This is a genomic window from Aminobacter sp. BA135, from assembly GCF_050859125.1.
Lineage (GTDB): Bacteria > Pseudomonadota > Alphaproteobacteria > Rhizobiales > Rhizobiaceae > Aminobacter > Aminobacter ciceronei.
This window is the reverse complement of record NZ_CP139572.1, coordinates 2373383-2488169: the sequence shown is the minus strand read 5'-3', so window position 1 is coordinate 2488169 and position 114787 is coordinate 2373383. Positions and strand designations below refer to the sequence as shown.

Annotated in this window: 97 protein-coding genes, 1 tRNA gene and 2 pseudogenes (2 of these 100 cut by a window edge); 47 read left to right on the top strand and 53 right to left on the bottom strand. The window is 61.8% G+C overall.

Going from position 1 to position 114787, the window contains the following annotated elements:
- The 4 genes in view from SLT36_RS12135 to SLT36_RS12120 are tightly spaced (at most 1 nt apart) and all read left to right on the top strand, a layout consistent with a single transcriptional unit that may run on beyond the window.
- Positions 1–830 carry the 3' portion of an ABC transporter permease gene (locus SLT36_RS12135; protein WP_067960048.1) on the top strand. The gene continues 178 nt to the left of window position 1, outside the view, so 830 of the gene's 1008 nt are visible here — the last part of the coding sequence; the start codon falls outside the window, past its left edge; its stop codon occupies positions 828–830.
- On the top strand, positions 827–1723 hold the full coding sequence (locus tag SLT36_RS12130; RefSeq protein WP_432287722.1) for an ABC transporter permease: 897 nt from the start codon (positions 827–829) through the stop codon (positions 1721–1723). Before SLT36_RS12135 ends, SLT36_RS12130 begins: the two co-directional genes overlap by 4 nt.
- Position 1724: 1 nt before the next feature.
- On the top strand, positions 1725–2762 hold the full coding sequence (locus tag SLT36_RS12125; RefSeq protein WP_432287721.1) for an ABC transporter ATP-binding protein: 1038 nt from the start codon (positions 1725–1727) through the stop codon (positions 2760–2762).
- A complete protein-coding gene (locus SLT36_RS12120; protein ID WP_432287720.1) occupies positions 2755–3573 on the top strand; it encodes an ATP-binding cassette domain-containing protein in 819 nt (272 codons plus the stop codon). The genes SLT36_RS12125 and SLT36_RS12120 overlap by 8 nt, the downstream gene beginning before the upstream one ends.
- Positions 3574–3751: 178 nt before the next feature.
- Here SLT36_RS12120 and SLT36_RS12115 read toward each other — a convergent pair whose 3' ends face one another.
- The 8 genes from SLT36_RS12115 to SLT36_RS12080 all read right to left on the bottom strand — a co-directional run bounded on the left by SLT36_RS12115 (position 3752) and on the right by SLT36_RS12080 (position 14045).
- Positions 3752–4804 carry an ABC transporter ATP-binding protein gene (locus tag SLT36_RS12115; protein ID WP_432287718.1) on the bottom strand — a complete coding sequence of 351 codons (1053 nt, stop codon included), beginning with the start codon at positions 4802–4804 and terminating at the stop codon, positions 3752–3754.
- Complete coding sequence (locus SLT36_RS12110) at positions 4801–5838, bottom strand: ABC transporter ATP-binding protein (protein ID WP_432288310.1); 1038 nt, start codon at positions 5836–5838, stop codon at positions 4801–4803. Before SLT36_RS12110 ends, SLT36_RS12115 begins: the two co-directional genes overlap by 4 nt.
- Before the next feature lie 113 nt (positions 5839–5951).
- Positions 5952–6839, bottom strand: coding sequence for an ABC transporter permease (locus SLT36_RS12105; protein WP_432287716.1), 888 nt, complete (start codon positions 6837–6839; stop codon positions 5952–5954).
- A gap of 12 nt (positions 6840–6851) precedes the next feature.
- Positions 6852–7808, bottom strand: coding sequence for an ABC transporter permease (locus tag SLT36_RS12100; RefSeq protein ID WP_432287715.1), 957 nt, complete (start codon positions 7806–7808; stop codon positions 6852–6854).
- A gap of 46 nt (positions 7809–7854) precedes the next feature.
- The gene (locus tag SLT36_RS12095) at positions 7855–9450 is read right to left on the bottom strand and encodes an ABC transporter substrate-binding protein (RefSeq protein ID WP_432287714.1); all 1596 of its coding nucleotides are present in this window, start codon (positions 9448–9450) and stop codon (positions 7855–7857) included.
- A gap of 197 nt (positions 9451–9647) precedes the next feature.
- On the bottom strand, positions 9648–11249 hold the full coding sequence (locus tag SLT36_RS12090; protein ID WP_432287713.1) for an ABC transporter substrate-binding protein: 1602 nt from the start codon (positions 11247–11249) through the stop codon (positions 9648–9650).
- A gap of 119 nt (positions 11250–11368) precedes the next feature.
- Positions 11369–12232, bottom strand: a complete 864-nt coding sequence (locus tag SLT36_RS12085; protein ID WP_432287712.1) for an amidohydrolase family protein — start codon at positions 12230–12232, stop codon at positions 11369–11371.
- Positions 12219–14045: an adenine deaminase C-terminal domain-containing protein gene (locus SLT36_RS12080; protein ID WP_432287711.1), complete on the bottom strand. Its 1827-nt coding sequence runs from the start codon at positions 14043–14045 to the stop codon at positions 12219–12221. Before SLT36_RS12080 ends, SLT36_RS12085 begins: the two co-directional genes overlap by 14 nt.
- A 256-nt stretch (positions 14046–14301) precedes the next feature.
- Between SLT36_RS12080 and SLT36_RS12075 the strand changes: the two genes are divergently transcribed.
- The gene (locus SLT36_RS12075; protein ID WP_432287709.1) at positions 14302–15690 is read left to right on the top strand and encodes an amidohydrolase family protein; all 1389 of its coding nucleotides are present in this window, start codon (positions 14302–14304) and stop codon (positions 15688–15690) included.
- 37 nt (positions 15691–15727) lie between these two features.
- Here the strand turns inward: SLT36_RS12075 and SLT36_RS12070 are convergent, their stop codons facing one another.
- From SLT36_RS12070 to SLT36_RS12055, 4 genes are all read right to left on the bottom strand, one after another.
- Positions 15728–16456, bottom strand: coding sequence for a GntR family transcriptional regulator (locus SLT36_RS12070; RefSeq protein WP_432287707.1), 729 nt, complete (start codon positions 16454–16456; stop codon positions 15728–15730).
- A 130-nt stretch (positions 16457–16586) separates the two neighbouring features.
- On the bottom strand, positions 16587–17546 hold the full coding sequence (locus SLT36_RS12065; RefSeq protein ID WP_432287705.1) for a GlxA family transcriptional regulator: 960 nt from the start codon (positions 17544–17546) through the stop codon (positions 16587–16589).
- 31 nt (positions 17547–17577) lie between these two features.
- The gene (locus SLT36_RS12060; RefSeq protein ID WP_432287704.1) at positions 17578–18744 is read right to left on the bottom strand and encodes an MFS transporter; all 1167 of its coding nucleotides are present in this window, start codon (positions 18742–18744) and stop codon (positions 17578–17580) included.
- Positions 18745–18918: 174 nt separating this feature from the next.
- The gene (locus tag SLT36_RS12055) at positions 18919–20007 is read right to left on the bottom strand and encodes a DUF930 domain-containing protein (protein ID WP_432287702.1); all 1089 of its coding nucleotides are present in this window, start codon (positions 20005–20007) and stop codon (positions 18919–18921) included.
- A gap of 273 nt (positions 20008–20280) precedes the next feature.
- Between SLT36_RS12055 and SLT36_RS12050 the strand changes: the two genes are divergently transcribed.
- Positions 20281–21255, top strand: a complete 975-nt coding sequence (locus tag SLT36_RS12050) for a nucleoside hydrolase (protein WP_432287701.1) — start codon at positions 20281–20283, stop codon at positions 21253–21255.
- A gap of 210 nt (positions 21256–21465) precedes the next feature.
- Here the strand turns inward: SLT36_RS12050 and SLT36_RS12045 are convergent, their stop codons facing one another.
- The gene (locus SLT36_RS12045; RefSeq protein WP_432287700.1) at positions 21466–24552 is read right to left on the bottom strand and encodes a hypothetical protein; all 3087 of its coding nucleotides are present in this window, start codon (positions 24550–24552) and stop codon (positions 21466–21468) included.
- Positions 24553–24769: 217 nt separating this feature from the next.
- Between SLT36_RS12045 and SLT36_RS12040 the strand changes: the two genes are divergently transcribed.
- The 3 genes from SLT36_RS12040 (at position 24770) to SLT36_RS12030 (ending at position 32489) form a co-directional block, all read left to right on the top strand.
- Complete coding sequence (locus SLT36_RS12040) at positions 24770–31135, top strand: hypothetical protein (protein ID WP_432287698.1); 6366 nt, start codon at positions 24770–24772, stop codon at positions 31133–31135.
- Between the two features lie 52 nt (positions 31136–31187).
- Complete coding sequence (locus SLT36_RS12035; RefSeq protein ID WP_432287696.1) at positions 31188–31787, top strand: hypothetical protein; 600 nt, start codon at positions 31188–31190, stop codon at positions 31785–31787.
- A 153-nt stretch (positions 31788–31940) separates the two neighbouring features.
- Positions 31941–32489: a recombinase family protein gene (locus tag SLT36_RS12030; RefSeq protein ID WP_432287694.1), complete on the top strand. Its 549-nt coding sequence runs from the start codon at positions 31941–31943 to the stop codon at positions 32487–32489.
- A gap of 91 nt (positions 32490–32580) precedes the next feature.
- On the opposite strand, the gene SLT36_RS12025 is transcribed toward SLT36_RS12030, so the two are convergent.
- The 4 genes from SLT36_RS12025 to SLT36_RS12010 form a co-directional block, all read right to left on the bottom strand.
- The gene (locus tag SLT36_RS12025; RefSeq protein ID WP_432287692.1) at positions 32581–41259 is read right to left on the bottom strand and encodes a calcium-binding protein; all 8679 of its coding nucleotides are present in this window, start codon (positions 41257–41259) and stop codon (positions 32581–32583) included.
- Between the two features lie 387 nt (positions 41260–41646).
- Complete coding sequence (locus SLT36_RS12020) at positions 41647–43086, bottom strand: HlyD family type I secretion periplasmic adaptor subunit (RefSeq protein ID WP_432287691.1); 1440 nt, start codon at positions 43084–43086, stop codon at positions 41647–41649.
- Positions 43087–43092: 6 nt separating this feature from the next.
- Positions 43093–45216 carry a type I secretion system permease/ATPase gene (locus SLT36_RS12015; protein ID WP_432287690.1) on the bottom strand — a complete coding sequence of 708 codons (2124 nt, stop codon included), beginning with the start codon at positions 45214–45216 and terminating at the stop codon, positions 43093–43095.
- A 272-nt stretch (positions 45217–45488) separates the two neighbouring features.
- On the bottom strand, positions 45489–45560 hold the full coding sequence (locus tag SLT36_RS12010; protein WP_432288308.1) for a hypothetical protein: 72 nt from the start codon (positions 45558–45560) through the stop codon (positions 45489–45491).
- A gap of 114 nt (positions 45561–45674) precedes the next feature.
- On the opposite strand from SLT36_RS12010, the gene SLT36_RS12005 reads away from it, so the two are divergent.
- A complete protein-coding gene (locus SLT36_RS12005) occupies positions 45675–46613 on the top strand; it encodes an IS481 family transposase (RefSeq protein ID WP_432287689.1) in 939 nt (312 codons plus the stop codon).
- 222 nt (positions 46614–46835) lie between these two features.
- Here SLT36_RS12005 and SLT36_RS12000 read toward each other — a convergent pair.
- The 3 genes and pseudogenes from SLT36_RS12000 to SLT36_RS11990 form a co-directional block, all read right to left on the bottom strand.
- A pseudogene (locus SLT36_RS12000) lies at positions 46836–46937 on the bottom strand (hypothetical protein); the annotation flags it as partial.
- A 69-nt stretch (positions 46938–47006) separates the two neighbouring features.
- Entirely contained in the window at positions 47007–47654 is a 648-nt protein-coding gene (locus SLT36_RS11995) for a GYF domain-containing protein (RefSeq protein ID WP_432287687.1), read from the bottom strand.
- Between the two features lie 10 nt (positions 47655–47664).
- A complete protein-coding gene (locus SLT36_RS11990; RefSeq protein WP_432287686.1) occupies positions 47665–48696 on the bottom strand; it encodes a hypothetical protein in 1032 nt (343 codons plus the stop codon).
- A 20-nt stretch (positions 48697–48716) separates the two neighbouring features.
- Between SLT36_RS11990 and SLT36_RS11985 the strand changes: the two genes are divergently transcribed.
- A complete protein-coding gene (locus SLT36_RS11985; RefSeq protein WP_432287685.1) occupies positions 48717–48938 on the top strand; it encodes a helix-turn-helix transcriptional regulator in 222 nt (73 codons plus the stop codon).
- On the opposite strand, the gene SLT36_RS11980 is transcribed toward SLT36_RS11985, so the two are convergent.
- The 3 genes from SLT36_RS11980 to SLT36_RS11970 all read right to left on the bottom strand — a co-directional run bounded on the left by SLT36_RS11980 (position 48913) and on the right by SLT36_RS11970 (position 50433).
- Positions 48913–49431, bottom strand: a complete 519-nt coding sequence (locus SLT36_RS11980) for a hypothetical protein (protein ID WP_432287683.1) — start codon at positions 49429–49431, stop codon at positions 48913–48915. The two genes, SLT36_RS11985 and SLT36_RS11980, sit on opposite strands and share 26 nt — an antisense overlap.
- Position 49432: 1 nt before the next feature.
- Complete coding sequence (locus SLT36_RS11975) at positions 49433–49666, bottom strand: DUF3768 domain-containing protein (RefSeq protein ID WP_432287681.1); 234 nt, start codon at positions 49664–49666, stop codon at positions 49433–49435.
- Positions 49667–49821: 155 nt separating this feature from the next.
- Positions 49822–50433: a hypothetical protein gene (locus tag SLT36_RS11970; protein WP_432287679.1), complete on the bottom strand. Its 612-nt coding sequence runs from the start codon at positions 50431–50433 to the stop codon at positions 49822–49824.
- 570 nt (positions 50434–51003) lie between these two features.
- On the opposite strand from SLT36_RS11970, the gene SLT36_RS11965 reads away from it, so the two are divergent.
- Positions 51004–53544 (top strand): NB-ARC domain-containing protein, encoded by a 2541-nt coding sequence (locus tag SLT36_RS11965; RefSeq protein WP_432287677.1) that lies wholly within the window; start codon positions 51004–51006, stop codon positions 53542–53544.
- A gap of 100 nt (positions 53545–53644) precedes the next feature.
- Here the strand turns inward: SLT36_RS11965 and SLT36_RS11960 are convergent, their stop codons facing one another.
- From SLT36_RS11960 to SLT36_RS11940, 5 genes are all read right to left on the bottom strand, one after another.
- A complete protein-coding gene (locus SLT36_RS11960) occupies positions 53645–54541 on the bottom strand; it encodes a hypothetical protein (protein WP_432287675.1) in 897 nt (298 codons plus the stop codon).
- A 276-nt stretch (positions 54542–54817) separates the two neighbouring features.
- Positions 54818–55447, bottom strand: a complete 630-nt coding sequence (locus SLT36_RS11955; protein WP_432287674.1) for a hypothetical protein — start codon at positions 55445–55447, stop codon at positions 54818–54820.
- A gap of 343 nt (positions 55448–55790) precedes the next feature.
- Entirely contained in the window at positions 55791–56735 is a 945-nt protein-coding gene (locus tag SLT36_RS11950; protein ID WP_432287672.1) for a hypothetical protein, read from the bottom strand.
- Between the two features lie 99 nt (positions 56736–56834).
- On the bottom strand, positions 56835–58019 hold the full coding sequence (locus SLT36_RS11945) for a tyrosine-type recombinase/integrase (protein WP_432287670.1): 1185 nt from the start codon (positions 58017–58019) through the stop codon (positions 56835–56837).
- Between the two features lie 176 nt (positions 58020–58195).
- Positions 58196–58271, bottom strand: a tRNA-Ile gene (locus SLT36_RS11940).
- A gap of 136 nt (positions 58272–58407) precedes the next feature.
- Between SLT36_RS11940 and SLT36_RS11935 the strand changes: the two genes are divergently transcribed.
- Positions 58408–59121, top strand: coding sequence for an SIMPL domain-containing protein (locus SLT36_RS11935; protein WP_432287668.1), 714 nt, complete (start codon positions 58408–58410; stop codon positions 59119–59121).
- A gap of 224 nt (positions 59122–59345) precedes the next feature.
- Here SLT36_RS11935 and SLT36_RS11930 read toward each other — a convergent pair whose 3' ends face one another.
- Entirely contained in the window at positions 59346–59750 is a 405-nt protein-coding gene (locus SLT36_RS11930; protein WP_432287666.1) for a hypothetical protein, read from the bottom strand.
- 232 nt (positions 59751–59982) lie between these two features.
- The gene (locus SLT36_RS11925) at positions 59983–60429 is read right to left on the bottom strand and encodes a YcgN family cysteine cluster protein (protein ID WP_432287664.1); all 447 of its coding nucleotides are present in this window, start codon (positions 60427–60429) and stop codon (positions 59983–59985) included.
- 202 nt (positions 60430–60631) lie between these two features.
- On the opposite strand from SLT36_RS11925, the gene SLT36_RS11920 reads away from it, so the two are divergent.
- The 5 genes from SLT36_RS11920 to SLT36_RS11900 all read left to right on the top strand — a co-directional run bounded on the left by SLT36_RS11920 (position 60632) and on the right by SLT36_RS11900 (position 65161).
- Complete coding sequence (locus SLT36_RS11920; protein WP_432287662.1) at positions 60632–62626, top strand: OmpA family protein; 1995 nt, start codon at positions 60632–60634, stop codon at positions 62624–62626.
- A 307-nt stretch (positions 62627–62933) separates the two neighbouring features.
- Positions 62934–63470, top strand: a complete 537-nt coding sequence (locus tag SLT36_RS11915; RefSeq protein ID WP_067959907.1) for a TIGR00645 family protein — start codon at positions 62934–62936, stop codon at positions 63468–63470.
- Positions 63471–63620: 150 nt separating this feature from the next.
- A complete protein-coding gene (locus SLT36_RS11910; protein ID WP_432287660.1) occupies positions 63621–63839 on the top strand; it encodes a hypothetical protein in 219 nt (72 codons plus the stop codon).
- Positions 63840–63984: 145 nt separating this feature from the next.
- On the top strand, positions 63985–64449 hold the full coding sequence (locus tag SLT36_RS11905; RefSeq protein ID WP_432287658.1) for a PACE efflux transporter: 465 nt from the start codon (positions 63985–63987) through the stop codon (positions 64447–64449).
- Between the two features lie 187 nt (positions 64450–64636).
- On the top strand, positions 64637–65161 hold the full coding sequence (locus SLT36_RS11900) for a hypothetical protein (protein WP_432287656.1): 525 nt from the start codon (positions 64637–64639) through the stop codon (positions 65159–65161).
- Positions 65162–65235: 74 nt separating this feature from the next.
- On the opposite strand, the gene SLT36_RS11895 is transcribed toward SLT36_RS11900, so the two are convergent.
- Positions 65236–65661, bottom strand: a complete 426-nt coding sequence (locus tag SLT36_RS11895) for a VOC family protein (RefSeq protein ID WP_432287654.1) — start codon at positions 65659–65661, stop codon at positions 65236–65238.
- Between the two features lie 69 nt (positions 65662–65730).
- Between SLT36_RS11895 and SLT36_RS11890 the strand changes: the two genes are divergently transcribed.
- Positions 65731–66336: a TetR/AcrR family transcriptional regulator gene (locus SLT36_RS11890; RefSeq protein WP_432287652.1), complete on the top strand. Its 606-nt coding sequence runs from the start codon at positions 65731–65733 to the stop codon at positions 66334–66336.
- A gap of 3 nt (positions 66337–66339) precedes the next feature.
- Here SLT36_RS11890 and SLT36_RS11885 read toward each other — a convergent pair whose 3' ends face one another.
- Positions 66340–67275, bottom strand: coding sequence for a LysR family transcriptional regulator (locus SLT36_RS11885; protein WP_432287650.1), 936 nt, complete (start codon positions 67273–67275; stop codon positions 66340–66342).
- Positions 67276–67385: 110 nt separating this feature from the next.
- On the opposite strand from SLT36_RS11885, the gene SLT36_RS11880 reads away from it, so the two are divergent.
- Complete coding sequence (locus SLT36_RS11880; RefSeq protein WP_432287648.1) at positions 67386–68021, top strand: FMN-dependent NADH-azoreductase; 636 nt, start codon at positions 67386–67388, stop codon at positions 68019–68021.
- 397 nt (positions 68022–68418) lie between these two features.
- Positions 68419–70905 (top strand): PIG-L family deacetylase, encoded by a 2487-nt coding sequence (locus SLT36_RS11875; protein ID WP_432287646.1) that lies wholly within the window; start codon positions 68419–68421, stop codon positions 70903–70905.
- A 53-nt stretch (positions 70906–70958) separates the two neighbouring features.
- Here the strand turns inward: SLT36_RS11875 and SLT36_RS11870 are convergent, their stop codons facing one another.
- A complete protein-coding gene (locus tag SLT36_RS11870; RefSeq protein ID WP_067959879.1) occupies positions 70959–71417 on the bottom strand; it encodes an Lrp/AsnC family transcriptional regulator in 459 nt (152 codons plus the stop codon).
- Positions 71418–71588: 171 nt separating this feature from the next.
- Between SLT36_RS11870 and SLT36_RS11865 the strand changes: the two genes are divergently transcribed.
- The 5 genes from SLT36_RS11865 to SLT36_RS11845 all read left to right on the top strand — a co-directional run bounded on the left by SLT36_RS11865 (position 71589) and on the right by SLT36_RS11845 (position 75880).
- The gene (locus SLT36_RS11865; RefSeq protein WP_432287645.1) at positions 71589–72329 is read left to right on the top strand and encodes an AzlC family ABC transporter permease; all 741 of its coding nucleotides are present in this window, start codon (positions 71589–71591) and stop codon (positions 72327–72329) included.
- The gene (locus SLT36_RS11860) at positions 72326–72625 is read left to right on the top strand and encodes an AzlD family protein (protein WP_067959871.1); all 300 of its coding nucleotides are present in this window, start codon (positions 72326–72328) and stop codon (positions 72623–72625) included. Before SLT36_RS11865 ends, SLT36_RS11860 begins: the two co-directional genes overlap by 4 nt.
- Positions 72626–72770: 145 nt before the next feature.
- A complete protein-coding gene (locus SLT36_RS11855; RefSeq protein ID WP_432287644.1) occupies positions 72771–74393 on the top strand; it encodes an ABC-F family ATP-binding cassette domain-containing protein in 1623 nt (540 codons plus the stop codon).
- A gap of 189 nt (positions 74394–74582) precedes the next feature.
- Positions 74583–75173, top strand: coding sequence for a VOC family protein (locus SLT36_RS11850; protein WP_432287643.1), 591 nt, complete (start codon positions 74583–74585; stop codon positions 75171–75173).
- 17 nt (positions 75174–75190) lie between these two features.
- On the top strand, positions 75191–75880 hold the full coding sequence (locus SLT36_RS11845) for a glutathione S-transferase family protein (RefSeq protein WP_432287641.1): 690 nt from the start codon (positions 75191–75193) through the stop codon (positions 75878–75880).
- A gap of 71 nt (positions 75881–75951) precedes the next feature.
- Here SLT36_RS11845 and SLT36_RS11840 read toward each other — a convergent pair whose 3' ends face one another.
- From SLT36_RS11840 to SLT36_RS11825, 4 genes are all read right to left on the bottom strand, one after another.
- Positions 75952–76653 (bottom strand): outer membrane protein, encoded by a 702-nt coding sequence (locus SLT36_RS11840; RefSeq protein WP_432287639.1) that lies wholly within the window; start codon positions 76651–76653, stop codon positions 75952–75954.
- Between the two features lie 151 nt (positions 76654–76804).
- Entirely contained in the window at positions 76805–77095 is a 291-nt protein-coding gene (locus tag SLT36_RS11835; protein ID WP_432287637.1) for an HlyU family transcriptional regulator, read from the bottom strand.
- Positions 77096–77199: 104 nt separating this feature from the next.
- Positions 77200–77493 carry a GYD domain-containing protein gene (locus tag SLT36_RS11830; RefSeq protein WP_067959851.1) on the bottom strand — a complete coding sequence of 98 codons (294 nt, stop codon included), beginning with the start codon at positions 77491–77493 and terminating at the stop codon, positions 77200–77202.
- Between the two features lie 131 nt (positions 77494–77624).
- Positions 77625–78518, bottom strand: a complete 894-nt coding sequence (locus tag SLT36_RS11825; protein WP_432287635.1) for a helix-turn-helix domain-containing protein — start codon at positions 78516–78518, stop codon at positions 77625–77627.
- A gap of 157 nt (positions 78519–78675) precedes the next feature.
- On the opposite strand from SLT36_RS11825, the gene SLT36_RS11820 reads away from it, so the two are divergent.
- Complete coding sequence (locus tag SLT36_RS11820) at positions 78676–79506, top strand: N-acyl homoserine lactonase family protein (protein WP_432287633.1); 831 nt, start codon at positions 78676–78678, stop codon at positions 79504–79506.
- A gap of 23 nt (positions 79507–79529) precedes the next feature.
- On the opposite strand, the gene SLT36_RS11815 is transcribed toward SLT36_RS11820, so the two are convergent.
- A complete protein-coding gene (locus SLT36_RS11815) occupies positions 79530–80000 on the bottom strand; it encodes a GNAT family N-acetyltransferase (protein WP_432287631.1) in 471 nt (156 codons plus the stop codon).
- A gap of 84 nt (positions 80001–80084) precedes the next feature.
- On the bottom strand, positions 80085–80696 hold the full coding sequence (locus SLT36_RS11810) for a LysE family translocator (protein WP_432287629.1): 612 nt from the start codon (positions 80694–80696) through the stop codon (positions 80085–80087).
- Positions 80697–80931: 235 nt separating this feature from the next.
- Here SLT36_RS11810 and SLT36_RS11805 point away from each other — a divergent pair, with 235 nt between their 5' ends.
- Both SLT36_RS11805 and SLT36_RS11800 read left to right on the top strand, forming a co-directional pair.
- Positions 80932–81201 (top strand): DUF2798 domain-containing protein, encoded by a 270-nt coding sequence (locus SLT36_RS11805; RefSeq protein ID WP_432287627.1) that lies wholly within the window; start codon positions 80932–80934, stop codon positions 81199–81201.
- A gap of 306 nt (positions 81202–81507) precedes the next feature.
- Positions 81508–83676: a right-handed parallel beta-helix repeat-containing protein gene (locus SLT36_RS11800; protein WP_432287625.1), complete on the top strand. Its 2169-nt coding sequence runs from the start codon at positions 81508–81510 to the stop codon at positions 83674–83676.
- Between the two features lie 43 nt (positions 83677–83719).
- Here the strand turns inward: SLT36_RS11800 and SLT36_RS11795 are convergent, their stop codons facing one another.
- Entirely contained in the window at positions 83720–84331 is a 612-nt protein-coding gene (locus SLT36_RS11795; RefSeq protein ID WP_432287623.1) for a TetR/AcrR family transcriptional regulator, read from the bottom strand.
- Between the two features lie 143 nt (positions 84332–84474).
- Here SLT36_RS11795 and SLT36_RS11790 point away from each other — a divergent pair, with 143 nt between their 5' ends.
- The 3 genes from SLT36_RS11790 to SLT36_RS11780 all read left to right on the top strand — a co-directional run bounded on the left by SLT36_RS11790 (position 84475) and on the right by SLT36_RS11780 (position 86294).
- Positions 84475–85173: a PspA/IM30 family protein gene (locus SLT36_RS11790; RefSeq protein ID WP_432287621.1), complete on the top strand. Its 699-nt coding sequence runs from the start codon at positions 84475–84477 to the stop codon at positions 85171–85173.
- Between the two features lie 48 nt (positions 85174–85221).
- Positions 85222–85482, top strand: a complete 261-nt coding sequence (locus tag SLT36_RS11785) for a YiaA/YiaB family inner membrane protein (protein WP_115731274.1) — start codon at positions 85222–85224, stop codon at positions 85480–85482.
- A gap of 155 nt (positions 85483–85637) precedes the next feature.
- Positions 85638–86294: a methyltransferase family protein gene (locus SLT36_RS11780; RefSeq protein ID WP_432287619.1), complete on the top strand. Its 657-nt coding sequence runs from the start codon at positions 85638–85640 to the stop codon at positions 86292–86294.
- A gap of 4 nt (positions 86295–86298) precedes the next feature.
- Here the strand turns inward: SLT36_RS11780 and SLT36_RS11775 are convergent, their stop codons facing one another.
- Positions 86299–86544 (bottom strand): putative hemolysin, encoded by a 246-nt coding sequence (locus SLT36_RS11775; RefSeq protein WP_432287617.1) that lies wholly within the window; start codon positions 86542–86544, stop codon positions 86299–86301.
- 131 nt (positions 86545–86675) lie between these two features.
- On the bottom strand, positions 86676–87758 hold the full coding sequence (locus SLT36_RS11770; RefSeq protein WP_432287615.1) for a citrate synthase: 1083 nt from the start codon (positions 87756–87758) through the stop codon (positions 86676–86678).
- Positions 87759–87832: 74 nt separating this feature from the next.
- Here SLT36_RS11770 and SLT36_RS11765 point away from each other — a divergent pair, with 74 nt between their 5' ends.
- Positions 87833–89038 (top strand): citrate synthase family protein, encoded by a 1206-nt coding sequence (locus SLT36_RS11765; RefSeq protein ID WP_432287613.1) that lies wholly within the window; start codon positions 87833–87835, stop codon positions 89036–89038.
- Between the two features lie 72 nt (positions 89039–89110).
- Positions 89111–89497, top strand: a complete 387-nt coding sequence (locus tag SLT36_RS11760) for a DUF1801 domain-containing protein (RefSeq protein ID WP_432287611.1) — start codon at positions 89111–89113, stop codon at positions 89495–89497.
- Here SLT36_RS11760 and SLT36_RS11755 read toward each other — a convergent pair.
- Positions 89494–90102, bottom strand: a complete 609-nt coding sequence (locus tag SLT36_RS11755; protein WP_432287610.1) for a TetR/AcrR family transcriptional regulator — start codon at positions 90100–90102, stop codon at positions 89494–89496. The two genes, SLT36_RS11760 and SLT36_RS11755, sit on opposite strands and share 4 nt — an antisense overlap.
- Positions 90103–90188: 86 nt before the next feature.
- On the opposite strand from SLT36_RS11755, the gene SLT36_RS11750 reads away from it, so the two are divergent.
- From SLT36_RS11750 to SLT36_RS11740, 3 genes are all read left to right on the top strand, one after another.
- Positions 90189–90947 (top strand): SDR family oxidoreductase, encoded by a 759-nt coding sequence (locus SLT36_RS11750; protein ID WP_432287608.1) that lies wholly within the window; start codon positions 90189–90191, stop codon positions 90945–90947.
- Positions 90948–90978: 31 nt separating this feature from the next.
- Entirely contained in the window at positions 90979–91536 is a 558-nt protein-coding gene (locus SLT36_RS11745; RefSeq protein WP_432287606.1) for a class I SAM-dependent methyltransferase, read from the top strand.
- A gap of 86 nt (positions 91537–91622) precedes the next feature.
- On the top strand, positions 91623–92270 hold the full coding sequence (locus tag SLT36_RS11740) for a DUF930 domain-containing protein (RefSeq protein ID WP_432287605.1): 648 nt from the start codon (positions 91623–91625) through the stop codon (positions 92268–92270).
- Positions 92271–92384: 114 nt separating this feature from the next.
- Here the strand turns inward: SLT36_RS11740 and rpoD are convergent, their stop codons facing one another.
- Both rpoD and dnaG read right to left on the bottom strand, forming a co-directional pair.
- A complete protein-coding gene (gene rpoD, locus SLT36_RS11735) occupies positions 92385–94409 on the bottom strand; it encodes an RNA polymerase sigma factor RpoD (protein ID WP_192315203.1) in 2025 nt (674 codons plus the stop codon).
- Between the two features lie 325 nt (positions 94410–94734).
- Positions 94735–96675: a DNA primase gene (dnaG, locus tag SLT36_RS11730; protein WP_432287603.1), complete on the bottom strand. Its 1941-nt coding sequence runs from the start codon at positions 96673–96675 to the stop codon at positions 94735–94737.
- 350 nt (positions 96676–97025) lie between these two features.
- Between dnaG and SLT36_RS11725 the strand changes: the two genes are divergently transcribed.
- The 4 genes from SLT36_RS11725 (at position 97026) to SLT36_RS11710 (ending at position 102089) form a co-directional block, all read left to right on the top strand.
- Positions 97026–98690: a Na/Pi cotransporter family protein gene (locus tag SLT36_RS11725; protein WP_432287602.1), complete on the top strand. Its 1665-nt coding sequence runs from the start codon at positions 97026–97028 to the stop codon at positions 98688–98690.
- 204 nt (positions 98691–98894) lie between these two features.
- A protein-coding gene (locus tag SLT36_RS11720; RefSeq protein ID WP_432283321.1) for an IS630 family transposase occupies positions 98895–99843 on the top strand; the annotation gives its coding sequence in 2 pieces (ribosomal slippage) (positions 98895–99230 and positions 99232–99843; 948 coding nt in all).
- 289 nt (positions 99844–100132) lie between these two features.
- Entirely contained in the window at positions 100133–101296 is a 1164-nt protein-coding gene (locus tag SLT36_RS11715) for an amidohydrolase (RefSeq protein ID WP_432287600.1), read from the top strand.
- A 208-nt stretch (positions 101297–101504) separates the two neighbouring features.
- The gene (locus SLT36_RS11710) at positions 101505–102089 is read left to right on the top strand and encodes a glyoxalase superfamily protein (protein ID WP_432287598.1); all 585 of its coding nucleotides are present in this window, start codon (positions 101505–101507) and stop codon (positions 102087–102089) included.
- Positions 102090–102215: 126 nt separating this feature from the next.
- Here the strand turns inward: SLT36_RS11710 and SLT36_RS11705 are convergent, their stop codons facing one another.
- Positions 102216–102665 carry a GatB/YqeY domain-containing protein gene (locus SLT36_RS11705; RefSeq protein WP_115733732.1) on the bottom strand — a complete coding sequence of 150 codons (450 nt, stop codon included), beginning with the start codon at positions 102663–102665 and terminating at the stop codon, positions 102216–102218.
- A gap of 289 nt (positions 102666–102954) precedes the next feature.
- On the opposite strand from SLT36_RS11705, the gene carA reads away from it, so the two are divergent.
- Positions 102955–104157, top strand: a complete 1203-nt coding sequence (gene carA / locus SLT36_RS11700) for a glutamine-hydrolyzing carbamoyl-phosphate synthase small subunit (protein ID WP_432287596.1) — start codon at positions 102955–102957, stop codon at positions 104155–104157.
- Positions 104158–104225: 68 nt separating this feature from the next.
- Here carA and SLT36_RS11695 read toward each other — a convergent pair.
- The 4 genes and pseudogenes from SLT36_RS11695 to SLT36_RS11680 all read right to left on the bottom strand — a co-directional run bounded on the left by SLT36_RS11695 (position 104226) and on the right by SLT36_RS11680 (position 107474).
- A pseudogene (locus tag SLT36_RS11695) lies at positions 104226–105581 on the bottom strand (IS3 family transposase).
- Between the two features lie 88 nt (positions 105582–105669).
- Positions 105670–106518 (bottom strand): alpha/beta fold hydrolase, encoded by an 849-nt coding sequence (locus SLT36_RS11690; protein ID WP_432287594.1) that lies wholly within the window; start codon positions 106516–106518, stop codon positions 105670–105672.
- Positions 106519–106620: 102 nt separating this feature from the next.
- Positions 106621–107106, bottom strand: coding sequence for an SRPBCC family protein (locus SLT36_RS11685; protein WP_432287592.1), 486 nt, complete (start codon positions 107104–107106; stop codon positions 106621–106623).
- Between the two features lie 26 nt (positions 107107–107132).
- Complete coding sequence (locus SLT36_RS11680; RefSeq protein WP_432287590.1) at positions 107133–107474, bottom strand: ArsR/SmtB family transcription factor; 342 nt, start codon at positions 107472–107474, stop codon at positions 107133–107135.
- A 425-nt stretch (positions 107475–107899) separates the two neighbouring features.
- On the opposite strand from SLT36_RS11680, the gene msuE reads away from it, so the two are divergent.
- From msuE to SLT36_RS11655, 5 genes are all read left to right on the top strand, one after another.
- Positions 107900–108457 carry an FMN reductase gene (gene msuE, locus SLT36_RS11675; RefSeq protein ID WP_432287588.1) on the top strand — a complete coding sequence of 186 codons (558 nt, stop codon included), beginning with the start codon at positions 107900–107902 and terminating at the stop codon, positions 108455–108457.
- A 105-nt stretch (positions 108458–108562) separates the two neighbouring features.
- A complete protein-coding gene (locus tag SLT36_RS11670) occupies positions 108563–109927 on the top strand; it encodes an LLM class flavin-dependent oxidoreductase (RefSeq protein ID WP_432287587.1) in 1365 nt (454 codons plus the stop codon).
- Positions 109928–109949: 22 nt separating this feature from the next.
- Complete coding sequence (locus tag SLT36_RS11665) at positions 109950–110801, top strand: ABC transporter permease (protein WP_432287586.1); 852 nt, start codon at positions 109950–109952, stop codon at positions 110799–110801.
- Between the two features lie 37 nt (positions 110802–110838).
- Entirely contained in the window at positions 110839–111843 is a 1005-nt protein-coding gene (locus tag SLT36_RS11660) for an ABC transporter substrate-binding protein (protein WP_432287584.1), read from the top strand.
- 38 nt (positions 111844–111881) lie between these two features.
- On the top strand, positions 111882–112652 hold the full coding sequence (locus SLT36_RS11655) for an ABC transporter ATP-binding protein (RefSeq protein WP_432287582.1): 771 nt from the start codon (positions 111882–111884) through the stop codon (positions 112650–112652).
- A gap of 37 nt (positions 112653–112689) precedes the next feature.
- Here SLT36_RS11655 and SLT36_RS11650 read toward each other — a convergent pair whose 3' ends face one another.
- The 3 genes from SLT36_RS11650 to SLT36_RS11640 form a co-directional block, all read right to left on the bottom strand.
- Complete coding sequence (locus SLT36_RS11650) at positions 112690–113289, bottom strand: YdeI/OmpD-associated family protein (protein ID WP_432287580.1); 600 nt, start codon at positions 113287–113289, stop codon at positions 112690–112692.
- Positions 113289–114545, bottom strand: coding sequence for a TCR/Tet family MFS transporter (locus SLT36_RS11645; RefSeq protein WP_432287579.1), 1257 nt, complete (start codon positions 114543–114545; stop codon positions 113289–113291). Before SLT36_RS11645 ends, SLT36_RS11650 begins: the two co-directional genes overlap by 1 nt.
- Before the next feature lie 197 nt (positions 114546–114742).
- A protein-coding gene (locus SLT36_RS11640; RefSeq protein ID WP_432287578.1) for an aldo/keto reductase crosses the window boundary here: on the bottom strand, positions 114743–114787 show its 3' end. It continues 873 nt past the right edge of the window; only the last 45 of its 918 coding nucleotides appear in the window; its start codon lies beyond the right edge, outside the window; its stop codon occupies positions 114743–114745.

Below are 114787 nucleotides of genomic sequence, written 5' to 3'. Positions count from 1 at the left end.
CGGTCTGGGTGCAGTACGGCACCTATGTCTCCGGCCTGATGCATGGCGACCTCGGCACCTCGCTTTTGACCCGCCGACCCGTCGCTGCCGATATCAAGGCCTACCTGCCCGCGACCCTCGAACTCGTTTTCGCAGCGATGTTTATCGCGGTTGCCGTTGGCATCCCGCTCGGCCTCATCACCGCCGTCTGGCGCAATCGCTGGCCCGACTACCTGGCCCAGGTCGGCGCCATCGGCGCGATCTCGATGCCGCGCTTCTTCCTTGGCCTGCTGCTGCAGCTTTGCTTTGCGATGTGGCTGATGTGGCTGCCACTCGGCGGCCGCCTGCCGATCGTCGTCATCCCGCCGCGCTTCGTCACCGGCTTCCTGACCATCGATTCCCTGATCGCCGGCAACTGGAACGCCTTCTTCATGTCGCTGCGCCACCTGGCGCTTCCGGCCATCGCCATGTCGCTGTCTCCGCTCGCCACCATCATGCGCATGATGCGTGCCTCGACGATCGAAGTGATGCAGCAGGATTACGTGATGACCGCACGCGCGCTCGGCCTGCCGCAGCGCAAGATCATCACCAAATATGTCGCCCGCAATGCCGTCTCGGCGACGCTGACCGTGATCGGCCTCTATTTTGGATGGCTGCTCGGCGGCACCGTGCTGGTTGAAACGGTCTTCGACTGGCCCGGTCTCGGCCTCTACGCCACCAAGGCCATCGTCTCGCAGGACATGATGCCGGTGATCGGTGTCGCCCTGGTGATCGGCCTGCTCTTCGTCTTCGCCAACCTCGTCATCGACCTGCTCTACGGCGTCATCAACCCCAAGGTCCGCTACTCATGAGCACCACCGAGCACACCACCGCGGACGATTTCGCCACGCCGCGCCGCGACAGGCTGCGCCGCGCCTTCTTCCGCTTTTCGCAGAGCAAGCTGTCGATACTGGGTGCGGCCATCGTCGCGGTGGTGATCTTTTTCACCGCCTTCGGCACCGTGCTTGCCCCCTATCCCGAGCACGTCGCCGGTGGCGTCGACACCGCCTCGCGCTTCATCCCCCCGTCGGCGGCCCACCCGTTCGGCACCAACGAACTCGGCCAGGACGTGCTGTCGCTGGTCATGGCCGGCACCACGGTTTCGGTACTCGCCGGCTTCGGCGTGGTGCTCATCGGCTCGGTGATCGGCACGCTGGTCGGCGCCATCGCCGGTTTTGCCAAGGGCTGGGTCGACGAGGTGCTGATGCGCCTGACCGACCTGACGCTGACCATTCCCGGCCTGATCCTCGCCATGGCGATCGCCGCAGCCCTAGGCTCGGGTTTCGGCAACATGGTCATCGCCATTGCCCTGTCATGGTGGCCTGGCTATGCGCGGCTGGTGCGCGGCGAGGTGCTCGCTGCGCGCGAGGAAGTCTATGTCACTGCCGCCCGCGCGCTCGGCGCAACACCCAAGCGCATCCTGTTCCGCCACATCCTGCCCAACGTCGTCTCGCCGATCATCGTCAAGATGTCGCTCGACATGGGTTTCGCCATCCTGACCGTTGCCGGCCTCGGCTTCATCGGCATCGGCGTCCGTCCGCCGACGCCCGAATGGGGCACGCTGCTGTCTGTCTCGCGCTCCTACATGCCCGACTACTGGTGGACGGCGATGGCGCCCGGCATGGCGATGTTCCTGGCCGTGTTCGGCTTCAACCTGCTCGGCGACGGCCTGCGCGACATCCTCGATCCGAAGGCGAGGCGTTGAGATGACCCAGCCTCTCCTTTCGATCCGCGACCTGCACCTCCGGATGTCCAGTTTCGACGGCCGGGCGCATGTGCTCAACGGCATCAACCTCACCGTGAACCGGGGCGAGATCTGGGGTCTCGTCGGCGAGAGCGGCTGCGGCAAGTCGCTCACCGGCCTGTCGGTGTCACGTCTGCAGCCGACGCCGCCCGCACATTACACCGCTGGTGAGATCCTGCTCGAAGGCCAGGACCTGCTCAAGCTCAGCCAGACGGAGATGCAGCGTCTGCGCGGCAAGCGCATCGGCATGATCTTCCAGGATCCGACGACCAACCTCAATCCGGCCTTCCGCATCGGCGAGCAACTCGTCGACGTGGCGCTGGCCGCGGCCGATCGCGACCCTGATGTGATCGGCTGTTCGCCCAGTGCCGGCCGGCGCGAACGCCGCCAGGCCGCGCGCAAGCTGGCCGGCGAGATGTTGACCCGCGTCGGCATCCCCAACGCACTGGCGCGGCTCGACGATTATCCGCACCAGTTCTCCGGCGGCATGCGCCAGCGCGTGCTGATCGCCATGGCCCTGATCGGCCGACCCGACCTTCTGATCGCCGACGAGCCGACAACGGCGCTCGACGTCTCGGTCCAGGCGCAGATCCTCGAGCTGATCAAGAACAGCGTCAAAGACTTCGACATGGGCGTCGTGCTCATCACTCACAATCTCGGCGTCGTCGCCCAGACATGCAGCCACGTCGCAGTCATGTATGCCGGAAACATCGTCGAAAGCGGGCCGGTCGCGGCCGTCATCGGCAATCCCGTCCATCCCTACACACGCGCCCTGATGTCGGCGATCCCGACGCGCGAAACCAGGCGCGGCGAGCTTCGCGGCCTTGCAGGCTCGGTGCCGAACCTGATCACGCCGCCGCCGGGTTGCCGCTTTGCGCCACGCTGCCGGTTCGCCCTGCCTGCCTGCACCGCCGCCATGCCGGCGCCAGTGTCGGTCGGCGACAACCATGCTGCCGCCTGCATCCGCGTCAATGAAATGGAGGCGCTCGTCGATGACTGAGATCATGCTTGAGATCGACAATGTCTCGAAGATCTACCCCGGGCGTCGCGGCATCTTCGGCACGTCGCCGGAAGTCCATGCACTGAAGAATGTCTCGCTCAGCGTCCGCAAGGGCGAGAGTTTTGGTCTCGTCGGCGAAAGCGGCTCGGGCAAGACCACGCTGACCCGCTCCATCCTTCATCTGGAAACGCCGACATCGGGCAGCATCCGCGTCCAGGGCCAGGACCTGGGCAACCTTTCCGACGCCGAACTGCGTCGCCTGCGCTCGCGCATCCAGATCGTTTTCCAGGACCCCTATGCGTCGCTCAACCCACGCATGTCGGTCTATGACATCGTCACCGAGCCGCTGGTCATCCACCACGAGACGCTCGGCCTGACCAACAGGCAGCGCAGCGACCGCGCCGCAGAACTGCTTTCGCTCGTCGGCATGGGCCCGCAGCACCTGCACCGCTATCCGCACGAATTCTCCGGCGGCCAGCGCCAGCGCATCTGTATCGCGCGCGCCCTTGCCTCAGGCCCTGAGCTGCTGTTGCTCGACGAGCCGACCTCGGCGCTCGACGTCTCGGTGCAGGCGCAGGTTCTCAATCTCCTGTGCGAGCTTCAGGATCGCCTCGGCCTGACCTACTTCTTCATCAGCCACGACCTCGCCGTCGTGCGTTATCTCTGCGACCGGGTGGCGCTGATCAACCGTGGCGAGCTCGTCGAACAGGGCGACTGCGCCGAGATTTTCGACGCTCCGAAAAGCGAGTACGCCCGCATGCTGATCGGCGCTATGCCGGAGGTGAAGGTGCCGGAGACTGCCGCGCTCTGAGCAGGCGGCACCTTCGAACCTGTTTGCAGTTCAAAAATGCTGGTGGATCGGCCTCAAATCGTTCCCGGCCAATCCACCAGCAGCGCCGGACCATGGGAACATGCGGTGGGGAAGCAAACCGCAAATGATCACGACGCCACCTGCGGCGCTTGAAACCGCAGGGGGAGAGGTAGAACGCCTAGCCGGCGTGAACCACCGACGCCGACGAAGATGTCGCCAATGCCGGCCGGGCAAACAGCTCCGCCGCCCGGAAGCAGCGCGTTTCGCGGCCCGGCGAGAGCGAGACCAGCGGCGGGCTGCCCTTGCCGCAAACGGCATCGACGGCGAAGCGGCAACGCGGCGCGAAGCTGCAGCCGTCGGCGAGCCGGCTCATGTCGGGCGGCGTGCCGGGGATAGCGTCGATGTCGGTGTCGCGATCCTGGCCATGCACGGTCGAGGCAAGCATGCCCATCGTGTAGGGATGCGACGGCCTCAGGAGCACGTCACGCACGCTGCCATATTCGACGATGCGTCCGGCATACATCACTGCCACCTTGTCAGCGATCTGAGCCGCGACGCCGAGGTCGTGGGTGACGAAAATCACACCCATACCGAGCTCCTGCTGCAGCTTGCGCAGCAGCAACAGCACCTGGATCTGCACCGTGGCATCGAGCGCGGTCGTCGGCTCGTCGGCGAGCAACAGCTTCGGCCGGCATGACAGGGCGACCGCGATCATGGCGCGCTGGCGCAGGCCGCCCGACAGCTCGTGCGGATAGGCCTTCAGCCGTCGCTCGGCATTCGGCACCTTGACGAACTGCAGCAGCTCCAGCGCCTTGGCCATCGCCTCGGCATGGCTGCAATGCTGGTGACGGATGATGGTTTCGGCGATCTGGTCGCCGATCGTATAGGTCGGGTCGAGCGCCGTCATCGGCTCCTGGAACACCATCGAGATGGTCGAGCCCCTGATGTCGCTGAGTTGGCGCTCGCTGACCGACATAATGTCGTGCTCGGCGACGCGGATATTGCCGGAGACGCGGGTAATACGCGGCGAAAACAGCCGCATCAGCGCCCGCATGGTCACCGACTTGCCGGAGCCGGATTCACCGATGATGCACAATACCTCGCCCGGCATCACCTCGAACGACACGCCGTTGACAGCATGTACTGTGCGGTCACGCGTCTCGAACCTGACATTGAGGTCGCGCACCTCGACCAGCGGCCGAGCGCTCTGTTCAGTTGCGGGCGCGGTCATCGTGTCGCCTCCTCTGCAAGCGCGTCGTGGGCTGCGGTCCCTGCCCTTGTGTGCCCCGATTGCGGATCGGCCATGTGGCAGGCGGCGACATGCGAGCCTCGGTTGGCCCAGGCGCCGAGCGCCGGCGCCTTGCTCTCGCAGATACCTTCGGCGAACTGGCAGCGGCTGCGGAAGCGGCAGCCCGGCGCCGGGTTGATCGGATTGGGCGGATCACCGGTCAGCGGCGGCGTGACGATCTTGTCGTCGGGGTCCATTGCCAGCCGCGACCTCAGCAGCGCCGCCGTATAGGGGTGCTTCGGGCCGTTGTAGATCTGATCCACGGGCCCCATTTCGACGACCTGGCCGAGATACATCACCATGACGCGGTCTGAGATGTACTGGACCACATTAAGGTCGTGCGAGATGAACAGGTAGGTCAGGTCGAACTCGCGCTTGAGCTGGCGCAACAGGTTCAGCACCTGCGCTTCCACAGATTTGTCCAACGCCGACACCGCCTCGTCGAGGATCAGCATCTTGGGGTCGAGCGCCAGCGCGCGGGCGATGTTGACGCGCTGCTTCTGCCCGCCCGACAGCTCGTGCGGGTAACGCGGACCGAACAGCTCGGGACGCAAGCCGACCTTGCCAAGCAGGCTGCGTGCTCCCTCGCGCGCCTTGTCGGCGCTCATGCCATGGACACGCGGTCCGTAGGCGACCGAGGCCTCGACTGGCAGGCGCGGGTTGAGCGAGGAATAGCTGTCCTGGAACACCATCTGCAGATTACGCCGGAGTTCGCGCAGCGGCAGGCCGTGCTTGTCGCCGACGGTGCGGCCGCCAAAGGCGATCTCACCGCTATCCGGCGGCATCAGGTACATCAGGAGCCGTGCCAGGGTCGACTTGCCGCAGCCTGACTCGCCGACGACACCGAGGGTCTCGCCCTTGAACACCGTGAACGAGATGTCGTCGACGGCATGCACATTGCCGACCTTGCGGTTGAGCAGCCCGCCCTTCACCGGGAAGTACTTTTTCAGGTTCTTGACCACCAGCATGGCCGGCATCGCGGCCGATCCGCCGCGCGGGGTCTTGCTGCCGCCCGTTTCGGGCGTTGCCGGGGCATCGAAATGCGCCGCGGCAGGGATTGCCAGTTGTGCGTCCATTTTCGCCTCCGCTTTCACTGCCTGACGTCCATTGCCTGCCGCAAACCATCGCTGACCATGTTGAACGACAGCGAGGTGATGAAGATCGCGACACCGGGCAAGGCGCACAGATACGGGTCGATGTAGATTGCCTGGCGCAGGGCCGAGAGCATCAGGCCCCAGTCGGGCGTTGGTGGCTCGACGCCGAGGCCGAGGAACGACAGGCCGGCGGCCAGAAGCACCGAGACCGAAATCAGGCTGGAGGCGTAGATGAACACCGGTCCGAGCACGTTGCCCAGGATGTGGTGCACGATGACCGGGCCCATTCCGGCGCCGCTGGCGCGGGCCGCTTCGACGAAGTCGAGGCTGCGCACCTGCGCGGTGGCGGTTTCCGAAATGCGGCACAGCGGCGGGATGAACACCAGGGTCAGCGCCAACAGGCCGTTGAGCATGCCGCCGCCCATCATGCCCGAGACGGCGACCGCCAGAAGCACTGAGGGAAAGGCGTAGAAGACGTCCATCACCCGCATGATCGCGGTGTTGACGAAGCCGCCGGCATACCCCGCGACCACGCCGAGGAAGCCGCCGATGACAGTCGCCAGCATGACCGGCACCAGCCCCATCGCCAGCGACACGCGGCCGCCGTAGAGAAGGCGGGCGAGCATGTCGCGGCCGAGCTCGTCGGTGCCAAGCCAGTGGCCCGGAGTGCCGATCGGCTTCAGCCGGGCGATCATTTGCGGCTTGTTGGGATCGATCGAGGTCAACAACGGCGCAAATATCGCCGACAGAACGACCAGCAGGATGATGCCGGCGAAAAACAGCGTTACGTGGTCGTAGCTCAGCCGGTGGCCCACGCTTTGCCAATAGCTGCGCACCTTTGGTGCTGTGGAGCGAGAAGAGGTGTCGAAAGTAGCGTCAGTCATGATGTCCTCCCGTCAGCCGCGCTTGATGCGTGGATCGACAGCCGTCTGGATGAGGTCGACGCACAGATTGGTGATGACGAAACAAATGGCGAGCACGAGCACCACGCCCTGCACGACAGGCACGTCGCGGGTCAGGATCGCCTTGCCGAGCAGGAAGCCGGTGCCCGGCCAGTTGAAGATGGTCTCGACGAGAATCGAGCCGCCGACGAGATAGCCGAATTGCAGGCCCATCACTGCAAGCACCTGCGGCAGCGCGTTGCGGATGGTGTGGCGGGCAACCGCCCATTCACCCAGGCCCTTGGCCCGCAGCGCCTGGACGAAATCCTGCGACAGCACGTCGGCGACCGCCGAGCGGGTGTTGCGCATGATCACGCCGAGCGGCACCAGCGACATGGTGGCGATGGGCAGGATCGCGTATTTCAGCTGCTCCCATTCAAAGATGCTGAAATTCTCTGAGCCAGAACTGCCCATCCCCATCGCCGGCAGCAGGTTGAACTCTACCGAAAAGACGATCACCAGGACCACGCCGAACCAATAATTGGGAACGCTGACACCGGCGATCGACAGGCCGGTGACCGTGCGGTCGACCCAGGTGCCGAGATGATAAGCGGCAATGGTGCCGAGCACGAAGGCGATTGAGAAGGCGACTGCCACGGCCCCAAACGACACCAGAACGGTGTTCATCAAGGCATGCGTGATCTCGGTCAGCACCGGCCGGCCGCTCGAGATCGAGTTGCCGAGGTCGCCTGTGAAAACGCGCATCAGCCAGTCGAAATACTGCACCGGCAGCGGCCGGTCGAAACCATAGACGCCGCGCAGATATTCGATATCGGCCTGCGAGGCATCAGGGGGCAAAAGCGAGCCCAGAGGGTCGCCGGGCGCCAAAAACACCAGCCCGAAGCAGATGATCGAAACGCCGAGGCCGATGGGAACGGCGTAGAGAATGCGCCGCAAAGCATAAAGCCACATGATAATTTCTCCTGTTCGTCCTCGGTGGTCCGCTTGCCACTTCTTGTTATGGTTCGACGACGATCGGCGTCAGGTCCTGGTACCAGCTCTGCGCCTGCACGAAGCCTTTGAGCCTGGGCGACAAGGCTCGCGCATTGAGGTCGTGCACGACAAAAATCATCGGCGCCTGCGCCAACGTCAGTTCATGAATCTTGGTGACCATGGCGTCTCGCTGGGCCTCGTCGAAGGTTTCCATGGCCTTGTCGCCAAGCGCATTGATTTCGTCGTTCGAAAACCAACCCCAATTCCGCCCCGCAGGCGCAAACCTGTCCTTCATGACGAAGTTGAGGATGCCATTGAAAGGTTCTGTAGGCGCACGGCTAACATTGATGGCATCAATCTCTGGATAGGCTTGGCGGCCTTTGAGGCTCATTTCGAACAGCGTGTTCCAGTCCATCACGTTGAGGGTAATCTTAAAGCCGACCGCCTCGAGCTGCGATTTGACCAGTTCGTTCATAGGCAATGGCTGCATCTGACCAGAGCCAGCGGTCGACATCGCAATCGTGACCTCGCATGGGAAGCAGTTCGCCTCCTTGAGCAAGGCCGTCGCCTTCTCCGGATCGAAATCGTATTTCACCGGGTTGCCAAAGTAGCGCGAACGCGGCGGCATCATTGCATATGCTGGTTCCCCGGTGCCATCGAGCATGGCGACAACGTCGTCGCGATTTATGGCATGGTTGGCAGCTTGCCGGACCCTTGCATCACTGAACGGCGGATCGACCATGTTGAGCTGGTAGATCCAGACGTGCGGGTAGCTGTTAGTAACTATGTTCATGCCTCCCGAAGTCAGGCGTGGGATGGTGTCGGGCGACGGTGCTTCGATGAAATCCACGCCGCCGGACAGAAGCGCGGCCGTGCGCGTCGTTGCCTCGGGCATCGGGAGAAGCACCAGGCGGTCATGCTTGGGGATGCGATCCTTGTCCCAGTAATCCGGGTTTTTTGTCAGTTCGAGCCGCTCACGCGGCACGACCTTGTCAAATCTATAGGGGCCGGTGCCAGCCGGTGTCCTGGCAAAGACCTCGTAATCCCAGTTCGCCTTTTCCAGCGCGCACTTCGAGATCATGAAGAAGTTGCTGATGCCGAATGGCGTGAAGCTGTCCATTTTTTTGGTGTAGACTGCCACCGTCTCGGCATCGACTGCTTCCAAACGGTCGATATTGGCGGCGCGTGTGCGCATGCGGCCAAACTGTACAGGATCGAAACCTTGTGCCGACTTGTCCATGAGCCGCTGGAAATTCCAAACCACCAGCTCGGGTGTTAGCTCGCACCCGTCGTGAAACTTCACGCCCTTGCGCAAGGTAAACAGCCAGCGCTTATGGTTGTCCGGGTCGACGTGCCACTTGGTCGCGAGGCCAGGCTTCAGTCCGGCCTCCTGGTCCGGCTTGGTGAGATCCCAATTGACCAACGCGTCATACAAGTTCCAGCCGACGAAGCGGTACCCCTCGTAACCCTGGTCTGGCTGACCGGTCCAAGCTGGAATGTCGCCTGCGGTCATCCCGACACGCAGCACTGACTCCGCCGAAGCGGTCACGGGCGAAAGCACGGTCGCGGTGAGCGCTGCGGCACACTGCATTACAAATAGACTGACTGCATGTCTGTTCATTGTTGCACCTCCCATTTTGTCGGAATGCCACGGGTTGCTCGTCGAGCAATCCTCCCTGCCGCGCAAATTGCCGTCATGTTCCCGGATGCTAACTAGGTGATGCGCCTACGCGCATCACCTGCAGGCTCTGCTTCAAGCGGGCAAATACGCCTCCGCTCTATCGGACCTATCCGAACTGAACGCTGCTTATTGCGCCCTTATGGTTCGACGACGATCGGCGTCAGGTCCTGGAACCAGCTCTGCGCCTGGACGAAACCCTTGACCTTGGGCGACATGGCACGCGGGTTGAGATCGTGGGCGATGTAGACCATCGGCGCCTGGGCGACGGTCAGCTCATGGATCTTGGTGATCATTGCGTCGCGCTGCGGCTCGTCAAAGGTTTCCATCGCCTTCTTGCCGAGCGCGTCGATCTCGTCGGTCGAGAACCAGCCCCAGTTCGGCCCGTTGGGCGCGAAGCGGCTCTTCATGACGAAACCGAGCACACCATTGTAGGGCTCCATCGGCGCACGGCTGACATTGATGGCGTCAATGTCGGGGAACGCCTCACGACCCTTCAGGCTGATGTCGTGCAGCGCGCTCCAGTCCATGACATTGAAGTTGACCTTGAAGCCGGCGGCTTCCAACTGCGACTTGACCAGTTCGTTCATCGCCAGCGGCTGCATCTGGCCAGACCCCGCCGTCGACATCGCGACGTTGATCTCGCAAGGATAGCAATTGGCCTCCTTGAGCAGCGCTGTCGCCTTCTCCGGATCGAAATCATACTTCACCGGGTGGCCGAAATAGCGCGAGCTCGGCGGCAGCATGGCATAACCTGGCTCGCCGGTGCCGTTGAGCAGAGCGGCCACATCCTCCCGGTTGACCGCGTAGTTGGCCGCCTGCCGCACCTTGATGTCGCTGAAGGGCGGATCGACCATGTTGACCTGGTAGGTCCAGTTGTGCGGGTAAGTGTTGGTGACGATGGTAATGCCCGACGACTGCAGGCGCGGAATGGTGTCGGGCGACGGCGCCTCGATGAAATCGACCTGGCCGGACAGCAGGGCCGCCGTGCGCGTCGTCGCTTCCGGCATCGGCACCAGCACCAGGCGGTCATGCCTGGGGATGCGGTTCTTGTCCCAGTAGTCCTCGTTCTTCACCAGTTCAAGGCGCTCGTGCGGCACGACCTTGTCGAACTTGTAGGGTCCGGTTCCGGCCGGCGCCTTGGCGTAGGCGGCATAGTCCCAGTTCGCCTTCTCCAGCGCGACCTTGGAGATCATGAAGAAGTTGGTCAGGCTGAACGGCGTGAAGGAATCAGGCGCCTTGGTAAAGAGCGCCACCTGGTTCGCGCCCAGCGGTTCGACATGGTCGATGTTGCTGGCGCGGGTGCGCATGCGGGCAAACTGCGCCGGGTCGAAGCCTTGCGTGGTCTTGTCGGTCAGGCGGGCGAAATTCCAGGCCACAACCTCAGGCGTCAGGTCGGAGCCGTCATGGAACTTGACGCCCTCGCGCAAGGTGATGATCCAGCGCTTGTGATTGGTGGGGTCGACCTCCCACTTGGTGGCGAGGCCCGGGCGCAGCGCCGGCTCCTTATCGGACTTGGAGAGATCCCAGTTGACCAGACCGTCATGCAGGTTGAAACCGACGAAACGGTAGCCCTCATAGCCCTGGTCAGGCTGGCCGGTCCAGGCCGGGATGTCGCCGAGGGTCATGGCGACGCGCAGCACCGTCTCAGCCGAAGCGGCCCCTGGGGACAGCATCGTCGAAGCGAGCGCGACGGCGGCGCTCCATCTGATCAGGTTCCGTCCGAACGTGTGTTTGGTCATTTCAGAGTTCCCTTTGTTATTGTCGACGCGTCCAAGGTGCGGTCCAACTAGAACCGTCCCTCCCGGGCCGCCGCGCCGTTGGCGGCCATTCTAGCACCAGACATCAGGTCCGGCTCGGTTCAACGTTGGTCGCCCTCCTCCAGCCGGCCGTCGCGAGCGACGACGCGTCCGTCTAAGATGACGACCGACGGCACCGCCTGGGCGATGTCGTCCAAGATCAGAAGGTCGGCCAGACGCCCCGGCGCGACGGAACCAACGTCATGTTCGATGCCGTGCTGCACGGCAGCATTGAAGCCGGCCATCTGCACGGCGCGGTAAAGCGGAATGCCGGCCTGGAGGGCCGCGCCCAAGACAGGCCGCACGGCGACGCAACCGTCTTTTGCTTCACTGTGGCGAAGCATCAGGCGCGCCGTTTCGAGCCCGACGGCAGCGACCGTGCGCAACAAGGCGAGGCGCTTTACGGGATCGGACCCGACCTCAAGAACCACCGCCAATCCCGCAGCAACCGCATCGACGGCGGCGCCGGCGACAGAACAGACTTGTTGCTGATGGACGAGACGAGCACGGCCCACGCCGTCAAGCCAGCCTGGTCCTTCGGCCGCCAGATTCCAGCGCCGCACATCAGGCTGCTCGAACCTTGGTGCTGTGACACCTGCCTCGGCGGAGACGACGGAGGTCACGCCCTGCGGAAGCAGGGATGCAGCGAGCCCTTCGGCATCCAATGAAACATCTGCCAAGGGCTCGACGAAACCGGGCAGAACATATCGCCCGGAGCAATCGATGACGTGCCTGGCGTCGCCGTCATAACCTGTCCGGATCGCCACGATGCGCGAACCCGCGATGGCGATGCTGGCGGTATAGGTCTCCTCCGACCAGACATTGACCAGGTTGCAGTTGGCGAGCAGCAGGTCGGCCGGCTGTTGGGCCAGAGAGACCCGGACACCTGCCAGCGCCGTTTCGACGGAAGCGTCAGAGGCCAACATCGTGAGCTCCTTCCACGACGACGGTGGTACCGACGCCGATGCGCGAATTGATCAGCCCCTTGTCGGTCAGGCCGAGGTCGGGAAGCGTGGTGTGGATTGTCGAAACAAGCGTCTTGAACGGGTCGGTAAGCGTGCAGCCCAACTCGGCGGCGGCGGCTTGCGCCTTGTCGATGCTGGCAAGCAGCACCTCATAGGGCTCCTCTGACATGATGCCACCGACACGCAGCGGCGCCTCCGCCAGCACCTTGCCATCTGCGACGGCGACAAAGCCGCCCTGGATTTCGCCCATGCGCTGGATGGCGTGCCAGATGTCGTCGTCAGTGGCGCCGACCACGACGACATTGTTGAACGGCACCGATATCGACGTCGCCAGCGCGCCGCGCTTCAGCCCAAACCCCTTGACGAAGCCGGTGCCGATATTGCCGTGCAGGCCGTAGCGTTCGACGACCGCGATCTTCAGGATATCGTTGGCCACATCCGGCTGGATGCCCTCGCCGGTAACAGGCAGCGTATGGACGAAGCCGCGATTGAAGGAGTCGCCGTCGACAACCTCGAAGACCCGCGCCTGCACCAACGTCGCATCCGCAGGCGCCCCGCATTTGAGCGACGCACGCCTCACCTTCTCGAGCTTGATCGAGTTGCGGTAGCTCTCAGGAAAGTTCGGCTTCGGAATATCGACCAGCAGTTCGCCGCGACGAGCCACCACCTTGCCGCCGACGATGACATATTCCGGCGGGAATGCGTCGGGTGCGGTCATCAAGAGGATGTCGGCGAGACGGCCGGGCGCGATCGAGCCGATCTGGTCGGTGACGCGGAAATGTTCGGCCGGATTCAGCGTCACCATGCGATAGGCGTCGAGCGGCGAGACGCCAGCCTCCAAGGCGATGCGTACTAGGTAATCGATGTAGCCGTAGCCCTTGGTCACCATGTCGATCGAGGTGTTGTTGTCGATGCACATGCAGACCTGGCGGAACGACAGCCCCTTGCGCAGCATTTCGTCGAGCAGCGGCCGCAATTGGCCACGCCGGCCGGTGCATTCGACGAAGAACAGCTTCAGCCCGCGCCGCAGCCTGGGCAGGATGTCCTCGCCCCGGCCGATGCAATGGTCGTCCTGGATGCCACTCGCAACATAACCGTCGAAAGCGGCCTCGTCGCCGCGGCGGATCTCGCCGCCATGGCCGCTGACCCGGAAGCCGGCCTCGCGGCAGGTCTGGATGACACGCATGTAGTCGACATCCTCGAGCGCGATCCGCGACCAGACTGTCTCGCCAATGCTCATGCAGCCATCGTTGAGCAGCTCGGCAATGTCTTGCGAATTCATCTCGACTGCCGCCGTGCCGAGCGACGCATCAAACGGGCAGTAGGAAGGTGCAGCCACATAACCGCGCAGCGGCAATCCTTCGAAAGAACGGCGCAGCACGTCGACGGCCTCGACGCCGCCGGTATGGGCATTGTTGGTGGTGTCGACGAACACGGTCGTCGTGCCGAGCGGCAGGAGCACCCGCGCCAGCTCACCCGGCCACAGGAAGGTCGTATCGACATGCATGTGGCAGTCCATCATGCCCGGCATGGCCCACAGGCCCTGGCAGTCGATCACCTCGGCACCGGCGTACCTGTCGCGCTTGGCGATGGAGACGATGCGCTCACCCGAAATGGTGACGTCGGTCTCTTCGGTCACACCTGAATAGACATTGAGCAGCCGGCAGCCCTTCAGGATCAGTGTCGCCTCCCCTGCCGCTGCCGGCGCTGCCGGCGCTGCGTCATGCAGCGGCGTCGCGGGGCCTGATGCAACCGGTGCGTCTTCAAGCGTCATCCTAGTGTTCCTCCTGATGTCGGGAAGCTGCTTGGCAACCCGACCTTTTCATCATCGTGACACCGCTCTAAAAAAGTTGCAACATAATTTTGAGTTTTTTGTTACAATCATTTTTGAAGATCATTCACAAAGAAGCCATTGCAGTTTGTCCAAAATTTTGGCGGTATGCACGCAACGCAGACAGAGGGCTGTCTCAAACCACCCGGCTTCGAGGCACAGCCGCAGCGTCAGGATCAACAATGGAAGGAGCGATGAGATGATAACGGAGACATCAGGCCCAGCAGCGGTCGACCTCGTGGTCAAGGGATGCGACCTGATCACCATGAACGACACCGACACGGTCATCCGCGATGCCGCACTTGCCGTGGACAAGGGCCGCATCGTGTGGACCGGCAAGGCATCCGAAGCCTCGGGGCTCTACCGGGCGGAGCGGACCATCGACGCCAGCGGCCAGATCGCGATGCCCGGCATGGTCGACGCGCATTTCCACACCGCCCAGCACCTGTTGCGCGGCAAGCTGTCGCAGATCACCCGCACGCGCGCCCCGAAGATGCCGGTGTGGAAGCATTATTACCTGCCGTTCGAGGCGATGCTCGAGCCGGAGGACGTGCATCTGTCGGCGCTTGCCGCCTACACCAACATGTTGCGCGTCGGCACCACATGCTTTGCCGAAGCAGGTGGCCCGCACCCCGACGAGATGGGCCGCGCCGCCGACGAGGTCGGCATCCGCGGCTTCATCGCACAATCGACTTGCGACACCGGCATGGGCGTGCCGGATGCGCTGATGATGAAGACACAGCAGGCCTATGACCGCAATGTCGAGCTGGTGCAGCGCTGGTCGAAGCACGAGCGCGTCAAGGCATTCCTTTCACTGCGCCAGATCGTCGTCTGCACGCCGGAACTTGTGAAGGGCATAGGCCAGGCGGCGAAGGAGCTCGACGTCAAGGTGCACACCCATCTTTGCGAGGGCATCTACGAGATCGACTTCGCGCTGGAACGCTACGGCAAGCGGCCGACCGAATATCTGGAGGAACTCGGCGTGCTGTCGCACCATTTCCACGGCGCGCACTCGATCTTCCTGTCGCCTGAGGAAGTGGACCTCTATGCGCGGCACAAGGTGTCGGCCTGCCATTGCGGCCTGCACAACTATTCCGTCGGCCAGCCGCGTGTTGCCGAGATGTGGCGCCGCGGCATCGACATCGGCTTGGGCACCGACGGTGCTGCGTCCTCGGGCACGCTCGACGTCTTCCAGGTGGCCCACGCGGCGCGCATCGGCCAACAACTGGTCGCCGGTACGCCCTGGCACATGCGCACGGCGATTTCGAGCGACGAGCTGCTTAAGATCGCGACCCATGGCGGCGCGCGCGCTCTCGGCGTCGGCCACGAACTCGGCCGGCTGGAAAGCGGCTACAAGGCCGACTTCATCCTGGTCGACGCCTCCGACATCGACCAGCAGCCGATCTACGATCCACTGTTCACCGCATCGACCACCACGGTTGGTCGCGACGTCCGCACCGTCATCGTCGATGGCAAAATGGTGATGAAGGACCGCGAGATTCTGACCGTCGATGTCGAGGTGATCAAGGCGCGGCTCGCCAAAAGGCGGCCGGAGATCATGGACAGGTTCGAGAAACTGGTCGCCTGAGGCGACAGACGGACAAGGGTCGTCCTCCGGGACGGCCCTACTTCCCCTTGGCGGGTCGCGTCGCGTAGCGCGAAAGAATTTCGCCCAATCCCGGCTCCTCCGCCGGCTCGCCATCCAGGCTGACTCGCTCGAGAATATGCTCGAGGTGATGCACCATCGCGTCGGCCGCAGCTGCAGCATCGCGCTTGCGCAACGTCTCCAGTATCGCGTCATGCTCATTGATGCCGCATTCCGACGAGGAGCTGCGCCCGTAGAGCGCCATGACAAGGGCGCTGCGGGTGATCAGCTTGCCCAGCGTAGCCTCGAGCACCCGGTTGCCCACCATCTCGGCCGCGCGCTGATGGAACCGCTCGGCAAAGCGGCGCGACTCGGCATCGCGGCCGGCACGATAGCTGTCGCGGTGATCGGTCACTTGCTGTTGCAATTCGTCGAGTTGCGCCGACGTGATCTGCCTGGCGAGCCGCGCCGCAACCTCGCGTTCGAGCACGATGCGCAGGTCGAAGATTTCGCGCGCTTCCTCGACGGTCGGCGACGACACATAGGCGCCGCGGTTCTTGTGGATCTCGACCAGCGCTTCGCCATGCAGACGGTTCAGCACCGCGCGCACCACCATCCGGTTGACGCCGAAGGAACTGGCGATCGTCTCTTCCGAAAGCTTCATCGCCGGCTTCAGATCACGCGACAGGATCGCCTCGACGAGACCGGCATAAACGTCGTCGGTGCTGAGCTCGGTCGCTTCTGCGTCGATGACTTCGTGCTTGGACATGCTGAACCTGCTCTACAAAGGCGGCACCTGCTGCCATGATTCAACTGATATAGCGCATCAAAAGCGATTCACACAATCACTCGACGGACAGGCGCTCAATCTCAAATCGATTTTGTTACAGAACTGATCCTCATAGGGCAGGCGATCGACGCGAGGCTTCCGTCGGCGACAATCCCGTCATCTTGCGGAACACCCGGCTGAAATGGCCTGCGTTGACGAAGCCGGACTGGAAGGCGACCTCGCCTACCGGATTCTTGCCCGAGCTGAGCAACCGGCTGGCCAAGCTGATCCGCAGCTGCAGATAGGCCCGCGCCGGGCTGGTGCCGAGCTGCGCGGCAAAGTCGCGGTCCAGCTGCCGCGTAGAGACACCGACCGAACGGGCGACGTCGACGATTGCCAGGGGTTCCTGGAGATTGCTTTCCATCACCAGCAATGCCCTGCGCACCGAAAGCGTCTTTGCCTCGGGGAAAAGCTCGAGATTGGGCTGCACCGCATCCGCATCCCTGACCCTGTCGAGCAGCAGGATGCGCGACGCCTTGGCGGCCGACTGCTCACCGATGACCCCTGAGACTAGATGGGCAGCCAGGTCTGCGGCGCCCGCCCCGCCCGAGCATGTCGCCCTGTTGCCGTCGACGATGAACAGCCTGTCGCAAGATGCGTCGACGTCGGGGAACCGGGAGCGAAAATCCTCGATGTGGAACCAGCTCACCGAAGCCCTGTGACCATCGAGCAATCCCATCTCGGCAAGCACGAAGCTGCCGGTGCACAGCGCGCCGAGCGGAACGCCCTTTTTCGCGGCACTCTCGACGAACCGCTCGGCCGACGCCGGCAGCGAATTTTTCCGGCCGAGCAGCCCGCCGACGACAAGAACGTTGTCGTAATCCTCCGGCCGGAGGGCTGGCGCCGTCGGCATCAGCTCGATACCGGAACTCGCCCGGATCGGCAGCCCGAGCTCGCCGATGATCTGCCAGTCGAAGGCGGCCCGACGGCTGCGGTCGCCTTCGTCGCCGGCGAGCCGGAGCGTGTCGACGAACAACGACAGCGGCGACAGCGTAAAGTCGCGGGCGAGGACGAATGCGAAGCGTTTCATACCGGCATAGTCGACCGAAAATGCCGACTTTTCAAACTTGGATGGCTGGTCTCCCCTGCTTGCTTCCGGTGCGCCAGGCAGCAATCAGGCTCGCCGCTACGGCAAGGGCCGCGAGGATGGCGCCTGTCCAAGGCAAGGCCGCTGCGGAACCTCGATCGAGCGCCAGCCCGCCGATCGCGGTCCCAAGAGCCACGCCGACATGCATCGCCGACAGGTTGAGGCTGACGCCGGCTTCCGCGGTCTCAGGCCCCGCGCTGATCAGGAAGCTCTGCACCACCGGCGAAATCATCCAGCTGATGCAGGCCCAGACCATCATCAGGCCGACAAAGGCCACCGGAAGGGAAGATGCTGCCGGAATGGCGAGCAGGACAGCCAGATAGGCAAGCGGGACGACAAGGATCGCGGTACGCGGCGTGACGATATCCGTCAGCCAGCCGCCGAAATAGCCGCCGCTGACACCTGCCACGCCGAAGGCGACAAAAATCGGCACAAGCTGACCAGCATCGAATCCAACCGCATCGACAGCGTAGGGCGCCAGATAGGCAAACAGCACGAAGTGACCGCCAATCATCAGGATCGAGACAAGTTGGCCCGATACCAGCCGCAGCGACCCGACATGACGTCGATAGCCCGCCACGTCGCTTGGCCTTCGGCCCGACACCGGCAGCAGCCACTGGCAAGCAATGAGGATCAGAACGGCTAGCGAAGCAAGCGCCACGAAGACGCCGCGCCAGCCAAACAGACTGCTGATCAGCATTCCGGCGGGCACGCCCAGCACCATCGAGCCGCTGATCCCCATGAAGATCAGGCCGATTGCCCGCCCGCGCCTGTCGGGTCCGGCGAGTTCGGTTGCCATCATGGTGGCCACGAGGCAGACGGCCGCACTGGCCGCGGCCATGACCATGCGTGCGGCAAACAGCACGGCGATGCCAGGGCTGAGCGCCGCGACCAGATTGGCCACGATGAACATGGCCAAGGCGAAAGCGAGAATCGTCTTGCGCTCCATGCGCCTGGCAAGCAGCAGCGCCGCCGGCGCGGCGAGCGCAAAGGTCAACGAAAAGACGGCCGTCAGCTGACCGGCAAGCCCAAGCGAAACGCCAAGGCCCAAGGCGACATCGGGCAGAATGCCGATGACGATGTTTTCGGCCGTGCCGGTGGCGAACGTCGCCAGTGCCAATAGAAAGATTCGAGAGTCCATATTCTGCCTTCCGATCATGACTGCGCCATGCAGGAAGGAGAAAACCGCCCCGACACAGCACATGCTTGCCGGGTTTCGAGGCTGAGCTTCGGTTATCCCTCTAGGAGCTTGATATCACGCAATGGCGCTGCAGCGGAAGGGCAGCGCAGCACCAAGGCCAAGATCGGGATCCGCCTAGTTGTTTGCGGGGAGCCCCAGCCGCGCCCACTCGCCGGGCGGGATCGTCGCGCCGACGCGGAAGGTCAGGGAGCGGATCGTCGTCGCCTCGGCGTCGACCTCGCATCTGAACGTCAATGCGTGCCATGCCGTGCGCGTGCGGAAGGCCGCCTCAGGAACGTCGAGCACATTGCCGCGCCTGAGCGGGACAAGAGGCACAAGGTCGGGGGAATAGGACGCGTCGACCAGTCGGCGTTGCAGCGCGCTGGCGCAGAGTTGGGCGGCCCGCTTGTCGCGAGGCAAGCCGGCCATCGCCGTCGTGCTCAGTGCAGCACCAGTAGCGCCTTGCGATTGCGGCCGTCGAACCCCCGGCAATCCCGAAAAGGGCTGCGAGGCCCCAGCGTCCGCATTGCCGGAGGCTGGGGCCGTGGCCTTGCCGCTTCCGGGTTTCGGGATCTGCGCAAGACTGGGTTTCGGCGCATTTGAGGGCCTGGGCTCAGGCGCCGTGGCCATGGCGGGCAGCGCGATCTCGCCGTCATTGCCGATGGCGCCCAACGGCGCTGGCGCCGACGCTGCCTGCGTGTTGGCACCCTCCGTCAGTCCCGCCTGCTTGTCGGTGTCCTGCTTGCCCGTATCCTGGTTTGGAGCTGGCTCGCTCTCCGCTTCCTGAACCGCCCCGGTATCTTTTGCGGCCTGCTTCGCGGCGTCATCGGCTGCATTGGCCCGTTCCTCGGAAAGCGGCTTCACAGTCTCATCCTTTGCCGGCAACGGCGCGGTGTCTTGGACGCTGCCGCTCTCCGGAGACTTGCCGGAACCGGCATCCTTGTCTCCGAACCTGAAGACAGGCTTCAGAACCTCGATTTGCGCCGGCTTGGACGGCAATTTCTCCGGCGCCGGCGACCGCTTCGGCTCCGCAGGCTTTTCGGCTTCGGCCTTCGCGGGAGGCGGAGGAGCAGGTTTCGGCTTCGGCAGTGCCGGCGGCGGCACGAGAGTGACGTTTACCGCCTCCTCCTGCTGCTGTTCAGGAAGCCTCGGCTGGCTGTAGGCCAGCAACACCGCGATCAGAAACCCATGCAGGATCAGCGATGCGGGCCAGGCCCACAGCAAATCCCGACGCAGGTTCGTTACCTCATCCGACATGCTGAGCGCTGTGCAGTGAAATATTGGCGGCATCAAGCATGATCATCGGCATCGCGCAAATTATCGTGTGGGGTCCGAAAAAGAGAGTTGGGTCTCGGAGCGAGCGTTCGCAAGTCATTCATTTTGGTCGCGTCATCAGAGCTTGCCTGGATGGGATTGGGTGCTGGCCGGCTGGCACGGGGAAACTTGACGGCGCCAGCCGTGGCGGTCTCTAGTTACGGCAGATGGAAAGGTGGCCCCATGGAAAAGATCATCCTGGACTGCGATCCCGGACACGACGATGCCATCGCCATCCTGCTGGCGGCGGGCAATCCAAACATCGACCTGCTCGGCATCACGACGGTGTCGGGCAACCACAATGTCGAAAACACCACGCGCAATGCGCTGTCGGTGTGCACTGCCTACGGCATCAAGGTTCCGGTTGCGAAGGGCTCACCGGCTCCGATGATCAGCGACCAGGTGCTGGCCATCGAGATCCATGGCGAGACCGGGCTGGACGGGCCGGTGCTACCACCCGCCTCCTTCGAGCTCGACAAGCGCCATGCCGTCGATTTCATCATCGACACCGTCATGGCGCATGAGCCCCGGACGGTCACGCTCGTGCCGGTTGGTCCCTATACCAACATCGCGCTCGCCGCGCGCAAGGAGCCAAGCATCGTCGAGCGGGTGAAGCGGGTCGTCGCAATGGGCGGCAGCTATACGCGCGGCAACATCACGCCCGCGGCCGAGTTCAACATCTACGGCGATCCGGAAGCCGCCGATGTCGTGTTCCGTGCCAATTGGGATGTTACCATGGTGGGGCTCGACCTCACCCACCAGGCACTGGCCACCCCAGAACTCCAGGACCGGGTCCGCGCCGTCGGTGGCCCGATCAGCAAGTTTATCCTCGACATCTGGGAGTTCATAGCGACGACGCATGGTGGCCTGCTGCAGATCGCGCACCCTGCCGTCCATGATGCCTGCTGCGTTGCGGCCATGATCGACCCGTCCGTCTTCACCACCGAGAAAGCCGACATCCGGGTCGAGATCGCCGGGCGCTGGACCAAGGGCATGACTGTCTGCAATTTCGAGAAGATGGACGGCATGCGCCATTTCGGCGGCACGGCCAGCGAGCAGGTCAGCTTCCGCCACAGCGTGGCGATGCAGCTCGACCATCCCAAATTCTGCGACCTGATCGTCGACGCGCTCGAGCGTCTTGCAAGCCATAAGGCGTGACGGGCCTTCTGCCGAAACCACACGCGTGCTCGGATGAGGTTTTTTGGTGGCCCGGAGAAACACACATCAGCGTTAAAAACACTAAATTTTTCAAAATATTAGAAACATTCACAATAAATGAACACCAACAGATATACCAACATCAGCGTTCGACCAGTTGCTGATCGAAACGGATATCTGAGCAGCGAATGGACGGTCGCTCACAAAGCACTACTTGGAACCCACGTCATCGTCAGTGTTAGCAGCCGGAGCCGAGACTGCCTTAGGAAAACGTTTTTGCAATCGTTCGGCGACCTTGGCTATTTCACCGGGCTGCTTAGCCGCTGCGGCGATCAGGTCCGCAACCGCTCGGCGCGGCTTTCCTCCGGAACGCAGACAAGCCGCCCAAGCGACTTCTGCTTTTCGGGAGTCGAGAGCATTGAGCCCCTCAACTAAGACCTCTGGTGCGTAGTCATTGAGCGCCTGGAGGTAAACTTCGGCATCATCGTAAGTGTTTGTCTGATTACGCTCGAAACCATTGATCATATGCGGCAGATTGGCCCGAGCTACCGCAATAGCCGCCTCTGCCTTACGCTGCGCCAATTCGTGAAGCGCAAGAGCCGCCAGAAGCCAATCGAAGGTCATGGAACGACCAATGTTAATCTTAGCGCCAGCGTCATAAGCTGATAGTGCCGCGTCGGGAAATAGTACGGCAATGCGCGGATCGACAATATTAATCTCGGAGGCGCGGCGGAGCAACACAGCATTGATTTGGTCGTGTGTAGATTTCACCGACGACGCTATACAAATGAGATTGATTTCCTCGTGATCCAGATTGCTCCAGCCATCGCCTATTGTAACCTCGATGTCGGCCCACCGGAGTTTGGCTAAGATGTGCCGGAATCGCGTCGGATCGATCTGGCGTGTGACCGCTAGGATACTAGCTACAATGCCCAGATATCGGCGACGCGCAGTGGAAAGGATTTCTGCCAGGGCCGCCGGACTTCCCGCACTCATTATGGAACGGGCAATTTCCGCTTCGCGGCTATTGCGTTTCGACTCTTTTATCGTGGTGCGAAGTGGCAACCAGACTTTCAGAACTTGCCATAAAAGATCGTGATACTCTGAAAAGGCGTTAAGCGGTGCGCTCTTAAAACGTTCAGAGAGAAGAGATGCGCCGGCGTCAAGCAAATCTAGCGCATAGTCATGATCAAGGGAGTCAAGCGCTTTCACGAGTTCAACAAACGCCCAGATGCGATCCTCTGGCCAAGCCTGCGGTAGAGTAAGGAGGCGGCGTTTGTCGAGCGCCTTCAGAAACACGGCTCGCCAGCCATCAGAAGCTCCGAGACTTAAACGATCGAGTAAGTAGGCCACCGAGAAGGTATCATCGGGCGTTACCCCAGAAACGGCCGCAGCAAACGTCTCAGGATCGCAAGTGGCAATCAACGCCTTTGCGAAAGCCTCGTCCTGGTTCCAGACATTGTTGATCAGACCCGCTAGGCCATGGCCGGATGGGTCACGCGGATTTGAGAGCCAGCCACCTAACTGGTTGAGATGCGGCTCCAGGGTTGATCGTGGCCAACCTGGCTCGAAGGGCTCCAGATAAGTAAGTGAGGTTGCTGCGAAAGAGATATCTTCCGGCGATTCCGCAGCCCAGACGCGTGCCTTAAATGCCTTTAGGGCCGCGCAGTCCAACAGTCGCGCCTTTCGCCATCGAAAATGATCCATGCGGCCCAACTCGGTAAGCAGCACGGCAGCCCCAGCGAGCGAAAATGCACTGTCTAGGAGTATGGCTCGGCAAATTGCTACGATTCGCTGCTGTCCGGCCTCATCTTCACCTTCTATTATCTGCTCTAGCACCTTGAGAGCGAATTGCTGGTGCGGGCAACGAAGATCCTGATCCGAATTTACCAGGCGATTGGCAACCAACCATCGTTTAGCATCCAGCAGTTCGAGCTCTGAAATGTCACCTTGGACACTTAGACGCTTCAGATCATCGTACGTCGCACGCCCATCTCGACTGCCCAACTGCCGCGCCGCAATTAAGGCAAGTACGATATCGGCTTTCGCGACTCGGGCATTGGTCGCAGCTTCCTTCGCCCGACGCCAGCCGCCGCCAAGAATGAAGCAGAATTGCCACGGTCGATCTGACGCTCTTTCCGCGTTTTGAAGGCGCTGATCGAGGTCCACGTCCATTACGCCGTCACCGACCTGGTCATCCGCTCTGCGCACCACGGCCAGGGTTTCTGCCCGCCGCTTCAGCAGGGCCGCCGCAATTGTCTCGACCGCGCGTTTGGCGTCTAGCGAAATCGAACCGATTGGCTGAGCGGATCGATCAACGACGTTGTGAGTGGAAAGGATCCTCCGTGCGTCAATCGCTCCTTCCTCGAAGCTGCGGAGGATGGACGATGGCATCAGGTGGGCATCATCAATCAGGATGAGTGCCTTTTGGGCTTGAGCTTCTGGGGGTAAGGGAACAATCGAGGCTTGTGGGTCGTTAAGTCGCCAAACCCGCCAACCTCGTCGGGCCAGATCGTGCGCCGCTTGATAAGCGGTCACGGACTTGCCAGCCCCTGGCGACCCTACCAAGCGGGCAGAATATCCGATCTCTAAACGCTGCACGATCTGATCCGCCTCGACGAGTCGAGGGCAGGCAGTAGCATCAGTTGGGCCCAGCCCTTGGCCAAGTAAAGCTGGACCGAGATCGCGTGTGGCGTTGAAGGTGACCTCGCTCCAGCAACCAAGTGAGTGCGACGCGGCCTCATCCGCTGCGAGACGCGACCTAGACATGTCAGTGCCGTCAGAGGCGGGAAGGGTACGGATTATTTCAACTAAGCCTTTCAGATCAAACGCATGCTCGGGATAGAAATCCTCGATGACCTTCGGATTGTCGGCCACTAGGCTCTGCAGATCTTCCCAAGCCAAAACCTGAACGGTGAACAATCCTAGCTTTGCGCGCTCATCCGATATGCGGCGGACCTCAGCCTGTAACACTGCATCCCGCGGCGCTGTGGTGGCCAAAATCCAATGGGCCAGCGCAGGTTTGAAACCCTCAGCCTTTGCTATCTCGGCCTTGAGTTCAGCTAAAGTAACGATATGGCCGTAGCCTCTATCTTTCCCTTTGCACTGCAAACCATGGCGTCCTTCATTCTCGCTCAGTGGCGAAGAATAAACGTCTACTCCATTCTGCGCCTGCCCCCGGCGGCCGTGCATCTCCGCCAGGGGATCCGACCAGATTTCCCGAAATATGTGTAGGCACAGCCTTTCGAAGGCCTCCCAATTCTTTGGCGGCGCAATCTGCTTTTCATGGAAATCCATAAAATGACACCCAGGAATCACTGTCGTCTTGACTGGCAAATATTTCGAGAGTTGAAAACAGAATTTCGCCACACAGCTTTACTCAATAAAGTATCGAATACGACGATGCTATTCAGACTGCGCAGACCTTCCTTGACACACGGGATGCAGGTTCAGCAGAACCTATAAACGCCCAAGATACATGATTCTCGCGGGAGCGCCGCTGCGGAGGATGCCTTTGAGCAAGAAGCAAGACCTATTGGGCGCACCGGCCTCAAATGCGGGAGACGCATTCCACGAAACGTGGGCGCTACGTGAGGCTTTGCGGCTTCTTGACCCCAAGTCGGGACTTACCGAGGTTTATGTTGAAGGTGTTCGCGATGATCCCGAAACGGATAATGCGGCCAGTTGGGACGGGGTCGATTGTGCTCTCTACTATGACCACGTGGGTGGGCCTGATATGTCGCGGGTGGAGTTGGTCCAGCTGAAATATTCGGCTGCATCGCCGGAAAAATCGTGGACTTCGACGCGCTTTTACAATTCGACGAAGGAGAAAGGGAACAACTCCGTCGCTCGTCGCCTCGCCGATGCATTTAAAGGTGTCACAAAAGACAAAACTAACGTCCAAGTGCGGAAGTCGGTTCGCATAAGTCTCGTTACCAACCAACCAATAGCAGAAGACCTGGTCGAGATAATTGAGAAGGCCGCTCGCGGCGACCTAGGGGCAGCGGCATTCAACGAGCTTCATAAGGCGACCGGCTTGGCAAAAGCCAAGGTCAGACTCTTCTGTGAATGCTTGGCCCTGAAAGGGGGAACAGAGGGTCGCGACGCGCTTAGAACCGATACGACACTCATGGTTTCCGGCCTGCTAGAAGCGCCGCCCGCGGAGATGATCGACGGCCTTCTGATGAAGATCAGGCAGCGTATGATGCCCGAAGGAGCCAGAGGCATCGACAAGGCGGCCGTGATGGGCTGGTTTGGCCTTGGCCAAGACGAGGCGCTGTTTCCTCGCGAGCCATTGCTTGAGCCCCTTGGCGCGGTGATACCACGTGCCGTGACGGACGCTCTTGCACAGGCTGTTCTTGAGAACCCGCTCGTCTGCCTTCACGGGGACGGTGGCTGCGGCAAGACGACGACCGCCCAAACCCTGACCGCCGCGCTTCCAGCTGGCTCACGCACAATAGTTTATGACTGCTATGGAGCAGGAGCATATCGCGACCAGTCTCAGCCGCGTCACCGGCCGTTCGAAGCCTTCATGCAACTTTCCAACGAGCTCGCCCGGGTAACGAACACTCCGCTCTTCTTTGCATATTCCACGCGACCTGACATGGCCACCGCTTTCAGGAAAAAACTGGTTACAGCAGCCAAGCTCTTTGCGATTGAGCACCCAATAGGATTGCTTGTGATCATGATTGATGCGGCCGACAATGCGGTGCATGCGGCTGCCTTGCCTACACCGCCGCAGGAATGCTTCGTCCACCAACTGGCCACGTTCACTGAACTGCCGCACAACGTGCGGATCGTAATATCATCTCGAACGGCTCGACTGGGGTCCCTGAATCTGCCTGAGGACGCCGCTCAGGTTCATTGCCCGCCCTTCTCGGTAGTAGAGACGGCCCAATTTCTTGCACTGAACAATCTCACAGGGCCAGAAAATGCCATCGAAGACTTTCATAAACTGTCCACGCAAAATCCGCGAGTACAGGCGAACGCAATTGAAACTGCCGACACCCTCGCAGATGCGATCGATTTTCTGAGGCCCAACGGCCAATCCCTGCCTGACCTCTTCGATGCCATGATTGACAATGCGCGGAGTAGGGCTGGGGTGGAAACATCGCGCGCTCGGTTGAGCGCAGCTTTTTCAGTGCTGCCGACGCCCGTCCCTATCACCTATCTCGCCTCGATCTGTCGGCTTGAGGAAGCCGTCTGTCGCGATCTCGTCATCGAAATAACCCAGCGCAATGTGCGGATTGGTGATCGTGGGGTGGATCTCGCGAATGAAGACTTTGAGGCATATTGCGAGGATAAGGGTCGCCCCGAGACTACGGCGGTCATTCTCGAGACGGCCGACTTGTTGATGCGAGACCGGCTGAAATCCGAATACGCTGCAACTCATCTTTTCGAATTGTTGGTGCAAGCGGGACGCAAGGCCGATCTTCAAGTCTGTCTCGACGAACCAGGCGCAACCGCTGTTATTCCCGACCCTGTCAGACGCCGCCAGGTAGAGCTTTCACGTATTCGCGCGACTCTACATGTCGCCACTTTAGGTGAGGATGATGTCAGCATCGCCAAGACCATTTACATCGGCGCGGAGTCGATGCCGAGTGCGGGGAAGGTGAAACAGGTGATGCGGAGCAATCCAGACCTCTCCGCAGCGTTCATCCCCGACACGATCGGGCGGCTCGTCCTCAACGATCCTGAGGCACGTGGCAAGCAAGGCCCCCTCCTGATGCATCTCGGTGCCGAGCATGCCCGCAAGGGCGAATTTTTCGAGGCGCGCATGCGCCTGCGTGCAGCCAACGATTGGTTACAGACCCTTTTCGGGGACCGTGACGGTGAGCACGACCTGCGGTGGTCGTTTGAAGCCAGTGACATCGTCGCAGCCGAGATGGCAGCTTTCCTCCAGAGCGGCTGGCGTGCTGCGTCGAAAGGGTGTGGGCGGTGGACGCCGAAATCTTACGCGCTCCAACTTCGAGCCCAATTGCTGAGGCAGATCGCGCTGGAGTGCGGGCCGGATGCGATTACCGCGCTTCTCACTGAAATTGAGCCGGCTTTTCTCTTTCTTGCAATTAATGCCCTAGTACGCGCAGGGCGTTGCCCGTCCCCCGCCGATCTCGCCAAGGCGCTTGTTGCCTTGAAATCCCTAGCGTTCGAGGATTTTGGAGAGGAAGAGAGCGGCGCGTACAAGATGACCAACCGCCAACGCCTCGTCGACGAAGTCATGTTCTTCCTAGATCACGCGAGTTCGGCGAGCGACCTCGTTGAGGATTGTCTTCAAGTTCTGGACCGCCTCTCTCCGCCGGAAGCGGCCGAACTTAAGGGGGTGTCGCTGTCTCAGCCATACCGAATCGATGTCGCCTTCCGTGCTGCAATGATGCGAGCACGCTCATCCCGTCAGCCCCTGGACCTTGCTTCCATTTATCCCAGATCGGAAGAGCCGAAGGACAATGATCCAGCCTCAGAAGCCCGCCAAGTCTATGACAGGCTAAGAGAGAGCCGCGAGGATGTCGAGAAGCTGATCCCAGTGTATCAGGCACTCGCCTCAGTGCGAGCCAATCCAGGCGAAGATACTTGGAAAGCGCTCACACTCGAATTTACGAGGCTGCGCGAACGCACTCGTCGCCCATTCGAATTTGAGGGTGTCCGGCGTGTCATCGGCCGCAGAACACTGGAGCTGTTGGCACTTCAGGACGCCGACATGACGGTAAGACTAACCGTGATCGGCTCGCTGGCTTACAACGCAACGGTCTTCACTGAAGCCCACGGCCATTGGCTACCGGATCTCCTACACGACCCGCGTGCACACGAGCCGGTCACAAAATTGATGGAGGCTCAGGCAGCGGAACTCATTTCGCTGCAAATGAAGGCGACCGAGAAGGCCGATGGGCTTATCAGCATCGCTCGCATGTTCGCCCCGTTCCATCGACCAAATGCCGAAGCCTACTTTAGCCAGGCACTTGAAATTGTCGAAGAGGTAGACCTTGAAACCCTAGATGTGCTGCATGCACTTTGCCGAATGGTTGAACGACCCCACCCCGACACGCCGGAGATGCGCGCAAGAACCAGCCGCTTCGCGCGTCTTGTTCATATCGCGGGCGGGCTCCTGCAATCGGAAGACGGGTTCCCACAAGAGGAGGCGGTCCGTGCTCTGACTATCTCCTGTCCGCCGGTCGCGGCAGCGACCGTATCCCGGTGGACTGATGAGGGATTCTCCAAAGGGGAGACGGACCTCAAGGCATTTATCGAATGTGGCCTTGCCTCTGGTCTCTTCTCACCGGTGGAAGCACAGATCCTGTCCGGTATGGCTCCGGTCGCTAGTACGGGAATACAAGCGAAGGCCCTGGAAGGAGCTTGCCGCTCTGCACCGGCTGGTGCCACACGAATTGCCGAAGAAATTGGCTCTAAGGTACTTCTTGCAATGGCGCCCGGCGCGTCGGAGTTCGATGCTGCGCATCTGTGCAACTTCAGCGCAGAGTCTTCTAGCTGGTCAAAAATCAAGCAGGTCCAGGAATTCCAGGCGACCCACGCTGACGCGTTGCAGCTGCCAGACAAAGCGAAGACGGCAAGCCCACAGCCTACGATGCTAGACGACATAGCCACGCCGGCTTGGTCGAGCGTTAACCCCTTTGATGCTGTCGCCATTTCCTTGGCGAAGAAGGCGAACTGGGACGCGGGCGTTTATGACCAAGCACTTTTCTTCGCAACCATGCGTGCAAAGACAGGGATCGCTGACCGGCGACGCCATCTGGACACTCTTGCCGAAGCGGCACGCCGTGCGAGGCTTGCTGATGACGAGGTCAACGCGATCCTGACCGCTTTGAGAGAGTGGACCGACGCTGCGGTTAGCAAATGGCGGCGAGACGCTCTGCCAGTCCTAATTGTAGACTTAGGCCATAAGACGCTTGGCTATCACTGGTATGACCAGGCGGCCATCAATCACCTCCTGGAGGCATGCAACGCGAGCGACATCGACATCCGCAGATTGGTGGTCAAGCTGATCGAAACCCACGCATTCGATCTGGGCTCGATTAGCTTGTTGAAGCTACTCGCCCAATTCGTGCGGCGTTTGCCGCACGAAGATGCTGATAGGCTTATCGACTTCTTCCTCGACCGCCTTGAGACGCGCTTGAAAGTCAAGGACATGGACCTAACGCGCCATGCGATGGACACTGCAACGCTCCCAGAGACCGGCGCAGGCATTACGGCAGCAATCCTGTATCGATATCTCGGTGACATCGATGCTCGTCTCCGCTGGCGCGCTGCCCATGCGCTTCGTCAGGCAGCAAAGGTCGGCGCGTGCGGAACAGTAGGCGATGTCTTGTCATTCGCACAGCTAGACACCCTGCCGTCGTATACCTTCGGCGACTGCCCATTTCATAGTCTCAGCGCAGACCTACAACTCGCCATTGCGATAGCACGCCTGTCATATGAAGCACCGGAACTGATTGCTCAACACGAAGCATCGCTAATGCGCATCTGGGCTAAGCAATCACCGCATCTGCTCATCGGACATTACCTCTCCCGTGCTCTTAAGCAGGCAAAAGCTACTGGCGAGCCTATCCAGACAAGCCAAGACGAAATCGCAAGAATGACCGCTGAGACTGCCGCTCGCGCTCAACTCGCCGAACGATCAAAGGCAAACAAAATTGATCGCTTTACCAATGTCGGAGAACGCTTCCGCTTCGATAGTATGGACGTAGTCCCCTCCTGGTATAATCCCGCGTTGGATCTGTTTGCCGATCTGCCGCAGGAATTATTGATCAGTACCGCCGAGAAATGGATTGTCGAAAAGTGGGGCGGGCATAGTACGAGCAGTCATTGGGAGAATGAACCTCGCCCCCGACGTCTGCGCGACGACTACAATCTATATGGCGTTCGCCATGGGAGTCTGCCAACGCTGGAGCGACATTGGGTCTATTTGCAATGGCACGGACTCTTCACAGCCATTGGCGAACTTACAAAAACCCATCGCCTCCGTGAGCCTGAGAATAGGGATAGCTGGGACACCTATGAGAACTGGCTCTCTCGTTTCGATACAACATACGCCGGTGCCTGGATGGCGGATATCCGTTCACCTCCGCCACTTAACGTCCGTTATTGGGCCCTACCCCAGGCGAAATCGTCAGACTGGCTAAACGAGACTAGCTCCCGCGACCTTAGTGAAGAATGTCTTGCTGAAAATGGCACGGTCATTCTGCGTAGCAGCCGCGAGTCGCGCACCTACTCCTATGGCGACGAAGCCGCTTCCGAGACAGTCTACACCAATGGAGCGTTTGTTCCGCAGGAGACAGCAGCCGCCCTTCTTCGAGCGTTCGCCGCAACACCGAATTCGAGAGACGTCTATCTCCCAGACTCGGACTGGTTCGGTGAGACACGCCCAAACGACCCGAAATTTCTGTTGACCACCGCTACCGTCCGCCCCCTCGAACATAGTTACAGCGGATTAGACGAGAAGGACCCCACCCGGTTCGGTGTTCGTGGCGTAAGGCTCGTCCCATCGCCACAACTTAAGGCGGCAGTAGGCCTAATCGAGGACACGCCTTGGGCAACGGAATGGCGTATCGAGGGCTCTACTTTGCCTGCGGCCATCTACACAGCGTGGAGCTCGCTACCGAACGAGGAACGCGATCCGCACCGACGCGAGAATGAAAGACTCCATGTCGATGGCGACCGACTGGCGATTGAACCAATCGTTCTTAGAAAAGCAATGGAAACGCTTAGCTGCGATCTCGTCGTCACTGTTCACATTACGCGCTCGTCAGGAGATGAATATGCCAAAGTCAACGACAGGAAGCGGCGTAAAGAAGAACGCGCGGAAGTCTACCTCTTGCGCCGAGACGGACGCATCGAAACAGTGGACGGCGATAAGGGACATTGGGCATAGGCTGATTGCTCAACTTGGCGAAGAGGGTGCAAGGGACCTGACCGCGAAGTGGATGGCGAGCCATCTCGCAGAACTGATTGTTGCCGTCGAAACTGACCCTTCTCGCTTGGGGGAGTGTCGCGATCTTATCCTCGACCTCTGGAGAGTGCGCAAGACTCTACCTGGTGGCGATCCGCTAGACCGCTATGCAAATACACTCCGGGCGCTTGAGACGGCCATCGGCGCAGAGCCTTCGGTGTTCGACCTCGTTTTGCCAAGCTTTGCCCGCACGCCTGAGCCGAAGGATTGGGCTAGTCTTGCGCGCCGCATCCGCAGGCACACGAAATTTCTATCCCTTGCCGCAGTGGATCTTGCCATCGAAAATGACGGCCTACGCCGCGACGAGCTGCTGGACATAGCTGATACAGCTCATCCGGACGCGGAAACAGGTCTTTTGACTATTATCCGTCTCGTCGGTCTCGACGAGAAAGGCAACCGGATCCTGGACGAAGACGAAAACAAGGTCGGAGAGGCACTGGATGATTTGCAGCGAACGCTGGACGATTTTCGCACCGCTTACGAAAATGGTCGCGCAGGGGCGATTCTCAACAGTAGTCCTAACGGTACTACGCTCGTTCAGAAGTCTGATGGCGCTCAGCGGCCAAACGAGTAGCAACGATAATTGTTAGCAGGCAGTCTGCGCTGACACATCAGGCTATACCCTCAGGTGACGTAACAAGAGGGCGCGGGCGCTGCGTAACATCTAGGTTGACATCGGCTATTTGTGACAGGGTACCGTCATGCTTTGACCTTGAGGTTACACAGCATGGCTCGCATTGGTTACGCACGCGTCAGTACTACCGACCAAGACCTTGAAACCCAAATCAACAAGCTAAAGACCGAAGGCTGTGAAGTCATACGGTCAGAGAAGGTATCCGGCGCCAGTCGCGAGGGCCGTAACGAACTGGCGACGGTTCTGGATTTCCTTCGACCCGGCGACGAACTGTTGGTGACCCGGCTGGATCGGCTGGGCCGCTCGACTCGCGATGTGCTCAACCTCATCCACGAATGCGACCAAAAGGGCGCGGTCGTTACTGTGCTCGACCCTCATGTCTCAACACGGGGCGAGATGGGCCACCTCGTCCTGACTGTGCTGGGTATGGTAGCGCAGATGGAACGGCGCTTCATCAAGGAGCGTCAGCGCGAGGGCATTGAAAAGGCCAAGACCAACGGCATATACCGAGGCGGCAAGGTGCGACTGGATTATGTTGCCGTCCTTGACATGCATCGAGCTGGTCAAGGTGTGACGGCCATCGCGAATGCGGCTGGTTGCTCTCGGATGCAGGTCTATCGGATTATTGCCGCAGCCAAGTAAATGCCGGCGATGTCAGCGCGCGCTCAGATGACGCAGCTCAAGGATGGGCTGCTGGGTGCAGCTATCGCGCACCCAGCAGTCACCAGAGTTATTATGCGGCCATCCACGAGGTTTTGATGGCTGCTGCTACAGTGCCAAGCCCGTTCTGAGCGTTGAGCTGCAGGTCGCTTTCTTGAACCCCGCTTGGATTGGCGCCCGTCGCTGGCTGGAACGAGGCCATTGCCGCGATGAGGCTATCGACCTTGGCATAGTTCAGCACTTGGCCATCGCCTGAGCGGATCTTTTCGATCGTTTGCGTTGTCGGTGCTGAAAACCACTGCTGGACAGTCACTTGGTCATTGGTACCGAGCACATTGATCACCAGATCATTGCCGACCTTACGGAACCAGAGTTCGTCCGCGTCGATGCCGGCACTAAAGGTAAGTTCGTCCTGTTCGCCCGCCACACCGTTATCAAGGATCGTGTCAGCACCGTCTCCAAGACCGAATGCATACTTGTCAGCCCCGGCACCGCCAACGAGCGTGTCGTTGCCCAATCCACCGATCAGCGTATCACTACCTGCCCCGCCTTCGAGACGTTCATTACCTGCCAAGCCGAAGACATAGTCGTTTTCAGCTGTGCCGACGATTGTTGCTCCTAAGCTGGAGGCCGCCCAGAATAGTTGTGAAGTGCCTGCACCAAAGGAGAGCTTGTCAACACGACCAGCACCCACGGCGTGTTGCACTGAGGTGATGCTGTCTCCGGCCGAACCGTTTACGAATGTGAATTTGAGGTCCTGGCCGATCCACTCAGCCCTTAGCTGATCGGGACTAAAGGAGCTGTCGAAGGCAATGACTTCGGTGCCGTCGCCTATCCTTTTCTGCAGTTGGTTTGAGGCTGTGTCCCAGCGATAGCCATTGAGCCAGGTATTCACGATGCCGCCAGCCTTGACGCCAATGGCGTTGGCTGCGGTAGTGTCGGCAGAGGTGACCGTTGTCAGCAAATAGTCGTCAATCGTGTCGGCGCCGTCTCCTCGACGGTAGATGTAGATATCATCTCCACTTTGACCGTTGAGATAGTCATTGCCGGTACCGCCATGGAGGGTGTCTATGCCATTTCCACCCAACAGGATGTCATTGCCGGCCCCGCCATAGAGCCGATCAGCGCCGTCGCCTCCCTCGAGGCGTTCTTGTCCAGACAATCCGAACAGCAAGTCTGCCGCCGCAGTTCCGGTGATTGTTGCGCCAATAGTCGACGCTACATTGAAGACCGTCGCCGCTAGATTATCGAAGGCAAGCTTCTCGATCTTTCCGGCGATGCGCTGCTGGTAAAGGACAATGATGTCGCCCCCACCAAGATCAATCTGCAGATTGTCGGCATTGCTACCGATCCATGACATAGATAGGTCCTCGGCCTTGATTCCTCCTGCCAATGACACGGTGTCAGTCCCGGCCTCACTGCGCTTTACCAGATAGTTCCCTGCCGTTGCCCAATAGAAGCCTCCCACCCAAGTGTTGACAATGCCACTGGCGTGAACGCCGAGCGCCTGAGCCGAGTTGATGTCGGCCGCTTGGGTAGTCATCGCATCGTTGCGATCGTCAATGCCGTCAATGCCGTCGCCACGGCGGAAGAGGTAGCTGTCGTCGCTGGCTCCGCCACTGAGGTAATCATTACCTTTGCCTCCAACCATGGAGTTAGGTGGGGCTCCACCTAAGAGTACGTCATTGCCGTCTCCACCGTACAATTTGTCAGCGGATCTGTTGCCTCCCTGCAACGTTTCGTTTCCGGCCAATCCAAAAAGGATGTGCGAAAAGCTGCTCGCACCTGTCACAGATCCGCCAGCTACGGCCGCAATAGCCATTGGAGTTGCCACACCATCGACCACGACCTTGGTCAGAGTGCTGCCGATCGTCGCAAATACGCTGTTGGCTGTCAGATTCGCAATTGCAGCAATCGAGATCTGCAGGTCGGTGCCGGACCAGGAGAAGCTCAGGTCCTCGAGCTTTAATGATCCAGTCAAGGTAAGCGTCGCCGTAGCCTTGTCGGCCGTCAGCGTGTAGGCAGACTTGCCCACGGCGTTGACACCATTGATGACGCTCTTGGTGGCCTTTCCAGCTGCATCAAGATCGACAACGGTCTGAACGATCGAGCCATCAATCAACGTCACGGCCGTTTCGATGTGCTCATAGGTGCCGTTATTGTCGCCGTCCTTGCGCAATGTGGTCGTACGTCCGTCAGCGCTGAGTGTCACGATACCCTTGGCCTTGATGGTTCCGTTCGTGTTCTTTTCGGTGACGTCGGTGATTACCGATCCGTCGATCTGCGTCTGCGAAACGGCCGAATACTCAAACTTCGCCAAGTCATGGGCAGACAGGACGTTGCCGCCGTCACCGTCATAGTCGGCAAGCGTCGTGGTGGTCAGGCCGTCGGCACTGGTTGTTGCGACGACATTGTACGCCAGCGCAGACTTCCAGTAGACCTCGCCCAGCAACAGTCGCAAGGGATCGCGGGCTTGCGTCGTTTCATTGCGGGTACGCCGCGTAGAGGCCCCGCTGATGTCCACGACAATGGTTTCAAGGCGATCGTCGCCTCCGACACCGTCGATATTGTTGTAGATTTCGGTCGAGCGACCGTTGTCGCTAACGTGGGTGACCACCGAACTCTGCAAAGCGCCTGTGGTGACATTGGTGTCGTTGGCAACCGTCTTGCGAGAACCGTTGGCGTTCACGCTGAGCGTCGCAACGCGTCGCTGATCAACCGTGCCGTTGCCGTCGAAATCCCACTCCGAGGTTGTGACCAATCCGTCAGCGCTCGTGGTGATGACCGTGCCGCTCGCTTTCTGGCCATCGGGTTTGAGGTCCGTAATCGCGGTGTAGGTTGAGCCGTCTACATTCTTGATGATGGCTTCCCACTGATCGTTGGCGCCATCGCCATCGACATCGCGCGTTTTGTGGATCGCCTTTCCGTCGCCGACAGCCGTCGTCACCGTGCTTTCAAGTAGTTTTCCTGCTGCTGAGACGGTACTCGTGGACTCGCTGGTCGTGCCATCTGCATGCCCCCAACGTGTCGTGCTGATCGTCCGGTCGAAGCCTGCTATCCCGTCAATGTTCTCTTGTGTCGTGGTCGTTTTTCCGTCGGCACTATCAACCGTCACGTACTGCGACAGCTGTGACCCGTCGGCCTTCAGATTTGTGACCGTCCGCGTTCGCGAGCCGTCAACATTGATTGTGGTGACATCGGTGGAGTCCTGGCTGAACGCATCGACCCCAAACCTGTCCCAACTGGTGCTGACGGACAGGCCATTGGCACTTGTCGTCGTCACATACTGCTTCTTCAGAACGCCGCTGTCGTATTCGCTCAGGGTCTGGGTCTCAGTGCCATCCGAGCCGAGAGCCGTGACATCGGTCTGCTTGCGTTCGTAGACGCCATCGCCGGCGAAATCCCATTCCCTCGTAACAGTCAGCCCGGTGCCAGAGGTCGTCGTTTTGGACTTTTCCCATAACCTGATGACGCCGGGCGATGAATAGCGGATGTCCTCGACCGATTGGACCGTACTTCCGTCGGCACCGAGGACCGTCGCATCCAGCTTTCTCCGGAACGTGTTGACCACGTCGTTGACGGGATTGGCCGCCGCGGTGATCGTCGCATGTTCTGTTACAGTTGTGAGCCCGTCGCCACTGACAGTGATCGTTTTCCGTGCGTAGTCGCCAACCCGCGCGTCAGTGCTGGTCGTCTTTGTGCTCCCGTCGGCATTGGTCACCGCGGCTATGGTGATGTCGACAGATCCGTTGCCGTCCTTGTCCTGGGTAATCGTGCTGGTCAGTTGGTCAGCACTGACCGTCTTGATGGTCTGGCTTTCGAGCGTGCCGTTGGCCTTCTTGTAGCTGACGGTCTGGGTCGTGCTGCCATTTGCATTCAGCACCATCGCATCAGTCATTGAACGGCTTGTCGTGGTGCCCCATGAGGCCCAGGCAACGTTCTTCGTCAAACCATCGCCGCTGACGGTGGTTGTCGTACGGTATTTCACCGAACCGTCAGTGTTGAGTTCGTCGGCCACCTCGGTCCTGCTGCCATCGGCATTGAGCGACGTTACGGATTTGCTCGCCCGCTCCGTCGTTCCGTTGCCATCCCAGTCGACCACCAACGTCTTTGTCAGCCCATCGGCGCTGACAATTCCCAGCGAGCTGGAATGATGGCTGCCGCCAAAATTGTAGACGTCGATGATCTCGCGCGTGGCGCCGTCATCACCTTTAACGAGCGTACGCTTCTCATCGATCACCGCATCGCCGTTCAGGTTGACGGTGGACGTCAACAGTCGCTTGTTGGCGCTCGTTGTGGTTACGGACTCGACCAGAGTCCCGCCATTGGCGCTTTTGACCGTAGAGGTTTCAACCGTCGAGCCGTCAGCGACCAGCACCGTCGCTGTGGCGGTGCTGCGATCGACAGTACCGTTGCCGTCGATATCCTCTTGTGTGGTCGTAGCCAGGCCGTTGGCGCTGGTCGTGGTGATAGTCTTATCGATCAACGCGCCTGTGCCGGAAAGCTCGCTGACGGTCCTCGTCTTCGAACTGTCCGCGTTGAAGACGGCTACATCGGTGACCTTGCGCTCTGTCGTGCCGTCGCCATTGGCATCGACCTGTGCCTCCGCTGAGAAGCCATTGGCCGAGACGGTTGCGACAGTCCGCGACAGCAATGCACCGTTGCCCGCGAGCCTGGAAGTCGTTGTGGTGCGGCTGGCGTCGGCATTGATGACGGTCTGTGCCTGGACTGAGCCGTCGAATACACCGTCGCCGTTGATGTCGTCCTTGATCGTCTTCGTCAGGCCATTGGCGCTGACCGTGGTCTCGGACTTGGCTCGGACCGTGCCATTCGGGTTGAAGTCGGTCTCAGTCAGCTTCTTGCTGCCGTCGGCATTGGTGACGCTCACTTCGGTGCGGTCAACCTTGGTGTCGCCATTGGCGTCGATCGTGACAGTCGTCGTCTTGCGGTCAGCGCTGATCAGTTCCTCGGTTTTGCCAAGCAATGTGCCGTTGCCGCTGGTCTCAGTGGTCGTTTCCTTGCGGCTGCCGCCGGCATTGAGCACCATGACAGTTGCGGTCGTCCTGTCGACCGCGCCGTCGCCATTGATGTCCTCGCGAACGGTTTGGGAAAGACTGTCCGCCGTGGTGGTCGTGGCAGTGCTGCCGATCAGCGTGTTGTTGGCACTCAGTGTCCGCACAGTGCGGGTGCGGCTTTGATCCGCGTTGGTCACCGTCACATCGGTGACGGTGAGGTCATAGGTGGCGTCGCCGTTGATATCGGTCTTGGTGGTGACGGAAAGCCCTGCCGCATCTGACTGCTCGAGCACACGTGTCTTCAATGTGCCGTTCGGATTGAACTGGCTGGTCGTGGCCGTCGTTGCACCTGCGACATCAACCAAAATGGTCTTGGTCGTGTCAGTGACACCATCGCCGTTGGCGTCCGTCGTGATGCTAATGTTCTTGGCATCCGCACTGGTTACGCGAACGGTTTTGCCGAGCAACGTCCCGTTGTTGGCGGTGTCCTGGACGGTCTGTGTGCGGCTGCCGTCGCCGGCAACAACTGTAACGTCTGAGGTCGTGACATCGGTCGTACCGTTGCCATCAAGATCGGTTGCTTCGATCGTGCTAAGACTATTGGCGCTCTTGGTCGTGACCGAGCTGCCGCGCACCGTATTGTCGGCATTGTAGGTGGTGACTGACGTAACCGTCGCTCCCGCGACATTGGTGGTCACCACGCTCTCGACGCGGGTTTCGAACTGACCGTTGCCGTTGTCATCGATCTGGGTCGTCTTGGTCCGGCCGTCGGCGCTCGTGGTCTCGACGTCCTTGGAGATCAGCGTGGCGTTGCTGCTGCGAATTTCTGTCGTCTTGGTCCTGCTGCCGTTGCCGGCGACAACCGTGGTCTCGGTCTCAACGAGCTCGTATGTGCCGCTTCCATCCGAATCTGTGCGCACGATCTCGGTCAGGCCATCGGCGCTCGACGTGGTTTCGACCTTCTTGAGCACCGCTCCGTTCAGCGCAAACTGCGTCACCGTCGTCGTCGACGAGCCGTCGGCATTCCTCACATAAAGCTGTCTCTGGTCGTTGATGCCGTCGCCGTCCTGGTCGACATAGGTCGTCACCGTCTTGCGGTCGGCACTGGTGACAATGGTCGTGCTGTTGAGCAGCGCGCCATCCGCGGCATAGTTCGACACCGTCCGCGTGCGCGTGCGGTCGATGATCTCTGCTGTAGCCCAGTGCGAACCAGGAGTGTGGCCAGAGGCTGCCACGATGTCTGCGATGGAGAGTGCCGGGCCGCTGCTGAACTTGAGATATTCGAAGTTCTTGAACTGAATCGTATCGCCTGTCGAAATGCGAGAAACGGTAAAGTGCTCGGCTTCGCCGATGATGCGGTAGTCGGTCACGTCACCCGCGAACACCATCGTGTCGCTGCCGCCGGCGCCATCCGCATAGTTGCCGGTGCCGCCGGTGAAGATCATAGTGTCCCCGGATTGGCTGCCACCAAAATAGGTGTCGTGTCCGGTGCCGATCGATTCCGTTATTCCGGTCGGAGCCAAAGTGTCGATCGAATACCACTGCGCTTCGGTATAGAACCAGAAGCCCTGGATCCCGACCAGTGTATCAGTGCCATAGGCAGCACTTGCGACCGTCACCGAACCGTCGGCGTTGCGGTTGAAGGTGTAGTCGGAGGCGTAGCCGTCATACTCCGCCTGGTTGTAAGTGCCGCCGTCGCCGATCAGGAAATCGTTGCCTGCGCCGCCATAGAGATAGTCGTCGCCATCGCCGCCGCGGATGACGTCGTTGCCGGAGGTCCCGTTGAGATAATCGGTACCAGCAGTTCCGATGATGTCGTTCGGGCCGACAGGAGGCGTGTAAGGCGGGACAGGTGGCTGCGGCGGGGGATCTGCCTGGAAGGGCGCAGCCAGCCGCAAGGTCTCGACCTGCGAGCGATCCCAGGTACCGTTGCCGTCGTCGTCGAACTTGGTGGTCTTGGTCAGGCCGTCGGCGCTGGTGAGAATGCTATTGCGGAAGGCGATCTGGCCCTCCTTGTCGTAGCCGTCGATGGCGACCGTGGTCGAACCGTCCGCATTGTTGGTGGTCGTGCGCTTGATCACATAGCCATTCGCGTCAGAGACCAGCACCGCATCGCCTACAGTCCCGGTCGAGCCGTCGGATTTGGTATAGACAGTAGTGCCCGTCACCGCCGAGCCGTCATCAAAGCGCTGGCCGCTGCCGGTCGGGGTCAGATCGATCGAAACGATTCCAAGCGAGGCGAGAGATACAAGCTGGCCATCGACCATGACCTTGAATTCGTTCCAGCGTGCATCGCCGGCATCGAGTTTGCCATTGCCGTTGGTGTCAAAAACGCTCTTGATCGCGGCAAGGTCACCAGTCGCGGTCGGGTCCCACTCGGTGAAGACGAATTCGCTCGAGCGGGAGATTTTGCCGTCGCCATCGGCATCGATGACCAGAACACCCGTGCCCTTGCCGGCCCAAGCCGTGCGATGCTGATAGCCGTCACCAGCAAGGTCGACGAACTGAGATGACGTCGAGATGGTGTCGACCGAGATTCCGTTGCCGGTCAGGTCAAGAAGGACGGGTGCTGTCATCCGGCCGCCGCTTCTATGATCCTTAGTCGGGTCCTTGGTTGACTTGGAGTTGGTCGACTTGGAATTGTTCCTTTCCTGGCGATCGTCGGGCGATCCAGAAGAGTTTGGTGATCTGCCGCCGTTGCCGCCCTGCGTCGCCCTTTCGCGTCCGCCGCCACCGCCACGTTGGTCGGAAGGGGAGCGATCACTCGGCGTACGATCACGGGACGTGTCACGATCGCCCCTCCCACCCAGGCCACCCGAGCGGTCGGTCGCGCGCGAGTCCTTAGATGAACCGCCTGGAGCACCGATGTCGCGGTCATCCTTGTCCTTGCCGGGAAATTTGCCGCCGGTCATCCCGTTGTTTCGGCGGTCGCGTTCGGCTTGAGTGGATTCGGAAATCCTGCCGTTAGGCGAAGGCGGGCGCGCTATGTCGCGGTCATCCTTGTCTTTGCCTGGCAACTTGCCGCCTGTCATACCATCTTGGACATACTTGGCTGCCTTCTGTGCGTCCCGGTATGCGTCCAGCGCTTTCATGCTCGCCAATTCAGCTTCGCGCGGACTGACGGATCTTGTGGGACGGTTTGCGGCATTTAGTTCGGATGGCGTATCCCACCCTTTCCAATCCTCAAGTACGTCCAGGGCTTTCGCTGCCATGGCCGGACCGGTGTAGGCAAACTGCAAGTTCAGATATGTGCGGCCCGGCTGCCATACGGAAGCGGTTGCGCCTGGTCCCATGAGGACGGCGCTGTTTCCCGTTTTCGACATTGCCTGCGCGAATGCTTGCCCAGGTTGGTATTGGTTAGGATCATAAACTTGGTAAGAGATTCCTGCCTCGACGCCAAGTGTGCCGAACCCCCAGCCTTTGCCTCCATAGATTTCAGCGCCTATGTCAACATTCAACGCACCATTGCCGAAAGCAACACCTCCAGCAACATGCCCACCCTTCACGAAGCCAAGCGGTGCACCCAGCCCAAGTCGTCCTGAGTAACCTTTGTTGTCAATCTCAATACTACCACTTATTATTCCAAATTCAAAATTAATGTTTGTATATCTCGTGCCAGAAAATCCGTCAAAAATATCTAATGTGGACTTGTATCCATGACTAAAGCTTATCCCGCCAACAGCAGGCACACCGAATACGGCGCCAACACCGGATTTATTTGTAACATATATTGACATTTAGCCCCCCCCCATCGTTTTTGGTTATATAAAGGCAATAGCCAGCACGGTCGATGCGACGCCAATGCTTTGGATTATCTTTATTTGATCAATCTTGCCTCCATCATACCCACGCTCTATTGCAGCAATTTTGTTCCTTTTGAAAATTGATATATCGTATAGCGACAATAACATTATGACCAAAATGATTGGTATCTTAGAAGAATCAGAGATATTTGGGATACCCAAAAGGTTTGATAGAATGGATTTTGATCCGTACTTAGAAACATAAATTACAGACGAAGCTTGAATTAGAATCGAAAGAACCATTGCAAATATTGCTGCGTTTCTCATGAAATAACCTCAAAAATGTCCGAAATTATCTTTGAACGGTAACTGAATTCACCACTATCTCTCATGGAAAGCTTCATCCTTCATTTCCATCAGTGGATCGAGCAGGAACTGCAACACGCGGCGGCTGCCAGTCTTGATCTCAGCGGTGACCGACATGCCGGGGGTGAGCGGCACGTCCTGACCATCGGCGCGTATCGACGACTGGTCGAGCGCGATGCGGACCGGGAACACGAGCGGACCTGCGGCACCTTGTGCTGCCCCGCCGCTGCCAGCGCTGACAGATGCGCCTATTGGGATGGCATCGTTGGACACGGTCGCGACCTTGCCGTTGAGCGTGCCGTAGCGGGTGAAGGGGAAAGCCTCGAGCTTGATCCTGGCATCCTGACCTTCGCGAACAAAGCCCTTGTCCTTGTTCAGTAGCATCGCCTCTATCTCTAGTGCCGTTCCGTCGGGAACCACGACCATCAGCTGCTGTCCGCTCTGCACGACATCGCCCAACGTTCCGACTTCGACCTGCTGGACACGCCCCGCGACGGGTGCCATAAGGATGCTGGCTCGCTCGAACAGTTCCGCCTTGGCCAGATCCTGGCGCAGAATGCCGATGGTGCGATCTACTTCGATCAGCTCGCTGGTCATGCGGTCGAGATAGGTTTCGCGCCGTTCGCGCTTGCGGGCAGTCAGCGATTTCACGGTCGCCTCCAGCTCGGCGAGACGACCGTTTTCGCTGACCACCGCCATCAACTGGTCCTGCTCGCTCTGGCGCGCATTGATCGTTTCGGATTTTACGCCAACGCCACGCTTTTCCAACTCCATATAGATGCCAAGCCGCTCGCCGCTGAGGCTGACCAGTTTGCGCCGCTCGGCAAGGGTGTAGCGGCCCTGCTCGATTTCAACCTGCTTCTGGGCGATATCGGCCTCAAAGCTCGCTTGTTCTGCCTGGTAAGCAGCCAACGACTGCCGCATCTGCGCCAGCTGCAATTCTACCGTCGGCAATGGTGCGTCGGACGGCGCCACGAAGGATGCTTGTTGCGCTTCTGTGCCGTTGGCTACAGCCGCGATGATCGCCTTGAGCCGCGCTGCCGACACCTCCGCAGCAGCCAGGCCGCCGGCCAGTTTTTGCCGTTCGGCCACCTGCTCGGCCGGATCGAGTTCGATCAGCTTGTCGCCCGCCTCGACGTGGTCACCGGCCCTCACATGAATGGCCTTCACCCGCCCGGCGATCAGAGGTTCGATCACCTGCACCTTTCCGACCGGAACGATCTTGCCCTGGATGCTGGCGGTGGTCTCGACACGGCCGAACCACGACCAGGTCAGAGCGCCAACGGCAAAGGCGATGATCAGACTGATAAAGATCCGCGCTGCGGGCGACGCCGGCGTCTCGAGGATTTCGATTGCCGCCGCCTGAAATTCGCGTTCGTCGCGGTTGAGCGCAGGCCGCTTGTTGTCGTTGTCCTGCGCTATGCCAGCCTTCACTGCATCCCAGTAGCGCCCCATCTCAGTCTACTCCGCCGCAACCGGACGATGCTCCGCCTGCAGCCTGTAGAGCTGGGCGTAGCGACCATCGCGCTGGAGAAGTTCGTCGTGGGTGCCTTGTTCGGTCAGGCGGCCCGCCTCGATGGTCAGGATGCGGGTTGCATCGCGAAGGGCAGCGAGGCGGTGGGCGATGATGAACACCGTGCGCCCCTGCGCCATGCGGCGCATGTTTTGCTGGATGACATACTCGGACTCGTAGTCGAGCGCGCTGGTCGCCTCGTCGAAGATCAGGATGCGCGGATTGGTGACCAGAGCACGCGCAATGGCCACTCGTTGGCGCTGGCCGCCCGACAGGTTGGCGCCGCGCTCCTCGAGCACCGTGTCGTAGCCGGATTTCAGCTTGAGGATGAACTCGTGCGCGCCTGAGAGCTTTGCCGCTTCGATGACACGGTCGAGCGGCAGGGCCGGATCGGCAAGCGCGATGTTTTCCCGTACCGTACGCCTGAACAGCACGTTTTCCTGGAGCACGACGCCGATCTGGCGGCGCAGGCTGCGCGGATCGATCAGCGCGAGATCGACGCCGTCGACCATCACCCGACCGCGCTCCGGCACATGCAGCCGCTGCAGCAGCTTGGCGACGGTACTTTTGCCCGAACCGGATGGACCAACGATGCCGATGATCTCCCCCGGCTCGACCTGGAACGAGACGTCGCTGAGGATCTCGCGTTCGCCAGGGCGATAACGGAAGGTGACATGGTCGAAGGCGGTGTTGCCGACGATCTTGCGCAACGAGCCCTGGCCGCTGCCACCGCTGAGTTCTGCAGGAGCATTCAAGATGTCGCCGAGCCGATCGACCGAGATCCTGACCTGCTGCAGTTCCTGCCACAGCTGGGCAAGCCGCAGCACCGGGCCCGAGACCCGCCCTGCCAGAAGGTTGAAAGCGACAAGCTGGCCAACCGTCATGTCGCCAGCCAGCACCGCCTTGGCGCCAAACCACATGGTGGCGACAATCACCGCCTTGGAGATGAACTGCGCGCTGTTGCTGGCGAAGTTGGCAAGGTTTGCGGTGCGGAAGCCGGCGTGGACGTAGCCGGCAAGCTGGTCCTCCCAGCGCCGCTGCATCTGCGGCTCGACCGCCATCGCCTTCAGCGTCTCGACACCAACGATGGATTCGACCAGGAAGGTCTGGTTCTCAGCGCCCCGATTGAACTTCTCGTCGATGCGGCGGCGGAACTCGGGCGTCACGGCGACTGACAAAAGCACATAGGCCGGGATCGAGCAGACCACGATCAAGGTCAGCCATGGGCTGTAGAGCCACATCACCGCCAGGAAGACGAACAGAAACAGCACGTCGAGCAGAACTGTCAGCGCCGAGCCGGTCAGGAAGGCGCGGATGTTTTCCAGTTCGTGGACACGTGCCACCGTCTGGCCGGTCTGGCGCGCCTCGAAATAAGCGATCGGCAAGCCAAGCAGATGGTGGAACAGCTTGGCTCCCAAGGCGACGTCGATACGGCTGGTGGTGTGTGTAGTGACATAGCTGCGCAAAGCCGTCAGCAGCACCTCAAACAGCGAGATGGCAGCAAGTCCGACCACCAGAACCTGCAGTGTCGTCATGCCGTTGTGGACCAGCACCTTGTCGATCACCAGCTGGAAGAAGATCGGCGAGATCAGTCCCAGCAGTTGCACGAAGAACGAGGCCAGCAGGACCTCACCGAAGATCCGGCGATAGCGGATGATCTCTGGAATAAACCAGGAGAAATCGAAGCGACGCGAGAACCCTTCGGCAAAGGCACGGCTGGTAATCAGGATGGCAAAGCCGCTCCAGCCGGCCTCGAAGTCGGCGCGTGACATCTCCTGCGGTGGACCGATCTGCGGGTCCTGGACCAGCACCTTATCGGCGGACAGTGCTGCCAGCACAGCAAAGCTGCCATCGGACTTCTCGACAATCGCCGGCAATGGCAGCCGATCCAGCCGAGAACGAGCCGGCCGAACAATCCGCGCCTTGAGCTTCAGCCGCTTCGTAGCCCTGACCAGATCCTGCCGACTGGCATGGACCACGCTCAATCCAAGGTCGTGACGAATGACATCGGGATCGGCAGGCTGACGCAAATACTGCGTGATTAGCGCCAAGCAAATGACGCCGCTGTCCATGCCAGCAGTCACCGAATTAATATGATCCACGCCCGCCACGCGAATTTTAGCCTCTACTCAACTACTACGCGATCTTGGCGGAATGCAAGTCTTCCAATTGCAGAAATTCACACAGCAACTGCATCAGGCAATACTAATGTACTTAGCTTCTAATGTTGCTGCCGAAGTCGCGCCTCGATGTCCCATCCGGTGGATCCGGTCTCCCTTGAAACATGCCGGCTGGCCATGTTTGGCCGGCGTCTATTTGCAGCCTCGGTTATGCAAGCATGCCCTTAGGCACTCGAAATCATTCTGTCGCGCATATGCTCGAACTGGTCCCTATCAATGACGCCGTCATCGAGCAGCCTTTTCAGCCGCTTAAGGCGCGCTAGGTGTCGAAGCTATGAAGGTTGTTCATTCGAGGATGGACTGAGAAGCTGGGGTTGCGAAGCCAACCAACCTTCAGTGGAGCTCCCCGAATGAACGTTCATAAGAATGCGCTTTTGACGCCTTCAGGTCGAGTGCTTTTGGTTCAACGCATTGAACAGGGCTGGAGCGTGCGGCGTGCTGCCGGTTCGGCCGGGGTTTCGGAACGGACAGCCTATCGCTGGCTCGGCCGCTACCGGGCCGGCGACCGGGTTCTGCACGATCGCAGTTCAGCGCCGCACCGCTGCCGGCATCGGCTGGCAGCCATGCAGGTGTCTCGGATCGAGCAGTTGCGCCGCCAGCGTATGACGGGGCCGGCGATTGCCCGGTCCTTGGGCCTGGCGCGCTCGACGGTGGGCCTGGTGCTGCGCCGGCTGGGACTGAACCGGCTGGCCTGGCTTGATCCCCGGCCGCCGGTGCTGCGCTACGAGCGGCAGCGACCGGGCGAACTGATCCACATCGACATCAAGACCCTGGGCCGCATCGACGGCGTTGGCCACCGGATCACGGGCCAGCACCAGGGCCATCATCGCGCCCGAGGTATCGGCTACGAACACCTGCATGTCGCCATCGACGATGCCTCGCGCCTCGCCTATGTCGAACTGCTGCCAAGCCTGGGCCGGGAAGATGCCACCGGTTTCCTCAACCGGGCACTGGCCTGGTATGCCAGGCTGGGCGCCAGGGTTGAGCGGGTGATGACCGACAACGGCTCGGCTTATCGCTCCAAACTGTTCGCCCAGGCGCTCCAAGGTGCCGGTGCCCGACACATCCGCACAAGACCCTACACCCCGCGCACCAACGGCAAGGCCGAGCGCTTCATCCAGACTTCGCTGCGCGAATGGGCCTATGCAAGGCCATACGCCTCATCGAACGAACGCGCCAAAGCCATCCACCATTGGGCAGCCAACTATAACCTGGAACGCCCACATTCCGCCCTTGGCGGCATCAGCCCGTTCCAAAGACTGAACAACCTTCTTGGAAACGACAGCTAGGGCGTCGTCGGGCGGCTGCGGGTCGCCGGGCGGCAATGGCAGCGCAGGCAGCACTGGCGGGCCGCTAACGAGGCGCACGGGCACGATGTCATTGGCGGCGAGGTTGAGGCCCGATTCGCCGCCATTGCTGCCGTTTGGGTCTTTGCTGATGTGGACGGCCATGCAGGCCCAGATAAGGCACCCGAACCAGACGATGCCAGTCGCGCCCAAAAAGACGTTGAGCGGCAAAATGACCCATCGGTTGGGATGACGGCGCCAGAAGGCGACGATGGTCGGCGTGATGTAAATGACCCAGATGATGATCAGTCCGGCAACGAGTTCCATAGTGCGCCCCACATGAGAAAGCCGGGCGGCAGGGCCGCCCGGCTGGATGCTGTCGCCGTCCCGGCTCGATCAGCCTTCCATCAGTGCCCCCACTACGATGGCGTAGGCGACGAAACAGACGATCCAGATGCAAAGAAATTTGATCGAGGTTCGCGTAAGCGCCCAACGCCGCCAGAAATAGCCGATGGGGCTCAGCAGTACGAACGGCACCATGGTCCGTAGCTGCGGATTGCGCCTGCTATGGTTGAGGTTCCTAGCGTCGCCCCACGCCAGCAGCAGCCCAATCCAGAAACCGACGACCGGAATGACGTCGCCCGGTGCGCGCACGAACGGGTTGTAGATGGCGATTTCGAGCACGATGAACAGCAGTGGCGAAAAGGCGAGCAGGTAGGCCCACAGGTCGCTCGGCGCGGCGTAGGGCTGCACGTAGCCCGTAGCGGCCTGTGGCGTGCCCACAGGCGGTTGTGTGGCTGTGGCAGCCCCAGCGGCCAGCGGCGGCGGCATGACGCCTGGCGACCGCGCCAGCGGCGTTTGTGAGGCAGGCCGCCATTCATTGCCAAAGGCCGCAGTCCACACCCGTGTTTCCGGCGGCAGCAGCCTGTTGGTGAACATTATGGCCAGATCACCCTCTGCAATCGGCCCTCGCTGTTGGCCTTTGTCGTCGTAGAACCAATCCGTCATTTCCAACCTCGTCGCTTTGTCGTGAGCTTCTGTCATGGCTGCTCGCTCACATGCCTCTGGCACAGTTGCCGACCGCCTGACTTGTGGGCTGGTCGTTGGCATCAAGGTCGAAGAAAGTGATTGCGTCCTGATCGAGTGCGATGGATACGAAGCGGCGACGGTCACCCATGGACTGGTCCACGGCGCCTTTCATGAGGGCTTTCAGGCCGTCAAACGACTGCTGGTCCATGCCCATGGACTGTGCTGTCGCACTACTGGTCATGGCCTGCTGGAATTGCCGCGCATCGTAGACGACGCTGGCGACGTCACCATTCTCCGCATACTGGATGTGCACAGGCTCGAGCACAGTACCGTTCACGGAACCAATTGCATCTTCGGCAATGCTGATGGAGACAGTGTGAAACTGCTCCCGGCCAATGATCACTGGCACCCCAAGAACCTGATTGCCAGAGATGCGGCAGGTGTACGTCATGATAGCTGGGCCGGATTGACCCATCGCCTCAAGCGCTCGATCGAACCGTTCTGGCGCCTTGTAACGCTCGCATCGAACGATCCTATCTTTGGTTTCGCCCAAGGTAGCGAAGGCAGCCAACGCAACTTCCATATCCAACAATACGATTTGCTTTTTTGGATCTCCGCCTCGGGCCGCCAACTGATCGGCTACGGCGCGGCCACCAAACTCTTCGAGCAGCCGATCGGCAAATGCGAAGATCACTTCTCTTTGATCTTTTTCACCTTTGAAGGGGCGCCCAGTGTTCACACCGCGAAACCAGAGTTCCCCGTCAATGTAGGAGAATAGAAACGGCATCACCTCTTCGCCGGGTTGCTCAGGCTGCCCTGTCAAATCCGCCCAACGCACAGGACAGGTCATCGTGTTGGTGGGAGACAGCTTGCCCTGCACGGCATCGAATTCTGTACCGGTTTCGGAGCCCAATGACGGTCCCGTCGCGCAGGCCAGTGAACAGGCGGCCACCAAGCCGCCAAGTAGTCTCTTCATGATCGGCATCCCCTCGCCCAGTGCCTTTACCTGCATGTAAAGCAGTGAATACATATTATAGTTGATAAGCTCAACGCTCAAAATCTCCGATTGGTTGGTGCATGGATATGCGCAAACTGGTCGGGAGGAATTTTGCGCGCCTACGCGCCGAAAGTGGCTGGTCGCAGGAGAAGGTTGCCGAGCGCGCCAATGTCAGCCAGCAATACATCAGCGATCTGGAGAACGGTAAGCGCAACCCAACGATCGAGACCCTCTATGCCATCGCGCAGGCCTTCGGCGTCAGCCACGTCGAGTTGGTCAAGCCAGACGGTCAAGACGACTGACACTCCGGCTACCGCTGGCGGTGGCGCCTCCCATCGACACGAGAAGCGCCTCAACGTGCTCGCGCTCAAATTCGTCACCGTTGCAGAAGGCCAGAAGGTAGGTGGCTTTCTCCTGCCGTTCGGCGTCGTTGACGGCAGGATGGAGACACAGCTGCATGAACAGATCCCGCTCCAAGTCGCCGAGTGCATCCAGCCGCTCGCGGTCGGCTGGCGCCGGATCGTGACCGAGCGCGATGGAGTCGATAGTCTTGCTAATCCGCCCAAGCTCGGAATAGGCCGCGCAATGCGCGCACATGACCTGCATCAGCGCCCAAGACACCGGCGCGGACGGGCGCGGCAATACCGTCTCTCCAGCCCCACCGTTGGGCTCTGCCGCTGCCAACCGCCCCTCGCCTGCCTCCCCCCGGCGCAAAGCTCCGCGCGGAACCGCAAACCACATGGCGAGTAGCGACACTGCTCGGAGCAGCCCGCGCCGGTTCATTGCGACCATCATATCAATATTCCTCGGCGCGCATGATGGTCAGGACCCGCCGCGTCTGCTGCGGGTCGCTCGGTTCGGACGAACCAGCCGCGAAATCGGCGCCGTAGTACTCGATCTTCCAGAAATAGCGGTCGCCGTCCTGGTCGATTGAACCGAAGTCATGCTCGCCATACGGATCGTTGTCGCTGTGGAATGCCTCGAAAGCCCGCACCGAGCGCAGCAGCGCCCAGCGGTCCATGTCCGGCATGGCTGCGACTCCGGCCGTTATCATGACCGTGCCGCCCACGAAGCTTTTGCGGAAGGCGTCGTTGAGCGCGCGGACCGCTGCCGCCCGAGCACAAGACCCGGCCGCATTGGCAACCGGGTTCGTTTCATTTCCAGTCTGGCGCATCGTCGCCCCCGTTAAGCCGGTGCCTTAGGATGCAGCAGCGCGATCTGTTCGGCCTTGCGGGTGAAGGGCGGGTAGTCTAGCCAGTCGCGCCAGCTTAGCCGGTAGACGCCCTCGCTGATCACTTCGACGACGCGGGCCTCGAAGAAGCCGTCGTCCCTGCCCTCACGAGCGAGCACCAACGACCCAACCGCGATCTTCGACCAGTCCTCCGGGCGGCTTGCCGCTGGCCGCTCTGGCACCGGCTTAGTGGGGTCAGCCGGAGCGTTTGCACTGGTCTCCTGGCCACTGGCCCTGGTAGGCTGCGGGATCATCACCGGTCGCGCCTTCAGCGGCTCGGGCAGATGGTTGAGCAGGCGCTCAAAAGTCTCGCCCTTAACGAAGGGAACGAAGGCTCTCCCGCTGGTGAACAGCTTGCCCTTAGGCAATCGGATGGCGAGGTCGCGTAACTCGTCGCCCTCTACTGCCAGGGCCGCCATGCCCATCAACTTGGCGGCGTTCTTGGCTGGCGCGGCGTCCTCGCCGTCGAACCAACTGGCATGGGCCTTTCCGGCATCGTCACGCCCGAGCAGTATCAAGGCAGGCGCAACGGCGGGCGACAGTGGTGCAAGCGTAAGCTGGGTCATGAAGCATCCCTGAAAAAGAGAAGGGCCCCGCGTGGGGCCCTATGTTGAACATTCAGATCGTGTCGGTGACATTGCCGATGGCACTCGTTTGGCAACTGCTGCTGCCTCAAACCTGCGATTGCCTTCATGCTCATGCCGCCCACCACCTATGCCCCGGCATGGCAATTCGCCATCCGAACACCGTTAATATATAGGAATATTTTCCTCCTGTCAAGTGCCTGAGGTGAAAAAGGCTCACCTCACAGGCGTGGGGAGCATTAGCGCGGACTGCCGAGCGCCTTCCCGTCATCCGAAATAGGTTTCGCCAATGTCATGACACGACCGCATTGCTGCCGTTCAGGGGCCTTCTGTCGCCAACTGAAACCTGCCATTCGTTTGATCCCCCCACGAACGAGAGACCGCCTACCTTGAGGACACGCGTAGCAAGAGCATCGCCCGCACTTCGTGGTTGCTGTGTCTTGGCCATAAGTGATTCCGCGTTGAACCTGCGAACTATCACTAGTTTCGGTACCTAGTAGTTGACTCAATTACTTTGGTGAGATTCATCTAGCCTGGCGGGGGGATACGAAGTTGATTCATCTGGAAATTGAGCGAAATATCGCCGAACTGCACAAAAGTGGCTGCTTGGACGAAACCGTGTTCAAGGCGCTCGTTCCCGGCGGCGCACCTCACGACTTTGAAGGTTTTCAGTTCGATTATAAATTCTTCATCCGGCCAGAGCAGGCAAAGGATGACGAAGATCATATCGCCGATCTCGTTCGCGATTTCGTCTCATTCTACAATTCTATGGGGGGCTACATCCTTTTGCTCTTCCCATTAGCCACACAGTCCAACGTCGAGAAATTCGTTATCGACAATGATAAAATAAATCAACTCACTGGAACTTACGTTGGAAAACCGATCGGTATTAAAGCATATAGCGGAATTGCTGCTGTAGAGGGAGTAGATCGAAAATTCATTCTTCTCTACATACCAAAACGACGCGGAAGCGAAAAGCCTCGACCATTTGTCCGCAATAGTCGCAACATTGGTGCTGCTGAAAAGCAGAAATTCATCATTAAAAAAGGTGACATTTACTGTAGGTACGAACATGAGTGCCGTGCAGCAAACGACGATGTCGAACTGCTAACGTTCCTTTTTTCCGAGCGTGAACCGTCAGTCGCCTCATTATTTTCGACGAAGATTGAGAATAATCTTCCACCCAGAGATCCAAACCTCATTCAGTTTGTTGGCCGGAAAGCCTACCTCGAGTCACTTTGGCAGTGGATAAGTGAACCAAGACGGCCGATTAAGGTCCTGACCGCCGCCGGCGGCCTGGGAAAGACCACGGTCGCCTACGAATTCGCCACCCAGATCCTAGACAGACCAGGCTCTGGGTTTGAAAAAATCGTCTGGCTTTCGGGCAAGAAGGTTACCTTTGCATCATTGCTTGGAAGGATGGTATCAACGACGCGTTGCGACTTTGAGAATGTGGCTCAGCTCTTGGATAACCTGCTTTTACAGGTGGGCTCTCCGACGGAGGTTATTCAGCAAGCCTCGGATATCGAGGATAAAATCTCGCTCTGTATAGAGGCGTTCTCAAGCCTCTCAGTCCTACTCATTGTTGATGATGTCGATTCCCTTCCACGAGATGAGCAGAACGATCTCTACTCAACAATCTCGCAGATTATAATCGCCGCAAATGTCCAGAACGATAACAGCAGAGTTCTGTTCACATCGCGTCTTGAACTCCTAACCGGCCGAGAACAACGCATCGCAATGCAAGGGTTCGAGGGGGTTGATTTTAACGACTACATTTCCGTCAATGTCGCGTATCTCATAGCAGACGAAAAGCAGGCAAAGCGGATACTCGACAACAGAACTAAGATTTTAAGCGCTTCGGCTGGTTCACCAATCTTCATTACCTCAATAATTCGATTGGTATCATTGGGGCACGAACTCAGCCAGGCGGTATCTGATTGGCGAGGGAAAAACGGTGAGCAGATAAGAGCATTTGCGTTCGAACGGGAGATAGACCAGCTTACCGTAACGCAGAGAGAAATACTCTACGCGATGCAGTTGCTGTCGCGTGCTCGCGTCGATGAAATCAAAGAGATCTGCGAACTTTCTTCTGTCGAACTAGAGACAGACTTGGCTGCATTGAAAGATTATCATCTATATGCGACCAAAGGCGATACAGCCTCGGGCACTGTTCTAGAGGTACCAGAGCCTATCCGTCTCATGCATGACGTCACGAGAGGAAAAATTCCTGATGACCGCCGCAAACTGATCGAACGGGCATGCCTATCAGCAAAATCCAGCAGTGAGGACCCGGCCAGATATATCGCTCTGACTATCTCCCAAACTGTTCGCCATTGGAAAAATGGAGATTATGACGTAGCAGAAGCGTACCTGACAGGTGAAATACAGAAAAACAGCAAAATCGGAGAGTTTTACTGCTTACGAGCTCGTACGCGTCTCTCCATGACATCACGCAAGCCCGAACAGATCGAGAGCGACTTTGAACAAGCTGAGAAATATGGCTGTAATCCATTTGATCTACTGAAATACTGGTTTATTTTCAAACTTCGGAACAGCGATTGGCGCGGCCTTTATCGTCTGCACAAAAGGAAGTCCTCTATCTCTGAATCTTTTCCAGTGTTCAATTGCTGTCGGGTAATGGCGGCGATCCGAATTGCTGACAGGATTATTGATCGCGCTCCAGCGGAAGCGCGAGAATACTATTCTGAAGCTCTTAAAGCGGCATCAGAGTACATCGCATCTGGCAAAAGTATGGGATATTTCCATCAACTTAGAGCTTTGATGAACGAGGCAGCCATAGGACACGTAAAAAGCCTCCGGAAGGACCGGAACTTCAATGATCCCGATCTGCAAATTTTCAGGTTTGTGGCCTCATGTCTTGATTTTCACTTGGCACCGACCTTCCTCGTACGAATCGGTCTTACAAGCTTGGAGAAATGGATCACCGACGGCGCGCACGGCAGAGAGATCCAGCGTCAACGGAGTACGATTATCGATGACATTGACAGGGTATCTCGATACCTCAGCGCTCAAAATAAGGTGCGCTTCGCTTTGACCGCAGAATGTGAGCGTATCCGAGCAAACGTCTAGCATTTGTTGGCCAGCGCAAAAGCTTTCGTTAATGTGTGGGCCACCCCAAAGACCGCTTTCGCAACTAGGCCGACCAGAAGCGGTCGGGCAGGAAACCACCCTAAGCGGACTTTGCGTATCCTGATACCAAACCGATCAGGCACTCAGTGACGTCGTTCAACTCCATGATAACCTGCCGCGCATGAGCCTGCGCGCTTGCCCAGATGGCAGCCCCCTCGCCACCAGAGAAGCACAGCATGGGGATTGTCCTTTCGCCCACAACCTTGAGCATCTTGGCTGCATCACCCTTCCGAAGAGGCCGCTTTCGCTGTTTCCACTTGCCAGTCAAAGGCGTTGTGAATTCGCCTGTCTCTTCGTTCATTTCCTCCCGCTTGGCTGGATAAACGCGATATTCCCTCACCTGCCCCTTAAGCATGTAGACAATCTTTGACGCCACGCTTTCAGCGCTAAGGCTTCGTTTGTCAGCCGGTTTTCCGCCGGGAAGGAGAGCGTCGTAATCTCGATTGACAGCCTGCACGACGGCCTTCAACGAGCTCTCGTCGCACCCCCAGATGACGGCATGCACATGCCAAGACACCGTCGCACCGGGAACTCCAGGAACAGAGCTGTAGTTACTGTAATATGCCGCCTCCACGATGCCGATGTAGTGGAACCCTCCCAACAGGCCCCCTGCCCAGCTCTTGATCGTCTCCTGGTCGAAGCCGGCAGCTTCCTCCAACGGCACCGCGAACTCCTTTGGCGAGAGCGTTAGGAAAAAGAATTTGCTTGCCGCCGATACCGCGTCAGAAGCCCCAAACGTTTTCAGTGTGGCACGCAAGAATTCGATCCGTGCCTGGCTATTGGACGCTCGGAGCTCTTGTGCACCGCCCCGCGTCCAGCTTTCGACTACGACGTCATCTACCAGCCGACGTCCCCACTTGGTGAGCGCGTATTCCCGCAGTTGCCGATCCAATCCTTCATGCTCATCGATGAAAGTGGCGAGTGTCGGAAGTGCCATTGCTAAGGCGTCCCCTGTTGGGCATCTCGTATTGAGGTGATGATTGGTTGAAAACGGCCTCAGCCGGTCAGCTAGGTGTCGCTTAAAGCGACACCCTGCCAACGTCGGCATCTCAACACAGGTGCGAGCTAGTCGTAGGCAGTTTGCGGTCGCTGTGTCTGGCGCAGTAGCCTATCTTGCGAGTATGCGTACATCTACAGTTCACAGCACACTCTCATGCGCAGTACCGGGTGAAGCGCAAATCAACTACCGTGTACACTTCACCCGAAAATTGTATTACACAATAATATTGGGGTTCTTATTCTTTACTCTTATCAATTTTGCTTCGATCAGCAGCCCGTCAGTCTTTCCAATATGGATACGGAAAGTCCGGCGATCGCCTGAACGGAGCCCCGAAAGCAACTTAGCCGAGCGTTCGTCCGGAAACTGAACCGTGAGCACAGTTGGCGCTTGAGGCACTCGATTGCGAAGCGCCTTTTCACGACTCAGCGCTTCAATGCCACGCTCCTCCAGTCTTTCCGCTACTTCGGCTGCCGGAACCTTTTCGTCGAACAGGACCTGCAGCGCACTGGATAGCTTGGTGACCCGCTTGGTGGCCGCAAGCTTGTCTTCCTTTTCAGAGGGAAACCCGACGGCAAAACGCACAGCGAAACGCAGTGCCTCCGATCGATCGGTGTCCTTTGGTCTCGCGGGAAAGTCGGTCCATTCCGCATTTCGGCAAAAGGTCATCCACTCATCTGGATCGGCACAGAGACGCATCGCGCTGTTGTATACCTTCGCTAATTCATCATGGAGGTGCTTTCGGTGCTGGCCTTCCATGCTGCTGAACGCCAGTCGAACAGCCAGCAACTCCTCAATCGCACTCACTTTTTGTGGCTTCTCGCTTGGTAACTTTTGCTTCGCCATCTTACGCGCTCCACTTCACGGGGTCAGCGATCAGCGCGTTGATGTCCGACAAACGCCAGCACGTCGTGCGAGGCCCCAACTTTACGGGTGCCGGGTAGCGTCCTGAACTTACGCCCGCCCACCAAGTCGATTTGCTGACTGGTATTGGGCCATTCGGCGCAATGACAGAATGGAGCCGCAAAAGACGGTCCGAATTTGGAAGGTTTCTGTGTGGCATGTTGCTCACTCCGTTGTTAACGAGCACAACATGCCGAACTCAAGCGGCGTATATGATCCTGCTTGTCTCTACACCATATAACTATCTGTAATTATACGATATTTTTGACTTTTTATAATGCCTGTCTCACCTAAGCGGAAATTCAGGCATCACGAGCCTCGCCCAAGCCCGCCGATCTAGATTCCGCCTGAATCGCCCGCAATAGCTTTCCGCCACCCTAAAGAACTCAGCTACTTGGCTGGAGATGCCCAAGAGGTTGTCGAGATGTTCGTCCAAACAACTCCCTTCGAGCGGCAAATGCCAGTCGATACCTACGTCAGCTTCGGCACAAAGGAAGGGAAGAGTGGGCGCAAATTCTTTCCAAAGCGAAGCAAATTGGGACGGCGCAATTGAGATTCCACTCAGCGCATCGCCAGATGCAAAAATCCCTTCAATCTTGTTGATGCTTGTGGGCCGATTTGCATCGCTAGCGTCCAAGAAGTTGCGCCCAATGGCCCGCAAGATGTCTCGATCTGTGTATTTTGTCCCATAATGGGCGAAATACCCATGCTCACCACTAACCACCGTGTCATCGGCACTGGATAATTGTCGAAGAAGGCCGACCGATATGAACCGGGACAACGCAGCTTTGATATCCACTCCCAATAAATCGAATGTTATCTGGTCATTGAGGTGTCCAATGCGGGTCGCAGCCAGCGACAAGGTTCTTGCACACCGGTTTTCTTGAGATCGCGGGAACACAAGCCACGCACTAAAGTTCATCGCAGAAACTACCGTCTCCCAATCCATCCGCTGCGTGGAAAGAAGCAAGTCGATGGATCGGTTGACGTCACTCAGATCCTGAGTGTCCTCCCTTTTCGCACGAGGCTTTTTTCGTTCGGTCGAGAGCCAACGGTACAAAGTAGATCGTGAGATACCATGATGCGCGGCAAAATCCTCGACGTTCGGCCAATCGCCGGGAACCCCTGTTTCCTCTTCTTGCCGAATGATCCTATCAATTTCATCCTGAAGTTCTCGATAGGCCGCCAAGATTTTGGACCGATCCGCGGCGCTGTAGTTTCCCTGTTTCACGCTACGTTCCTTTGCCCGAAAAATCCGACCGTACATTTGCCAGGACATAGCTTTTGGGCTGCCTCTGCTTGCAACTTTTCTGGTATCCTGCCCAAGTAGCTATGAGCCATTCTTTTCCAAGAAGGCCGACCACCATTCAAGCATCTCGCGCCGGTCAGACAGCCATTCCGCAGAATTATAAGCTGCTCGGACATCATTTCGTTCGACGTGCGCTAATTGCCGTTCAATCCAATCACGGTTGAAGCCTTGTTCGTTGAGAACTGTGCTCGCAGTTCCCCGGAATCCATGCACCGTGGCTCGAGAATGATAGCCCATTCGATAAAGTGCATAGAGTAGAGTATTTTCAGAAATTACTCCGTTCTTGGTCGGGGCAGGTAAAAGGGAAGGGCTGTTTCCTGCGAGCTCCTTAAGCTCCCGCAACAACAGCCGCACCGAGTTAGTGATTGGAACAAGGTGCTCGGCGCGCGCCTTCATGCGCTCGGCAGGGATTCGCCACAACGCCATAGGCCCGTCTAAATTTTCAAATTCGGACCAACGACCGAAACGCACTTCGCTTGTGCGCAGAAAGGTATGCGCAATCAGCTTCAGGGCAAGGACGGTGGTTCGGTCGCCGTCATACGTACTGAGCTTTGCGAAGAAATCCGCCAATTCGACCGACTTCAGCGAGGCGCGATGCTTCTTCGGGGGAGCAGTTTTCAGTGCTCCGCGTATATCTTGAGATGGGTCGCGTGTCGCAAGCCCAATCGCCACCGCGTACCGGAAGACCTGCCCCGAAATCTGCAGCATGCGCCGTGCCAGAACGATGGCGCCGCGCCTCTCAATCGAACGGATGGCATCCAGCAGTTCTGGAGGTTCGATTTCACGAACGGGTCGGGTGCCGAGTTTTGGAAACAGATCGGCCTCCATGCGGCTCCAGAGGCGCGATGAGTAGGCTTCCGACCATCCTATTGCCCGCGCCTCAAACCACTCTGTAGCGACAGCTTGAAAGTGGTTCGCAGCAGCCAATCTGGCGAGCCGTTTATCTTTCTTTTTCTGCTCTCCAGGATCGACCCCGTGTGCGAGCTGTTCCTTCGCAAGGTCTCGACGGCGACGAGCTTCTTTCAGTCCGATGATCGGATACTTGCCAAGAGCAAGCGTCTTTTGTTTCCCATCAAATCGATACGCCAGCCGCCAGAGCTTCCCGCCGGACGGCTGTACAAGCAGAAAAAGCCCTCCTCCATCGCTCAGTTTGGTGGGCTTCAAAGGAGAAACAGCGTTCTTGCAGGAGGTATCAGTCAGCGGCATGTGTTGGTACTTTTTAGCGAGGCAACGAAACCACCAACACAAGTACCAACAAATTTGCTGTATGTCATACTATCTCGCTGGACTATCCAACACGACGTGAGACGCCGTAATACCCTGATAACACGCCAATAAATGGGCTTCCAAGCACAAAGCTGGACAATCCTGCACGATTATAATGGTGGGCCCGGAGGGACTCGAACCCCCAACCAAGCGGTTATGAGCCGCCGGCTCTAACCATTGAGCTACAGGCCCCACACGCGGGCTGGATAGTCAGTTTTGCGCTCTGGCACAAGCCATCTTCGTGCATCTGTTGCGCGCTGCCGCAATCCACCCATAATCCGCCCCTATCTGACACTCCTGAAGGGCTCAGGACAACGGAGATTATATTATGAATCGCAAATACATGGCGCTTGCACTTGCAGCGGCACTGACACTTCCCGCCGCTGCCGCCCGCGCCGATAGCGAACCGTCGCCACGCATCATCGTGACGGGTGAGGGCGAAGCCTCGGTGGCGCCCGATCTGGCTCTGTTGTCGCTGTCGGTGATGCGCGAGGCCAAGACCGCCCGCGAGGCGCTCGACGCCAACAACGAAGCAATGGCTGCCGTGATCGCCGCGATGAAGGCAGCGGGTGTCGCCGACCGCGACCTGCAGACCGCCGGCATCCAGATCCAGCCGCGCTACAACTACACCAACAAGCCCGATGGCTCGCAGGATGCCGAACTCGTCGCCTACCAGGTGATCAACACCTTGTCGGTGCGCGTCCGCGACATCGCCAAGACAGGCGAGGTTCTCGACAAGGCCGTCTCCCTCGGCGTCAACCAGGGCGGCGGCATCACCTTCACCAACGAGAAGCCGGAAGGCGTTATCACCGAGGCGCGCAAGCTTGCGGTGGCCGACGCCATCGCCAAGGCGAAGGTGCTGGCCGAGGCCGCCGGCGTCAAGGTCGGCAAGGTGCTCGAGATCACCGACCAGTCCTATGCCCCGCCGCCAATGCCGATGCAGGCCAAGTCGTTCGACCGCGCAGCCGGCGCAGCACCGGTCGAGGCCGGCGAAAACGCCTACCGCGTCCAGGTCAACGTCACCTTCGAACTGAAGAACTGACGATCTGAGATTGGACGCCCTGCCGCGCGTTCGGAAGCGCGGCAGGATCGGGCAAACGGATCGCATCCAGGCAGTCCGACACCCAAACAGCTGGAAAGAATATGAAAAACCCCGGAGGCAAGGCCTCCGGGGTTTTGTTTGGAGCCACCACCCTTCCCCGAGAGGAAAGGGGCTCCCGCTACTGCGATCGGGCGTACCCGACGCTGTTCAGGTCGCGTTTCGACTTACCAGCGGACGACCGGGCAGTTCGGGGCGCGGGCGAAGGTGATCGCGACGCGCTCGCCATATTTGCGGCCGCTCACCGTGATCGAGCGACGGTTGACATCGACGATGCGGGCGCGGCGCAGGCCCATGCGCTCGGCCTTGTCGACAGCGCGGTCAGGCGAGCAGGCGCGGTCCCAGCGGCCACCGGGGCGACCCCAGCGATTGTCGTGGCGGCTGTCCCAGCGGCCGCCATTGTCCCAACCGCCATTGCGGTTGTCGCGGTCCTGAATGTAGACGCCGACATTCGGCGAGCCCTGGCCAAGATTTAGGTAAAGGCCGTCGGCCTGTGCGGTCGCAGGAATGGCGGCCAGCGTGCTGAAGCCGATGACGGCGGAAAGGGCCGCGATCTTGATCTTGTCGAACATTGTGTCTTCTCCTTGAACTCGAGGCGTCAGGCCATTTCTGCCTGAGCGATGGGCAGACAATGCGCCACCCAAGCTGAACCGTTTTCGAACCATGCATTCATTTTCGGTTCATCTAGCAAATTGTTGATTTTAATGATTATTTCTTACGCTACGCAACAAGGCGTGAGCCGCTTCGTGGCCCCGGGCACGGCCAATGAAGGTCTCGGCAGCAAGGCGGCGCGTTGATCGGCGCTTACGGCTCTTCGTCGAGCATGTGGTCGAAATAGTCTTCCGGCTCGGCCATGTCGTCCTCGGAGGCGGTCAGCTTGCCGCGCACTGAAATGCCGGCCTCGTGCACCGTCTCGCGGCTGCCGGAGACGAGGTGGTGCCACCAGTAAAGATCATGCCCCTCGGCGACCAGACGATAGGCGCAGGTGCTGGGAAGCCAGGAGATGGTGCGCACGTTCTCAGGCGTCAGCCCGACACAGTCCGGCACGCGCGCGAGACGGTTGGTATAGTCGGCGCAGCGGCAGGTCTCGCCGTCGAACAGGCGGCAGCCCACACTGGTCCAGTAGATCTCGCCGGTATCCTCGTCCTCGAGCTTGGACAGGCAGCATTTGCCGCAGCCGTCGCAGAGCTGTTCCCACTGGGTCGGGCTCATCGCCTCCAGCGGCGTCGTTTTCCAATAGGCATCGTCCATGGCAGGCATTTGGCCCCGATGCAAAGGCGCGTCAAGCTGCTCCGCGCATTCATCGCCAGTTCAGCGAAACCACGATATTGCCATGTTGCTGTCGGGCAATCGCCCCGATGCGATGCGACTTCGGCGGCAAGCGGAACCATAACCGGTTCCATCTGTTTGGGCCGGGACGGGACCAAAGTTCATTTCGAGGAGATTTCCAACGATGAAACGCCAACCACGGATTCTCGCAGGCACGGCAATCGGCCTGTTCATGGCATCCGCGCCGTTGGGCGCCATGCCGCTGCCGAACGGAACGCTGGCTGAAGCAGGTGCAACGCTGCCGCTCATCCGCGTCCAGTCCGACTGCCAGGAAGGCGAATCGGCGGAAGCGTGTGCTGCGCGCCAGGGCGGCGGTCAGCAGGCCCCTGCCCCCGAGGCACAGCCCGAGCCTGCCCCGCAGCCGGAGCCCCAGCCAGAACCGCAGCCGCAGGCCGAACAGCCGGCGCCACAGGCCGAACAGCCGGCACCGCAGGCGGAAGAGCCCGCCCCCAAGCGCAAGAAGCGCGAGCCCGCTGCCGAACAACAGCAGCAGGAAGAGCCGCAGGCCGAACAGCCCGCTGCCGAGCCGGAGGCAACGCCCCAGCCCGAGCCGCAGGCTGAAGAGCCGGCGCCGAAGAAGCGCAAGCAGAAGGAGCAGGCTCCAGCCGCCGAGGAACCAGCCGCGACGCCCGAGGTAGCGCCTCAGCCAGAGGCCCAACCCGAGCAGAAACCCCAGGCCGAACAGCCTGCCGAGCAGCCGGCGGAGAAGCCTGCCGAGGCGACACCGGAACAGGTTCCCACCCCTGCACCGTCGCCCGAAACCACCGCTCCGGCAGGCGAAGCGCCCGCCCAGGCCGAACAGCCTGCCACACAGCAGCCCTCGACCGAGCAGCCCGCATCGGGCGAACAGCCGGCATCAGGAGAGCAGCCTGCGACGGGCGAGCAGCCCCAGCAGCCTGCGACGGGCGAGCAGCCGGCGACGGGTGAACAGCCGCAACAACCTGCCCAGCAGGGCGAGGCAAACCAGCCGCCGGTGAACCCCAACGAGGCGCCGATCCTCGACAGCCAGAAGGAAACACCGCCCGCCCAGGCTGGTGGCCAGCAGCCGGCTGCCGAAGGCCAGCCCGCACAGCCGTCCACCGAAGGTGGCCAGCAGACGGCGCAGCCGGTGCCGGTCGACCCGGGCCCGCCGCCGGTCGACGACAAGACGGCTGCCGAAGCGGCCCAGCCCGTCGAGATCCAGGCCGTTACCGCCGAAAAGGGCACCCGCATCGAAAAGATGCCCGAGGTCGACCTGCGCCGCAGGCCGCGTCCTGAAGGCACCGAAGTGGTGCGCGAGATCGGCGACCGCGTGATCATCCAGATCAACAACCAGATCATCGTCGAGAGCAATGACCGTCCGCGCATCACCCGTGACGCCCAGGACGTCTATTACGAGGAGCTGCCGCGCGGTCGTACCCGCGAGGTCATCATCCGCGACAACGGCAACCAGATCATCACCATTCGCAACCGCTATGGCGACATCGTGCAGCGCTCGCGCATCACGCCCGATGGCCGCGAATATGTGCTGAGCTATGTCGACGACCGCTATTACGAGGAGATGGACGAGTGGCGCGATCCGGGTCTCGACCTGCCGCCGCTGCAGCTCCACATTCCGCGCAACGAGTACATTCTCGACGCGCAATATGTCGAGGATGACGACGCCTATTACGACTTCCTCGAACGTCCTCCTGTGGAACGCGTCAAGCGGCTCTATTCGGTCGACGAGGTCAAGCGTTCGGCCCGTGTCCGCGACATCGCCCGGCGCGTCGATCTCGACACGCTGAGCTTCGAGTTCGGCTCGGCCTCGATCCCCGAGAGCGAGATCGCCAAGCTCGAGGGCGTCGCCAACGCCATGGAGAAGCTGCTTAAAAAGAATCCGGCCGAAACCTTCCTCATCGAGGGCCACACCGACGCCGTCGGTTCCGATGTCGCCAATCTGGCGCTCTCGGATCGCCGCGCCGAGGCTGTGGCGGACGCGCTTACAAACGTCTTCGGCATCCAGCCGGAGAACCTGTCGACGCAGGGTTATGGCGAGCGTTACCTCAAGGTGAAGTCGCAGAAGCCGGAGCGCGAAAACCGCCGCGTCGCCATCCGCCGCATCACCCCGCTGGTGGCGCCGATCGCCAGCGCCAACTAGCGCCCGACGTCACAACAACGAGACCCGCCCCGCGCATTGCAGGGCGGGTCTGTGCCCGCCAAAGCATCCTTTTCGGACATGAAATCGCCGGTAACAATCACGCGATCACCCGGTTTTGGCCATTGAATCGCTGGATTTTGATGCCACTTTGTGGATGACGTGGTTCCCTGCCCCGTCCCATCTCCGGCGTTTCAGGAGATCAGGCCCGGCCGAATCCCCCCTCCAGCGGCCGGGCCTTGTTTTATCCGCCAAGCTGTTGCATTCGTCGGCACCGCCTCATTTTCCAATCGCCATTTTCGGACGTCTCATGAAACGCCTCGAACACGCCGTCGAATCCATCATTCTCGCCTCGCGCTGGCTGCTCGTGGTGTTCTATCTCGGCCTCGCCGTGGCGCTCGGCATCTACGCACTGTCCTTCGTCAAGAAGCTCTACGAGTTCGTCATGAAGGTGATGGTGCTCGACGACACCGACACCATCCTCAAGGTGCTCGGCCTGATCGACGCGGCCCTTGTCGCCTCGCTGGTGGTGATGGTCATCATCTCGGGCTACGAGAACTTTGTCAGCCGCTTCGACAACCATGACGGCGAGGTCCATTGGCTCGGCACCATCGACATCAGCTCGCTCAAGATCAAGGTCGCCTCGACAATCGTCGCGATCTCGTCGATCCACCTGCTGCAGGTCTTCCTCAACGCCCAGCAATACACCTCCGACCAGCTTATGTGGCTGACCATCATCCACCTGGCCTTCGTGCTGTCGGCGCTGCTGCTTGCCTATATCGACCGCCTGACCGGCCTCTCCAAAGGCGACAAGAAGGCCGCTGGCGAGGACGGGCCGAGCCTCTAGGATGGCGGCCGGAGTCACTTTCTCAATCGCACCGGCCAAGCCACTGGATTGACTCACCTTCGGCCGTTAGGGCGCCGATTGACATCAATGGACGGAGGTGCTGCACAAGCGCCTCCGTTTTCGTTTGTGCAGGAGGCCCCGCTGCACCTGTTGGGATATGCACTGCTCGTCCTGGGCATCCTGGTCTGCGCGGCGACCTTTGGCGGCTGGGTCTGGCTGAACGCCTATGGCTGCGGCACCGGCTGCAACGATTTCCGGCTGCGCTGGCAAGACACCGAGGCGCTCGCCGTGTTCATCCCACCCTTCATTGCCGGCTCCGTGCTGGCCCTTGCCGGCGCAGGCACAATCCTTTCAAATCGCAGGAAGTAGTCCGGCAGGCATCGCGCCTGGCACTTTTCAACGATCGACCTTGCGTATTGAACAAGCTGGTGCGCGTCACTAGTGTCGCCGCCGAAGCGAGGACCATCTCCCCCATCTGGGACGCTTTTTCAGCTGGTTTCCCAATGGGGTTGGCATGCGCACTGCTTTTGACCGGATTCGTCACGCTGTCAGCTTCGAGCTGATCGGCCTGGCACTCGTCACGCCGCTCGGCGCCTGGGCATTCGATATGCCGATGAGCGACATGGGCGTCGTGACGGTTGTCAGCGCAACGATCGCCACGATCTGGAACTACCTGTTCAATCTCGGCTTCGACCACCTGCTGCTGCGCGTGAAGGGCAGCGTCCGGAAAACGCTGCCCATGCGTGTCGCTCACGCCATCCTGTTCGAAGTCGGGCTTCTCGCGGTGCTGATGCCGTTCATCGCCTGGTATCTCGGCGTGAGCCTGCTCCACGCGCTGCTCATGGATGCGTCGTTTGCGCTGTTCTACATGGTCTACGCCTTCGCCTTCAACTGGGGCTATGACGTGGTCTATCCGGTCCAGGAAAGCAGAGCCAAAGCGTGGACCGAACCCGCCACGAGTTCGACCGACAGGGTTTAGGTCGGCAAGTGCGGCAGGTCATAGCGGATAACGGGGGCGCTTGAATTGACGCTCCGGAAACCATCGCCTGCCGAATACACGCCGCTTCTGGCCGGGCGCCGAACCTTTCTTCAAAACGCCGCATTCATCTTGCGTTCAAGCCATGCCCGCTAAGGTCGAGGCCTCCAACGATTCGAGGACTTCTATCGTGTCAATCGCCCAAACCCTTACGATGCGAACGGTCTTCGCATCGATCTGCGTCGCCGGACTGGCGGCAACCGTCTCCGCCTTCACCCCCACCCCTGCAGAGGCTCAACGGCTGATCCGCTGCGCATCGGAAGGCGGCACCTGCCGCCTGCCCTATCCGGCAGAAGTCGTCTATGGCGCGCAAGGCAGGACCACCTCGCGCTTCATCGACGCGCCCGCGGTCCGCTGCTCGAACCGCAGCTTCGGCGATCCGGCACCGGGCCTGCGCAAGGAATGCTACATCGTCGAGCGCGGCCGGCGCGGCCGCGACAATGGCGATGGCGGCTACGGCGAACCGCGCCGCAAGCGCTGGGTGGCCTGCGCCAGCGAGAACGAGTATTGCGATTTCTACGGTCGCAAGCGGGTGCGCTACGGCACGATGAGCCAGTTCGAGGAAGGCGTCTTCCGCGACGGCGTCGATTGCGACAACGAGACCTTCGGCGATCCGGCGCCCGGCATGCGCAAGCGTTGCTACATCCAGGACTGAGCCTGCCGGCCAGGATGAAGCCATGGGGACAAAGTGACGGAGGCGCCTCGCGGCGCCTCCGTTTTCGTTTGCGTTCAGGCGTCAACCTTATCCGGCGCATACAGGGCCAGGTACTCGGGGCTCGGCGGGATCGGCGTGATGACGTCGATCAGCACGCCATTGGGATCCCGGGTGATGAAGTGGCGCTGCCCGAAGTCTTCGTCGCGCAGCGACCGCAGGATCGGCAGCCCTTCCGCGGCGAGCCGTTCATGCACGGCGTCTACATCCTTGACCTCGAAATTGATCAGCAGGCCGGCAACCCGCCCGCGCCCCTCCTCGGGGATCGTCTCGTGATCGCCCTGGACAATGGCGAGATCGACTCTCCTGTCTTCCGTCGACCGCAGGTGGACATACCAGCCAGCGTCAAACTCCGACGCGAAGCGGAAGTGCTTGATGTAGAACGCGGCGGTGCCGGCAACGTCGCCGGTCATTATCACGGGATAATAGCTTGTCGTTTTCATGGCTTTCCTTCTCTCCTCAATCAACATACAGTCTGCATGTAAATTTGAATTAACATACAGGCTGCATGTATGCAAGTGAAAGCCGAGCGCCGCTCCAACCGTGACCGCACCGAGGCGACGCGCGGCGATCTGATCGCCGCTGCGCGCAGGCTGTTCACCGAAAAGTCCTATGCCGAGACGGGCACGCCCGAGATCGTGGCTGCGGCCGGTGTCACGCGCGGCGCGCTCTATCACCACTTCAGCGACAAGCAGGCCCTGTTCACAGCGGTCGCCGAGCAGGAAGCCAATGCCGTCGCCGAGGAGGTCGAACGCGCGGCCCCCACCACCCTTGGCGCCCGCGAGGCACTTCTGGTCGGCAGCGAAGCCTATCTCCGCGCGATGCAGGTGCCTGGCCGTACCAGGCTTTTGCTGCTCGACGGCCCGGCAGTGCTCGGGCGCACTGGCATGGACGCCATCGACGACCGCCATGGCAACCGCACGCTGCGCGAAGGCCTCGCAGCGACCATGCGTGCCGGCGCAATGCGCAAGCTGCCGCTGACCGCCCTCACCAGCCTGCTCGCCGCCACCTTCGACCGCGCCGCACTGGCGATCGATGCCGGTGCGCCCTTCGCCGACCAGATTGCGGTCATCTCGGCGCTGATCGACGGGTTGATGACGGCCGAGCAGCCGGCCTGACGCTCACGCCATGCCGGTCGCTGTCTGGCGCTGCGGCTCGAACTCGTTGAAACAGCCAAGCTCGCGCTTGAACTGCTCGATCAGCCAGGCCGCCGCCGGCTTTGGCGTGCTGTCGGCGCGGTGCATGGCAAACAGCGGCGAGCGCTGCTCGCTGTAAGGCTCGAGATTGAGCTCGACCAGGCGGCCATTGGCCAGGTCTTCGGCGATCAGCCAGCGCGGCAAGCCGCCCCAGCCGAGCCCCTCACGCATCAAAGCGTGTTTGGTGCGCATGTCGGTCAGCCGCCAGGTGCGATAGGCGAAAACGCCGAATTCGCGCCCACGTGTCCGCTCCGACTGGTCCGACACGACAAGCTGGATGTGCTCGCGCATTTCCTCCAGCGGCACCGGTCCTAAAATCTGCGCCAGCGGGTGATCGGGAGCGGCTGCGGGCACCATGGACATGAAGCCAAGGCGAACAAGTTGCACCTCGGCCTCGCCAGTTATGCCGCCCACTCCGAGATCGGCCTGCCCGGTCATGACCTGATCGACGATCAGCCCCAGCGAGCCGACATGCAGGCGCAGCGCCACGGTCGGGAAGCGCTCCTCGAACGCCTTCAGCACCGGGACCAGCACCGGCGACGGCAAGGCGACCTCGACCGACATCGCGACTTCCGCCTCGAGTCCCTGCTGATGGCCGCTGGCCCGCGAGCGGATCCGCTGCAGCACGCCGATCATGCGGCGCGCATCTTCCAGCATCGTCTTGCCGACGTCGGTCAGATGCGGCTCGCGCGTGCCTTCGCGCTCGAACAGCCTGAGACCCAACTGCGCCTCGAGATTGGCAATGGCATAGCTGATGACCGACTGCGCACGGTTGAGCTTGCGGCCAGCGGCGGAAAAACTTCCGGTTTCCGCCACGACGACAAAGACCTGTAGCTGGTCGAGGGTGGGATTGGGCTGCATCTATCCATCCAGATTATCGATGGATCATATATAAAATATGCCAGTTTTTCAAATGGGTTGGCTCGACCATATTCAACGCATCGAACAATCCAACCCCAGGAGAAACCGCCATGTCCGTCCTGCTTGTCACGTCCAGCCCCCGCGGTGCCGCCTCGCATTCGACCCGCATCGCTACCGAATTTGCCCACAAATTGGTGGCCGCCGATCCCGCGGCCACTCTCGTCGTACGCGACCTCGTCGCCAACCCGCTGCCGCATATCGATACCGACTACGCCACGGGTATCTACACGCCGGCTGAAGCCCGGACCAAGCGCCAGGCCGAGGTCGTCGGCGTGTCCGACGCCGTGCTCGACGAATTGTTTGCCGCCGACACCGTGATCCTCGCCACCGGCTTCATCAACTTCAACATCTCGTCGACGCTGAAATCGTGGGTCGACCACGTCGCCCGCTCGGGCAAGACCTTCGCTTATGGCGAAAACGGCCCCAAAGGCCTGGTCACCGGCAAGAAGGTCTATATCGTGCTGGCCTCAGGCGGCATCTATTCGGAAGGTGCTGCCGTCCAGATGGACCACGCCATCCCCTATCTGCGCAGCGTGCTCGGCTTCATCGGCATGACCGACGTCGAGGTCGTCCGTATCGAGGGCGTCGGCATGGGCCCGGACGCAGTCGCGGCAGCCCTCGCCAAGGCAATGGCCAAGGTCGATGCGCTGGTTGCATCCTCAGCCCATACGGCCATTGCCGCATAGCAGCTTCATAATCGCCACGATTGCCATCGGGCGGACGCAGTCAGCGTTCGCCCGATTCTTTTTTGTCGGTGCGTGCCGGCACCGTGCTTGCCCACCCTCGTTGATCCAGTTGTCTTTCGATGCCGGACCAGCATCCGCCTTTAATGTCGCAGACACAGGACGAAGCAAGCGACGACAGGCGAAACATCACCGCTGCAGGCGCAGAGGGCATCACTTTCCCATACTCCCGCCGTCGGCGCCTCACCATAGGTAAGCACCTTCTCAATTACATAAACTTACTTGAGTTATTTTATCTTGCTGGCCATAGTCTGCTTGCTGGCTCCATTGGCCAGCGCAGGCGCCCACGGGAGGGGAGCTGCCACCTCACGGCGCCGCCTGATTACGAGAGGAGATTTCCATGTCCACGATGACCCGGCGATTGTTCATCGCCTCGTTGCCGCCTGCCCTTCTGGCCATGCGCACCGCCGCGCACGCCACGCCCGCCACCGACCTCGAACTGATCGCCAGGCAGAAGCTTGAGCCGGCAATCGTGACCCTGCACCGCCGCCTGGAGCGCCTCACCTCGACGCTCACATTCATGACCACAGGCGCCCATCCCGATGATGAGCCAAGCGGCCTGCTCGCCGCCCTGCGCCACGTCTACGGCATCCGCCCGGTCCTCTACTGCATCACGCGCGGCGAAGGCGGCCAGAACAGCATCGGCGCCGAGCGCGGTTCGGTGCTTGGCGTGCTTCGCACCCGCGAAATGCAGGAAGCCTCGCGCTCACTCGACGCTTCGCTCGCCTTCGGCGGCCGCGGCCACTCCGATTCGGTGCACGATTTCGGCTTCTCCAAGGATCCCAACGCCACCATCGACCGCTGGGGCCGCGACCGTGTCGTCGAGCGAATGACCTGGGCGTTCCGCCAGTACAAGCCCGACATCGTCATGAACTGCTTCCTCGACGTGCCTGGCCAGCACGGCCAGCACCGCGCCGCCGTCGTTGCTACCTTCATCTCCGCCGACATTTCGGGCGACGCCAAGGAGTATCCCGAACAGCTCGCCGCCGGCCTCGACCCATGGAACGTGCCCAAGATCTATTCACCGGCCTATGGCGGTGGTGGCGGCGTCTATGACGATGAAACGCCCCCGCCCCCGACCACTCTGACCGTCACTGCGCCCGAGCGCGACAAGATCTCGGGGGCCACCTTCCCGCAGATGGGCGAGTGGTCGCGCTCCTGCCACCTGACCCAGGGCATGGGCAAATGGCGCGAAGAGCCGCAGACCGAGTGGCAGCTGCATCTCGCCCGCGTTGCCAAGGGTGAGCCGGCGAAGAGCGAAGGTGACATCCGCGAGGGCCTGATCGCCACCGTCGGCGACATCGCCAAGCTCGACGGCATGCCGGCCTCCTCGGCGGACGCGCTGCGCAACGCCCAGGGCCTGATCGACGAGGCCATCGCCGACTATGGCGACCCCGTCGTGGTGACCGCCAAGGCCGTCGAGATTGCCAAGGCCATATCAGAGGCCCGCAAGCAGCTGCCACAGGAGTTGCGCGCCCAGGTTGCCCATCGCCTCGACCGCAAGGCGCGCGAAATCGACCTGGTTCTGGCAACCGCCGCAGGCATGCATGTCAGGGCCTTCACCTCGGGCGAAGATCTCAAGCCGGGCGACAGCATCACCATCAAGACCTTGGTCGAAGCCCCTGAAAACGTTGTCGTCGAATCGGCCGAGATCATAGCCCGCAAGGGCCTGACGACGAGCAGCGACCAGCTTTCCGTTGCAGCCGACGCCGAGCTCACCAACCCGCTTACCGAGCAGTTCGACCCGCTCGGCGGCAACGGCGATGCCTTCGTGCGCCTGACTGCCAACATTGGCGGCCATTCGGCGGTGCTCGACGTCGACCTCGAGGACGCGCTCCGGGTGGTGCCGGCGGCATCGCTCGAGCTGAAGCCTGATGCAGTGGTGTTCAACACTGCTGCCGATCTCGCGCCTGTCGCCATGACGGCGACCGTCACCAACGCCAAGGTTGGCGACCTCAAGATCGACCTGCCGGAGGGCTGGGCGCTAAACCCGTCAGGCGAAGCGTCTGGCAACTCAGGCACCTTCGACCTGCAGCCGCCGGCGAAACCCGGCGAAACCCGCTTTGCCATCGAACCCCAGCTTCTCGGCAAGGACGCCTATGCCATCAACACCTTCACCTACCCACATATCGGCCGCTCCGTCGTGCCGACCAGGGTTTCGGTTCCGGTACAGACGGTGGGCGCCGAGCTTACCGGCCTGAAGGTCGGCTATATCGGCGGCGGCAGCGACAAGGTCGGCCTGTGGATGAAGCGCCTCGGCATCGATGTCGTCGAGCTCAGCCCCGCCGATGTCGGACAGGGTGCATATCGCGAGCTCAAGACCATTGTCGTCGGCATCTTCGCTTTCGGCAAGCGCAAGGACCTCGCCAAAGCCGTGCCCGAACTGCACAAGTGGGTGCAGGATGGCGGCCATCTGGTCACCCTCTACCACCGCCCGAGCGACGGCTGGGATGCCGAGAAAGTGCCACCGCTGTTCCTCAAGATCGGCTCGCCCTCGATCCGCTACCGCGTCACCGACGCTAATTCCGAGGTCGATATACTGGAGCCCGAGCACCCGCTGCTCAACAAGCCCAACAAGATCGGGCCGGAGGATTGGGCAAACTGGGACAAGGAGCGCGGCCTCTACTTCGCCTCCGAGTGGGACAAGGCCTACAAGCCGCTGCTGGCGATGAGCGACAAGGGCGAGGACAAGCTGCAAGGCTCGCTGCTGTCGGCCGAGATCGGCAAGGGCCGCCACACCCACACCTCGCTCGTGCTGCACCACCAACTCGACAAGCTGGTGCCCGGCGCCTTCCGCCTGCTGGCCAACCTGGTCCAGCCCGCCTGACGAAAGCGAAAGGCCCTGGCAACCGCCGGGGCCATTTTCTCCCCCAATGCCGCCTAGAGTGGCATCTCCGACGTCTGTTTGATCGTCTGGCTCGGCACGTCGGTCTTGACGTTCTGCACGCCCTTGATGCGGCTGAGATGCTCGGACTGGAAGCGCCGGTAGGCGTCGATGTTGGCGGCCACGACGCGCACCATGGCATCGCAATCGCCGAGCATCAGGTAGCATTCCAGCACCTCAGGCAGCTTCGCCACCTCGGCCGCGAAGTGCTCGATCGTGTCCTCGTCCTGCGCTTTCAGCCATATCCGGGTGAAAAAGGTCTGCCCCTTGCCGATCTTGGCCGGATTGAGCATGGCGACGTAGCGGTCGATGACCCCCGCCTCCTCCAGCAGCTTGACGCGCCGCAGGCAGGGCGACGGCGACAGTCCGACCTCGCGCGCCAGATCATTGTTGGCCATCCGGCCGTCGCGCTGCAAGGCACGCAGGATGCGCTTGTCGATGTCATCCAGCTTCATTGGCTCAGCATTCCAATTTTTTAGCTATCTGCCGCATCAGATGCCATATCGGCACCAAACTCAACAATCTTCGCAACCAAATTGCGCCAGCCTTGGACTAGATTGCCGTTCGACACCATCACCTCGAACCTTTTGGGAAAGCGCGCCCCGCAAGGCGCGTTGGATGATTGCATGAGTATTTCACAGGCCACACTGTCCGACCGGACAGAAGGCGGCAGCGGTTCCGAGTTCTGGCGCGGCATGCGCTCTTGCACGCCGGTGCTGCTCGGCATCGTGCCCTATGCGCTGGTGCTTGGCGCCCAGGCGGCGCAGAAGGGGCTGAGCCCTGTCGAGGTGCCGTTGATGACCGGCCTGAACTTCGCCGGCGGCTCCGAATTCGCCGCGATCCAGCTGTGGAACTCGCCGCCGCATGTGCTCCTCATCGTCGCCATCACCTTCCTGGTCAACAGCCGCCACCTCTTGATGGGAGCGGCCCTTGCGCCATTCCTGCGCCACCTGCCCAGGCGCAAGGTATTTCCGGCACTTTTCCTGATGTGCGACGAGAGCTGGGCGCTCGGGCTGGCCGACGCCAGGAAACGTGCTGCGGCGGGCTTGGGCCCGGCCTTCAGCCTGCCCTATTATGCCGGCGCATCGATCCCCTTCTACCTCGCCTGGGTCGTCTTTACCGGGCTTGGCGGCGCACTCGGTCCGGTGCTCGGCGACGTCGAGGCCTATGGCTTCGACATGGCTTTCCCGGCGGTGTTCCTTGTGCTGCTCGCCGGTATGTGGAAAGGCGTCGCCGCCGCACGGCCATGGCTGGTCAGCCTCGTCGTTGCCGCCCTCGTCTATCTCCTGGTTCCCGGCGCCTGGTATGTCGCCGCCGGCGCATTGTCCGGCCTCGTTGCGGCCTATGTCCTGGCAGGTGAAGCATGATCGACCAGATCAACCTTCTCGCCATCGTCTTGATGGCCAGCGTCACCTACCTCACCCGCATCGGCGGCTACGTCATGCTGCGCAACCGGACGCTGAGCCCGCGCGCCACTGCTGTCATGGAAGCAGCACCGGGCTGCGTGCTGATCTCGGTCATCGCGCCTGATTTTGTCTCCGACAATCCGGCCGATCTTCTGGCGCTCGCCATCACCGTGCTTGCGGCGACGCGGCTGTCGATGCTGCCGACCGTCATCGTCGGCATCGCGTCGGCCGGCGTCCTGCGCCACTTGCTCGGCTAGCAAGATGCTTTTGTCTCCGCGCCGCCGGTGCCTGTGACATCGGCGGCCCTTGCGCGCCAAGGTGCGGAGTGCTTTACGGGCGATCTCTTTTGCGGGCGCAACCGATGGCGTGGTGACCCGACCAATCCTCTGGGTCCTACAAATCATGATTCGTCTCGAAAACATCGGCAAGCAGAACGGCAAGCAACTCGTCTTCATCGAGGCCTCGGCGGCCCTGCAGAAGGGCGAGAAGGTCGGCCTCGTCGGCCCGAACGGCGCCGGCAAGACGACACTGTTCCGCATGATCACCGGCCAGGAGCAGCCCGACGAAGGCCAGGTCTCGGTCGACCGCGGCGTCACCATCGGCTATTTCAGCCAGGATGTCGGCGACATGGCAGGCCGCAGCCCGGTCACCGAGGTGATGGACGGCGCCGGTCCGATCAGCGAGCTGATCGCCGAGATGCGCGAGTTGGAAGCGGCGATGGTCGATCCCGACCGCGCCGATGAGATGGACCAGGTCATCGAGCGCTATGGCGAGGTCCAGGGCCGTTTCGAGGAACTCGACGGCTATTCACTCGACGGCCGCGCCCGCGAGGTGCTCGACGGTCTCGGCTTCTCCCAGGAAATGATGGACGGCGACGTCGGCGCGCTCTCCGGCGGCTGGAAGATGCGCGTTGCACTCGCCAAGATCCTGTTGATGCGCCCCGACGCGCTTTTGCTCGACGAGCCGAGCAACCATCTCGACTTGGAAAGCCTGATCTGGCTCGAAGCCTTCCTCAAGAACTATGACGGCGCGCTTTTGATGACCTCGCACGACCGCGAGTTCATGAACCGCATCGTCAACAAGGTCGTCGAAATCGACGGTGGCTCGCTGACCGCCTATTCTGGCGACTACGAATTCTACCAACAGCAGCGCGCGCTGGCCGACAAGCAGCAGCAGGCTCAGTTCGAACGCCAGCAGGCGATGCTGGCCAAGGAAATCGCCTTCATCGAACGCTTCAAGGCGCGCGCCTCGCACGCCGCCCAGGTGCAGAGCCGGGTCAAGAAGCTCGACAAGATCGACAAGGTCGAGCCGCCCAAGCGCCGCCAGACCGTGTCGTTCGAATTCCAACCGGCCCCGCGCTCGGGCGAGGACGTGGTCACGCTGAAAAACGTACACAAGAGCTATGGCTCGAAGACCATCTATGAAGGTCTCGACTTCCAGGTTCGCCGCAGGGAACGCTGGTGCATCATGGGCATCAATGGTGCCGGCAAGTCGACGCTGCTGAAGCTTGTCGCCGGTGCCTCCAATCCCGACAACGGCACGGTCGCGCGCGGCCCCAGCGTCAAGATGGGCTATTTCGCCCAGCACGCCATGGACCTGCTCGACGGCGATCGCACCGTGTTCCAGCAGCTCGAGGACACCTTCCCGCAGGCCGGCCAGGCGCCGCTGCGCGCGCTCGCCGGCTGCTTCGGCTTCTCCGGCGACGAGATCGAGAAGAAGTGCCGCGTGCTGTCAGGCGGTGAAAAGGCCCGCCTGGTGATGGCGATCATGCTGTTTGATCCGCCCAACCTGCTGGTGCTCGACGAGCCCACCAACCATCTGGATATCGCCACTAAGGAAATGCTGATTACTGCGCTCTCGCAATATGAGGGCACCATGCTGTTCGTCTCGCACGACCGCCATTTCCTCGCCGCCTTGTCCAATCGCGTGCTCGAGCTCACCCCTGACGGCATCCACACCTATGGCGGCGGCTACACCGAATATGTCGAGCGCACCGGCCAGGAAGCCCCCGGCCTCAGGAGCTGAGCTGACGCTCTGGCGCCAAGGTTTCGTTCGCACGCGGCACACACGGACCCCGGCTCAATGGCGGGGTTTTGTTTGAAATTCGATTGCTGCGTGCACGTCCAAGTGTCAGCAAGGCCAGACAGCGCCACTCCTTCGATCTATTGCTTGTGATGGGGCTTGTGCGACACTGCTGCCGACGGAGGATTGCACATGCGAAAGCTCCAGGCGCAAGGCGTACACCACATCACCCTTGTCGGCGCTGACCGGAACACCTCGATCGACTTCTGGGAAGGCATTTTGGGCATGCCTTTCATCTTCGAGCAACCCAATCTCGACAAGGCAAGCGAGAGCCACCTCTATTTCGATCCCGGCGACGGCCGCCTGATCACCATCTTCACCGACGAGAACCGCAAGCCTGACCCGAAGCGGACGCCGACCGACATCGGCTGCGTGCACCACATCGCCTTCTCTGTCTCGCGGGTGACGTTCCTGCAGGCCGTCGAACGCCTCGACGAGCGCGCCATCAAGCACAGCGGCGTCAAGGATCGCGGCTTCATGGATTCGATCTATTTCGAGGATCCCCTCGGCCTCCTGATCGAGCTCGCCTCCTACCGGTTCGAGCCGCCGGCGGGGCATACCCATGCCGACGTTTTGATGGAGGCGCATAAGGTCAGGGTCGCCCGCGGTGACTACAACATCGCCGAAATCCACCTTGCCGACGCCATCGAGGCGCTCACCGAGCGCAGCCGGTCGACCCTGTCGGCCGGGCGGGAACCCAAGGATCCCTATCGCAAGAGCTGAACCTGGGAGAAGCTGACATGGCCGACATCACGCTCAACGTCATCAAGCCAAGCGTCAACAACTTGAGCGCGCGGGTGTTCCTGCGTGCCTCGGGACTCGGTTTCACCGAAAAGGACGTCTACGGCCAGACCCGCACGCCGGAGTATCTCGCTGCATGCCCGGCCCATCTCACACCGATGATCGAAAGCGCCGAATTGCCAAACGGCGTGTTGTGGGAGAGCTGCGCCATCATGCAGTACCTCTCCAACAAGCACGGACTGGACAACCTCTACCCCAAGGATGCCGAGCGGCGCGCGATGATCGACAGCGCGATGTTCTACCTCATCGGCACATTCTATCCCTATCTCGCGCGCGCCACCTACCCGGCACTCAACTTCCCGCAATATCCCGGCGAAGTCGGCCACAGCGACGCCGACGCGCCGACAAAGGAAAAGGCGCGCCAGGCCGCCGTCGAAGCCCTCGCCGAGCCGCTCGACGTGTTTCGCTCCTTCTACATCAAGGACAAGCCCTTCATCGGCGGCGACAAGCCGTCCATCGCCGACATCCGGCTTGCCGCAACCCTGGAGTTTCTCGCCGTCATCGACTATCCGCTGCCGGCCTGGGCAAAGGCCTATGTTGCGGCAATGGAGAAATCGCTGGGCGACGCCTACACCGAACCAGCCAACGACGTGCGCGGCTACATCGGTTATGTCAGGTCGCTCGGCTAGGCTTGGCCATAGCCCTCGGAAACAAAAACCCCGGCGCGAGGCCGGGGTTGATAGCAAGGCAATGGCGCGCCTCAGAACTTGTAGTTCAGGCCGATCTTGACGGCGTGAACGTTGAAATCGCCTTCATAGGTGCGGAAGGCCACGGGGTCGTTCACGGCGATGTCGCCGGAGAAGCGATAGAACTGATACTCGCCCTTCACCGACCATTTGTCGTTCAAGGCGTGCTCGACACCGCCGCCGATCGTCCAGCCCGTCAGCGTTTCGGACCCGCGTGCGTTGAAAATGGCCGGATCATCATAGTCATTCATTTCAAGCCTGGTGAAGCCAATGCCGCCCTTGGCATAGAGCAACGTACGGTCAAATGCATAGCCTGCACGGCCGGTAATGCTGGCGAGATATGTAAACTCGGTCTCATTGTAGCCGCCGTTATCCGTGCCAGCGGGGAAGATGTTGATCCTGGAGCTACCCTCGGCCCATGAATAGGACAGATCGCCCTCGAGGCCGAGGACGAACGAGCCCCACTGGTAATTGTAGCCGATCTGGGCGCCCAGAAGTCCACCTTGCGCTTCAGGATAGGCTGTCTCGAACCGAACACCCGCTGCATCCGGATAGGGACCATCGCCGCTGCCCCAGGCATAGCCGCCATGGACGCCGGCGTAGAAACCGGTCCAGCTGTAGGGCGCGGCAACCATGTCAACCGCAACCGCGTCAGCGGCCATCGTGGCGCCAGTTGCGGCGAGGAGAATGGTCGATGCGAGAAGAAAGGATTTCATGCCGGTCCCCAGAATCGAATGCAGCCACCCTAGGAGGTCATGAATTCATCACGCAAGGCAGGATCGAAATGATGCAGCGCGCATTGCTACAGCAAGTTGCATTAGAGCAACAACATGGAGCTGCACAGCGTCGCTGCCGGAGAAAACACCCTCAGCCGAACATGCGTTCACCCTGCTCGTCGACGAGCTGGCGGCCTTTGGTTAGCGACACTTCGACAGCGTCGTCGAGCGCTGCGAAACGGTCGGCGCGGATGAACTTGTGCTCCTTGATCACGCCGTCGACATCCTTGGAAACGATGCCGCAGGTCTGGAACTGGCCGCCTTCCTTGTAGGGCATCGCCTTGATGGCAAAGCCCTTGTATTCGATCTCCTTGGCCACCGCTGCCGCCTGGGTCTCGACAGAGCTCCCGCCCCCGCCAAAAAGTCTCTTCAGAAACGACATCTGCTTCTTCCCGTTGTTTTTCCGAAGCTTAGACGGTCATCTTGATTCAGTCGAGGCGTTTCGAGCCACGGCGCAGGCAGCGGGCTTGCGCCGTGGCGATCCGCCTAGCCCATCGACGCGATGATCTCGCGATAGGCAAGTTCGGGGAAGGCTTTCAGCGTGCGTGTCCTGATATTGCCGGCCTGTCCCAGGATCAGCGCGAAACGCGCTACCACCGCATCGTCGGGCGCCTCCGCGACCGCCACCATGTCGTACTCGCCCATGGTCAGGTAGAATTGCTTGAAAGAGCCGCCCATTTCACCGAGCAGCTTCTTGGCCGCGTCGAGCCGCTTGGGCGACGAACGAACGTCGCGCACGCCCTGGTCGGTCCAGTTGATCAGCATGATGTATGTCGTCACTGCACACCTCCCTCCGGTGCCACGGAGCACGGCATGAAGGCCGGGGCGGGCATCCGGGTCATCGCCCTCAAATGCATCCACGGAGAGGCAGTATCCTCCCCCGCCGGCCTTCCGGCAAGGTTTTGCGCGGATCAACCCTGCTGCGTTGGCTCGCGCAACCGGACTTCAGCCGGAGATGCGCCATAGACCGCCTGGAAGCGGCGGGCGAAATGCGACCTCGAAGCGTATCCGGCGGCATCGGCCGCATCGGTGATGTTGCCCTCGCCGCGCGCCAGCATCTCATGCGCCAGCTGCATCCTGGCCGACGCCTGGACGCCGCGCAACGAGGTGCCCGCTTCGACCAGCTTGCGCCGCAGCGTCGAGGCGCCGACACCGAGCTCTCGCCCGATCTCTTCGGCCGTCCAGCGCCTGGCCGGCGCGCGCGCCACCAGCCATGCTGCGCGCTCGGCCAGCGACTGCGCAAACAGCGGCTGTGCCACCGACATCCTCCTCAGCAGGATGAGCACTTCGGCGAGGCGATGTTCGGCCAGCGCCGCCGCATGATCGGACCCGCCGAGCGAGATGGCGGCATGACCGAGCGCATCGACGAGCTCCTGTGACAGCTGCACGCGCAGGTCGAAGCCGGCGGTCGGGCGGGCAGCGCCGGGCATCTCCTGCACCCATTTCGGCACCTGGGTGACCTCGACCAGCAACGACTCGTAGAGACCGCTCGTCTCAGAGGGAATGTTGACCGCGTCGAACGGCGTGCCCGCCGGCAGCACGAACACGTCACCGGCCACGAAACGCTGGCCGGCATCGCCGAGCCAGAATTCCTTTTCGCCGCTGAGCACGATACCGATCCTCGGCATTTCCGATACCACGCTCGCCAGTCGCTCGCGCTCGATGCAGCAATAGCTGAACAGCTGGCGGGCGAATGTGTGCAGGCCGGGACCACGCGCCGTGCGGCTCGACATCGCCAGCGGCCGCAAGAGCTGCAGCAGGCGTTGCGACAAAGTGCTTTGGGCGTCTTCGACAGGTTTGAGCATGCCGGCAGTGTAGCGCCCGCCATAGCCCTGTCGACCCAACTTTGAGCGTTTCGGGCACATATGGCGCCCATTTCAGGCACGCCTCCCCGACGTCTCCGGATCATGTTGGCGCCGCGCCGGCAATCGATGCCGCAGCCGCATGCAAGGAGATCCGAACGTGAAAACAAGACAGTATCTGCTGGCCGCCATGCTGGCGATGCCGGCCCTCAGTGCCGCTCAGGCCGCCGAGACCGAACTCTGGCGCCTCGATTGTGGATCGATCAAGATCAGCGATCTCTCCGCCTTCTCCGACACGTTGCGCTATCAGGGCGAGCAGCGCACGCTGACCGACAGCTGCTACCTGATCCGCCACGACGCATCCTACATGCTGTGGGACACCGGCCTACCGACCGCCCTCCTCGGCGCATCGCAGGACGGGGACGGCATGAAGCCGAGCCTGGCCAGGACCATCACGGACCAGCTGTCCGAGGTCGGCGTGGCGCCTGACAAGATCGAGACCGTCGGCATCAGCCACAACCATTTCGACCATGTCGGCCAGGCCACCGATTTCCCGCAGGCCAGGTTGCTGATCGGCAAGGCCGACCTCGACGGCTTCCGCGCCGAACCGCCGGCCTTCGCCGTCGACCCGTCGCTGGTCAAGCCATGGCTCGACGGCAAGGCGCCGGTCAATACAGTCGAAGGCGACAAGGATGTGTTCGGCGACGGCTCCGTCGTCATGCTGTCGACGCCCGGCCACACCCATGGAAGCTACTCGCTGCTTGTCCGGCTCGCCGGCAAGGGAGCCGTGCTGTTGAGCGGCGACACCGTACATTTCGAGGAGCAGTTCACGAACAACGGCGTGCCGCCCTTCAACGTCGACAGGGCACAGTCGCTGGCCTCGATGGGCAGGCTTCAAGACATGGCGAAGGCGCTTGATGCGACGCTCGTCGTCCAGCATGACGCCAACGACATCGCCAAGCTGCCCGCATTCCCGGCGAGCGCGAAGTAAGCGGAACTCCGGAGCGGCGCTGATCAGGCGGCGGCCGCGCCGAGCTGCTTTTCCATGAACACGCTGAGCGGGTCCTCGCGGTAGTCGCCGAAGGGCCCGCGGCGGACAAAGCCCTCGCGCTCATAGAGCGCCAGGGCCTCACGATTGTCGATGCCGGTTTCCAGGCGCAACAACGACTGGCCGGCCTCGATCACCCGCGCCTCGAGGTCTGCGAGAACGGCCTTGGAAATGCCCTTGCCCCTGGCTTCAGGTACCACCCACATGCGCTTGAGCTCGGCAAAATCGTCCGATAGCGCGACGGCCCCGGTGGCGAGTGCCGTGCCCTGCCCGTCGCGGGCAACGACAAAGCGCACATTGGGCGCCCGCAACGCCTCCAGCGGCAGGAAGTGGTTGCTTTCGGCAGGATAGAGCGACGCGCCATAGGCGTCGCCCGCCTCCAAAAGCGCGATCACGTCAGGCTTGGCTGGAACTTCCAAGGCAATTTGGAACTGCATATCGTCGGGCTCGGCTCACAATGGCATCGAGCCCGACTAAAGCGCAGCCACGACGGCCGGGCAACCCGGCCGACAGGACCACTTTCAGCGTTCCGTCAGGGCCAGCTTGGCGCCGAGCATGACAAAGGCGGCGGCGAACGTCCGCCGCATCCAGGTCATGACGCGCGGGCTACCGGTCACCTTGTCGCGCACGGCCGCTGCACACAGGCCGTAGATGGCGAAGATGACGAAGGTCGCCAGCATGAATACACCGGACAGTTCGAGCATGCGTCCCAGCACGTTGGCTTCGTTGGGCGCAATGAACTGCGGCAGGAAGGCAACGAAGAAGATCGACAGCTTCGGGTTCAACACGTTGATCAGGATGCCGTCGACCAGCACCTGCCATGCGCTGCGCGGATCGGCATCGGCCTCGACCTTCAGCGCGCCCTGCTCACGCAGGCTTTGCCAGGCCATGTAGAGCAGATAGGCAACGCCGGCATATTTGACCACCTCGAACAACAGCGCGCTGGTGTGCAGCAGCGCGGCCAGGCCGGTCAGTGCGGCGATCAGATGCGGCACGATGCCGAGCGTGCAGGCGAATGCCGCAAGCACGCTCGCCTTGCCGCCGCGCGACAGCCCCGCCGCCAGTGTGTAGACGACGCCCGTGCCGGGCGATGCGACGATGATCAGCGTGGTCAACAGGAATTCGATCGACACTGGTGTCCTCCCTCAAGGTGCGGCGACCATAGTGCAAGACGACTTCAGGCAAAAGCCACCCGAAAAGCTGTAGCTGACACCATTGCATTCTGCTGCGGCCGACGTTATCCAGGCCGCGCTGCGTTCCACGCATGCCGTAAGCGTCTCACGTCAAGCAACGCATTCAACCGGTCGCGACCGGGAGGAATGCCATGACTTGCACTCTCGTGATCGACCGCCTCCAAAGAGCAATCCTATGAGCTTACGTTCCCATCCTCGTTCGCGCGGCAAGCTGCCCGCACGCTATGCCGCCATCGTCATGCCGCTGGTCCTGTCGGTGCTGATGACCTTCGTGGTCTCGGCCATCTCGACGCTGAAGAGCCTTGGGCCGACGCCGGCTTTTCTGTCGACCTGGCCCGCCGCCTGGGTCCTGTCCTGGCTGGTGGCGTTCCCGACGCTGCTTCTGGTCCTGCCGCTGGTCAAGCGCATCGTGGCACTTGTCGTCGCGGCACCTAAGGCAAGCTAGAAGCGAAACGCGCTGGGCGGCATGAGCGGCTGGCCCAGCGCGCGGTCTGGCCCAATGGAAAGCCAATTTGCCGCAGCAGTCGGCAACGACCGCTGCGGTCCGGCGCGTGGTCGCCATCTGCCCCAGCGTCCGCAGCGGTTTCTAACAAACGAACCTGGCAACGGCCTAAATTAGCATCAACGCATTGAAATAAAAGGAAAAAGGTCGTCCACAGGCGACGCCCGTACAGTCTCCGATTTAATCTGGACTCTTCAATTCAGGTATTTTAGCTCACCGACGTTCAATCGGAAATTTGAAGTACCTGCCATGAAATTCCCAAGCCTGTTTGCAGTGGCGCTGGCCTCCGGCACCGCCCTTTCGACCTTCGCCTTTGCGCAAGCCCGGCAGCCGATCCTCGAACTCGAAGGCAGCCTTGCCTATGGCGTCGGCAATGGCGGCATCGGTATCTTCATGCCGTTCCTGCTCGACAACGGCAATGGCGTGTTCTTCGACGCCAGCGGCCGCTTCGTCGAAGGTTCGGCACGGCAGGCGTCGTTCGGCATGGGCTACCGCCACCGTGTCGAAGGTGGCTGGCTGCTCGGCGGCTATGGCTATCTCGACGTCTACAACAGCGAACACGGCAACAGCTTCAACCAGCTGTCATTCGGCGTCGAAGCGCTGGGCCCGGTCTACGAAGCGCGCGCCAACGTCTATCTCCCCCTCGGCGACGACAAGGTCGCAGCAAGCCTGAGCCACGCCTTCGTCTCCGGCAGCGAACTCAAGTTCCAGGCCGGCCGCGAATTCGCCCGCGCCGGCGCCGACACGGAAGTCGGCCTGCGCTTGCCCATCTTCCCCGAAAGCATGAACGCCGAGATGAAGGTTTTCGGCGGCGCCTACTGGTATGATGGCGCGCGCGGCCTCGATGACACGCTTGGTGTCAAGGCGCGCACCGAGGTCAGCTTTTCCGGCCTGCCCGGTGTCTCCGGTTCGACGCTGGCGCTCGGCGCCTCGATTTCCTACGACAATGAGGACCGGACCGAATTCGGCCTCACCGCACGGCTGCGTGTGCCACTCGGCGGATCGAGCCGCACCGGCAAGGCCGCCTTCGATGCGATGTTCCAGCGCGTCGAACGTGCCGATTTCATCCGTACGTATGCCGACAGCGACGGCGTGACCGAGGCCGCTGAGTTTGTCCACGGCGGTCAGGCCGTCGGCAAGGTCGTCTCGATCTCGCAGGCAACGGGTGATGCGGCAGCCGTCAATGCAGCACTCACCACCGCCGGCACCAACGCGCTGGTGCTGGCCAATGGCGGCATCACGCTCGGCCAGGCGCTGCAGCTCGGCGCCGGCCAGCACATGGTCGGCGGCGGCGGATCGATCGCCGTACGCGGCGCCAACAGTCGCATAGAGGCCGCGTTCCGCAATGGCGGCGACGCAGCCAAGCTGACTGGCACCAACGCCGCCGCCAACGTCGTCGGCATGGCCTCGGGCAGCGAGATCGCCGGATTGAGCATCACCGGCGGCCTCGCCGGCATCGCCAGCAGCGGTACCTCCAACATCTCGATCCGCGACGTCGACATCTCGAAGACCGCGGGCGACGGCATCCGCCTCGACAACGTCGCCGGCGCCACGATATCAGGCGCCAACATCCACGACCTCTACATCTGCAACAGCAACACCGATTGCGAGTTCGCGGTCGGCCGGCCGAATCGCGCGCCGCACGCCGCGATCGCCGCGCTCGGCACCAGCGGGCTGACCGTCCGCGATACGGTGATCGACAGCGTCACCTATGGCATCTTCGCCGGCAGCCGCATCGACCAGAGCGACTGGCCGGAGGTGATCACCCACGCCGCCAGCGACATCGTCATCGACAACGTCAAGATCAGCAAGTCGCGCCGCGAAGGCATCCTGCTCGTCGCCGCCAACGACGTGACGATGAACAAGGTCACCGTCGACAATTCCGAACAGGGCCTGGATATGGACTTGGTGGTGCTCCAGGGCACCTCCAATGTCTCCATCACCAACATGACGCTCAAGGGCGGCATCAACGGGCTGATGCTCGTCACCGCCTCGACCCTGCCAGAGAATGCGGTGACGACCAACGTCAATGTCCGCGGCCTCACCATCGACAGCACCCGCAACGCCGGCATCTTCCTCAACCCCGTCTCCGGCATCAGCTTCAAGGACGTCACCATCACCAATGCCGGCACCTATGGTGCCTACATCTATGGCAGCGAGTGGGACTTCCTCGGCGGCCCGGCCAAGAACATCGACTTCGGCAACATGCGCGTCGAAGGCGCCAGCAAGGCAGGCCTCTACTTCTCCGGTCCTGCCGAAAACATCCGCGGCGACATCACCGTCGTCGACGCGCTGCTCAACTGCCTCGCCGATCAGGGCGCCTGGTCGGGCACTTCGCTGACCCAGACCGACGGCTCGGTGCTGAAGCTCAACGGCACGGCGATCGAAGCGAACAAGCTGAAGACCAGCTGCAAGTGACAAACGCGACCCGCGCGGCATCCGTCGCGTGGGTCCCCTGCCGTCATACCCTCTGCCTGAGGCCGGCGACGAAGGTCGTCACCAGAAGCGTGATCTGCTCCGACACGTCCCCACGTCTGCCCTCGATGGCATCGGTAGCGTAGCCGACCGTCACGATACCGTGGACGCTTGACCACAAGGCATGCGCGGCCGTTCCCCTCAGGCGCGGATCGGCAATCAGCCCGCTCTTTTCCAGGATGTCGGCAATCAGCAAGAAGCTGCTCGAAAGCCGCTCCTCATATGCTCTGGTTTCGTCCGAGGGCTCACCGGCAAGACCAGTGGCCAGAAGTGACTGCCAGCTTCCCGGGTTCTCACCGACGAAACGCTGATAGACCCCGGCCAGCGCCAGCAGCAGCCGGACCGGATCGGTCACGCCCTGACGCTCCAGGTCGCCAAGCACCTGATTGCCGACGGTATCAAGTCGTTGGAGCAACCTTGTGTTGACCGCCCGCAAGATACCGGTCAGGTCCCCGAACAGATTGTAGATCGAGCCGACCGCGATCCCGGCCTCGCCGGCGATCGTGCGCGCCTGCAGCTTGGCAGCCCCCCCTTCGTTGAGCAGCCTTTCGGCGATGCCGAGCACCCGCTCCTTCGTCTCGTTGCGATCCAGCGCCATCTTGTTTCCTGCCAATGTTGAAGGCCCGCCATTGCCATCCAGATAGCACAACGCGGCCAAATGAACATCGTTCAAAATACCTCTTGAACAATGTTCATTTTGTGGTAGCCTTCAAATATGAACAATGTTCAAGGGAGGGAAGCATGATACGGAATGTCTTCAAGTCGTTGCTGGCGGTTGCGGGAGCCAAGGCTGAAACCGGCCTTGAAAACCGCTTTGCCATCGACCTGATCGAACAACACATCAGGAACGCACAATCCGGCCTGAGCGCCGCCAAGCAGACCCTGGCGACGATCGTCATCCGCCACCGCGGTGAACAGGCGGCGCTCTCGCGCCTTGCCCAGCGCCTCAGTGACCTCGAACAGCGGACCGCCAGCGCGCTTCATGCCGGCGCCAATGAACTGGCGCATGACGGCGCAACCGTCATCGCTGAACTGGAGAACGAACGCGCGGTTCGCCAGGCGACGCTGGCAGCGCTGGAACAGCGGATCACCCGCATGCGGCTCTCGATCGAGAAGGCCCATGCCAAGATTGTCGACCTCAACCAGGGCCTGATCTCGGCCAGGGCGCTCGACGCCGAGCATCGAGCCCAGCGCGGCCTCAACCGCTCGCTCGGCAGGTCCACCGGCTTCAAGGAGGCGGAGGCTCTCATCGCCCGCATCCACGACCGTAGCGATCCGCTGGAGGAAGCCTTCGTCATCGATGCCATCGACGACGAATTGAGCGGCGATGCGGTGCGCACGAGACTGGCGAATGCCGGCCACGGCCTGCCCGTCAGGGTCGACGCGACCCAGGTCCTTCAGCGTCTCGCAACCGCCACCGAAATCTCGTCACCCAACTGATCCCTAGATCTCGCCACCCCGCAATGTCGTCACTCAAGGAGGAAAATCATGAGCCCGAACCAGACCTATATCCTGTTCAACGCCGCGTCCGTCGCCGTCGCCTACTTCATGCTCGCCCTGTCGCTGTGGCTGGCGCCGGTCGACCTCTCGACCAAGGGCTACTGGGGCATGGGCGTGCTTCTGCTCACCGGCGCCCTCGTCAATCTGGTCAAGTATCGTATGGACGATCGTCTTGCCGCCGAACTGACCGCCAAGATCGAAAAGGCCCGCAACGAAAAGCTGCTCAGCGAGTATGTCGGCAAGGAGTAAGCAAGTAGCCCGACCCGCGCGGTGAAGATCGCGCGGGTCGGAATCTTGACTCTTCAAGGTACGGCCCGCGGTTACACTCCGCGCAGGCCGCCCTTACATTGTAGGCACTGCTTTCGGCTAAGGTGGGAACGCTTGCATCGGGGACGTGGAAAACAATGCCCTCTCTCAAAATACTCATCCTTGGCATGGCCGGCACGCTTGTCAGCCTCGGGCTTGCGATTCTCGGCGCGGGCGGCTTCATGGCATTCTTCTCAAACCCGTCCCGCACCGCTGCCGCAATCCTCACTGTCGTCCTGATGGTCGTCGCCCTGCTCAGCGGCGCCAATCTCAGCCCGGGCGAACAGGAGGACCGCGCCAATCGCTGGGTGCTGCCGGCGCTCGGCGTCATCGGCCTGCTCAGTGCCTACCTGCCGGCCTATGACGACCGTATCGACTTCTGGACCATCGGCGGCGAAACGATCCGCTGGATCGGCGTCGCGCTCTTTGCCGCCGGCGGCATGCTCCGGCTGTGGCCGTTCTTCGTCCTCGGCAGCCGCTTCAGCGGGCTGGTCGCCATCCAGCCCGGGCACAGGCTGGTCACCTCGGGCATCTATGCGCTCATCCGCCATCCCAGCTATCTCGGCCTGTTGGTCAACGCCCTTGGCTGGGCACTTGTCTTCCGCTCGGGCGTGGGCGTCATCCTCGTCGGCCTCACCCTAGTGCCGCTGGTCGCCCGCATCCGGTCCGAGGAGCGCCTGCTGCGCACCCATTTCGGCGCAGAATATGACGACTACGCCCGCCGCACATGGCGGCTGGTGCCGGGTCTGTATTGAGTGCCTAATCCTTCGGTGCCACGCATTTCTGGTCGCGGAACAGCGCCCACTCCTCGCAAAGGCTGCCGTCGGGCATGCGGCAATAGCCGGTCTCGTTGCCACCGGCGTCCTTGCGGATCTCGAGCTTGCCGCCGATGTTGCCGCAATGCACCGAGGCCGGGTTCGCCATGCCGATCGGGTTTTGCGCCGGTGCCGCCGCAGCTCCCATCACGGCAAGCGAAATGGCCGCCAATCCTACAGAACTCGCCACCAGCCGCCGCATCGCGCCCTCTCCCTTCAAGCTTCCACCGCTGCATCTAGCGTCGTACCGTCCAAAGGCAATTGCCAAATGAAAGAGCCCGGGGTCATGCCCCGGGCTTTGCGCAATCCGTCAGTATGCTCTCAGGCCGGCATCGGCCCGGTATAGACTGAGGCCGGTCGCAGCAACCGGCCGGTGCGCTGCTGTTCCAGCGCATGCGCGACCCAGCCCGCCGTGCGGCCGACAGCGAAGACCGGGGTGAACGCCTCGCGCGGGATCTTCAGCGCACCGAGCAGGATCGCGGTGTAGAACTCGACATTGGTGTCGAGACGACGGCCCGGCTTGGCGCGGGCGAGCGCCTCGCGGGCATATCCCTCGACCTCGGCGGCAAGGCCAAGATCCATACCCTCCGAGCCCAACGTGCCCACCGACCGCTTCAGCACGTCGGCGCGCGGGTCGCGCACCTTGTAGATGCGGTGACCAAAACCCATCAGGCGCTCGCCACGCGCCAACGCCGCGTCGATCCATGGTGCGATGTTGTCGGCCTTGCCGATGGCTTCCAGCATGTCGAGGACAGGTGCCGGTGCGCCGCCATGCAGCGGGCCCGACAGCGCGCAATAGCCTGCCGTCACCGCCATGAACAGGTCCGCCTGGGTCGAGGCGACAACACGCGCGGCGAAGGTCGAGGCGTTCATGCCGTGGTCGCTGACGGTCACCAGATAGGCGTCCAGCGCCGCCGCTTCTGCGTCGCTCGCAGCCGTGCCGCGCATCATGCGCAGCATGTCGGCCGCCTGGCCGAGGCTGGCATCGGGCGCAACGGGGGCGAGCCCCTCGGCGCTGCGCACCAGTGCTGCCGCCAGAACCGGCATGGCGCCGAGAAGCGCCACCTCGTCGTCGAGACCGTCTTCCCGATCGATCGCGGCGATCGCCGCGCGGAAGCCGGCGCCGAGCACCAGGCTTTCGGTCGCAGGCAGTATCTTTTCGAGCCGCGCAAAGGCACGGACCCGTGCTTCGCCGAGCTCCGCCCTCAATTCGCCGGCTGCGGTTTCCTTGCCGGCGGCCGAAAGCAGGCGGGCGGCAGCCCCCTCGAAATCCGTCTCGGCGGCCAGTTGGGCGACGCGGCTGCCGGCGATGATCAGTTCGCCACCCTCGCCGTCGACATGGGAAAGTGCGGTCATGGCCGCGGTCACGCCGTCCAGTCCGGCGGTGGTCTGATGAAGTGTCATGGGCTTGCTCCTTGCTGCGCTGCAGAAAGATGAAGCTCTTTTCATATTGATCAATCTTGATTAGCTTGATCAATATGAAAAAAGCCTCCGAACCGCTGTATCTCTCGGCCCGCGAGGCCGCGGGCGAACTCGCCGTTTCGCCGGCTACGCTTTATGCCTATGTCAGCCGCGGCCTGATCCGCTCGGAACCGTCCGACGACGCCCGTGCCCGGCGCTACCGTGCCGACGACGTCCGAGCCCTTCTGGCGCGGCGTGCCCCGGCCGGCCTCGCCAGCGCCGGAGAGACCGAGGCGCCGGTTCTCGATTCAGCGATTTCGACCATCACCAGCGAAGGGTCGGTCTATCGCGGCGTTCAGGCGGTGGCCCTGGCCGAGCACGCGACGCTGGAACAGGCAGCGACGCTGCTGTGGGACATGAACGACGCCGACCCTTTCGCCGCCGCCAACATGCCTGTCATCAGCGACACCATGCGCGCCGTGGCCTCGGTCACCACGGGTGAAGCGCCAATCCCACGTGCCATCGCCATGCTTGCGCTGGCCGGCGGCAACGATTCACGCGCCTTCAATCGCTCGCGCCAGGGCCGCGTCGAGGTTGGTGCCCGTGCCGTCCGTTTGCTCACCTCAGGCATCCTTGGCACCACGCCCTCGCCTGCGCCGATCCATCTGCAGGTGGCCAACGCCTGGGCGCCTGGCCATCCCGGTGCCGAGGCAATTTTCCGCCGCGCGCTGGTGCTGCTTGCCGACCACGAGCTCAACCCCTCGACATGGACGGTGCGCTGCGCCGCCTCCACCGGCATCAACCTCTACGATGCGCTGATATCAGGCCTGGTGGCGCTCAAGGGCCCTCGTCATGGCGGCGCCGGCCCGCTGGCAGCGCATATGGTGGCCGATTTCGCCGCCACCGACGTCGCCGCCAACATCCGCGAACGTGTCGCCATCGGCGACCGCATCCCTGGCTTCGGCCACACCGTCTATCGCGACGGCGACCCTCGCGCCGACAGCCTGCTGACAGCCCTGGCCGAGGCGGGTGCCGACAGGCGCCTCGCCGTCGAGGCACCGACGCTGATCACCGAAGCCACCGGCCTGCACCCCAACATCGACTATGCGCTGGCGGTGATGGTGCGCACCTTCGGGCTGCCGATCGGCTATGAGACAGCGTTCTTCGCCATCGCCCGCTCCATCGGCTGGGTCGCGCACGCCATCGAGCAGCTGACGTCAGGTGTGCTGATCCGCCCACGCGCCCGCTATGTCGGACCCGCGCTGGGGCGTGGCGGCAGCTAAGGGCTGAACTGCACACGATATGGCGCGGCCAACGCGATCGGGATAGCGTGCCTGCAGGGGGAGAACAGCCAGATGATGCGCAAGCAAGTGCCAGCGGAGAGCCCGGAGGCCTATATCAAGGCCTTGAGCGACTGGCGCCTCGACATCGTCGAGGCGTTGCGCGCAGCCACTCGTGCCGCGGGCGATCCTGAGGCGCGCATCAAATGGGGCCACATCGTCTGCTTCTCCAATGGCCCAGTCCTGCTCATCCGGGCGGAGGAAGCCCGCGTACTGTTCGGCTTCTGGCGCGGCAAGCGGCTGCGCGGCATCGAGCCAAGGCTGAAGGCCGGCGGCAAATACGAGCTCGCCACCATGGAATATCGCGAGGGTGACACGGTGGATGCGGCGCTTGCCGAAAAACTCGTCCGGGAGGCGGTGCGGCTGAACGCCGAAGTCGGCGACCCGACGAAGAGCAGCTAGGCAAGAATTCCGAGATAGCCGGCAACCGCCCGGCGCAAGCGCGCCTGCAGATCGTCGAAATCGCGCTCGCCGGCCCGGACGGCGGCGTCGACGATGCCCCTGGACAGCGACATCAGATCGAAGGCCGTGCGCTCCGGCTGGTCGACGCCGTGGTCGCGCAGCACGCCGACGATCAGGTCGCGCATGTCGGCCTTCAGCTGCACCGTCTCCTTGTCGAGCTTGAGCTCGAGTTCCTCGTGCTCCAGCGCCTGCGCCAGCGCCGGCCGCCTGAGATGATGGCGCAGGCTCGCAGACACCATCGCTTCGACGGCATGGGTAAGCCCCTTGCCCTCGGCCTCCCGCCCGGCACCGACGAAATCGGCCAGCATCTCCTGTCGCATCTGGCGGACCAGCTCGGCCAGTATCGCCTCCTTCGCGGGGAAGTACTGGTAGAGCGTACCGACAGAAACGCCTGCCAATACCGCGACATGATTGGTGGTGAGTCCGGCGCTGCCCGACGTCTCCAAAATGCGAGCAGCCGCCTCCAGGATCGCAGCGCAGGTGGCAGCGCTGCGCTCTTGACGCGGTGTCTTGCGGGGGGTCAGCCGGGACTTTGAAGCGTTCATGGGATGCGAGTAGTGGGTGACACGATTATTCGCAATATTTCCCGCACCCAAGTACGGGTCAACAGCCAAGCCCACCAGGTCAGGGAATGCACGACAGTTTCGACTTCAACGACAGGTCCGTGCTCGTCACCGGCGGCGCACGCGGCATCGGCCTGGAGCTCTCCCGCCAGCTGGCCGCCAAGGGCGCGCATGTCATCGCGGTCGGACGCGACGCTGCCTCGCTGGATGCGCTGGCGATGCAACTCCATGGCTCGGTCACCATCCAGCAGGTCGATCTCGCCACATCAGGCAGTGCCGAGGCCCTGTCTCAATGGGTGGCCGAAACGCGCCCGCAATGCAGCGCGCTGATCAACAACGCGGCAATCATGCATCACACCGATCTGACAGTGGACAGCCAGGCCCGGCTCGACGCCATGTCGGCCGAAACTGCGGTCAACCTGACCGCGCCGCTGCAACTGTCGGCGGCGATGCTGCCGGTGCTGTCGGCTCATCCCTCCTCGGCCATCGTCAACGTCACCTCCGGGCTTGCCATCGCGCCTAAGCGCGAGGCCGCCGTCTACTGCGCCAGCAAGGCTGCCCTGCGCAGCTTCACCCGTTCGCTGCGCGACCAGTGCCGCGCGGCCAAGCTTCCGATCCAGGTCACCGAAGCCGTCATGACGCTTGTCGACACCACCCTGTCGCGCGCCGGTCCGCTCCGGAAATATCCGCCGGCGCTGGCCGCCGCCGACCTCATAGCCGGCATCGAACGCGGCCTCGACGAGATCTGGATCGAAAAGACCAAGATCCTGCGCATCGTGCATCGGCTTTCGCCCGAGCTTGCCTATTGCATCATGCGCGACCGCTAACCACCTACGCCAAAAGCCAGGACCCGCAAGAATGATCGAATTCAATGCGTTCGCTGCCCAGCTGCTACGCCGGCCCCGTCAGGTGTCGGCCCTTGCCCCTTCGTCGCCGAGCTTGTGCCAGCTCATGGCCAGCCAGCTGCCGCGCTGGGCCCGGCGGGTCGCCGAGTTCGGCCCCGGTACCGGCAACATCACCCGTGAAATCCTGAAGCTCGGCATCGCGCCCGCCGACCTCTTCCTCTACGAGCTCAACCCGGTCTTCTGCCGCATGCTGCGCGACCGCCACCCAGAAGTGACCGTTTTTGACGAACCTGCGGAAAAACTGGCGTCCGTAGGACCGCAGCACGTCGACGCCGTCGTCTCTGGCCTGCCGCTGCTGTCGATGACATCAAGCCAGCAGGAGGCGATCCTGTCCGCCGCCTTCTCGCGGCTCGGGCCCGATGGCGTCTATGTCCAGTTCACCTATGGGCTGTTCTCTCCGGTGCGCAGCAGCATTGCCGAAAGCCTCGGCCTGGAATTCACCCGTTCGCCCCGCGTCTGGCGCAACCTGCCGCCGGCGGTCGTCTACGTCTACCGGCGCAGGCGCAATTAGGCAGGCTTGCGCAGCACCGATATCCGGCGCCGCAATCGCGCCACAGTGACGGGCGAACCAGTTGGCTGCACAAAAAGCCGGGTCGCATGTCGCCTGTCGTGAAACTGGATCCCAGCTGGCCCGTCTCGCTGGCATTGCATGCCCTTTTGCTGGCCGCCCTCTTGCTGTTGCCGAGGCCACAGCCATTCAGGGTTCCGGCCGAGGATGCAGTACCGGTCGAACTGGTGGCACCGCCCGCACCGGCCCAGTTGCCGCGGCAACAGGCAGCCTCCGCCGCACCGCTTGGACGTAACCTTGCGCCTGCCACCACCTCCAAGCCCGAGGCGCCCACCACTCAGCCCCCTTCTATGGTCAAGGCGCACAGTTTCTACGCGGCAAAGCTGCTCGCCGACCCGCGCAGCCGCCATGCCAGGCAGGCGCTGGCGACCTTTGCTCCCGACGAACGTGCCATCCAGCTGTGCAACATCGAGGCCATGGAGCAGATCCACCGCTGGAAGGCGGAGCTCCGTCCCGATCTTGTCGTCCCCTATGCGACCGGCGATCTCAGGATCGCTGGCGGCTCGATTCATGCGCAAGGCGGAGCCTTCCGGGCCGGGGGCCGCTGGTACGGCGTAATCTTCTCTTGCGATGTGACCGTAGGCGCTGTCGCGGCCTTCGAGTTCAGCGTCGGCGAGGCAATTCCCGAGGCCAGATGGGTCGAATACAATCTCGTTGCTGGAAATCCGGAGGACTAGAACAATTCCTGGAAAAGTGCCTGGCGGTTTTCCGGCTGGAATTGCGCAGGAATATGAGCCCCCAAACGAAAAAAGCCCGGCCAGAGCCGGGCTTTTTGAACGATATCGCTGCGATCAGCTGTCGAGGAACGAGCGCAGCTTCCTGGAGCGGCTCGGATGCTTGAGCTTGCGCAGTGCCTTGGCTTCGATCTGGCGGATACGCTCGCGGGTGACCGAAAACTGCTGTCCGACCTCTTCAAGCGTGTGGTCGGTGTTCATGCCGATGCCGAAGCGCATGCGCAGCACGCGTTCTTCACGCGGGGTGAGCGAGGCGAGCACGCGCGTGGTGGTCTCGCGCAGGTTCGCCTGGATCGCCGCGTCGATCGGCAGGATCGCCATCTTGTCCTCGATGAAGTCGCCGAGATGCGAATCCTCCTCGTCGCCGACTGGCGTTTCGAGCGAGATCGGCTCCTTGGCGATCTTCAGCACCTTGCGCACCTTCTCGAGCGGCATGGCGAGCTTTTCGGCCAGTTCTTCCGGCGTCGGCTCGCGGCCGATCTCATGCAGCATCTGGCGCGAGGTACGGACGATCTTGTTGATCGTCTCGATCATGTGCACCGGGATGCGGATGGTGCGGGCCTGGTCGGCGATCGAACGGGTGATCGCCTGCCTGATCCACCATGTGGCATAGGTCGAGAACTTGTAGCCGCGGCGGTACTCGAACTTGTCGACGGCCTTCATCAGGCCGATGTTGCCTTCCTGGATCAGATCCAGGAACTGCAGGCCGCGGTTGGTGTACTTCTTGGCGATTGAGATGACGAGACGCAGGTTGGCCTCGACCATTTCCTTCTTGGCGATCGCTGCCTCGCGCTCGCCCTTCTGCACCTGATTGACGATCTTGCGGAATTCCAGGATCGAAATCGCCGTCTCGGTGGCGAGGTTCTGGATCTCGGCGCGCAGGTCGCGGATCGTGTCCTTCTCGTTCTTGGTGAATTCCTTCCAGCCGCGGCTGGACAGGTTCGAGATCGAGCGGATCCAGTTCGGGTCGAGCTCGGAGCCCTGATATTCCTTCAGGAACTCGTCGCGGCGCACGCCATAGCTTTCGGCGAGACGCAAAAGCTTGCCTTCGTTCTGCACCAGGCGCTTGTTGATGTCGTAGAGCTGCTCGACCAGCGCTTCGATGCGGGCGTTGTTGAGCGACAGCGATTTCACGGCCTTGACGAGCTGATCCTTCAGCTCCTTCAGGCGGCGGTCCTGGCTCGGCGACAGGGTGCCGGCGGCGGCGAGACGGTTCTCGACCTGCTGGTCCTGCAGCTTGCGCAGCTTCTTGTAGGTGTCGGCGATGACGTCAAGGGTTTCCATGACCTGCGGACGCAGTTCCGCTTCCATGGCCGCCAGCGACAGGCTGGCCTCGTCCTCGTCTTCCTCGTCGTCCTCGCCACGGGTGTCGCCACCCACATTGGTGATGTCGTCTTCCTCGTCGCCACCGCGGCGGCGGCCCGCCTTCGGCTCGTCCTTGGGCTTGGCGTCTTCCTCGACGCGCTCGACGATCGGCGCCTGCTTGGCCTCGGGACCGGCATAGGTCGCCTCGAGATCGATGATCTCGCGCAGCAGGATCTTGGCTTCGTTGAGTTCGTCGCGCCAGATGATGATGGCCTGGAAGGTCAGCGGGCTCTCGCACAGGCCGGCGATCATCGTCTCGCGGCCAGCCTCGATGCGCTTGGCGATGGCGATTTCGCCTTCGCGCGACAGAAGCTCCACCGAGCCCATTTCGCGCAAGTACATGCGCACCGGGTCGTCGGTACGGTCGGTCGGCTCTTTCTTGGTCGTGGTCGCCGCAACGGCGGTGCCGGTCTGCTCGGCAAGCTCATTGGCATCTTCTTCGGCATCGCCTTCGGAAGCTTCGGCCTCTTCGCCCTGCTCGTCGTCCTCGACCACGTTGATGCCCATGTCGGAGAGCATCGCCATGGTGTCCTCGATCTGCTCGGAGGTCACCTCCTCCGAGGGCAGCACCGAATTCAGCTCGTCCATGGTGACATAGCCGCGCTTCTTCGCGACCTTGATCATCTTTTTGACAGCGTCATCGGAAAGGTCGAGCAAAGGTCCGTCTGGGGCGCCTTCGCGTTCGGTCTCGACCTCTTCCTTTTCTTTTGTCGCCATTCTTCGCTTTCTCCAGGCGGCCCGTCAGCCGCTTAAACTCTTGGACAGTGCAAATCAGATGCGCTCATCGAACCTGCGCCTGAACTGCCAGTAGCTGTACCTGTGTTAAGTCCAGATTAACCGTGATATCTGTGGCGGAATATCTTCCTGTCCAGTGACAAGTGCCCCAATCCGCATTTTCAGGCCATCGACACGACTGGCGACCTGGCCGCCGGTTAACTTTTTCGAATCGACCTGATTCCGTCATTCCGTCGGAAGGTCAAGCGCCTCTCGCATGATTCGCGCCAAAAAAGCGAATCAATTGCGGGATAATCGGTCCGCAGCGTCAGTTACGACCGCCCCGGCCCGAAGACACCCCGAAGCCTTCGATAAGCGCTTCGGTGGCCTGCATGTCGTGAAACTGCGCCTGAACTTCCACCAGATGTCGGTAGTTTTCGTCGGTAGGATCTGTAGCCAGCGCAGCTTCGGCCTGTTTCAGCTCCTTATGTAAGGTGCGGGCGCTGCGGTGCAAGTGCAACGCCTGCGCGAAGGCGTCGCGGGCGTCCTCGATCGCCGCGTCTTCCAGCGCCGTCCACTGCCGGGCTCGCCGCGCCAGCATCACCGCCCGCCCCCACATCTCGGCACAGGAGGCGCGCTCGATCGCCGCCACAACTGCTTCGCGGGTGTTGGCCTCGCCATGCGCCATCGCATCGATCAGCACCGAATGCAGCTGCTTGAGCTCGCCATGGCTGAGGTCGAGCCGTTCGACATGCTCGAAATTCTCGTCGATCAGCGCGGGGTGGTTGACCAGAGCGACGACGAGTGCCGCCTCGCGCAGAGGCATGATGCCGGCGGTGCGCTTGACCAGGCCTGAACGCGCCAGGCTTTCGGACACGGCAAGCCGACCCGCGGCGGCACCGGCACCACCCTTGTTCCACTGGCCGCGCTCGCCGCTACCCTTGCTGAACGAGCCCTTGCCGCCTTGCCCTTGCTGGCGGCCGCGCTGGCTGCCGAAGAAATTCAGCACCCGCTCGCGCATTTCCTGCTGGTAATGGTAGCGGACGCTCTCGTCCTTGATCCTGCCGGTCAGCTCGCGCAGCGTCTTTTCAAGCTCGGCGCGCCGTTCCGGCGTGTCGAACACCCCGCCCGACGTCTCACGCATCCAGATCATGTCGGACAGCGGTCGCGCCGCGTTGAGCACGGTGCGGAACGCTTCCGGCCCTTCCGCCTTGACCAGGTCGTCAGGGTCCTTGCCCTCTGGCAGCAATGCGAAGCGGGCCGTGTTCCCAGGGGCTACCAGCGGCAGCGCCAGGTCGGCGGCGCGGTAAGCAGCCTTCAAGCCGGCCTTGTCGCCGTCGAAGCACAACACCGGCTCGCCCGACATGCGCCACAACAGTCCGAGCTGGTTTTCGGTCAGCGCCGTGCCGAGCGGCGCCACGACATTTTCAATACCGGCCTGAGCGAGCGCGATCACGTCCATGTAGCCTTCGACGGCGATCACCGTGCCGCCCTTCTGCAGCGCCTTGCGGGCGCGGGCGAAATTGTAGAGCACGTTGCCCTTGTGAAAGAGCTCGGTCTCGGGCGAATTCAGGTACTTGGCCGAAATCTCCGCCGACATCGCACGGCCGCCGAAGGCGATGATGCGCCCGCGGGAATCCGGGATCGGAAACATGATGCGGTCGCGGAAGCGGTCATAGGAAACCGGCACGTCCTCGAAGACGGTCAACCCGCAGGCCTCCATCTGCGCCTTCTCGATGCCCTTGGAGGCGAGGAACTCCTTGAGCGCATTGCGGCTGTCGGGCGCGAAGCCGAGCCGGAACTGCTGCTGCGTCACCTGCGATAAGCCGCGGTCGCGCAGATAGGCACGGGCACGGGCTCCGTCGGACGTCTGCAGCCGGTCCTCGAAGAATTTGGTCGCCAGTTCCATGACGTCATGCAGCGAGGCGCGCTCGCGCTCGCGCCGCTCTTCCTGCGCATCGCGCGCCGGCATCGGCACGCCGGCCATCTCGGCGATACGCTCGACCGCCTCGGGGAAGCTGAGCCCATCCATTTCGGTCAGGAAGCGGAAATGATCGCCCGTCACGCCGCAGCCGAAGCAGTGATAGCGGCCCTTGCGGTCCTCGCAGTGGAATGACGGCGACTTCTCGCCATGGAACGGACAGCAGGCCCAGAAATCGCCCTTCTGGGTGTTGGTCTTCTTGCGATCCCAGGTCACGCGCTGGCCGATCACGGCCGAAATCGGCACGCGGTCACGTATCTCGCTCAAAAATCCGTCGGAAAAGCGCATCGGGTCCTGCTTGTTTCAAACTGATATAGGCGCTCGCCTCGCCGGACACGACTCCTATTCGTTGCCTGCCCGCGGACATGCCCGCTGTTCACAGGGCCTCAGCGCAAACATCCGGCCAGACATCTCGATTGCGCCGTCGGCCGGTCGCTGTCGAAACGGAATTGCCGCCCGACCTGTCAGATTATGGACGATCGCATCTTGCGATTGCGTGCACACGTGTGCACTATGGACGAAAAATATTATCCGGCTAATCTAAATGGCATGTTCATGACAGTGATTCGCATCCGCGCCAGGAGCACCGTGGCAGCCTCCCAGACAGCCCCCGGCAGCATGCCCATCAGGTGCTCCCGATGAGTGGCTCCGTCGTCCTGCTGCACCTCGCCGGCGCCGTCGCCCTGCTCCTGTTTGCCACCCGAATGGTGCGCACCGGCGTCGAGCGTGCCTATGGCGACGTGCTGCGCCACAAGCTGCGCAACACCATGCGCAACCCGATCCTGGCGGTGCTTGCCGGAACGGCCCTGGCCATCGCTTTCCAGAGCTCGACCGCCGTCACCCTGCTTGTCGGCTCCTTCGCCGGTGCCGGCATCGTCAGCGGCATCGCCGGCCAGCTCGCCGTGCGCGGCGCCGAGATCGGCTCGGCACTGGTCATCAAGATCCTGACCTTCGACCTGTCGCTGCTGGTGCCGCTGTGTCTCGTCGCCGGGACGACAATGTTCCTCGCCACCGACCGGCGCAGTTGGCAGCAGACAGGCCGCATCCTCGTCGGCATCGGCCTTCTCGTGCTGTCGCTCGAAATGGTCGGCCAGGCCTCCGAGCCGCTGCGCGAAAGCAAGCTTTTGCCCGTCATCATCGACTATTTCGCCGGCGACCCCGTCACCGCCTATTTGCTCGCGGCCATCGTCACCTGGCTGTTCCATTCCTCGATCGCCGCCGTGCTGCTGATCGTCACCCTTGCCGGCCGCGGCTTCGTGCCGCCCGAGCTCGGCATCGTGCTGGTGCTCGGCGTCAATCTCGGCAGCTCGATCATCGCCCCCCTGCTCACCCGCAACGCCGAGCCGGGCGTGCGCGTCGTGCCGATCGGCAACCTGCTGATGCGCGGCGCCGGCTCGCTGGTCATGCTGGTGGCGTTTCTATGGATCAAGCCGTCGACCGCTTTCCTCGGCTCGACCGGCCCCGACCAGATCATCAACGCCCACATCCTGTTCAACTGCATCATCCTGGTCGCCGGCATTCCGCTCGCCAAACTCGTCTACAGCGCCTCGGAAAAGATCGTGGCGCTTGGCACCAAGACCGATCCGGCCAAGGAGATGGCGGTCGCCGAACTCAGCGCGCTCAACGAAGCCGCCCTGGACACCCCCTCGCAGGCCCTTGCCAACGCCACCCGCGAGACGGTGCGCGTCTGCGAGACCGTCGAGATCATGCTCCAGCGCATCATCGAGCTCTATGAGAGCCCCGACGCCGACAAGATCAAGGCACTCGCCTCGCTCGACGACCGCGTCGACCGCAAGCACCAGGCGATCAAGCTATACCTCGCCAAGGCCACCATCCGGCCGATGACAGAGGACGAGGCGCTGCGCTGCCAGGAGTTGCTCGGCGCCTGCGTCAAGCTTGAGCAGGTCGGCGACATCATCGTCCGCAACATGCTGGCTCATGTGCAGAAGAAGCTCGACCGCGGCCTCGAATTCACGCCCGAAGGCTGGCGCGAGCTGACTTCCTTCCACGCCTCGGTGATGGCCAATGCGCGCCTTGCCTTCAACGTTCTGGTGTCGCGCGACGCCAACACCGCGCGCCAGCTCGTGCTCGAAAAGGACCGGCTGCGCGACGTCGAGAAGCAGACCAGCCAGAGCCATTTCCTGCGCCTGCGCGACGGCACCATCAGGAGCGTCGAGACCAGCTCGATCCACCTCGACACCATCCGCGATCTCAAGCAGATCAACTCCCTGCTCGCCTCGATGGCCTATCCCGTGCTCGAGGAGCAGGGCCTGCTCCGCGGCTCGCGACTGAAGGCGAGCTGAGACTCGCACAGTAACGCTTTTCCGTAGGCGCACGCCGCGCCTCTTTCCATTGTGCGTTGCGATCCTTCGCCCCTCCTCTGGCCTGCCGGCCATCTCCCCCACAAGGAGGGAGATTAGAGCGTTTCATTTTTTGAGAGAATCGTAGGATTCCCAAAGATTGGCGTTTGTGATTCAAGATGCTGGCTGGATGGAGGCCAGCATCTGATGACGCGAGCCCTTTCGAACGATCTTCGTGAGCGTGTTGTGGAAGCGGTTTGCGCCGGCGAGAACTGCCGTGCGGTGGCGTCGCGCTTCGGCGTTGCCGTTTCCTCGGTTGTGAAGTGGTCGCAGCGTTACCGTGCCACCGGGTCGGTTGCGCCGGGCAAGATGGGCGGACACCGCAAGCGGATTTTGGAGCCGCATCGTGCCTTCATCGTGGAGCGGATCAACCAGACCTCTGAACTGACGCTGCATCGGCTGAAGGACGAGTTGGCCGCACGCGGGGTGATGGTCTCGCACAATGCGGTCTGGATGTTCTTGAGGCGCGAGGGCCTGAGCTTCAAAAAAAACACTGCTCGCTCTTGAGCAGGGCCGAGCCGATATTGCTCGCAGGCGTCGGCGATGGCGGTCTTGGCAGGCCAGCCTGGATCCGCGGTGCCTGGTCTTCATCGATGAGACCTGGATCAAGACCAATATGGCTCCACTTCGGGGCTGGGGGCCAAGGGGCAAGCGCCTGCGCGGCTTGGCCCCGCACGGCCATTGGCGAACCCTGACCTTCCTGGGGGCATTGCGTTGGGACCGGCTTGCGGCACCTTGTGTCTTTGACGGACCAATCAACGGCCAGTGCTTCCGCGCCTATGTCGAGCAGCAACTCGTTGGCGTGCTGAAACCCGGCGATATCGTCATCATGGACAATCTGGGAAGTCACAAATCGGTCGCCATCAGGCAGATGATCAAGGCCGCTGGCGCCAGGCTTTGGTACCTGCCGCCCTACTCACCCGACCTCAATCCGATCGAGCAGGCCTTCGCCAAGATCAAACACTGGATGCGCCAAGCCCAGAAGCGCACCGTCGAAGAAACGTGGCGGCACGTCGGTCAACTCGTTGCGACCATCGAACCCGGCGAATGCGAGAACTATTTCGCAAACGCCGGATACGCTTCCGTCAAAACGTGAAAGGCTCTAGTCGCGTCGCCGGCGGCGCCCATCCTGCAAGATTGCCAGGAACACCCTTGTAACGTCAGTGATTGGGCGTAGCACCGATGACGGCGTGATCTCCCTCCTTGTGGGGGAGATGGCCGGCAGGCCAGAGGGGGGTGCGAAGGATCGCAACGTTGACGATTTGCCTCGTAAGGCGCAACCGGCGCGCTTTTCCCGCACGGCAAAAAGGCTGGCCTCAGCAAACGCCCTTGCCTGCCCCCAGCAATTCGGGCGAGGCTGCTCGCAACATCAGGGAACCTGCAAAATGGCCGCGCTCGACCAGAACACCCTCGTCGCCGAGATGACAACCTGGCGGCGCGGCCTGCATGCCCATCCCGAATTCGGCTTCGAGGAAAAGCGCACCTCAGCCTTCGTTGCAGCCCGACTCCGGGCCTTCGGCCTCGACGAGGTCGTCGAAGGCGTCGGCGGCACCGGCGTCGTCGGCACCCTGCGCCGTGGATCGGGCAACCGGGCCATCGCGCTCCGCGCCGACATGGACGCATTGCGCATCTCCGAGCAGGCCAGCCACGGTCACGTTTCGCAAAATCCCGGTGTCATGCATGCCTGCGGCCATGACGGCCACACCGCGATGCTCCTGGGCGCGGCGAAGCTGCTTGCCAACGAAGGCGGCTTCGACGGCACGGTACGCTTCATCTTCCAGCCGGCGGAGGAATGGGGCAAGGGCGCGCTCGCCATGCTCGACGACGGGCTTATGGCGCGTTTTCCCTTCGACGAGATCTATGGCCTGCACAACATGCCCGGCCTGCCGTTGGGCCATTTCGAGACCCGGCCCGGCCCGATCATGTCGGCGGAGGACAATTTCGAGATCGTGCTGCGCGGCCTCGGTGGTCACGCTGCCTGCCCGCATCTCGGCCGCGAGGTGCTGGTTGCTGCCTGCGCCGTCGTCACCAACCTGCAGACCATCGTGTCACGCCGGCTGAGCCCGGCTGACATCTCCGTGGTCTCGGTCACCGAACTCGTCACCGACGGCACCCGCAACGCCCTGCCCGGCTTCGCCCGCATCCTCGGCGATGCCAGGAGCTTCCGCCCGGAGGTCAGCGCCGAGATCGAACGGCAGATGCGCATCATCGCCGAAGGCACCGCACTGACCCACAACTGCACGGCCGAGGTGACCTACAGCAGGGAGTTCGTGCCGCTGGTCAACGATGCCGAGGCCACCGCAGCCGCGCTCGAAGCCGCCAGCACCGTGTTTGCCGCCAGCGCGGTCAACGGCAAGGGCGAGATCGTCACTGCATCCGAGGATTTCGCCCGTTTCCTCGACCATGTCCCCGGCTGCTTCGCCTATATCGGCAATGGCGAGGCCTCGGCGCCGCTGCACAACCCGTCCTTTGATTTCAACGACGACGCCCTGATCCACGGCACCCGCTTCCACGCGGCCATCGCCCGCCAGCGCCTGCCGGTGACGTGATTTTTGAAAAGGAAACGCCGCCGCCATCGCAGCCCATTTGAACTTGCCCGAATCGCCGTCCTTGGCGACACTCTCCTTGGGCCGTGCAGCCTGCCGCTCGCTCCCTCGGGATTGGCGAATGCACAGGAGAACATGGTTTGACCCTTGGGGTGACCGTCGGCAATGCGAGCACTGACGCTGTATGTCCCCCTCTTCAAGGGAACATCCCATGCCATCGCTTGATCGCGTGAAATCCATGGCCAAGGAGCTGCGTGCAGGCCTGGCCGCGCAAGACATCCACCTTGCCCACAGCGCCTGTCTCGAGATCGTCGCCCGCCAGTTCGGCTACGACAACTGGAACACCCTCAAGGCGACGTCCGACGCCAAGGCCGAGCTTGCCGTTTCGGTCGTCGTCGAGCACGGCCGTGAGGAAGAGGCAGCCAGTTTCTACCAGAGGGCGTTCGGTGCCATTCGCGGCGGATCCTACCTGTTCGAGGGCGTTCCGATCTCGATCGACCTGCAGATCGGCGGTGTCGCCCTGCAGGTTGGCGGCGCCAATCCCCGCCGAGAACAGGAACCGCGGCGCGGCGGGCCGTTCTTCCCCAAGGCCCATGGCGCGGTCAGCGCCGTCTTCATCCTCGAGGTCGCCAACGCGCAGGCCGCGCTGCAACGAGCGATCAGGGTCGGAGCAACCATTCGTGGAAACCTGGCTGCGGCAACCGACGGCCGCCGCGGCGCCACCGTTTTCGATCCGTTCGGCCACATCTGGGGCCTGCGCGACAAGGCCCCGGTCAAGCTCCGCCACGCCGCGTGATGACCTTTCCTTCTCCCGCAAGGGCAGAAGGAAAGGCGCGGCTACCCTCGCGCCCCAAACGAAAAACGCCCCGCGCTGCATCGCAGGCGGGGCGTTTCTGTTCACATGGCACAAGGCCATAGCTGCCTACTGCAGCAGCTCCTTGACGATGCCGCTGGCCTTGCCGAAATCCATCTGGCCGGGATAGCGCTCCTTGAGCGCGTTCATGCAGCGGCCCATGTCGCGCAAGCCATCGGCGCCGACTTCCGAAATCACCTGCTGTGCCGCGCTGCGCACCGCCCCCTCCTCCATCTGCTTGGGCAGGAAGTCGGAGATGATGGCGATTTCGTCACGCTCCTGGGCGGCCAGTTCCAGCCGCGAACCTTCCTCGAAGGCCTTGGCCGATTCCTGGCGTTGCTTGACCATCTTGGTCAGGATCTGCAGGATTTCCTCGTCGGTGACAGGGTCCTTGCCGGCACCGCGATGGGCGATATCGCGGTCCTGGATGGCCGCCTGGATCAGCCTCAGCGTCGAGGTGCGGCGCTTGTCGCCGGTCTTCAATGCAGTCTTCAGTGCCTCGGCGAGTGTCTCGCGCATGGCCGTTACTCCTGAACGTGTCGCAAACAATAGCGCTGACCTGCCACAGTGGCAAACCGAATGACAATGGCCAACTTCCTGTTTTTGCTAGGAAAAATAATTAGCCACGAATCCCGGCCCGGTCATTGACCATATGCCGGCCTTCGCCTATTGTCCGCGCCTTGCAAGGACTTGTTTGTTTTGTGCACGGGGCCCGCCTGACGGTGGTCGTCCGTGCTTTTCGCTGCGCGATATGGCCCCTTGCGAGCCATTTTTCAAGTCGCGGCGCCCGTTACGCAGGAGCATCGCCATGGCCTCAGAGACCGCCCCTTGGGCAACCGAAGTGCCGACCGCCGTTCTGGTACTGGCCGACGGCACGGTCATCACCGGCCGAGGCCTCGGCGCCACAGGCAGTGCCGTTGCCGAAGTCTGCTTCAACACGGCGCTCACCGGCTACCAGGAGGTCCTCACCGACCCCTCTTATGCCAGCCAGATCGTCACCTTCACCTTCCCGCACATCGGCAACATCGGCACCAACGATGAAGACATCGAGGACCTGAACCCGGCAACCCGTTCGGGTGCCGTAGGTGCCGTGTTCAAGGCCGACGTCACCAACCCATCAAGCTATCGCGCCGCCGGCCATCTCGACCAGTGGCTGAAGCGTCGCGGCATCGTTGCCATGTCGGGTGTCGACACCCGCGCCCTGACAGCACTGATCCGCGAAAAGGGCATGCCCAACGCGGTCATCGCATACGCCCCCGACGGCAAGTTCGATATCGAGAACCTCAAGGCCCAGGCCCGCGCCTGGTCCGGCCTCGTCGGCCTCGACCTCGCCAAGGAGGTTACCTCTGGCCAGTCGTCGGTCTGGACCGAGACGCCCTGGGTCTGGAACGAGGGTTATGGCGAGCGCGCTGACGAAACCATGCACGTCGTTGCCATCGACTATGGCGTCAAGCGCAACATCCTGCGCCTGCTTGCAGGCCTCGGCGCCAAGGTGACTGTCGTTCCGGCCAAGACCTCGGCCGAAGACATCCTGGCGATGAAGCCCGATGGCATTTTCCTGTCCAACGGCCCCGGCGATCCGGCGGCAACGGGAGAGTATTCGGTGCCCGTCATCAAGGACCTGCTCAAGACCGAGCTGCCGGTGTTCGGCATCTGCCTCGGCCACCAGATGCTGGCGCTGGCGCTTGGCGGCAAGACCGCCAAGATGCACCAGGGCCACCATGGCGCCAACCATCCGGTCAAGGACCACACCACCGGCAAGGTCGAGATCGTGTCGATGAACCACGGCTTCGCTGTCGATGCCGAGTCGCTGCCCGAGGGTGTCGAGGAGACGCACGTCTCGCTGTTCGACGGCACCAATTGCGGCATCGCGCTCACCGGTCGCCCGGTGTTTTCGGTCCAGCACCATCCCGAGGCCTCGCCCGGCCCGCAGGACTCGCACTACCTCTTCCGCCGCTTCGCCAACCTGATCCGCGAACGGCAAGGCGAACCGGCGCTCGCAGAGCGCTGAGACCAGGCAGTCACCGGCAATCCGATAAAAGGCCCCGCTGTTGAACTGACCCCGTAAAGTTGGACGGTTCATTGAGCTGGTAGATTTAAGGGCTGGGTCCTGTATTGCACAGGGGCCAGCCCCTTTCAGTTTCAGTTTGATGGGGCGGTGGTTGTAATAGTCGATGTAGCGCTCGATGGCCTTATCGAGGCTTTGGACAGTTTCGAACCTTTCCGGGTGGAAGAGCTCGGACTTGAGCGTGGCGAAGAAGCTCTCCATCGGTGCGTTGTCGAGGCAATTGCCTTTGCGTGACATGCTTTGTGCAAGGCCTCTGGTTTCCAGCCTGCGCTGGAATGCCGACATCTGGTACTGCCATCCCTGATCGGAATGCAGGGTCGGCCGTTCGTCCTCATTGAGCCGGGCGAAGGCTTTGGTCAGCATATTGTCCACCAGTTTGAAGCGCGAGCGGCGCGCCGTCTCGAAGGCGACGATCTCGCCATTGTAGAGGTCCATGATGGGAGACAGGTAGAGCTTGTCGCCGGCCACGCTGAACTCCGTCACGTCGGTCACCCATTTGCAGTTGGCGCGGTCGGCGCTGAACTTGCGCTGCAACAGATCGGGAGCGGTCCGCCCAACCTCGCCCCTGTAGGAACGATACTTCTTCGGCCTGACCAGTGACTTCAATCCCATCTCGGCCATCAGGCTCTGGACGGTCTTGTGGTTGACGCCTTGACCCAACTGGCGCAGTTGCGCGGTCACCCGGCGATAGCCGTAGCGGCCCTTGTGGCGGTCGAAGATGGCCTTGATCGCCTCCTTCAGCGCCACATGGCGGTCCGGGCGCGAGGCCGCCTTTTGCCTGTAATAGAACGTGCTGCGCGGCAGCTTCGCCAGATCGAGCAGGCCCTCAAGCGGATGCAACGGCCTTAACGCCTGGACGGCTTGTGCTTTTTGGGCGCGTGTCCCTGCGTTAAGGCCTCCAGTTTTTTCAGGTAGGCGTTCTCCATCCGCAGTTGCTTCAGTTCGGCCAGCAGTTCTTCCCGGCTTTTGGCTTCGTCACTGGGTGCAACAGGCACTGCGGGGGCCGGCGGCTTCGACATGGGGCGTCCTCCGGGACGTCGGCCGAGTGCCTCTATCCCACCCGCATGATAGCGCTTCTCCCAGCCCGCCAGGCAACTGGCATTGCGGATATTGAACAACGCCGCCGTCTGGCGATACGACAGACCTTCTCGCCACATCCGCTCGAGCACTGACAGCTTGAACGTCGCGTCGTAATGATCGTATTTGCCCGACAGTCCCGCCCAGCCATGCGCCTGGTACAAAGCCACCCACTTGCGGACAGTCGCCGCGTCAACTCCACGCTTCGACGCCGCACTCGCGTAGCTTTCATCCCTGCACAAATAGCTATCGACAACCGAGCGCTTGAAACGCGCACTGTGTTTGGACATGCAAAACCCCCGAAGGTTGTGTCCAACTTTCGGGGGGCAGTTCAGACGCGGGGCCTTTCTCTTGCGGTGAAGTCGACCGGGTGCCCCCCTACTTCGCCTCGGCGCTGAGGAAAGCATTGGCCGCCGCCGCGACCTGATGCGCCTTCGCCGGATCGGCGAGGATGCCCATATGGCTGGTGCCCGACAGCACCAGAAGCTGGCTGCGCGATGGGCCGTTGACGTCGCCATTGGCGTGGCCGCCGAGCGCCGCATGCATCTCTGCGAGATGGCTGAGCGTCACGACGTCGGCATCACCGGCAACCAGCAGAACAGGTGCCTTGATCCTGGTTAGGTCGGCGGTCCAGTCGAACGGCATCAGTTCCAGCTGCTTGACCTTCTCGACCAGGGCAGCGAAGTCCGGTTTGGGCGACAGTTTCTGATACTCCGCCACCATCGGCGCACCGGCAAACATGTCGGGGGTCAGGTGCTGCACCATCTCCTTGTGGCCGGGCGCCAGCCCCTTGTCGCTGGCGGCGGCCGACACGGCGACGATGCGTTCGACACGCTCCGGGTGGCGCAGGGCCAGTTGCAGGGCGACGTTGCCGCCCATCGAATAGCCCATGACGGACGCCTTTTCGATGCCGAGCCTGTCGAGCAGGCCAGCGACGTCGTCGGCCATGGTCTGGTAGCTCAACCCGGGAACCTGGTCTGCGGTGCGACCATGGCCCTGCAGCTCGACAGCAATGACCGTGTTCGCCTTGGCGAGTTCGCCGAGGCTGGTCGACCAGTTGGTCTCGATGGTCATCAAGGCGCCATGCAGCAGAACGAGCGGCGCCCCCTCCCCGTAAACCTGGTGATGCAGTTCGAGGGGTGCTGCTTCCTCGGCCGAAAGCATTGCCGGTGCGATGGTGGAAAAAAGGGCGAGCAGGGCCGCGCCCGCAAGTGCCAGCGTTTTCATCGTCGTTTCCTGTCCAAGGATGAGCGATCCCGCCCGGCCGCCAATGCGGCCGGTTGGGTCACGATTGCGATAAGGGAATTGCCGGCCGGAATCGGCGAGGAATCAGGCGGAGATCAGCTCGCCAAGAAGTTCTTCGAGCTGGTTCATGCTTTCCTGGGCGCCGGCTTCCATGCCCGAGGCGATCATGCCGTCGCGATCCTCGATGCTGTCGAAGCGGGTGACGCCGCTGTAATGGGTCCTGCCGTCCTTCTCCTCGAAGCGATGTGTCTCGATGACGTTCTTGTCCTCGAACATGCCCTCCAGCGCGAAGGTATTGACCAGCTTTTCCGGCTCGTCGACCTCGATGTACCTGCCGATAAAGGCAAAGATGGTGCCGTCAGGTGTGGTCTGCTCGAAACGCCACTCGCCGCCGGGCCGGACGTCGAGCTTGACCACCTTGGTCGCGCCCATGGCGCGCGAGCCCCACCAGCGGGCCACGTGCTCGGGCCGGGTCCAGGCCCGCCACACCAGCGCGCGCGGGGCGTCGAAGGTGCGGCTCATGCGGATGATGGGTTCGCCTTCCGGCGTATCGACAAGCATCTTGTTCATGTCATTCCCTTTCGTATCTCGTGAAATCACTGCTTGTTGGTGTCGTCGCCGCGCTGCATGTCGGCGAGATAGGCGTCGAGCTGGTCGAGATTGTCGCGCCACAGGTCGCGATAGGCGCCGACCCAGCCATCGACGTCCTGGAGCGGGCCGGCCTGAAGCTTGCAGTAGCGGTACTGCGCATCCTTCTCGCGCGAGATCAGTCCGGCGTTTTCGAGCACCTTGATGTGCTTCGACACCGCCGCCAGGCTCATGTCGTAGGGTGCAGCCAGCTCGCCGACGCTCGCCTGCCCCTGGGCAAGCCGGGCCAGGATGGCGCGACGCGTCGGATCTGCCAGCGCGGAAAATGTAAGGGAAAGAGGATCAGTCATGTCTTTATTCAACCAAATAGTTTTTAACTTATTGGTTGAATACAATTCGCTCAAGTGGTTGTCAACCGGTTGGTTGAGAACTCCGGCAAATCTCACCGACGTGAAAAGACGGGTGGCGCGCCCTGCGCGTCGCGAAAATTCTGCTCCACCCGGGCATGCGCGAAATGAGCTGTCCAGCCCGCGACACCAGCCAGATGCGAGCGCTCTGGCGCACTCATGGCCACTTCTTTCGACCCGCCAAAGGCCCGTTCCTCCACCCCCTTTGCCGTTCGCCCAAGCCAGCGCTGCGCGTCGATTGAACCAGCCGCAGCCGATCTTTCGCAAACTCAATCCCCTCGCAGCCTTGCTTTTGAAATCCTCTCGCTCTTCAATATCTACAAATTCCGTAGAGTTAATGGGTATCGACCGCTGATGAGGATCCGCATATGCCAAGACAACTCGTGGTGGGAATTTCGGGCAATCTGACCCGTCCGTCGAAGACCAGACAGTTCATCGAGCACATTGCCGGCGAGGTTGCCAGGAACACCGGAGCAGCAGCGGCTACCTACGATATCGAGGATCTCGGCCCGTCCTTCGCCCAGGCACGGCGCGTCAGCGATCTCGCCCCGCCTGCCCGGGCCATCGTCGAGCAGCTGTCCAGTGCGGCCATACTCGTCGTTGGCTCACCCACCTTCAAGGGCAGCTACACCGGCCTGTTCAAGCACTTCTTCGACCTGCTCGACCCCAATTCGCTGAAGGGCAAGCCGGTAATCCTGGCGGCGACCGGAGGTGGCGAGCGCCATTCTCTGATCGTCGAGCACCAGTTGCGCCCGCTGTTCGGCTTCTTCGAGGCGCTGACCATCCCGACCGCCATCTACGCCTCCGACAGGGATTTCGTCGACGGCGCGCTGGTTTCCGAGGCCATCCGCGCCCGCGCCCAGCAGGCGGTCACCGAGGCCTGTCGTGTCGCCCAGATGCGCGACAGCGTCGACTTGGCCGCCTGACCAAGACCGCACCGAAGCTCCCACCACCCGACATGACCGACCTGCGGCCCCACGCCGTCGGGCAGGCCGCGTCGTCTCGAAATTCTCTTTCGCAAGGAGATCCCCATGACCAGACAGACCAAGCCCAGACAGATCAAACTCGGCGCCTTCCTGCCCGGTGGTGGCCAGCACATCGCCGCCTGGCGCCATCCCGGCTCGCCAGCCGACGGCGCGACCAATTTCGCCTTCCACGCCGAGCTCGCCAAGACAGCCGAGCGCGGCCTGTTCGACGCCTATTTCCTCGCCGACAACCTGTCGGTCGGACTCGGCGGCCGTGAAGGCGGCAATGCCAAGATCGCCGGTTTCGAGCCGGTCACGCTGTTTGCAGCATTGGCGCCGCTGACCACGCATCTCGGCTTCATCGCAACCGTCTCGACCACCTACGAGGAGCCCTACACGCTCGCCCGCAAGTTCGCCTCGCTCGACCATCTGTCGAACGGCCGCGCCGGCTGGAACGTCGTCACGTCGGCCGGCGACGACACCGCGCGCAACTTCAACCTGGACAAACAGCCCGACCATGCCGACCGCTATGCCCGCGCCAGGGAGCATGTCGACACCGTCAAGGCGCTGTGGGACAGCTGGGAAGACGACGCCTTCATCCGCGACAAGCAGACGGGGCGCTTCTACGATCCCGCCAGGGTCCACGACATCGACCACAAGGGCGCGCATTTCGCCGTCAAGGGACCGCTCAACGTGCCCCGCCCTGTCCAGGGCCACCCGGTCGTCGTCCAGGCCGGCCAGTCGGAGGACGGGCGCCGGCTTGCCGCACTGTCCGCCGAAGTGATCTTCACCGCACACCAGAACCTTGCTTCGGCGCAGGAATTCTACCGCGACATCAAGGCCCGCGTGCTGGCCGAAGGCCGTGTCCCTGATCACGTGCTGATCATGCCAGGCGTAGCCCCCTTCGTTGGACGCACCGAGGCCGAGGCGCGGGCCAAATACGACAGGCTCAACGAACTGATCCTGCCCGAGGACGGCGTTGCCCTGCTCAACGGGCTCGCCGGCGGCACGCTCGACCTCAGGGGCTATCCGCTCGACGGGCCATTGCCGAGGAGTGCCGAGACCGAGGGCATGAGGAGCCGCCAGGCGCTGATCCGCCAGATCGCCGACGAGCACGACTTCACCATCCGCGAGCTCTACCAGTGGGTCGCCACCGCCCGCGGCCACTACACCATCGTCGGCAGCGCCACCCAGGTCGCCGACCAGCTGGAAGAATGGTTCACCAGCGAGGCCGCCGACGGCTTCAACATCCTGCCGCCATGGCTACCCGGTGCGCTTGACGATTTCGTCGACCTGGTGGTGCCCGAGCTGCAGCGGCGTGGCCTGTTCCGCAGCGCCTATGAGGGCCGCACGCTGCGCGAGAACCTCGGCCTGCCCCGCCCGCAAAATCCCTGGACCGCAGGCCGCAGTGCGCTGCAGGCCGCCGAATAATCCCGATCGCGAGGGCAAGATCATGAGTTTGCAACACATCGAACAGCCGAGCGTGCTTGGCGCCGGCATCGGCGACAACAGCTTTGGCCAGGAGCTTGTCCAGCGCGGTGGCCGGGCGGCGGCACGCTTCCTGTCGCGCTACGGCGTGCTCGCTGGCTTCCTCGCACTCTGGCAGGTGGCGAGCCATGCCGGCTGGGTCAATCCGGCGGTCATTCCCCCGCCCGATGCCATCATAGCCGCGCTGTGGGACGGCATTGCCGGCGGCGCACTGCTCGACGACATCGCCATTTCGCTCCAGCGCTCGGGCACGGCCTTCGTCGCCGCCGTCTTCGTTGCCATCCCGCTCGGCCTGTTCATGGGCCAGGTCCGCTCGGTCGAGCGCGCACTCGACCCGATTCTGCAGGTCTTCCGCCAGACTTCGGCGCTCGCGCTCTACCCGGTCTTCATCCTGCTGCTCGGCCTCGGCGAAGCCTCCAAGGTCTTCGTCATCTTCTGGGCGACGCTGTTTCCGCTGCTGCTCAACACCATCGGCGGCGTCAAGGAGGTCGACCCCAAGCTGATCGAGATGGCGCGCGTCTATGGTGCGAGCCGGCTCACTGTGTTCCGCCGCGTCGTGCTGCCGGGTGCGGTGCCGTCGATCTTCGTCGGCCTCAGGCTGTCGGCCACCACAGCCCTGCTGCTGCTCATCGCTTCCGAGATGATCGGCGCCAACAGGGGCGTCGGCTTCCAGGTGATGAACGCCCAGTACAACTTCCAGATCCCGCTGATGTTCGCAGCCATCGTCCTGCTCGCCGGCCTCGGCCTCGTCTCCAACTACGCGCTCGTCCTGCTGCAGCGCCGGCTTTGCCGGTGGAGCAGCGCCACCGCAGCCTGACGCACCCCCCTTTCGCCCCCAATCAAGGATACCGACAATGACATTCAGATTCCGCAACCTTAGCATCAGCACACTTGTCGCCGGCAGCCTGTTCGCCGCCGGCGTCCCCGGCACCGCCTTCGGCCAATCGCCTGAAACGGTGAAGATCCGCTACCTCTCCAGCCAGGGCAGCATCTCGCCGCATGAGCTGGCCAATGAGCTCGGCCACTTCAATGGCCTCGGCATCGAGTTCGAGAATGTCGGCTATGCCCAGGGCGGCCCGGCCTCGCTGTTCGCACTCGCCGCCGGCAGCGTCGACCTCGGTTCGGCCGCGACCTCGGCGGTGGTCAACTCGATTGCCGGCGGCAACGACTTCGTCGCCGCCTATCCCAGCAACGGTATCGACGACAAGGTCCAGAGCGTCTTCTACGTACTCGAGGACAGCCCGATCAAATCGGTCGCCGACATCGCCGGCAAGTCTATCGCCGTCAACACGCTGGGCGCCCATCTCGACTACACGGTGCGCGAGGCGCTGCACCAGGCCGAGCTGCCGCAGAATGCCGCCAACCTCGTCGTGGTGCCGGGTCCCCAGCTCGAACAGACCTTGCGCTCCGGCCAGGTCGACATCGCGGCGCTCGGCTACTGGCAGGCCACCTTCGAAGGCCTGCTGAAGGAACATGGCGGTGTCCGCGCCATCTTCGACGACACCGACGTGCTGGGCGAAATCGCCGGCGGCTTCGTCGTGCTGCGCCGCGACTTCGTCAAGGCTCACCCTGACGCTGCCCGCAACTTCGTCGAGCAGTCGACCCGCGCCGCCGAATGGTCGCGCCAGAACCCCGATGAAGCACGCAAGGTGCTGGCATCCATCCTGTCGAAGCGCGGCGAGAACGCCGAGCTGGCCAAATACTGGACCGGCTTCGGCCTCCGCGAAGGCGCGCAGGCGGTTCCCCGCGACCTCGACTTCTGGATCGCCGTGCTCGAACGCGAGGGGTCGCTGCCTAAGGGCAAGCTCAAGGCCGCCGACCTGCTGTTCCAGCCCAACGCCGAAGCCAAATCGAACTGAGCCTGAAAAGGCCTGGCCAAAGACATCGGAGAAAAGGCATGACCAGCATCGACAGCGGCCGCCGCGGCGAGGTTTTGATCCGCGACCTCTCGAAATCCTTCGCCATCAACGGCCGACCGCTGGCGGTGCTGAAGGGCCTGAACCTCGACATCCGATCAGGCGAATGCCTTGTCATCGTCGGCGCGTCGGGATCGGGCAAGACCACGCTGCTGCGCGTGCTGGCCGGTCTCGAAGTGGCCGATGGCGGCCGGGTGGCGATCGACGGCGAACCGGTGCATGGCGTCGGCTCCGACCGCGCCGTGATCTTCCAGGAGCCGCGGCTGCTGCCCTGGCTGACAGTGCTCGGCAACGTCGCCTTCGGCCTCGAGGTGCGTTGCGAAAACCGCGCCCGTGCCGAGGAGCGGGCGCGCGACTATATCGGGCTCGTCGGCCTCGGCGACTTCACCGATGCCTATCCCAGGCAACTCTCGGGCGGCATGGCCCAGCGCGTCGGCATCGCCCGCGCGCTGACCGTACAGCCCGAAATCCTTTTGCTCGACGAGCCGCTCGGCGCGCTCGACGCCATGACCAAGATCACCATGCAGGAAGAGCTCGCCCGCATCTGGAGCGAGGAGAACGTGACCATGGTCATGGTCACCCACGATCTCGAAGAAGCGGTCTATCTCGCCGACCGGGTGCTGGTACTGCCCAAGGAAAAGGGTGCCGCCGCCCGCCTGATCGACATCGAGCTGCCCCGCCCGCGCGACCGCAGCGAACCTCGCTTCGTCCGCTACCGAGAGGAACTGCTGCGCGAGTTCGGCCTGCATTGAACGAGGCCGAGCGCGTCGAGCGTTCCGCCCTCTCCATTCACTTCTTGCCTTGCGGATAGATCGTTTCGCCACGCTTCAGCATGGCGACGAAGGTCTCGATCTTCTTCTTGCGCCCGGCCTCGGTCTTCATGTTGTGGGTGCGGAAGGCGATCGCAAAGCGGTTCTGCTCGCTGAGCTTGCCGAGCATTGCTTTCGCCTCCGGCTCGGCATCGATCGCCGCCTGCAGGTCGTGAGGGATCAGCATGTCCTTGCCACTCTTGTAGGCCCGGTCCCAGCGGCCGTCAGCCTTGGCCGCCTCGACCTGCTCCATGCCATGCTCGGTCATCCGCCCCTCGGCGACCAGGCGCGCCACGCTGTCGACATTGATCTGGCTCCAGGTGCCCTTCTTGCCGCGCGGCGAATAGCGTTGCAGGAAACTCCTGCCGTCGAACCCCTTGCGCACGCCGTCTATCCAGCCCCAGCATAAGACGACTTCGATCGCCTCCTTCGGCGTGATCGAGGCCAGCCCCGATCCGACCTTGTGGACCTTGATCCAGACCTCGTCCTGGCTGTCGTGGTTCCTGCTGAGCCAGGCATAAAAGCTGGCGGCGTCAGTGAATTCGTGAACCTTGGCGGGATCGACATAGACCGGTGCCATCAGTTGACCTGCTCCATTTCGACCGCAGTGGCTTTCCTGGCCGCCGGCCGCTCGACCTTGAAAATGAACACCAGCAGCGCCAGACCGATGAAGACCCCGCCGACGGCATAGGGTGCTCCGGCAAACGTCACCGGCGCGCTCGGCCCGGTGAACCAGGCGAAGATGCCGGTGTAGAGCAGCGGCGTGATGATGCTGGTGATCGAAAACAGGCTGGTCATCGCGCCCTGCAACTCGCCCTGCGCGTCCGGCGGCACCTTTGCGGCGGCCAGGCTCCTCAGCGGCGGGTCGGCGAGCGCTTCGAGGCAAGTCGCCACGATCACCGCATAGATCATCCAACCCTGCCATGCTGCGGCATAACCGAAGGCAGCGATGGCCGTGAAACCGAGACCGATGGCTGCCGTGCGCCACTCGCCCAGCCTGGGGATGACTCTGGGAAGCACCAGTGCCATGACAAGCGCGCCGCCGAGGCCGAACACGCCGAGCGAGAAGCCGATCTGCCGTTCGCTCCAGCCATAGCGGTAGCTGCTGACGAAGGACCAGACCGCCGGATACATCATGTGGCCGAGCGCCATCAGGAAGAACACCAGCCCGATCCAGCCGATGCCCTTGTATTTGCGCATCTGCTTCAGCGCGCCGAGCGGATTGGCGCGGCGCCATTCGAAGGCGCGCCGGTTGTGGCGCGCCAGCGTCTCGGGCAGGAAGAACAAGGCCACCAGGAAATTGACGAAGGCAAGTGCTACAGCGCCCCAGAACGGTACGCGCGGGCCGAACTCGCCAAGGAAGCCGCCGAGCACCGGCCCGATGATGAAGCCGACGCCAAATGCGATGCCAAGCAGGCCGAAATTCTTGGCCCGGTTGTCGTCGTTCGATACGTCGGCGATGAAGGCTGCGGCCGTCGAGTAACTCGCACCGCTGATGCCGGCGAGCACGCGGCCGACGAACAGCATCGGATAGGACCAGGCGAGCGCACAGATGGCGTTGTCGATGGCGAATGTCAGTACAGAGGCGAGCAGGATCGGCCGGCGCCCGAAACGATCGCTGAGATTGCCCATCAGCGGCGCAAACAGGAACTGCATCGCCGCATAAACGAAGAACAGCCAGCCGCCCTCAATCGCCGCCTCGCCGACGCCGACGCCGGTCAGCTCCTGCAGGAAGGCCGGCAATACCGGCATGATGATGCCGAAGCCGATGATGTCGAGCAGCAATGTGACGAAAACGAGCGCAAGGCCTCGTCTGGCGGTCTTCTCATCAACCATGTCGAACCCACAGGCGCCGCTTCGAGGCCGCGAAGATCAGTCGAGCTGCGCCGGCATCTGCACCGCGAAAAGCGCTTAAATGCCGGCATCGATCCGCCGGGGGCGAGCGGAAACCTTGCTTATAGATCAAGCACTCATCAAGAACAATACGTGAACATATCAATTATCTTCATGCCAGGACGCCATCCGGCGGAACATTACGGGACCGCGCGGCCCTCGCTCGCCTCGAGAATGGCAAACCA

What these genes read in the sequence shown, in the direction of transcription:
- SLT36_RS12130 (WP_432287722.1), top strand. Translation starts at nt 827, where the DNA reads ATGAGCACCACCGAGCACACCACCGCGGACGATTTCGCCACGCCGCGC.
- SLT36_RS12125 (WP_432287721.1), top strand. Translation starts at nt 1,725, where the DNA reads ATGACCCAGCCTCTCCTTTCGATCCGCGACCTGCACCTCCGGATGTCC.
- SLT36_RS12120 (WP_432287720.1), top strand. Translation starts at nt 2,755, where the DNA reads ATGACTGAGATCATGCTTGAGATCGACAATGTCTCGAAGATCTACCCC.
- SLT36_RS12115 (WP_432287718.1), bottom strand. Translation starts at nt 4,804, where the DNA reads ATGACCGCGCCCGCAACTGAACAGAGCGCTCGGCCGCTGGTCGAGGTG.
- SLT36_RS12110 (WP_432288310.1), bottom strand. Translation starts at nt 5,838, where the DNA reads ATGCCGGCCATGCTGGTGGTCAAGAACCTGAAAAAGTACTTCCCGGTG.
- SLT36_RS12105 (WP_432287716.1), bottom strand. Translation starts at nt 6,839, where the DNA reads ATGACTGACGCTACTTTCGACACCTCTTCTCGCTCCACAGCACCAAAG.
- SLT36_RS12100 (WP_432287715.1), bottom strand. Translation starts at nt 7,808, where the DNA reads ATGTGGCTTTATGCTTTGCGGCGCATTCTCTACGCCGTTCCCATCGGC.
- SLT36_RS12095 (WP_432287714.1), bottom strand. Translation starts at nt 9,450, where the DNA reads ATGAACAGACATGCAGTCAGTCTATTTGTAATGCAGTGTGCCGCAGCG.
- SLT36_RS12090 (WP_432287713.1), bottom strand. Translation starts at nt 11,249, where the DNA reads ATGACCAAACACACGTTCGGACGGAACCTGATCAGATGGAGCGCCGCC.
- SLT36_RS12085 (WP_432287712.1), bottom strand. Translation starts at nt 12,232, where the DNA reads ATGTTGGCCTCTGACGCTTCCGTCGAAACGGCGCTGGCAGGTGTCCGG.
- SLT36_RS12080 (WP_432287711.1), bottom strand. Translation starts at nt 14,045, where the DNA reads ATGACGCTTGAAGACGCACCGGTTGCATCAGGCCCCGCGACGCCGCTG.
- SLT36_RS12075 (WP_432287709.1), top strand. Translation starts at nt 14,302, where the DNA reads ATGATAACGGAGACATCAGGCCCAGCAGCGGTCGACCTCGTGGTCAAG.
- SLT36_RS12070 (WP_432287707.1), bottom strand. Translation starts at nt 16,456, where the DNA reads ATGTCCAAGCACGAAGTCATCGACGCAGAAGCGACCGAGCTCAGCACC.
- SLT36_RS12065 (WP_432287705.1), bottom strand. Translation starts at nt 17,546, where the DNA reads ATGAAACGCTTCGCATTCGTCCTCGCCCGCGACTTTACGCTGTCGCCG.
- SLT36_RS12060 (WP_432287704.1), bottom strand. Translation starts at nt 18,744, where the DNA reads ATGGACTCTCGAATCTTTCTATTGGCACTGGCGACGTTCGCCACCGGC.
- SLT36_RS12050 (WP_432287701.1), top strand. Translation starts at nt 20,281, where the DNA reads ATGGAAAAGATCATCCTGGACTGCGATCCCGGACACGACGATGCCATC.
- SLT36_RS12045 (WP_432287700.1), bottom strand. Translation starts at nt 24,552, where the DNA reads ATGGATTTCCATGAAAAGCAGATTGCGCCGCCAAAGAATTGGGAGGCC.
- SLT36_RS12035 (WP_432287696.1), top strand. Translation starts at nt 31,188, where the DNA reads ATGGCGAGCCATCTCGCAGAACTGATTGTTGCCGTCGAAACTGACCCT.
- SLT36_RS12030 (WP_432287694.1), top strand. Translation starts at nt 31,941, where the DNA reads ATGGCTCGCATTGGTTACGCACGCGTCAGTACTACCGACCAAGACCTT.
- SLT36_RS12025 (WP_432287692.1), bottom strand. Translation starts at nt 41,259, where the DNA reads ATGTCAATATATGTTACAAATAAATCCGGTGTTGGCGCCGTATTCGGT.
- SLT36_RS12020 (WP_432287691.1), bottom strand. Translation starts at nt 43,086, where the DNA reads ATGGGGCGCTACTGGGATGCAGTGAAGGCTGGCATAGCGCAGGACAAC.
- SLT36_RS12015 (WP_432287690.1), bottom strand. Translation starts at nt 45,216, where the DNA reads ATGGACAGCGGCGTCATTTGCTTGGCGCTAATCACGCAGTATTTGCGT.
- SLT36_RS12005 (WP_432287689.1), top strand. Translation starts at nt 45,675, where the DNA reads ATGAACGTTCATAAGAATGCGCTTTTGACGCCTTCAGGTCGAGTGCTT.
- SLT36_RS11995 (WP_432287687.1), bottom strand. Translation starts at nt 47,654, where the DNA reads ATGACAGAAGCTCACGACAAAGCGACGAGGTTGGAAATGACGGATTGG.
- SLT36_RS11985 (WP_432287685.1), top strand. Translation starts at nt 48,717, where the DNA reads ATGGATATGCGCAAACTGGTCGGGAGGAATTTTGCGCGCCTACGCGCC.
- SLT36_RS11980 (WP_432287683.1), bottom strand. Translation starts at nt 49,431, where the DNA reads ATGATGGTCGCAATGAACCGGCGCGGGCTGCTCCGAGCAGTGTCGCTA.
- SLT36_RS11975 (WP_432287681.1), bottom strand. Translation starts at nt 49,666, where the DNA reads ATGCCGGACATGGACCGCTGGGCGCTGCTGCGCTCGGTGCGGGCTTTC.
- SLT36_RS11970 (WP_432287679.1), bottom strand. Translation starts at nt 50,433, where the DNA reads ATGACCCAGCTTACGCTTGCACCACTGTCGCCCGCCGTTGCGCCTGCC.
- SLT36_RS11960 (WP_432287675.1), bottom strand. Translation starts at nt 54,541, where the DNA reads ATGGCACTTCCGACACTCGCCACTTTCATCGATGAGCATGAAGGATTG.
- SLT36_RS11955 (WP_432287674.1), bottom strand. Translation starts at nt 55,447, where the DNA reads ATGGCGAAGCAAAAGTTACCAAGCGAGAAGCCACAAAAAGTGAGTGCG.
- SLT36_RS11945 (WP_432287670.1), bottom strand. Translation starts at nt 58,019, where the DNA reads ATGCCGCTGACTGATACCTCCTGCAAGAACGCTGTTTCTCCTTTGAAG.
- SLT36_RS11935 (WP_432287668.1), top strand. Translation starts at nt 58,408, where the DNA reads ATGAATCGCAAATACATGGCGCTTGCACTTGCAGCGGCACTGACACTT.
- SLT36_RS11930 (WP_432287666.1), bottom strand. Translation starts at nt 59,750, where the DNA reads ATGTTCGACAAGATCAAGATCGCGGCCCTTTCCGCCGTCATCGGCTTC.
- SLT36_RS11925 (WP_432287664.1), bottom strand. Translation starts at nt 60,429, where the DNA reads ATGGACGATGCCTATTGGAAAACGACGCCGCTGGAGGCGATGAGCCCG.
- SLT36_RS11920 (WP_432287662.1), top strand. Translation starts at nt 60,632, where the DNA reads ATGAAACGCCAACCACGGATTCTCGCAGGCACGGCAATCGGCCTGTTC.
- SLT36_RS11915 (WP_067959907.1), top strand. Translation starts at nt 62,934, where the DNA reads ATGAAACGCCTCGAACACGCCGTCGAATCCATCATTCTCGCCTCGCGC.
- SLT36_RS11905 (WP_432287658.1), top strand. Translation starts at nt 63,985, where the DNA reads ATGCGCACTGCTTTTGACCGGATTCGTCACGCTGTCAGCTTCGAGCTG.
- SLT36_RS11895 (WP_432287654.1), bottom strand. Translation starts at nt 65,661, where the DNA reads ATGAAAACGACAAGCTATTATCCCGTGATAATGACCGGCGACGTTGCC.
- SLT36_RS11890 (WP_432287652.1), top strand. Translation starts at nt 65,731, where the DNA reads ATGCAAGTGAAAGCCGAGCGCCGCTCCAACCGTGACCGCACCGAGGCG.
- SLT36_RS11885 (WP_432287650.1), bottom strand. Translation starts at nt 67,275, where the DNA reads ATGCAGCCCAATCCCACCCTCGACCAGCTACAGGTCTTTGTCGTCGTG.
- SLT36_RS11880 (WP_432287648.1), top strand. Translation starts at nt 67,386, where the DNA reads ATGTCCGTCCTGCTTGTCACGTCCAGCCCCCGCGGTGCCGCCTCGCAT.
- SLT36_RS11875 (WP_432287646.1), top strand. Translation starts at nt 68,419, where the DNA reads ATGTCCACGATGACCCGGCGATTGTTCATCGCCTCGTTGCCGCCTGCC.
- SLT36_RS11870 (WP_067959879.1), bottom strand. Translation starts at nt 71,417, where the DNA reads ATGAAGCTGGATGACATCGACAAGCGCATCCTGCGTGCCTTGCAGCGC.
- SLT36_RS11865 (WP_432287645.1), top strand. Translation starts at nt 71,589, where the DNA reads ATGAGTATTTCACAGGCCACACTGTCCGACCGGACAGAAGGCGGCAGC.
- SLT36_RS11860 (WP_067959871.1), top strand. Translation starts at nt 72,326, where the DNA reads ATGATCGACCAGATCAACCTTCTCGCCATCGTCTTGATGGCCAGCGTC.
- SLT36_RS11855 (WP_432287644.1), top strand. Translation starts at nt 72,771, where the DNA reads ATGATTCGTCTCGAAAACATCGGCAAGCAGAACGGCAAGCAACTCGTC.
- SLT36_RS11850 (WP_432287643.1), top strand. Translation starts at nt 74,583, where the DNA reads ATGCGAAAGCTCCAGGCGCAAGGCGTACACCACATCACCCTTGTCGGC.
- SLT36_RS11845 (WP_432287641.1), top strand. Translation starts at nt 75,191, where the DNA reads ATGGCCGACATCACGCTCAACGTCATCAAGCCAAGCGTCAACAACTTG.
- SLT36_RS11840 (WP_432287639.1), bottom strand. Translation starts at nt 76,653, where the DNA reads ATGAAATCCTTTCTTCTCGCATCGACCATTCTCCTCGCCGCAACTGGC.
- SLT36_RS11835 (WP_432287637.1), bottom strand. Translation starts at nt 77,095, where the DNA reads ATGTCGTTTCTGAAGAGACTTTTTGGCGGGGGCGGGAGCTCTGTCGAG.
- SLT36_RS11825 (WP_432287635.1), bottom strand. Translation starts at nt 78,518, where the DNA reads ATGCTCAAACCTGTCGAAGACGCCCAAAGCACTTTGTCGCAACGCCTG.
- SLT36_RS11815 (WP_432287631.1), bottom strand. Translation starts at nt 80,000, where the DNA reads ATGCAGTTCCAAATTGCCTTGGAAGTTCCAGCCAAGCCTGACGTGATC.
- SLT36_RS11805 (WP_432287627.1), top strand. Translation starts at nt 80,932, where the DNA reads ATGAGCTTACGTTCCCATCCTCGTTCGCGCGGCAAGCTGCCCGCACGC.
- SLT36_RS11800 (WP_432287625.1), top strand. Translation starts at nt 81,508, where the DNA reads ATGAAATTCCCAAGCCTGTTTGCAGTGGCGCTGGCCTCCGGCACCGCC.
- SLT36_RS11795 (WP_432287623.1), bottom strand. Translation starts at nt 84,331, where the DNA reads ATGGCGCTGGATCGCAACGAGACGAAGGAGCGGGTGCTCGGCATCGCC.
- SLT36_RS11790 (WP_432287621.1), top strand. Translation starts at nt 84,475, where the DNA reads ATGATACGGAATGTCTTCAAGTCGTTGCTGGCGGTTGCGGGAGCCAAG.
- SLT36_RS11785 (WP_115731274.1), top strand. Translation starts at nt 85,222, where the DNA reads ATGAGCCCGAACCAGACCTATATCCTGTTCAACGCCGCGTCCGTCGCC.
- SLT36_RS11780 (WP_432287619.1), top strand. Translation starts at nt 85,638, where the DNA reads ATGCCCTCTCTCAAAATACTCATCCTTGGCATGGCCGGCACGCTTGTC.
- SLT36_RS11770 (WP_432287615.1), bottom strand. Translation starts at nt 87,758, where the DNA reads ATGACACTTCATCAGACCACCGCCGGACTGGACGGCGTGACCGCGGCC.
- SLT36_RS11765 (WP_432287613.1), top strand. Translation starts at nt 87,833, where the DNA reads ATGAAAAAAGCCTCCGAACCGCTGTATCTCTCGGCCCGCGAGGCCGCG.
- SLT36_RS11760 (WP_432287611.1), top strand. Translation starts at nt 89,111, where the DNA reads ATGATGCGCAAGCAAGTGCCAGCGGAGAGCCCGGAGGCCTATATCAAG.
- SLT36_RS11755 (WP_432287610.1), bottom strand. Translation starts at nt 90,102, where the DNA reads ATGAACGCTTCAAAGTCCCGGCTGACCCCCCGCAAGACACCGCGTCAA.
- SLT36_RS11750 (WP_432287608.1), top strand. Translation starts at nt 90,189, where the DNA reads ATGCACGACAGTTTCGACTTCAACGACAGGTCCGTGCTCGTCACCGGC.
- SLT36_RS11745 (WP_432287606.1), top strand. Translation starts at nt 90,979, where the DNA reads ATGATCGAATTCAATGCGTTCGCTGCCCAGCTGCTACGCCGGCCCCGT.
- SLT36_RS11740 (WP_432287605.1), top strand. Translation starts at nt 91,623, where the DNA reads ATGTCGCCTGTCGTGAAACTGGATCCCAGCTGGCCCGTCTCGCTGGCA.
- rpoD (WP_192315203.1), bottom strand. Translation starts at nt 94,409, where the DNA reads ATGGCGACAAAAGAAAAGGAAGAGGTCGAGACCGAACGCGAAGGCGCC.
- dnaG (WP_432287603.1), bottom strand. Translation starts at nt 96,675, where the DNA reads ATGCGCTTTTCCGACGGATTTTTGAGCGAGATACGTGACCGCGTGCCG.
- SLT36_RS11725 (WP_432287602.1), top strand. Translation starts at nt 97,026, where the DNA reads ATGAGTGGCTCCGTCGTCCTGCTGCACCTCGCCGGCGCCGTCGCCCTG.
- SLT36_RS11715 (WP_432287600.1), top strand. Translation starts at nt 100,133, where the DNA reads ATGGCCGCGCTCGACCAGAACACCCTCGTCGCCGAGATGACAACCTGG.
- SLT36_RS11710 (WP_432287598.1), top strand. Translation starts at nt 101,505, where the DNA reads ATGCCATCGCTTGATCGCGTGAAATCCATGGCCAAGGAGCTGCGTGCA.
- SLT36_RS11705 (WP_115733732.1), bottom strand. Translation starts at nt 102,665, where the DNA reads ATGCGCGAGACACTCGCCGAGGCACTGAAGACTGCATTGAAGACCGGC.
- carA (WP_432287596.1), top strand. Translation starts at nt 102,955, where the DNA reads ATGGCCTCAGAGACCGCCCCTTGGGCAACCGAAGTGCCGACCGCCGTT.
- SLT36_RS11690 (WP_432287594.1), bottom strand. Translation starts at nt 106,518, where the DNA reads ATGAAAACGCTGGCACTTGCGGGCGCGGCCCTGCTCGCCCTTTTTTCC.
- SLT36_RS11685 (WP_432287592.1), bottom strand. Translation starts at nt 107,106, where the DNA reads ATGAACAAGATGCTTGTCGATACGCCGGAAGGCGAACCCATCATCCGC.
- SLT36_RS11680 (WP_432287590.1), bottom strand. Translation starts at nt 107,474, where the DNA reads ATGACTGATCCTCTTTCCCTTACATTTTCCGCGCTGGCAGATCCGACG.
- msuE (WP_432287588.1), top strand. Translation starts at nt 107,900, where the DNA reads ATGCCAAGACAACTCGTGGTGGGAATTTCGGGCAATCTGACCCGTCCG.
- SLT36_RS11670 (WP_432287587.1), top strand. Translation starts at nt 108,563, where the DNA reads ATGACCAGACAGACCAAGCCCAGACAGATCAAACTCGGCGCCTTCCTG.
- SLT36_RS11665 (WP_432287586.1), top strand. Translation starts at nt 109,950, where the DNA reads ATGAGTTTGCAACACATCGAACAGCCGAGCGTGCTTGGCGCCGGCATC.
- SLT36_RS11660 (WP_432287584.1), top strand. Translation starts at nt 110,839, where the DNA reads ATGACATTCAGATTCCGCAACCTTAGCATCAGCACACTTGTCGCCGGC.
- SLT36_RS11655 (WP_432287582.1), top strand. Translation starts at nt 111,882, where the DNA reads ATGACCAGCATCGACAGCGGCCGCCGCGGCGAGGTTTTGATCCGCGAC.
- SLT36_RS11650 (WP_432287580.1), bottom strand. Translation starts at nt 113,289, where the DNA reads ATGGCACCGGTCTATGTCGATCCCGCCAAGGTTCACGAATTCACTGAC.
- SLT36_RS11645 (WP_432287579.1), bottom strand. Translation starts at nt 114,545, where the DNA reads ATGGTTGATGAGAAGACCGCCAGACGAGGCCTTGCGCTCGTTTTCGTC.